At 70.5% G+C, this 115,343-nt stretch carries 90 protein-coding genes and 1 pseudogene; 45 read left to right on the forward strand and 46 right to left on the reverse strand.

Features of this window, described 5'->3' with window-relative positions:
• Positions 1 to 323: 323 nt before the first annotated feature.
• The 3 genes from katG to ACTJJP_RS04780 all read right to left on the reverse strand — a co-directional run bounded on the left by katG (position 324) and on the right by ACTJJP_RS04780 (position 4,102).
• Positions 324 to 2,576 carry a catalase/peroxidase HPI gene (gene katG / locus ACTJJP_RS04770; RefSeq protein ID WP_440773878.1) on the reverse strand — a complete coding sequence of 751 codons (2,253 nt, stop codon included), beginning with the start codon at positions 2,574 to 2,576 and terminating at the stop codon, positions 324 to 326.
• Positions 2,573 to 3,034, reverse strand: a complete 462-nt coding sequence (locus ACTJJP_RS04775; protein WP_440773879.1) for a Fur family transcriptional regulator — start codon at positions 3,032 to 3,034, stop codon at positions 2,573 to 2,575. The genes katG and ACTJJP_RS04775 overlap by 4 nt, the downstream gene beginning before the upstream one ends.
• Before the next feature lie 72 nt (positions 3,035 to 3,106).
• Positions 3,107 to 4,102 (reverse strand): stage II sporulation protein M, encoded by a 996-nt coding sequence (locus ACTJJP_RS04780; protein WP_440773880.1) that lies wholly within the window; start codon positions 4,100 to 4,102, stop codon positions 3,107 to 3,109.
• 16 nt (positions 4,103 to 4,118) lie between these two features.
• On the opposite strand from ACTJJP_RS04780, the gene ACTJJP_RS04785 reads away from it, so the two are divergent.
• Complete coding sequence (locus tag ACTJJP_RS04785) at positions 4,119 to 4,949, forward strand: RDD family protein (protein ID WP_440773881.1); 831 nt, start codon at positions 4,119 to 4,121, stop codon at positions 4,947 to 4,949.
• A gap of 126 nt (positions 4,950 to 5,075) precedes the next feature.
• On the opposite strand, the gene ACTJJP_RS04790 is transcribed toward ACTJJP_RS04785, so the two are convergent.
• Positions 5,076 to 5,282 (reverse strand): DUF3499 family protein, encoded by a 207-nt coding sequence (locus ACTJJP_RS04790; protein WP_055958394.1) that lies wholly within the window; start codon positions 5,280 to 5,282, stop codon positions 5,076 to 5,078.
• A 535-nt stretch (positions 5,283 to 5,817) separates the two neighbouring features.
• On the opposite strand from ACTJJP_RS04790, the gene ACTJJP_RS04795 reads away from it, so the two are divergent.
• Positions 5,818 to 6,111, forward strand: coding sequence for a hypothetical protein (locus ACTJJP_RS04795; RefSeq protein ID WP_440773882.1), 294 nt, complete (start codon positions 5,818 to 5,820; stop codon positions 6,109 to 6,111).
• Positions 6,112 to 6,199: 88 nt separating this feature from the next.
• Here ACTJJP_RS04795 and ACTJJP_RS04800 read toward each other — a convergent pair whose 3' ends face one another.
• Complete coding sequence (locus tag ACTJJP_RS04800) at positions 6,200 to 7,309, reverse strand: DUF5719 family protein (RefSeq protein ID WP_440773883.1); 1,110 nt, start codon at positions 7,307 to 7,309, stop codon at positions 6,200 to 6,202.
• Here ACTJJP_RS04800 and ACTJJP_RS04805 point away from each other — a divergent pair.
• Positions 7,294 to 7,560 (forward strand): hypothetical protein, encoded by a 267-nt coding sequence (locus ACTJJP_RS04805; protein ID WP_440773884.1) that lies wholly within the window; start codon positions 7,294 to 7,296, stop codon positions 7,558 to 7,560. The genes ACTJJP_RS04800 and ACTJJP_RS04805 overlap by 16 nt on opposite strands.
• A 19-nt stretch (positions 7,561 to 7,579) precedes the next feature.
• Here the strand turns inward: ACTJJP_RS04805 and ACTJJP_RS04810 are convergent, their stop codons facing one another.
• From ACTJJP_RS04810 to manA, 3 genes are all read right to left on the reverse strand, one after another.
• Positions 7,580 to 10,426: a glycosyltransferase gene (locus ACTJJP_RS04810; protein WP_440773885.1), complete on the reverse strand. Its 2,847-nt coding sequence runs from the start codon at positions 10,424 to 10,426 to the stop codon at positions 7,580 to 7,582.
• A 94-nt stretch (positions 10,427 to 10,520) separates the two neighbouring features.
• Positions 10,521 to 10,844, reverse strand: coding sequence for a WhiB family transcriptional regulator (locus tag ACTJJP_RS04815; protein ID WP_058232110.1), 324 nt, complete (start codon positions 10,842 to 10,844; stop codon positions 10,521 to 10,523).
• Between the two features lie 144 nt (positions 10,845 to 10,988).
• Entirely contained in the window at positions 10,989 to 12,149 is a 1,161-nt protein-coding gene (gene manA, locus ACTJJP_RS04820) for a mannose-6-phosphate isomerase, class I (RefSeq protein ID WP_440773886.1), read from the reverse strand.
• A gap of 62 nt (positions 12,150 to 12,211) precedes the next feature.
• On the opposite strand from manA, the gene ACTJJP_RS04825 reads away from it, so the two are divergent.
• The 3 genes from ACTJJP_RS04825 to ACTJJP_RS04835 all read left to right on the forward strand — a co-directional run bounded on the left by ACTJJP_RS04825 (position 12,212) and on the right by ACTJJP_RS04835 (position 16,574).
• A complete protein-coding gene (locus ACTJJP_RS04825) occupies positions 12,212 to 13,606 on the forward strand; it encodes an O-antigen ligase family protein (RefSeq protein ID WP_440773887.1) in 1,395 nt (464 codons plus the stop codon).
• Positions 13,607 to 13,698: 92 nt separating this feature from the next.
• Positions 13,699 to 15,612, forward strand: a complete 1,914-nt coding sequence (locus ACTJJP_RS04830) for a glycosyltransferase (RefSeq protein ID WP_440773888.1) — start codon at positions 13,699 to 13,701, stop codon at positions 15,610 to 15,612.
• Positions 15,609 to 16,574: a glycosyltransferase gene (locus ACTJJP_RS04835; protein ID WP_440773889.1), complete on the forward strand. Its 966-nt coding sequence runs from the start codon at positions 15,609 to 15,611 to the stop codon at positions 16,572 to 16,574. The genes ACTJJP_RS04830 and ACTJJP_RS04835 overlap by 4 nt, the downstream gene beginning before the upstream one ends.
• Positions 16,575 to 16,587: 13 nt before the next feature.
• Here ACTJJP_RS04835 and ACTJJP_RS04840 read toward each other — a convergent pair whose 3' ends face one another.
• Complete coding sequence (locus tag ACTJJP_RS04840) at positions 16,588 to 18,627, reverse strand: acyltransferase family protein (RefSeq protein WP_440773890.1); 2,040 nt, start codon at positions 18,625 to 18,627, stop codon at positions 16,588 to 16,590.
• Positions 18,628 to 18,634: 7 nt separating this feature from the next.
• Positions 18,635 to 19,771, reverse strand: a complete 1,137-nt coding sequence (glf, locus tag ACTJJP_RS04845; RefSeq protein WP_440773891.1) for a UDP-galactopyranose mutase — start codon at positions 19,769 to 19,771, stop codon at positions 18,635 to 18,637.
• A 162-nt stretch (positions 19,772 to 19,933) separates the two neighbouring features.
• On the opposite strand from glf, the gene ACTJJP_RS04850 reads away from it, so the two are divergent.
• From ACTJJP_RS04850 to ACTJJP_RS04905, 12 genes and pseudogenes are all read left to right on the forward strand, one after another.
• Positions 19,934 to 21,850 (forward strand): DUF6541 family protein, encoded by a 1,917-nt coding sequence (locus ACTJJP_RS04850; RefSeq protein ID WP_440773892.1) that lies wholly within the window; start codon positions 19,934 to 19,936, stop codon positions 21,848 to 21,850.
• A 2-nt stretch (positions 21,851 to 21,852) separates the two neighbouring features.
• The gene (locus ACTJJP_RS04855) at positions 21,853 to 23,049 is read left to right on the forward strand and encodes a glycosyltransferase family 4 protein (RefSeq protein ID WP_440773893.1); all 1,197 of its coding nucleotides are present in this window, start codon (positions 21,853 to 21,855) and stop codon (positions 23,047 to 23,049) included.
• Positions 23,046 to 24,242: a glycosyltransferase family 2 protein gene (locus ACTJJP_RS04860; protein WP_440773894.1), complete on the forward strand. Its 1,197-nt coding sequence runs from the start codon at positions 23,046 to 23,048 to the stop codon at positions 24,240 to 24,242. Before ACTJJP_RS04855 ends, ACTJJP_RS04860 begins: the two co-directional genes overlap by 4 nt.
• A pseudogene (locus tag ACTJJP_RS04865) lies at positions 24,242 to 24,754 on the forward strand (glycosyltransferase); the annotation flags it as partial. The gene ACTJJP_RS04860 and the pseudogene ACTJJP_RS04865, both read left to right, overlap by 1 nt.
• 202 nt (positions 24,755 to 24,956) lie before the next feature.
• Complete coding sequence (locus ACTJJP_RS04870) at positions 24,957 to 25,358, forward strand: glycosyltransferase (protein WP_440773895.1); 402 nt, start codon at positions 24,957 to 24,959, stop codon at positions 25,356 to 25,358.
• On the forward strand, positions 25,355 to 26,623 hold the full coding sequence (locus ACTJJP_RS04875; RefSeq protein ID WP_440773896.1) for a lipopolysaccharide biosynthesis protein: 1,269 nt from the start codon (positions 25,355 to 25,357) through the stop codon (positions 26,621 to 26,623). The genes ACTJJP_RS04870 and ACTJJP_RS04875 overlap by 4 nt, the downstream gene beginning before the upstream one ends.
• Positions 26,620 to 27,501, forward strand: coding sequence for a glycosyltransferase (locus tag ACTJJP_RS04880; RefSeq protein WP_440773897.1), 882 nt, complete (start codon positions 26,620 to 26,622; stop codon positions 27,499 to 27,501). Before ACTJJP_RS04875 ends, ACTJJP_RS04880 begins: the two co-directional genes overlap by 4 nt.
• Before the next feature lie 14 nt (positions 27,502 to 27,515).
• Positions 27,516 to 28,397, forward strand: coding sequence for a glycosyltransferase family 2 protein (locus ACTJJP_RS04885; RefSeq protein ID WP_440773898.1), 882 nt, complete (start codon positions 27,516 to 27,518; stop codon positions 28,395 to 28,397).
• Positions 28,398 to 28,436: 39 nt separating this feature from the next.
• Positions 28,437 to 29,381 (forward strand): UDP-glucuronic acid decarboxylase family protein, encoded by a 945-nt coding sequence (locus tag ACTJJP_RS04890; protein ID WP_440773899.1) that lies wholly within the window; start codon positions 28,437 to 28,439, stop codon positions 29,379 to 29,381.
• Between the two features lie 62 nt (positions 29,382 to 29,443).
• Entirely contained in the window at positions 29,444 to 31,699 is a 2,256-nt protein-coding gene (locus tag ACTJJP_RS04895) for a glycosyltransferase family protein (RefSeq protein ID WP_440773900.1), read from the forward strand.
• A gap of 5 nt (positions 31,700 to 31,704) precedes the next feature.
• Complete coding sequence (locus tag ACTJJP_RS04900; RefSeq protein WP_440773901.1) at positions 31,705 to 32,145, forward strand: GtrA family protein; 441 nt, start codon at positions 31,705 to 31,707, stop codon at positions 32,143 to 32,145.
• On the forward strand, positions 32,138 to 33,100 hold the full coding sequence (locus ACTJJP_RS04905; RefSeq protein WP_440773902.1) for a glycosyltransferase family 2 protein: 963 nt from the start codon (positions 32,138 to 32,140) through the stop codon (positions 33,098 to 33,100). The genes ACTJJP_RS04900 and ACTJJP_RS04905 overlap by 8 nt, the downstream gene beginning before the upstream one ends.
• A 66-nt stretch (positions 33,101 to 33,166) precedes the next feature.
• Here the strand turns inward: ACTJJP_RS04905 and ACTJJP_RS04910 are convergent, their stop codons facing one another.
• The 8 genes from ACTJJP_RS04910 to rfbA all read right to left on the reverse strand — a co-directional run bounded on the left by ACTJJP_RS04910 (position 33,167) and on the right by rfbA (position 42,931).
• Positions 33,167 to 34,180: a Gfo/Idh/MocA family oxidoreductase gene (locus ACTJJP_RS04910; protein ID WP_440773903.1), complete on the reverse strand. Its 1,014-nt coding sequence runs from the start codon at positions 34,178 to 34,180 to the stop codon at positions 33,167 to 33,169.
• A complete protein-coding gene (locus ACTJJP_RS04915) occupies positions 34,177 to 35,274 on the reverse strand; it encodes a DegT/DnrJ/EryC1/StrS family aminotransferase (protein WP_440773904.1) in 1,098 nt (365 codons plus the stop codon). Before ACTJJP_RS04915 ends, ACTJJP_RS04910 begins: the two co-directional genes overlap by 4 nt.
• Positions 35,267 to 35,893 carry a DapH/DapD/GlmU-related protein gene (locus ACTJJP_RS04920; protein ID WP_440773905.1) on the reverse strand — a complete coding sequence of 209 codons (627 nt, stop codon included), beginning with the start codon at positions 35,891 to 35,893 and terminating at the stop codon, positions 35,267 to 35,269. Before ACTJJP_RS04920 ends, ACTJJP_RS04915 begins: the two co-directional genes overlap by 8 nt.
• A gap of 124 nt (positions 35,894 to 36,017) precedes the next feature.
• The gene (locus tag ACTJJP_RS04925) at positions 36,018 to 37,226 is read right to left on the reverse strand and encodes an ABC transporter ATP-binding protein (protein ID WP_440773906.1); all 1,209 of its coding nucleotides are present in this window, start codon (positions 37,224 to 37,226) and stop codon (positions 36,018 to 36,020) included.
• Between the two features lie 5 nt (positions 37,227 to 37,231).
• Complete coding sequence (locus ACTJJP_RS04930; RefSeq protein ID WP_440773907.1) at positions 37,232 to 38,152, reverse strand: ABC transporter permease; 921 nt, start codon at positions 38,150 to 38,152, stop codon at positions 37,232 to 37,234.
• Between the two features lie 42 nt (positions 38,153 to 38,194).
• On the reverse strand, positions 38,195 to 40,123 hold the full coding sequence (locus ACTJJP_RS04935) for a rhamnan synthesis F family protein (RefSeq protein ID WP_440773908.1): 1,929 nt from the start codon (positions 40,121 to 40,123) through the stop codon (positions 38,195 to 38,197).
• Positions 40,120 to 42,072 (reverse strand): rhamnan synthesis F family protein, encoded by a 1,953-nt coding sequence (locus ACTJJP_RS04940; protein ID WP_440773909.1) that lies wholly within the window; start codon positions 42,070 to 42,072, stop codon positions 40,120 to 40,122. Before ACTJJP_RS04940 ends, ACTJJP_RS04935 begins: the two co-directional genes overlap by 4 nt.
• A complete protein-coding gene (rfbA, locus tag ACTJJP_RS04945) occupies positions 42,056 to 42,931 on the reverse strand; it encodes a glucose-1-phosphate thymidylyltransferase RfbA (protein WP_440773910.1) in 876 nt (291 codons plus the stop codon). Before rfbA ends, ACTJJP_RS04940 begins: the two co-directional genes overlap by 17 nt.
• 83 nt (positions 42,932 to 43,014) lie before the next feature.
• Between rfbA and rfbB the strand changes: the two genes are divergently transcribed.
• Complete coding sequence (gene rfbB, locus ACTJJP_RS04950) at positions 43,015 to 44,013, forward strand: dTDP-glucose 4,6-dehydratase (RefSeq protein ID WP_440773911.1); 999 nt, start codon at positions 43,015 to 43,017, stop codon at positions 44,011 to 44,013.
• 2 nt (positions 44,014 to 44,015) lie between these two features.
• Complete coding sequence (locus tag ACTJJP_RS04955) at positions 44,016 to 45,428, forward strand: sugar nucleotide-binding protein (protein WP_440774157.1); 1,413 nt, start codon at positions 44,016 to 44,018, stop codon at positions 45,426 to 45,428.
• Between the two features lie 30 nt (positions 45,429 to 45,458).
• Here the strand turns inward: ACTJJP_RS04955 and ACTJJP_RS04960 are convergent, their stop codons facing one another.
• The 10 genes from ACTJJP_RS04960 to ACTJJP_RS05005 all read right to left on the reverse strand — a co-directional run bounded on the left by ACTJJP_RS04960 (position 45,459) and on the right by ACTJJP_RS05005 (position 57,529).
• Complete coding sequence (locus tag ACTJJP_RS04960; RefSeq protein ID WP_440773912.1) at positions 45,459 to 47,513, reverse strand: DUF7657 domain-containing protein; 2,055 nt, start codon at positions 47,511 to 47,513, stop codon at positions 45,459 to 45,461.
• A 79-nt stretch (positions 47,514 to 47,592) separates the two neighbouring features.
• On the reverse strand, positions 47,593 to 49,956 hold the full coding sequence (locus ACTJJP_RS04965) for an FG-GAP repeat domain-containing protein (RefSeq protein WP_440773913.1): 2,364 nt from the start codon (positions 49,954 to 49,956) through the stop codon (positions 47,593 to 47,595).
• Complete coding sequence (locus ACTJJP_RS04970) at positions 49,953 to 50,489, reverse strand: hypothetical protein (RefSeq protein ID WP_440773914.1); 537 nt, start codon at positions 50,487 to 50,489, stop codon at positions 49,953 to 49,955. The genes ACTJJP_RS04965 and ACTJJP_RS04970 overlap by 4 nt, the downstream gene beginning before the upstream one ends.
• 61 nt (positions 50,490 to 50,550) lie before the next feature.
• Positions 50,551 to 51,489, reverse strand: coding sequence for a glycosyltransferase family 2 protein (locus ACTJJP_RS04975; protein ID WP_440773915.1), 939 nt, complete (start codon positions 51,487 to 51,489; stop codon positions 50,551 to 50,553).
• A gap of 50 nt (positions 51,490 to 51,539) precedes the next feature.
• Entirely contained in the window at positions 51,540 to 52,643 is a 1,104-nt protein-coding gene (locus tag ACTJJP_RS04980) for a glycosyltransferase (RefSeq protein ID WP_440773916.1), read from the reverse strand.
• Positions 52,640 to 54,103 carry an LCP family protein gene (locus tag ACTJJP_RS04985; protein ID WP_440773917.1) on the reverse strand — a complete coding sequence of 488 codons (1,464 nt, stop codon included), beginning with the start codon at positions 54,101 to 54,103 and terminating at the stop codon, positions 52,640 to 52,642. The genes ACTJJP_RS04980 and ACTJJP_RS04985 overlap by 4 nt, the downstream gene beginning before the upstream one ends.
• The gene (gene purE / locus ACTJJP_RS04990; protein WP_243502149.1) at positions 54,100 to 54,567 is read right to left on the reverse strand and encodes a 5-(carboxyamino)imidazole ribonucleotide mutase; all 468 of its coding nucleotides are present in this window, start codon (positions 54,565 to 54,567) and stop codon (positions 54,100 to 54,102) included. Before purE ends, ACTJJP_RS04985 begins: the two co-directional genes overlap by 4 nt.
• A gap of 101 nt (positions 54,568 to 54,668) precedes the next feature.
• A complete protein-coding gene (locus ACTJJP_RS04995) occupies positions 54,669 to 55,802 on the reverse strand; it encodes a 5-(carboxyamino)imidazole ribonucleotide synthase (RefSeq protein WP_440773918.1) in 1,134 nt (377 codons plus the stop codon).
• Between the two features lie 324 nt (positions 55,803 to 56,126).
• Complete coding sequence (locus ACTJJP_RS05000) at positions 56,127 to 56,681, reverse strand: PH domain-containing protein (protein WP_440773919.1); 555 nt, start codon at positions 56,679 to 56,681, stop codon at positions 56,127 to 56,129.
• A 65-nt stretch (positions 56,682 to 56,746) separates the two neighbouring features.
• A complete protein-coding gene (locus tag ACTJJP_RS05005; RefSeq protein ID WP_440773920.1) occupies positions 56,747 to 57,529 on the reverse strand; it encodes a biotin--[acetyl-CoA-carboxylase] ligase in 783 nt (260 codons plus the stop codon).
• A gap of 157 nt (positions 57,530 to 57,686) precedes the next feature.
• Between ACTJJP_RS05005 and ACTJJP_RS05010 the strand changes: the two genes are divergently transcribed.
• Positions 57,687 to 59,276, forward strand: coding sequence for an acyl-CoA carboxylase subunit beta (locus ACTJJP_RS05010; RefSeq protein ID WP_440773921.1), 1,590 nt, complete (start codon positions 57,687 to 57,689; stop codon positions 59,274 to 59,276).
• Positions 59,273 to 59,509: an acyl-CoA carboxylase subunit epsilon gene (locus tag ACTJJP_RS05015; protein WP_440773922.1), complete on the forward strand. Its 237-nt coding sequence runs from the start codon at positions 59,273 to 59,275 to the stop codon at positions 59,507 to 59,509. Before ACTJJP_RS05010 ends, ACTJJP_RS05015 begins: the two co-directional genes overlap by 4 nt.
• A gap of 264 nt (positions 59,510 to 59,773) precedes the next feature.
• On the opposite strand, the gene ACTJJP_RS05020 is transcribed toward ACTJJP_RS05015, so the two are convergent.
• The 4 genes from ACTJJP_RS05020 to ACTJJP_RS05035 are packed head-to-tail and all read right to left on the reverse strand — an operon-like array spanning position 59,774 to position 64,038.
• Positions 59,774 to 60,808 carry a hypothetical protein gene (locus tag ACTJJP_RS05020; protein WP_440773923.1) on the reverse strand — a complete coding sequence of 345 codons (1,035 nt, stop codon included), beginning with the start codon at positions 60,806 to 60,808 and terminating at the stop codon, positions 59,774 to 59,776.
• Complete coding sequence (locus ACTJJP_RS05025; protein ID WP_440773924.1) at positions 60,805 to 62,061, reverse strand: sensor histidine kinase; 1,257 nt, start codon at positions 62,059 to 62,061, stop codon at positions 60,805 to 60,807. The genes ACTJJP_RS05020 and ACTJJP_RS05025 overlap by 4 nt, the downstream gene beginning before the upstream one ends.
• A complete protein-coding gene (locus tag ACTJJP_RS05030) occupies positions 62,054 to 62,722 on the reverse strand; it encodes a response regulator transcription factor (RefSeq protein WP_440773925.1) in 669 nt (222 codons plus the stop codon). Before ACTJJP_RS05030 ends, ACTJJP_RS05025 begins: the two co-directional genes overlap by 8 nt.
• A 56-nt stretch (positions 62,723 to 62,778) precedes the next feature.
• Positions 62,779 to 64,038: a class I SAM-dependent RNA methyltransferase gene (locus ACTJJP_RS05035; RefSeq protein ID WP_440773926.1), complete on the reverse strand. Its 1,260-nt coding sequence runs from the start codon at positions 64,036 to 64,038 to the stop codon at positions 62,779 to 62,781.
• 181 nt (positions 64,039 to 64,219) lie between these two features.
• On the opposite strand from ACTJJP_RS05035, the gene ACTJJP_RS05040 reads away from it, so the two are divergent.
• Entirely contained in the window at positions 64,220 to 64,867 is a 648-nt protein-coding gene (locus tag ACTJJP_RS05040) for a Maf family protein (RefSeq protein ID WP_440773927.1), read from the forward strand.
• Positions 64,868 to 64,944: 77 nt separating this feature from the next.
• Positions 64,945 to 66,711, forward strand: a complete 1,767-nt coding sequence (locus ACTJJP_RS05045) for an ATP-binding protein (RefSeq protein ID WP_440773928.1) — start codon at positions 64,945 to 64,947, stop codon at positions 66,709 to 66,711.
• A 1,060-nt stretch (positions 66,712 to 67,771) separates the two neighbouring features.
• Here the strand turns inward: ACTJJP_RS05045 and ACTJJP_RS05050 are convergent.
• Positions 67,772 to 69,232 carry an NAD(P)H-quinone dehydrogenase gene (locus ACTJJP_RS05050; protein ID WP_440773929.1) on the reverse strand — a complete coding sequence of 487 codons (1,461 nt, stop codon included), beginning with the start codon at positions 69,230 to 69,232 and terminating at the stop codon, positions 67,772 to 67,774.
• A 113-nt stretch (positions 69,233 to 69,345) separates the two neighbouring features.
• Between ACTJJP_RS05050 and ACTJJP_RS05055 the strand changes: the two genes are divergently transcribed.
• Positions 69,346 to 70,179 (forward strand): purine-nucleoside phosphorylase, encoded by an 834-nt coding sequence (locus ACTJJP_RS05055; RefSeq protein ID WP_440773930.1) that lies wholly within the window; start codon positions 69,346 to 69,348, stop codon positions 70,177 to 70,179.
• 53 nt (positions 70,180 to 70,232) lie between these two features.
• Entirely contained in the window at positions 70,233 to 71,954 is a 1,722-nt protein-coding gene (locus tag ACTJJP_RS05060; RefSeq protein WP_440774158.1) for a phospho-sugar mutase, read from the forward strand.
• A 243-nt stretch (positions 71,955 to 72,197) separates the two neighbouring features.
• Here ACTJJP_RS05060 and ACTJJP_RS05065 read toward each other — a convergent pair whose 3' ends face one another.
• Entirely contained in the window at positions 72,198 to 74,633 is a 2,436-nt protein-coding gene (locus ACTJJP_RS05065) for a LuxR C-terminal-related transcriptional regulator (RefSeq protein ID WP_440773931.1), read from the reverse strand.
• A 261-nt stretch (positions 74,634 to 74,894) separates the two neighbouring features.
• On the opposite strand from ACTJJP_RS05065, the gene ACTJJP_RS05070 reads away from it, so the two are divergent.
• From ACTJJP_RS05070 to wecB, 5 genes are all read left to right on the forward strand, one after another.
• A complete protein-coding gene (locus ACTJJP_RS05070) occupies positions 74,895 to 76,184 on the forward strand; it encodes a PVV-CTERM domain-containing choice-of-anchor G protein (protein ID WP_440773932.1) in 1,290 nt (429 codons plus the stop codon).
• Positions 76,185 to 76,188: 4 nt separating this feature from the next.
• Positions 76,189 to 76,386: an LPXTG cell wall anchor domain-containing protein gene (locus tag ACTJJP_RS05075; protein ID WP_183418296.1), complete on the forward strand. Its 198-nt coding sequence runs from the start codon at positions 76,189 to 76,191 to the stop codon at positions 76,384 to 76,386.
• Positions 76,387 to 76,430: 44 nt separating this feature from the next.
• The gene (locus ACTJJP_RS05080; RefSeq protein WP_440774159.1) at positions 76,431 to 77,720 is read left to right on the forward strand and encodes a glycosyltransferase family 2 protein; all 1,290 of its coding nucleotides are present in this window, start codon (positions 76,431 to 76,433) and stop codon (positions 77,718 to 77,720) included.
• On the forward strand, positions 77,717 to 78,604 hold the full coding sequence (gene xrtS, locus ACTJJP_RS05085) for an exosortase S (protein WP_440773933.1): 888 nt from the start codon (positions 77,717 to 77,719) through the stop codon (positions 78,602 to 78,604). The genes ACTJJP_RS05080 and xrtS overlap by 4 nt, the downstream gene beginning before the upstream one ends.
• Complete coding sequence (gene wecB / locus ACTJJP_RS05090) at positions 78,601 to 79,761, forward strand: non-hydrolyzing UDP-N-acetylglucosamine 2-epimerase (protein ID WP_440773934.1); 1,161 nt, start codon at positions 78,601 to 78,603, stop codon at positions 79,759 to 79,761. Before xrtS ends, wecB begins: the two co-directional genes overlap by 4 nt.
• 11 nt (positions 79,762 to 79,772) lie before the next feature.
• Here the strand turns inward: wecB and ACTJJP_RS05095 are convergent, their stop codons facing one another.
• The 3 genes from ACTJJP_RS05095 to ACTJJP_RS05105 form a co-directional block, all read right to left on the reverse strand.
• Entirely contained in the window at positions 79,773 to 81,659 is a 1,887-nt protein-coding gene (locus tag ACTJJP_RS05095) for a BglG family transcription antiterminator (RefSeq protein WP_440774160.1), read from the reverse strand.
• Between the two features lie 401 nt (positions 81,660 to 82,060).
• Complete coding sequence (locus tag ACTJJP_RS05100) at positions 82,061 to 83,329, reverse strand: alpha-hydroxy acid oxidase (protein ID WP_440773935.1); 1,269 nt, start codon at positions 83,327 to 83,329, stop codon at positions 82,061 to 82,063.
• Positions 83,330 to 83,352: 23 nt separating this feature from the next.
• Positions 83,353 to 85,041 carry an L-lactate permease gene (locus ACTJJP_RS05105; protein ID WP_440773936.1) on the reverse strand — a complete coding sequence of 563 codons (1,689 nt, stop codon included), beginning with the start codon at positions 85,039 to 85,041 and terminating at the stop codon, positions 83,353 to 83,355.
• A 124-nt stretch (positions 85,042 to 85,165) separates the two neighbouring features.
• On the opposite strand from ACTJJP_RS05105, the gene ACTJJP_RS05110 reads away from it, so the two are divergent.
• A complete protein-coding gene (locus tag ACTJJP_RS05110) occupies positions 85,166 to 85,915 on the forward strand; it encodes a FadR/GntR family transcriptional regulator (protein ID WP_440773937.1) in 750 nt (249 codons plus the stop codon).
• 9 nt (positions 85,916 to 85,924) lie between these two features.
• Here the strand turns inward: ACTJJP_RS05110 and ACTJJP_RS05115 are convergent, their stop codons facing one another.
• Positions 85,925 to 86,431, reverse strand: a complete 507-nt coding sequence (locus ACTJJP_RS05115; RefSeq protein WP_440773938.1) for a MarR family winged helix-turn-helix transcriptional regulator — start codon at positions 86,429 to 86,431, stop codon at positions 85,925 to 85,927.
• An 81-nt stretch (positions 86,432 to 86,512) separates the two neighbouring features.
• Here ACTJJP_RS05115 and ACTJJP_RS05120 point away from each other — a divergent pair, with 81 nt between their 5' ends.
• Positions 86,513 to 88,642: an MMPL family transporter gene (locus ACTJJP_RS05120; protein WP_440773939.1), complete on the forward strand. Its 2,130-nt coding sequence runs from the start codon at positions 86,513 to 86,515 to the stop codon at positions 88,640 to 88,642.
• A gap of 54 nt (positions 88,643 to 88,696) precedes the next feature.
• On the opposite strand, the gene ppsA is transcribed toward ACTJJP_RS05120, so the two are convergent.
• Together ppsA and ACTJJP_RS05130 are read right to left on the reverse strand one after the other, a co-directional pair.
• Positions 88,697 to 91,114 (reverse strand): phosphoenolpyruvate synthase, encoded by a 2,418-nt coding sequence (ppsA, locus tag ACTJJP_RS05125; RefSeq protein ID WP_440773940.1) that lies wholly within the window; start codon positions 91,112 to 91,114, stop codon positions 88,697 to 88,699.
• Entirely contained in the window at positions 91,111 to 91,992 is an 882-nt protein-coding gene (locus ACTJJP_RS05130) for a pyruvate, water dikinase regulatory protein (protein ID WP_440773941.1), read from the reverse strand. The genes ppsA and ACTJJP_RS05130 overlap by 4 nt, the downstream gene beginning before the upstream one ends.
• 272 nt (positions 91,993 to 92,264) lie before the next feature.
• On the opposite strand from ACTJJP_RS05130, the gene ACTJJP_RS05135 reads away from it, so the two are divergent.
• The 10 genes from ACTJJP_RS05135 to ACTJJP_RS05180 all read left to right on the forward strand — a co-directional run bounded on the left by ACTJJP_RS05135 (position 92,265) and on the right by ACTJJP_RS05180 (position 106,406).
• Entirely contained in the window at positions 92,265 to 92,591 is a 327-nt protein-coding gene (locus ACTJJP_RS05135; protein ID WP_440773942.1) for a PTS sugar transporter subunit IIB, read from the forward strand.
• A 19-nt stretch (positions 92,592 to 92,610) separates the two neighbouring features.
• On the forward strand, positions 92,611 to 92,886 hold the full coding sequence (locus ACTJJP_RS05140) for an HPr family phosphocarrier protein (RefSeq protein WP_440773943.1): 276 nt from the start codon (positions 92,611 to 92,613) through the stop codon (positions 92,884 to 92,886).
• A 15-nt stretch (positions 92,887 to 92,901) separates the two neighbouring features.
• Positions 92,902 to 94,587, forward strand: coding sequence for a phosphoenolpyruvate--protein phosphotransferase (ptsP, locus tag ACTJJP_RS05145; protein ID WP_440773944.1), 1,686 nt, complete (start codon positions 92,902 to 92,904; stop codon positions 94,585 to 94,587).
• Between the two features lie 96 nt (positions 94,588 to 94,683).
• On the forward strand, positions 94,684 to 96,348 hold the full coding sequence (locus ACTJJP_RS05150) for a PTS mannitol transporter subunit IICB (RefSeq protein WP_440773945.1): 1,665 nt from the start codon (positions 94,684 to 94,686) through the stop codon (positions 96,346 to 96,348).
• 104 nt (positions 96,349 to 96,452) lie between these two features.
• Positions 96,453 to 96,890: a PTS sugar transporter subunit IIA gene (locus ACTJJP_RS05155; RefSeq protein ID WP_440773946.1), complete on the forward strand. Its 438-nt coding sequence runs from the start codon at positions 96,453 to 96,455 to the stop codon at positions 96,888 to 96,890.
• On the forward strand, positions 96,887 to 98,038 hold the full coding sequence (locus ACTJJP_RS05160) for a mannitol-1-phosphate 5-dehydrogenase (protein ID WP_440773947.1): 1,152 nt from the start codon (positions 96,887 to 96,889) through the stop codon (positions 98,036 to 98,038). The genes ACTJJP_RS05155 and ACTJJP_RS05160 overlap by 4 nt, the downstream gene beginning before the upstream one ends.
• Before the next feature lie 169 nt (positions 98,039 to 98,207).
• Positions 98,208 to 98,978 carry an alpha/beta hydrolase gene (locus tag ACTJJP_RS05165; protein ID WP_440773948.1) on the forward strand — a complete coding sequence of 257 codons (771 nt, stop codon included), beginning with the start codon at positions 98,208 to 98,210 and terminating at the stop codon, positions 98,976 to 98,978.
• Positions 98,979 to 99,490: 512 nt separating this feature from the next.
• Entirely contained in the window at positions 99,491 to 103,819 is a 4,329-nt protein-coding gene (locus tag ACTJJP_RS05170; RefSeq protein WP_440773949.1) for a prealbumin-like fold domain-containing protein, read from the forward strand.
• Between the two features lie 71 nt (positions 103,820 to 103,890).
• Entirely contained in the window at positions 103,891 to 105,405 is a 1,515-nt protein-coding gene (locus ACTJJP_RS05175) for a SpaH/EbpB family LPXTG-anchored major pilin (protein ID WP_440773950.1), read from the forward strand.
• Positions 105,406 to 105,416: 11 nt separating this feature from the next.
• Positions 105,417 to 106,406, forward strand: coding sequence for a class C sortase (locus ACTJJP_RS05180; RefSeq protein ID WP_440773951.1), 990 nt, complete (start codon positions 105,417 to 105,419; stop codon positions 106,404 to 106,406).
• 80 nt (positions 106,407 to 106,486) lie between these two features.
• Here ACTJJP_RS05180 and ACTJJP_RS05185 read toward each other — a convergent pair whose 3' ends face one another.
• From ACTJJP_RS05185 to ACTJJP_RS05195, 3 genes are read right to left on the reverse strand one after another with little or no spacing between them, the layout of a single operon-like run.
• On the reverse strand, positions 106,487 to 108,148 hold the full coding sequence (locus ACTJJP_RS05185) for a tripartite tricarboxylate transporter permease (protein ID WP_440773952.1): 1,662 nt from the start codon (positions 108,146 to 108,148) through the stop codon (positions 106,487 to 106,489).
• Positions 108,149 to 108,160: 12 nt separating this feature from the next.
• On the reverse strand, positions 108,161 to 108,712 hold the full coding sequence (locus ACTJJP_RS05190; RefSeq protein ID WP_440773953.1) for a tripartite tricarboxylate transporter TctB family protein: 552 nt from the start codon (positions 108,710 to 108,712) through the stop codon (positions 108,161 to 108,163).
• Entirely contained in the window at positions 108,709 to 109,725 is a 1,017-nt protein-coding gene (locus tag ACTJJP_RS05195) for a Bug family tripartite tricarboxylate transporter substrate binding protein (protein ID WP_440773954.1), read from the reverse strand. The genes ACTJJP_RS05190 and ACTJJP_RS05195 overlap by 4 nt, the downstream gene beginning before the upstream one ends.
• 169 nt (positions 109,726 to 109,894) lie before the next feature.
• On the opposite strand from ACTJJP_RS05195, the gene ACTJJP_RS05200 reads away from it, so the two are divergent.
• Positions 109,895 to 111,469, forward strand: a complete 1,575-nt coding sequence (locus ACTJJP_RS05200) for an ATP-binding protein (RefSeq protein ID WP_440773955.1) — start codon at positions 109,895 to 109,897, stop codon at positions 111,467 to 111,469.
• Entirely contained in the window at positions 111,469 to 112,146 is a 678-nt protein-coding gene (locus ACTJJP_RS05205; protein ID WP_440773956.1) for a response regulator, read from the forward strand. Before ACTJJP_RS05200 ends, ACTJJP_RS05205 begins: the two co-directional genes overlap by 1 nt.
• Before the next feature lie 344 nt (positions 112,147 to 112,490).
• Here the strand turns inward: ACTJJP_RS05205 and ACTJJP_RS05210 are convergent, their stop codons facing one another.
• From ACTJJP_RS05210 to ACTJJP_RS05220, 3 genes are read right to left on the reverse strand one after another with little or no spacing between them, the layout of a single operon-like run.
• A complete protein-coding gene (locus ACTJJP_RS05210) occupies positions 112,491 to 113,597 on the reverse strand; it encodes an adenosine deaminase (RefSeq protein WP_440773957.1) in 1,107 nt (368 codons plus the stop codon).
• A gap of 23 nt (positions 113,598 to 113,620) precedes the next feature.
• A complete protein-coding gene (locus ACTJJP_RS05215; protein ID WP_440773958.1) occupies positions 113,621 to 114,913 on the reverse strand; it encodes a thymidine phosphorylase in 1,293 nt (430 codons plus the stop codon).
• Positions 114,910 to 115,311, reverse strand: a complete 402-nt coding sequence (locus ACTJJP_RS05220; RefSeq protein WP_058231121.1) for a cytidine deaminase — start codon at positions 115,309 to 115,311, stop codon at positions 114,910 to 114,912. The genes ACTJJP_RS05215 and ACTJJP_RS05220 overlap by 4 nt, the downstream gene beginning before the upstream one ends.
• Positions 115,312 to 115,343: the final 32 nt, after the last annotated feature.

The raw sequence follows: 115,343 nt of genomic DNA on the forward strand, positions 1-115,343 counted from the left end.
CCACAACACCGGCAACCGCGACCGGCCCCGCACCGCCCCAACCCGACGCGAGAAACGCGATCCACACGAAGAAACGCCCCATCACGTTGTTTCTCGCCGCGAGACGCGTTTCTCACGACCACAACACCGGCGACCAACGCACGCCGCACCCCGCACCCCGCACGCCGCACGCCGCACCCCGCACCCCGCACGCCGCACGCCGCACGCCGCACGCCATGATCCGCGCCACCGCCGCGCCGCACCCCGCAACGCCGAAAAGGCCCGTCCCACGTGAGGGACGGGCCTTCCGGATGCCGCGACGACCGCGCCGCGGCGGGTCGCACTCAGACCAGGTCGAACCGGTCGAGTTCGGTGACCTTGCGCCAGGCGGCGACGAAGTCGCGGACGAACTTCTCCTTCGCGTCGTCCGAGGCGTAGACCTCGGCGAGTGCGCGCAGTTCGGAGTTCGACGAGAACACCAGGTCGACGCGCGTGCCGATGCCGACCTTCTCGCCCGAGCCGTCCTTGGTGCCCTCGAAGGCGTGCTTGCCGCTGTCGAGCGGCTTCCACGTCGTGCCGAGGTCGAGGAGGTTCGCGAAGACGTCGTTCGTCAGCGCGCCGGGGGTGTCGGTGAACACACCCCAGTCGCTGCCGTCCCAGTTCGCGCCGATCGCGCGGAGGCCGCCGACCAGCACGGTCATCTCGGGAGCGGTGAGCGTGAGCAGGTTGGCCTTGTCGAGCAGCAGGAACTCGGCGGGCAGCCGCGCCTCGCGAGAGGCGTAGTTGCGGAAGCCGTCGGCGATCGGCTCGAGCCAGCGGAACGACTCGATCTCGGTCTGCTCCTGCGAGGCGTCGGTGCGGCCGGGGGTGAAAGGCACCTCCACCTCGACGCCACCGGCGAGCGCGGCCTGCTCGACACCGGCGTTGCCGGCGAGCACGAGCAGGTCGGCGATCGAGACCTTCTTCTCGCCCTGCGCGTCGAAGGCGGCCTTGACGCCCTCGAGCACCTCGAGCACGGATGCCAGCTGCTCGGGGTTGTTGACCGTCCAGCTCTTCTGCGGCTCGAGACGGATGCGCGCGCCGTTCACGCCACCGCGCTTGTCGCTCCCGCGGAACGTGGATGCCGCGGCCCACGTCGTGGTGACGAGCTGCTGAACCGTGAGGCCGCTGTCGAGGATCTGCTGCTTGAGCGCCGCGGCATCGGCCGCGTCGATCAGCGGGTGGTCGACCGCGGGCACGGGGTCCTGCCAGACGAGCACCTCGGCGGGGACCTCGGAGCCGAGGTAGCGCTCGCGCGGGCCCATGTCGCGGTGGGTCAGCTTGAACCAGGCGCGCGCGAAGGCGTCCTGGAACGCGGCGGGGTCTTCGGCGAAACGCCGCGAGATCTTCTCGTACGCAGGGTCGACGCGCAGTGCCAGGTCGCTCGTGAGCATGCGGGGCTCGCGGCGGCCGTCGGAGTGCGCCTCGGGCACCATGTCGGCTCCCCCGCCGTTCTTCGGACGCCACTGGTGGGCGCCCGCGGGGCTCTGGAAGAGCTCCCACTCGTAGGCGAAGAGGATGTGGAAGAACTCGTTGTCCCAGCGGGTGGGGTGGTAGGTCCACGTGACCTCGAGACCACTGGTGATGGTGTCGTCGCCCTTGCCGGTGCCGTGGCTGTTCTTCCAGCCCAGGCCCTGGTCGTTGATGTCGGCGGCCTCGGGGTTCACGCCCACGTGCGAATCGCTCGCCGCACCGTGGGTCTTGCCGAAGGTGTGGCCACCGGCGATGAGGGCGACGGTCTCCTCGTCGTTCATGGCCATGCGGCCGAACGTCTCGCGGATGTCGTGGGCCGACAGCTGCGGGTCGGGGTTGCCGTTGGGGCCCTCGGGGTTGACGTAGATCAGACCCATCTGGACGGCCGCGAGCGGGCGCTCGAGCTCGCGGTTGCCGGTGTACCGCTCGTCGCCGAGCCACGTGGTCTCGGGGCCCCAGTACACGTCGTCGTCGGGCTCCCAGACGTCGGTGCGGCCGCCGGCGAAGCCGAAGGTCGGGAAGCCCATGTCCTCCAGCGCGACGTTGCCGGCGAGGATCATGAGGTCGGCCCACGAGATCGACTGGCCGTACTTCTTCTTGACGGGCCAGAGCAGCCGGCGCGCCTTGTCGAGGTTGACGTTGTCGGGCCAGCTGTTCAGCGGCGCGAAGCGCTGCATGCCCGAGCCCGAACCGCCGCGACCATCGGTCACGCGGTACGTGCCGGCGCTGTGCCACGCCATGCGGATCATGAGGGGGCCGTAGTGACCGAAGTCGGCGGGCCACCAGTCCTGCGAGGTCGTCATGACGGCCTGCAGGTCCTTCTTCACGGCATCCAGGTCGAGGGCCTCGAAAGCGGCGCGGTAGTCGAAGTCGTCGTCGAGCGGGTCGCGCAGCACGTTGTTCTTCGCCAGGATCTTCACGTTCAGGGACTCGGGCCACCACACGCGGTTGGCCGACCCCTGGGTCGGGTGCGGCAGGGCGCCGGCGGGCTCGCTGTCGGCGGGGGCTTCGCCCACCGGCAGTCGGTTGTCGTCGGGGGCGGCGCCGTCGTGGAAGACGGGGCATCCGTTCAGAGTGTCGCTCATCGGGATCCTCTCGGTTTTTCGGCTTCGGACTCGGCTCGGCAGTCGGGGCACACGCCCCAGAACGTCACCTCGGCGGTTTCGATGACGAAGCCGCTCCCCTCCGGCATGTGCAGGCACGGCGCCGCGCCGACGACGCAGTCCACGTCGTCGATGCGTCCGCATCCGGTGCACACCACGTGGTGGTGGTTGTCGCCGACGCGCAGTTCGAACGTGCCGGAGTGACCGGCCGGTTCGATGCGGCGGGCGAGACCCGCGTCGGCGAAGTCGCCGAGGGCGTTGTACACGGATTGCTTACTGGTGCCGGGAAGGGTGCCGCGGATCCCGTCGTAGACGTCGTCCGCGGTGGCGTGCGGCCGGGCGCGGAGGGCCTCGAGTACGGCGATTCGCGTCGCCGTCACCCGCAGGCCCGCCCCGCGGATGAGGGCATCCGCGGGAGCGTCCGGTCGACTGTCGAGCATGCCCCGAGCCTATCCAATTTTGATTGAATCAAAAATGACACGCCGAGGAACGATCGGAATACCGGATGCCGTTCACCCGGCCGTCAGCGTCGGGGTCCCCGCTTCGTACTCCGTGACGTCACCCGTCTCACCGGCCCGCGCGGCCCGTCCACCCAGCCACAGCATGTAGGAGAGGAAGACTCCCAGCGCCGCCGCGCCGATGGCGATCTTGATCGGCCACGGCCAGTCGCGCGGAGTCACGAATCCCTCGACGACGCCCGACAGCGCGAGCGCGAAGACGAGGCCCACCGCCACCGTCGCGAGCGAGCGACCGGCAGCGGCGAGGGCCTCGCCGCGCGTGCGACGGCCGGGCGCGACCCACGCCCAGAAGATCTGCAGCCCTGCCGCTCCGGCCACGAAGATGCACATGAGTTCCAACAGGCCATGGGGAAGGATGAACTGGAAGAACACGTCGGCGCGGTCGAAGGCGATCATGATCGCGGCCGACTGGCCCACGCCCACGGCGTTCTGCATGATGACCATCACCGGCCACACCCCGGTCACCCCGAACATCACGCACTGCGCCGCGATCCAGGCGTTGTTGGTCCAGACCGTCCCCGCGAAGATCGCGTTCGGATTCTTGCGGTAGTAGTCCACGAACTGCTCGTCGGCGTAGTTCTGCAGATCGCTCTGCGCGCCGAGCGCGGCGATCGCGGCGGGATCGCCCGAGATCCACAGGGCCACCAGCGTCGACACCAGGAGGAAGAACACAGTGACCGCCAGCGTCATCCACCGCACCCGGTAGAGGGCCGCCGGCAGCTGCAGCAGGAAGAAGCGGGGCAGTTGCTTGAGCACGTTCTCGCGGACGCCGGTGAGGCGCAGACGAGTGCGCGCCAGCAGGATCGAGACGTGATCGCCCTGGGGCGTCCGCCCCGCCGACGTCTTGATGTCGGCGAGATCGGCTGAAGCGGCGCGATAGCGGGTGACGAGTTCGTCGACCTCGGAGCCGCTCAGATGCCGCGTGCGCCCGAGCTCATCGAGGCGAGCCCACTCGTCCCGACGGGCAGCCGTGAGGGCGTCGAGATCCATGTGGTCAACTGTACGCATGGCTCTGCCTCCGACCCCCGCCGCCCCGGTGACCGTGGTGCACATGAACGCGGACGAAACCCTCACCGGCGAGGCCGTCGCCCTCGACGTCCAGCCGGTCGGCTTCTTCCTGCGTGCGGTCGGAGCCGTCATCGACTTCCTCGTCGGTGCGGCCGTGCTGGTGGGCTGCGCGCTGCTCCTGCTCTGGATGATCGGAGCGGGAACCCTGCCGGAGTCGGCGACCGGCATCGGCGTCATCTCGCTGTTCGTGATCGTCATGGTGGTGCTGCCCACGACTGTCGAGACACTGTCTCGAGGGCGCAGTCTCGGCCGCCTGGCCGTGGGGGCCCGTATCGTGCGGACCGACGGCGGCGCCGCGGGTTTCCGCCAGGCCTTCATCCGCGCGTTGGTGGGGGTGCTCGAGCTGTGGTTCACCCTGGGCGCCATCGCTGCCGTCGTTGGCATCTTCACACCCCGCGCGCAACGCCTCGGCGACCTTCTCGCCGGTACCGCGAGCGAACGCACGCGCACACGTCCTCTGCCTCCCGCGGCTCCTGGAGTGCCGCCCGGTCTGGAGCCCTGGGCCGAGATCGCCGACATCACGCGCCTGCCGGATCGTCTCGCCGCGCGCATGTCGCAGTTCGTGCGCGGGGCCGATGCCCTGGAGCCGGCCGCGAGGGCCCGCGTCGCGGCATCCCTCGCCGAAGCCGTGCGCCCCTTCGTCTCGCCCCACCCCTCCGTGGATGCCGAGACGTTCGTCCGTGCGGTGTCGGCCGTGCGGCGCGACCGCGAATACCGCGCGCTCGTGCTCGAGAACTCCCGGGCCGCGGCGCTCACCGAGCAGGCGTGATCCGCGCCGGGGCCTCACCGACGGGGCGGGGCGGATTCCGCCGTTCGAGGCGGGGTTCCCACGCCCCAGACGGCGGAACGTGCCCCGCACCCCGATGACACCATCGGGGCAGCGCCCGCGCGAGGATCAGGTGCGCAGCGTCTCGTGGCGCACGACGACCCAGCCCTTGGGCACCGACAGCCTGTCGGCGTGGATCGCGCACAGGTCGTGCGCGTGGGGGTCACCGGCGGGACCCATGGGGCCGAGGGCCGCCATCTGGTCGCCGTAGTCGTAGGTGAGGGTGCTCATCGCCTCGCGGGCGCATCCCACCTTCGAGCAGAGTCTGTCGCGCATCGCGGGTCAGCCTAGCCAGCACCTCCCCCGCCGCCTCCGCGCCGCGCCGAAGCCCGGCTCACCGCGCCGGCAGCTGCCGCACGCCGAAGACGGCGTACTCACCCGGCATCCATCGGCACGCACGTCAGTCCGTCCGCTCCCGCGCCCGTCGCTCCACACGCGAGGCACAACGACGGGCCCCGTGCCCGGCACGCCGACTCCGGATGCCAGATCTCCGGCGTGACGCCACCTGCCCTGCCGTTGTGCACGACGCGCGACGCGCGACGCCCCGTCCCGCGGCATCCGCCCGCAACCGAGGCGATCCGTCTGCCTTCGAGCCGCGGACCACGGGCATCGAAGACCGCCGGACACGCCGACCGCAGTCCCCGCCCACCGGCGAACGTAGGATGGGCGCATGATGCGTCGCCGATCCCGCGAAGCGCGGCCGGTCGCCCGCCCATCGCGTCACGGGCGGCACGGGCGTGAGAACCGCAGCCCGGTGGTACGCCCCCCGCTGCCCCCGATCGACACGCGCGTCGAGAGGTTCGACATCGCGGTGAGCACGGCCGCCGAGTTCCTGCGCTCGGCCTGGACCGACCTGCGCGAGGTGTCGTTCGAGATCGGCGTCATGCCCCCCGCCTCGGCCGACGGCATCCCGCGCTGGACGGTTCTGCGGGAGCAGAAGCGCATCATCCTCTACCGCGTCCCCATCGAACGCCTGGGGCACCCGCACCAGGACGACGATCTGCACCGTCGCATGATGATCGAGGGAGCCGTGTTCCGCGCGGCCGCCGAGTACCTCGACCGCGACCCCTGGGACCTCGGGCCGGAGCGGTTCCGCTTCTTCTGAGCCGTCCTCGTGCGAGGGGATGACCGGATCCGGAGCACATCGCCGTCACCCGCGGCATCCGTGATCCGGTGTGGGCCGCCTCAGCCGATCAGGGCAGGACGGTGACCGCCGACGCCGCCGCATCGGCGGGCCAGAGCGGGTACGACGCCAGCGCCGACGCACCGGCGTACGTGACGGCGGCGTGCACGGGCGCGGTCGTCTCGAGGCGGAACACACCCGCTGCGACCGACAGCGCCGCGCTCGAACCGGCAGCGACGGTGGTCGACACGGGGTCCCCGCCCTCGACGGGGGTGAGGGTGACGCTCGCGTCGCTCGTCCCGGCCGCGAGCACGACCGCCGCCCCCGAGCCGGGGGCCACGGCGACGACGCTCGGGTCGGCGATCTCCGGGGCCGCGGCGTACCAGGCGAAGTCGGCGCCCTCTCCGAAGCCCGTCGTCGACCACGTCGCACCCACGACGGGAGCGGTGGCCGACACCTCGACCGTGTACACCCCGGCGGCGTTGCCGGTCAGGTCGACGGCGGTGGGGAGTCCGGCCGTCAGCGGGATGTCGAAGGCGGCGGGGGCGGGGGTGGCGGCATCCACCGGGACGAGGGTGACGGTGGCGGAGGCGTCTGCACCCGGCGCCAAGAGGCGCAGGACGGTTCCGGCTTGGCCCACCCCGGTCGCGATGACCCGCACCCCCGGCATCACCAGGCTCGTGTCGGCCTGCGCGGTCGGGGCCACCTGGTCGACACCGCCGGGAAGCAGCACCCGGGTCACACTCGTCTGCAGCGCCGCGTGCACGGGGGCGCCCGATGAGACCACCCGCACGACGGGGCTCTCCTCCCCCAGCAGCAGTCCCGCCAGGGGCACGATGCGACGTTCGCCGGCCGCGATGACGATGTTCTGACCGCTCGGCGGCGTCGACACGCCCTGCGAGCCGTACGCCGACAGCTGCACCGTCGCGGGCACGCTGCCGGGGTTGGCCAACTCGATGAGGTCGTTCGCGCCCGTCGTGGTCGCACCGCCCACCAGCCACGACTCCGCCAGCGGCGCGCGGCAGGCGGATGCCGCGAAGCCGACGAGATCGTCGGAGGATGCGGTGGCCGACGTCGCCGCAGCGATCGAGGTCGAGACCCCCTCGCGNGCGCAGGACGGGGGCGTCGCCGTCGGCGGCTCCCGTCGCCCCGCCGAGCGCGCTCGTGATCGCACCGGCATCGGCGGGTCCGCTCACGATGTCGGACGGGGCGGCGGCGCTGAGGCTGCCCGCAGCGTCGGCGCTGCGCCCGAGCGCCAGCAGCGGACCGTCGCAGGCCAGCACGGTGTCGCTGGGCGTCGGAGTCGTCTGCAGGCGCACCGGTTGCGCCGTGTACTGCGGCCAGGGCACCGCGATCGCGGCGACCGTGCCGACGACGGCGGCCGCGGCGATGGCCGCTCCGGCGATCAGGCGCGCGCTCGTGGCGGCGTAACGGGCGAGACGGCGCTCACTCATCGCGAACCTCTCGGAGTCGGTCCGACGATGCGCGGGGTGCGCCGTGCGATGCGGCGCGAGGCGGCGGTGGGAACCGCGAGCAGCAGCGCGATCACCAGCACGCCGAGCGAGCCCAGAGCGACGAGCCGCTGCAAGGTCGCCCGGTGGTCGTCCAGGGCCGGGCGGGGGATGATGTCGGTGTTCACGCGCCACAGGTCCCCGCGCGAGGTCGTCCCCACGGGGTCGAGCAGATCGCGCTGGTCGAGAGAAGTGGCAGCGCTCAGCCGGTCGCCGAGCACGACGTCATTCTGGGCCGACGGTGCCGATGACAGCAGGACGAAACCGATGCCCCGCTGCGCGAGCCGCGCCACGGCGTCGTCGGTCGACGGCGACACCAGGTCGGCGGCGAGGGCGGCGAGTTCGCGTTGCTGGTCATCGGCGGAGGTGCGTGTGGCCTCGACCGTGCTCTGACCGGACAGCGTGGCGCTCCCGCCCCAGACCACCTCGACGCGCAGTCCGTCGTCACGGGGGTCGAGCACGAGCGTGCCGATCGCGAGCGAGCCGCGCCCCTCCGCGGCGACGAAGGCGGGGAGGGTGGAGACGGGCCCGTTCGTCAGCACGGTGCGCGGTGCGGCGCCGTCGGCGAGCTGAGCGGTGAGCGCGGGGGCCACGGCCACCGCGAGCGCGAGCACCGCCGCGAGCGCGCCGATCGGACGAAGTGCCCGGACACGGTGGGGGATGCCGGCATCCAGGGCGACGACGGCCGCGCCGACCAGACCCACCCACGCCAGGCTCAGGCCGGAGCCGGCCCAGAGCGGCACCGCGGCGGCGGAGTCGTCGAACGACACGGCGACGCCGACGGCGGCGAAGGCGGTGGCGAGACCCGCAACCGCGATGACGATGAGCCCGGATGCCGTGATCCACCGCGCCGTGAGCACCGACAGCACGGCGAGAAGCGCGAGAGGAGCCACGAGCAGGCCCACCCACCACACGGGGTGACCGAGCAGACTCGCCCACCCGCCCGGGTCGGAGGTGGGGAACCCCGCAGCCAGCAGCGCCCGGCCGAGCGGATCGGGCGAGACCTCGGCACCCGCGAACGGCACGCCGGGGTCGGCGAGCAGACCCCAGGCGTTACCCGCTCGCACCTGGGTCCAGACGAGCGGAGCGAAGATCACCGCGGACGGGATCACGAGCCACACCACGCGGGCGATGCCGCGGCCGGCGACGAGGGCGACGACCACGAGGGCTGCGCACCACAGCACGACCGCCGCGGGCGCCAGGGACGGCGCGCAGGCGAGCACCGCGACGAGCAGGATGGATGCCGCCCCGGCCGGCGCCCAGGAGCGGTGCGCGACGCTCGCGGCGCAGAACAGCCACGGCAGCAGCAGGTGCAGCAGCACCCCCGCGGGGCGCCCCTCGACGAGCGCGGCGAGGAAGGTCGGGGCGAGCGCCCAGGCGATCGCCGCCACGATGCGCAGCAGCGACGACTCGGTGACACGCGTGGCGGCGAACCACCCGCCCAGCACCGCGAGCGGGAGCGCGAGAACCCAGAGCACGACGAACGCCCGCGACGGATCGCCGGGCGACAGGGTTCCCACCAGCGCCACGAGCGCTGCGAACGGGTCGGCGGGACCGATGGCATCCAGTCCGAGGGGGCGCTGCCCCCAGGCCGCGTCCTGCCAGAGCTGGGCGACGTTCGCCCGGAGAGGGGCGAGCGCGCCGCCACCGAGCACCGGCCACGCCAGCAGGGGGGCGAACAGCGCCACCGAGACGGCGAGCGCGCCCAGGACCACCCAGGCGCCGCCCCCGACGAAGAACTTCAATTCGCTGCGGACGGGGGCGTCGGGATCGCCCACGTCGCCCTGCCAGCGCACGCGCATCTCGGCGCGCGAGACGCGCAGCGGCGCGATCCGAGACCATCCGACGCTCCGGACCGTGCGGATGCGCCGCCGCGCCCGGGCGACGGCGGTCGGCCGCGCCATCACCAGCAGCGTCGCCCCCCACTCGGGAAGCACCCGGTGCGGAACCTTCGTCACCAGGTGCACGAAGGTCCGCCACAGGGCGAGGGGCAGGAACGACAGCCAGTGCAGGGGGACGGCCGGGGCGGGGGCGTACACGAGACGACGGTGCAGTTGCGCCGTGCGGGTCGCGAACGCGCGGCGGCGCGCGCGGCGGCGACCGCGGGCCATGGCCGCGACACCGTCACCGGCGACGGCGACGCGGGCGGTGGGGACCACGGCGACCAGGCGCGCGCCCAGTCGTGCGCGCACTCCCAGGTCGAGGCCCTCGTCGGCACCGCCGAGGGCGGGATCGAGTCCGCCGAGCGCGGTCCACGCGTCGCGCCGCACGAGGACTCCGCGGACGTCGGCGCCGAGGACGTCGGAAGCGCGGTCGCGTTGCCCCTGGTCGAGTTCGCCGGCGACGAGGTCGACGGTGGCGCCGTACCGGTTCATGCTCACGCCCAGCGAGCGGATGACGTCGCGGTCGTCCCAGTCGACGAGCTTGGGGGCGGCGACCACGAGCGGCGGGGAGAGTTCGAGGGCACCCGCGAGGCGCTCGAGCGCGTCGGGATCCGGGGCGGTGTCCTGCGCCAGGAGCCAGACCGTGTCGCCCGTCAGACGGGGGGTGGCCAGCGCCGTGGCCGCGGCGAAGGAGGTCCCGGCCGATGCCGTGATGACGCCCTCGGCTCCCGACCCGGCGGCCAGCCGAGTGAGCTCGGCGTCGGGGCCGCACAGCACGATGGTGAGGGCGTCGACGCGACGGGTCTGCGCATCGAGAGCTGCGAGAGTGCGCTGAAGATGGTTCGCCGCGGGGGTGCGTCCTTCGGGACGCACGACGAGGATGGCGTGTACACGGTCGGGCATGACGCGGATCAGCCTAAGTCCGCCTTCTCACGATCGCGGACGCCGCGCCGTCGGCCGTCGGATCGCCCCCACGCGTAGCGGGTACGCGCGCGGCTCAGGCGCGACGCTTGAGCTTGCGGCGCTCGCGCTCGCTGAGGCCGCCCCAGATGCCGAAGCGCTCGTCGTTCTGCAGGGCGTACTCGAGGCACTCGCTCTTGACGTCGCACGAGGTGCAGATGCGCTTGGCGTCGCGCGTCGATCCGCCCTTCTCGGGGAAGAAGGCCTCGGGGTCGGTCTGCGAGCAGAGCGCGTCGGTCTGCCACGCGAGGGTGTTCTCTTCGGTGGCGTCGATGTCACGGCGAACGCCGGGAACACCGAGGTCGACCGGGTCTACGAACCAGTTGTCCGGAACACCGGACCGGTACTGCGACGTCGCCATATCATCCTCCCCCTCGTTCGAGCCCCCATGACGCGGCTTGCGCGTAGAGATAATTACACCCGTGTGATTCGGATTGGTCAAGTCGCGGATGGTAAACCCTCAAGGCCGACGTGAACCTTCAGGACGCGCTCCGGCGTGTCGCGGTCACTCCCCCGGCATGGCGACGAAGACCTCACCGGCGCCATCGCTCGACACGGGCGACTCGTCGGGCGTGATCAGCGCCGCCTCGCCGGCGGCGAGGGTGATCGCTGCACCGGAGGCACCGGTCAGCGTCGACGACCCCGTCACGCCGAGGGCGATCGCCACGCCGCGCAGGTCGAGACGCGCCGGGGCGCCCTCGGCGAGGTGCCCCAGCGCGAAGTCGGCGATGCCGGGGGCGAACAGCTCGGCGTCCCCGACCGGCGTCGGGCGCAGGAAAGGCGGCTCCGCAGGACGGAAGTCGACGAGCGAGAGCAGTTCGTCCACGTCGATGTGCTTGGGCGTGAGGCCGCCGCGCAGCACGTTGTCGCTCGCCGCCATGATCTCCACGCCCAACCCCGCGACGTAGGCGTGCAGAACGCCGGCGGGGACGAAGATCGCCTCGCCGCGGCGCAGCTCCACGAGGTTCATCAGCAGCGCGACGACGATCCCGGGATCGGCCGGGTAGGCCGTGTGCAGCGAACGGGTCAGTTCCAGCTCGGCGGCGAAGGTGGCGGACTCGGCGGATGCCGCGGCATCCACGATCTGCGCGATCTGCCCCGCGTCGGCCCCGCCGAGCAGCCAGCCGAGGGTCGCGCGCAGCGCTTCGGAGGCGTCGTCCGCTGCCAGGTGCGCGCGGAGCGTCGCGACGGCGGGCGCATCACCGAGGGCGTCGACCAGGGCGCGGGTGCGCGCGATGTCGCGAAGGCCTGCGAGCGCGGTGAAGGTGTCGCTCAACGCCACGATCACCTCGGGCTTGTGATTGTCGTCCTTGTAGTTGCGCGATCCCGCGTCGCGCGGGATCCCCGCACCCTCTTCCCGGGCGAAGCCCTCGACGGCCTGCTCCTTGGAGGGGTGCACCTGGATCGACAGCGGCGCCCCGGCGGCGAGGAGCTTCAACAGGTAGGGCAGCTTCGCGGGCACGTCGAGGTCGTCCGCGACGGCGGGCAACCACGCGTCGAGCGTCCGGTCGCCGCCGTCGTGCACCACGGCGGGCGAACCCGGGTGATCGCCGAACCAGATCTCCGCCTCCGGGGCGCCGCTGGGCTCGCGTCCCTCCAGGTCGGCGATGAGCGTCGGGCTGCCCCAGGCGTAGTCGCGGGGCGTATTCGAGATCGCAACAAGCACGGGCGTCAGCATAGTGCGAGCACCGAACGCGGCCGGATGCCGACGGGTAGCCTGAACCCATCATGGCGATGTACACGAATCACCCCGTGTCGGCGCTGCCGACGGCGCCCCCGCGCGAGACGACGGGGCACCTGCTGCTGCGGGCGTGGTGCGTTCTCGTCATCCTGCTCGCCCTCGGGGGCGTGGGACTCGTCAACGCCGCCGGCGCCGTCGTGGCGGCCGTGGTCGCGGTGGCCTCCGCCGTCGTCTCCGCCGTGATCTGGGTCGTGACCCGTCCGCCGATGGCCGTCCGGCGTCTGCCCTGGCTGGCGTTCGCGTACCTGGGCTGGGCGATGGCGTCGATCGCGTGGAGCGCCTGGCCCGCGGCATCCGTCCTCACCTGGCTCCTGCTCGTCATCACGACGTTCCAGGGCCTGTTCGTGGGGGCCGTGCTCACGTGGCGCGACGTCGTGCGCGCCGTCGCCTCGGCGGCGAAGTGGGTCGTGGGGCTCTCGCTGCTCTTCGAGGTGGCGGTGTCCCTGCTCGTGCGCGGACCCCTGCTCCCCGGTTTCGTCGTGCCGTCCGAGCGCGTGGACCCGATCTTCTACTGGTCGCGCGACAACCTCTTCGACGGCGGACGCATCCAGGGCCTCTTCGGCGACGCGAATCTGCTCGCCGCGGCCATGCTCGTGGCCATCATCGTGTTCGGCGTCCGGATGGCGTCGGGAGCCCCGCGCCGCGCGTTGCTGATCCCCTGGACCCTCGTGGCCGGCTTCCTCTTCGTGCGCGCCGGTTCCGCCACCGCGTTCATCGCCGCCGGCTTCGTCGCGCTCGTCCTGGGCACCGTCCTCGTCATGCGTACCGCCCGCCGTCCCGGCGAGCGCACACGCTGGTACCTGCTCTACGCGGCGATCGGTCTGGGCTTCGGCACCGCCCTGTGGCTCGGACGCGAGGCGGTGTTCGGCGTGCTCGGCCGGGGAGCCGACCTGCTCGGACGCGAGGGCATCTGGGCGGACGTGCTGGCGCGCGCGGGTCAGCGCCCGCTCGTCGGCTGGGGATTCTCGACGCCGTGGATCCCCACGGAGCCGCTCATCGACGGCTGGATCGTCGACCACGACCAGACGGTCGTGCAGGCCCACAGCATGTGGCTCGACGCCTACCTGCAGCTCGGCGTCGTGGGCGTGGTGCTGCTCGCCCTCGTCTTCTTCGCCTACGTCTGGCGCTCGTGGTTCTTCGCCGTCGACCGTCCCCGCTGGGACCTGCGCGACGACCGTCCGTACTCGCCGCTGACGCTCCTGCCGACGCTGGTCGGCGCGCTGCTGGTCGTCCAGGGACTTACCGAGTCCGGACCACTGCTGCTGTGGGGGTGGATGTTCGTCGTGCTGTTCGGCTCCAAGATCAAACAGACCCCGATCGTCGGTCACGGCGCCGGTGAGATCAGCGCCTCGGTCGAGAACGGCCGTCCGCAGGACTCGTGAGCGTCGGCGGCCGTCCAGGGTCGCGCGGAGAGCGCCGGGTAGACTTCCCGCTGGCCGTCCGCGGCCGCTGCGCCTAGACGAAAGATCTCTTCGTGACGTACACCCTGCAGAACGCCGTCCTCCCGCTCGACCGCGATCCGGATCTTCTCCCTCTGTACGTCGACCCCGAGACGTGGTCCACGATCGACGAAGAACCGGTCCGGGTCACCAACGTCGCCCAGTTGGCGAACATCCTCGATCGCCACCGCGCCCGCATCGTCGCGGGACGCCGGGTGTCGTTCGGCACGTACTTCAACGCGTTCCCCGCGTCCTACTGGCAGCACTGGACGGCCGTGCGGCAGGTGCGCCTGACCGTGCGTACGAGCGGGGATGCCACGATCCTCGTCTACCGCTCGAACGGCGGCGGCACCAAGCAGCGCATCGAGACGCGCGAGGTACGCGGCCAGGCGACGGCCAGCTCGTTCGATCTCGTGCTCGACCAGTACAGCGACGGAGGCTGGATCTGGTTCGACGTCGCAGCCGACACCACCGACGCCATCTTCGAGGGCGCCGAATGGACCACCGAGCGGGAGCCCGTGCGGGGCGGTAAGGCCAGCATCGGCGTCACGACGTACAACAAACCCGACTACTGCGTCGAGACCCTGGCGGCCCTCGCCGACGCCCCCGACGTGCTCGATGTCGTCGACCGCGTCTTCATCATCGACCAGGGCACCGACCTCGTCGAGGCTCAGGACGCCTACCCCGCCGTCGCCGAACGACTCGGTGAGACGCTCCAGGTGATCCGCCAGCCCAACCTCGGGGGGTCGGGCGGCTTCGCCCGTGCCATGGTCGAGACCCTCGCGCGCGAGGGCAGTGATTTCGTGCAGCTCCTCGACGACGACGTGCGCATCGAACCGGAGTCCATCCGTCGGTCGGTTGTGTTCGGCCGCTACGCGTCGGTCCCGACCATCGTGGGCGCGCACATGTTCGACCTGCTCGATCGGCCCAAGCTGCACGCGTGGGCCGAGGTCGTCGACGACGCGCCGTTCATGTGGCGGGCCCTGTTCCAGGAGCGCCTCCCCCACGACTTCAGCGTCGCGAATCTGCGCCAGTCGCCGTTGCTGCACATGCGACTCGACGCCGACTACAACGGCTGGTGGATGTGTCTCATCCCCACCAGCATCCTCCGCGAGATCGGCCTGTCGTTGCCGGCCTTCATCAAGTGGGATGACGCCGAGTTCTGCGTCCGGGCGCGGGATGCCGGGTACCCCACCGTCTCCATGCCGGGCGTCGCGCTCTGGCACGTGTCGTGGATCGGCAAGGACGACTCGATCGACTGGCAGGCGTACTTCCACGCCCGCAACCGCATCGTGGCGGGCCTGTTGCATTCGCGCGCACCGATGGGCGGCACCCTGATCCGCCACAGCCGCCGCGTCGACCTGAAGCACCTCATGATGATGCAGTACTACCCGGTCGAGTTGCGCCACCGCGCGTTGCGCGACGTCCTCTCGGGCCCCGAGCACATGCGCCGCGGGCTCGCGACGGCCATGCCCGAGGCGCGCACGGTCGCCAAGAAGCATCCCGAAACGGTGGTGCACAAGGACTCGGGGGTGCCGTTGCGCTCGCGCCACGGTCGCCAGGTCTTCAAGCGGCTCAAGAAGAACGAGTTCGACAGTCCGACCGGTGTCGCGCTGCGCACCTTCACCGCGCGCACGCTCATCTCGCACTGGATCCACACCCCGAAGCCCGAGAACCTCGCCCAGCCCGAGGTCGAGTTCGGCAAGGGCGACGCGCACTGGTGGCGCGTGCCCCTCTACGACAGCGCGCTGGTGAGCGCCGCGGACGGTTCGGGCAAGAACATCTACACGCGCGATCGCGCGCAGTTCCGCCGCATGCTCGTCGACAGCTGGCGGCTGCACCGCCGTCTGCAGCGCGAGTGGCCGCGCCTGTCCCGTCAGTACCGACGCGCGTTGCCCGACCTCGTCTCCGAACAGCAGTGGCGCGCGACCTTCGAGGAGCTCTCGTGAGCACGTTCGACCCCACGACCGCGACCATCGTCGTCGTCACCTACAACCGCACGCACCTCCTCACGCGTCTGCTCGAGAGCATCGAGCGCATGTCGCCCGCCCCGGGGCGTCTCGTGATTATCGACAACGCCTCGACCGACGACACCACCGCTGTCGTGGAGTCGTTCCGCGATCGCCTGCCCACCGAGCTCGTCTACCGTCGTCTCGACACCAACACCGGTGGATCGGGCGGATTCAGCGAGGGCGTGCGGGTCGCCTACGACCTCGGCTCCGAGTGGATGTGGCTCATGGACGACGACGTGGAGGTCGTCGCAGACGGTCTTGCGCGCATGGGGAGATGGGCCCCGCGGTTCCGCAGCATCCAGGGTCGCCGCTACGACTACGACGGCAGCGAGTTCTACTGGCAGTACCGCATCGCCGAGTCGATGGCGATCCCGATCCCCTACGCGCCCGCGGCGTTCGACGACTCGGGCTTCAAGCCGATGAACTCGGGCTGCTTCGAAGGCATGTTCATCCACCGCGACATCGTGGCGAAGATCGGACTGCCCGACCCCCGCTTCTTCATCTACTGGGACGACCAGCTCTACGGCTGGCTCGCCTCACGCGAGACGCCGTCGGTCATCGTCGACGAGTTCGTGCTGCGCCGCACCCGCGAGATCAAGCAGTGGGACATGGGCATCCGCCACATGAACGCCTCGAGCGACGCGTACCGGTACTACATCATGCGCAACCGCGCGTACCTGCAGAAGTACTACCGCGCGCTCGGTGAGTACCGCGCTCTGCCCTTCACCGCGGGGACGGTCTTGACGTTCGTGAAAGAGCTCATCCGCCTCGTCGTCGTGGAGCGCAAGATCAGCGGTACCAGCCATCTGTTCCGCGGGCTCCGTGACGGACGCGCGATCTCGCGCGACGACTCGTGGAAGCCGATGCCTCCGCTGGAGCGATCCCAGCCGGTCGTCTGATCGCGAGGTTTCCTCAACCGAGCCCCGAGGGGAGCTGCTCCGCGAGCGACGGGCCGAGGGTGCGCGCGTACATCCGAGTGAGGTGGTTGTCGTCGCGGTAGACCGCGACGTTGCCGATCACGCCCACGCACAGATCGTCGGGACAGATCCACGGGGTCAGGTCGATGAGACGCACCCCGGGCCGCTCGAGGGCGGCGGCGGGATTGCTGTCGGCGAGGGAGGCCGAGCGGGGCACGGCGCAATCGAGGGGATCAGCGGCGCCGACCACGCAGCCGAACATGTCGAAAGCGAATCGCGGGTTGTCTCGCACACCCAGCACCTCGATGCCCGCGGCGCTCATCCGGTCGACGAAACGGTCGACGCCCGGGCGCACCCGCTCGTCGTCCTCGCCGGCATCGGAGCGCGTGACGACCGTCAGGACGGCATCCGGCTGCACCCGTTCGACGAGGTCGACCGCGGCCGCGCGCCAGGAGTCGCACAGCTCGTCCATACCGGGCTCGTCGAGGCCCATCGAGCACCCGCCCTTGATGAGGAAGACGACGCCCCAGCCGTTCGCCTCCGCAGAGGGGAGCAGGGCGGCCGTGATCTGCTGAGCGTGCGAGTCGCCGATGACCACCACGGTGTGACGCGCCCGTGCGGTGTGCGTGGTCTCGGAACACGTGCCGTGCAGTTCCTCGCTGCCGGTGGCCCACTCCCCGGTGCATTCGCGGTCGAGCTGGGTCCATTCGGCGTCGAGCAGCGTCGGAACCGGCAGCATCGGCGCGTCCTGCGGAACGTCCGCGAGAGCGGGCTCGCGCAGCACCGCGGCCCCGGGATTCGTGATCTGCTCGCGCGCCTCGACCGCGCGCTCCTTCATCCAGGTCGTGGTCTGCCACGCGCCGACCGGCAGCGCGACCACCGCGGCGGCCGCGGCGAGCACGGCGATCGGCACGAGGGGAGACGGATCCGCCCGGCGCCACGCCCGCACCGGTCGGTCCACGGCCCACGTCAGCGCCCGCGCGAGCATCAGCGACAGAAGGACGATCCCGAGACCACCGGCGAGCCCGACTTCGGTGCGATCGTTGACGACGAGGAACGTCACCAGGATCGGCCAATGCACCAGGTAGAGCGCGTAGGCGTCGCGGCCCACGGCGCGCAGGGGACGGGATGCCAGCAGGCGCGCCGGTCCGTGACGGCTCTCCCCCGTGCCGGAAGCGACGATGGCGACCGCGCACAGCACCGGCCAGAGGGCGAGGAAACCGGGGAACCCCCCACGGACGTCGAGGATCATGCCCAAGACGAGGAGTCCCGCCATCCCCGCCCAGCCGACGACGGCTCGGGCGGTCGGGCCCAGACGGAGGTGGGGAAGAACCACCACGAGCAAGGAGCCGGCGGCGAATTCCCACAGGCGCGCTCCGGTGTCGAAGTACGCCACCTGCTGCGCGGACGCTGTCCGCGCGACCGAATAGGCGAACGACAGGGTGAATACCGCTCCGAACACCGAGCCGACGACTCGGTCCGGTGAGAACCCCCACCGCCGGACAACGACCTGGCACAGCCCCAGCAGCGCGATCCACAGCACGAACGCCTGGCCCTGCACCGACATCGACCAGAAGTGCTGGAGCGGACTCGTCGCCTGCGTTCGCGCGTAGTAATCCACGGCATCCGCCGCCAGCAGCCAGTTCTGCGTGTACGTGAGCGAAGCCCAGGTCTGCTCCCACACGGCGCGCCAGGAGGTCTCGGGGTAGACCGCCCATACCACGACCAGGATGCCGACGAGGGTCACGGCCGCCGCCGGGAGCAGCCGGCGGAAGACCCCGAGCAGGTGCGGAACGGGGCGGATGGGCGTCGGTCCCGGCATCCTCCGGACGAATCCGCGGGTCAGGAAGAACGCCGACAGCATCAGGAAGACGTCGACGCCGCCCGACACCCGGCCGAACCACACGTGGTACGAGACGACCAGCAGGATGGCGACGGCGCGCAGCCCGTCGATGTCGGGCCGGTACGCCCAGCGCCCCTCGTCCGCCTGATCAGCGCTCGCCGACAGGGTGTGGGACCCGAGGGTCAGATGCACGAGGGCATCACGCGAGCTGGTTGTTCCACATCGAGAGCGCCGCACCGATCGCCATGTGCATGTCGAGGTACTGGTAGGTGCCCAGGCGCCCGCCGAAGTGCACGTCGCGCTCGCCCTTGGCGAGCTCGCGGTACGCGAGCAGGCCGGTGCGGTCGTCGGCGGTGTTCACCGGGTAATACGGCTCGTCGGCGCGCGTGGCGAACCGCGAGTACTCGCGGACGACGACGGTCTTGTCGGTCGGATAGCGATCGGCACGCTCGGGGTGGAAATGCTTGAACTCGTGGATGCGCGTGTACGGCACCTCGGCATCCGCGTAGTTCATGACGCTCGTGCCCTGGAAGTCGCCGATCGGCAGCACCTCCTGCTCGAAGTCGAGCGTGCGCCACGACAGCTCGCCCTCGGCGTAGTCGAAGTACCGGTCGACCGGGCCGGTGTACACCACGGGCACCTGACCGACGGTGGACTTCTTGTTCAGCGGCTGCGACTCGTCGAAGTAGTCGGTCGACAGCTTCACCTCGATGTTCGGGTGATCCGCCATCCGCTCCAGCCACGCGGTGTACCCGTCGACGGGCAGGCCCTCCCACGTGTCATTGAAGTAGCGGTTGTCGTAGGTGTAGCGCACGGGCAGACGGGAGATGACCTCGGCGGGCAGGTCTTTCGGGTCTGTCTGCCACTGCTTCGCGGTGTAGTCGCGGATGAACGCCTCGTACAGCGGGCGTCCGATGAGGGCGATGCCCTTCTCCTCGAGGTTCGCGGCATCCTTCGCGTCGAACTCCCCCGCCAGCTTCTGCACGAGCGCCCGCGCCTGGTCGGGCGTGTACGCCGCCTGGAAGAACTGGTTGATCGTGCCGAGGTTGATCGGAAGGGGGAACACGACGTTCTTGTGCGTCGTGTAGACGCGGTGCACGTAGTTCGTGAACTGCGTGAAGCGGTTGACGTACTCCCACACGGTCGGGTTGGAGGTGTGGAAGAGGTGAGCACCGTACTGGTGCACCTCGATGCCGGTCTCGGGCTCGTCCGCCGAGTAGGCGTTTCCACCGATGTGGTGACGGCGGTCGATGACGGTCACCTTGCGGCCGGCGGCGGCCGCGCGCTCCGCGATGGTGAGGCCGAAGAAGCCCGAACCGACGATGAGGAGATCCATAGAGCGCACACGACTTTCACGTCAAGAACAGGGAGCACCCTACGGGCACAGCGCTCAATAGTACCCGCGGCACCTGCGAGCACCGGGGCGGCGCTCAGCGGCCGCGCAGTGACCGTCCGATACGATGACGTGTCGAAAAGCGGCGGATGGGGACGTAACTGCATGGGTGATTGGATCAGCGCGATTCCGTCGTACCTCGTGGTCGCGGCCGTTCTGATCATCCCCGGCGCCGCGGTCGTCGTCGCCGGCTGGGGCTGGCGCAGCCCCCAGCGTCTTCTTCTGGCGCCGGCGATCTCCACCACGCTCGCCGCCGTCGCATCGACCATCGCTCCGCTCATCGGACTGACGTGGAATCTCGTTCCCGTCGTGCTGGTGACGGTGCTGGTGGTCGGGGTGGCTCTGCTTCTGCGCCGCTCGGCTGGTGCCGACGCTCCCCCCGCGGGGCGGCGCACCGCACTCGTCGCCCTGCTGTCCCTGGCCGCAACCGCCGTGGTCAGTGCCGTCTTCTTCGCACGCGCCTTCGGTTCGCCGGACAACATCGCCCAGCGGTTCGACAACATCGTCCATCTGAACGCGATCGGCCTCGCGCTGAAGACCGGCAACTCCTCCCCCTTCCAGATCGGTGCGACCTCGGATATCGGGTTCTATCCGCACGCCTGGCACTCGCTCACGACTCTCGGTGCCGAGCTGACGGGAGCGACGGTCCCGGTTGCGGTGAACGGCGCGAATCTCGCGATCGTGTCGATCCTCTGGCCGGCATCCGCCATGGCGTTGACCGGCGCCTTCTTCGCCCAGCGACGCACGGCGTTCGTCGTCGCGGCGGCTCTGTCGACCGGTTTCGGCGCCTTTCCGGCGCTGTTCTTCAACTGGGGCGTCCTCTACCCCAACCTCGTCGGGTACGCGATGGTGCCTGCGGCGCTGGCCGCGGTCGTGACGGCGCTGACGGAACGCGGTGCACCGGCGTGGGTGCGCTCGGCCCTGCTCATCGCGCTCCTCGCCGGAGGCACATTCCTCGGCCACCCGAACGCCTTCCTCAGCCTGCTGTTCTTCGCCGCCGCTGTCGTCATCACGACACTCGCGATCGCGGCCGCAACCGAACGGACACGCGCGTCGATCGTCGCGTTGGTCGCTGCAACGGTCGGTCTCGGCGTCGCTCTCGTCGCGACGCTGACCATCTTCCGCACGGGCGCCGAGCACTCCGGATGGAGCCCGTGGCAGCAGACGGCGCAGGCTCTGGGCGAGGGATTGTTCGCCGCACCCCGGGGATTCACCCCGACCGTGCTTGTGACGATCCTCCTCGTCACGGGCTTGATCACCGTCATACGTCGACCACGCTGGCTGCCGATGCTCGCACCCTTCGCCGTTGCCGTCCTCCTCTTCGTCGTCGCATCAGGCCTGCGCATCGACCATCCGCTTCGGCAGTTCCTCACGAATCCCTGGTACAACGACTCCAACCGACTGGCTGCGCTCCTGCCGCTCGTCGCGATCCCCGTGGCCACACTGGGCGCCCTCGCGCTCGTCGATTTCGCCCTCGACCGGGCATCGACACGTCGGCTCCCGAGGTGGATCATGCCCGTGGCCGCCGCGGTGGGAGTTCTGGCGATCTTCTCGGTCGCTGTCGGGCCGAACGTGCGAATCGCCCTGGTGCAGGTCCGCGAGGCGTACGCCTACACCGACAGCTCTCTGATCCTGTCGTCCGACGAGGAGGCGCTGCTGGAACGCCTCCCGGAGGAGACGCCTCCCGACGCCCTCATCACCGGAAGCCCCCGCACCGGAACCTCGCTGGCTCTGGCCTTCGCGGGCCGCGAGGTGACTCAGCGACACATCTTCGGTTCGCCGTCTCCGGATCAGCTCTTCCTCAACGCGAATCTGCGGAACGTGGATTCCGACCCGGCCGTGTGCCAGGCGGTCGACGACATCGGCATCGACTACGTCCTGGATTTCGGCCGCCAAGACGTGATCGACCCCGCCGGCGCCGCCGCCTACGACGGCATTCAAGACCTCTCACCCGGCACGCACTTGAAGCTCGTGGACTCCGAGGGCCCGAACGCGCGGCTCTTCCGCATCGAGGGGTGCTGACCGTGGCGCGCTCCTCGACGATCGCCGTCGCCTACGACTGCCTCTTCCCCTTCACGACGGGCGGCGGCGAGCGCCAGTACCGCGCATCGGCGGATGTGCTCGGCGACCTCGGCTTCGATGTCGACTACCTGACATCCGTGCAGTGGGACGGTCCGACGCCGACGGAAGATCGCTTCCGGATCGTGCCCATCGCTCCCCGTCTGTCCCTCTACGACGCGCGGGGAGTCCGGCGCATCCCGGCCGCCCTCCGTTATGCCGCGTCGCTCTTCGGCAGCCTGCTCCGCCGCCGTCGTCGCTACGCCGCCGTCATCGTCAGCGGCCTGCCGATCTTCAACGTCTTCGCCGCGCGTCTCGCGCTGCTCGGCTCGGGGACGAAGCTCGTCGTCGACTACCTCGAGGTGTGGCACCGCCGGCAGTGGGTCGAGTACTCGGGCTCGATCACGGGCACGATCGCCTGGGTGCTGCAGCGTGCCGCCATCGCGATCACCCCGCTGGCGACCTGCCACTCCCAGCTCTCCGCGACCCGCCTGCGTCGCGAAGGGCTCCGCCGACCGCCCGTGGTGAGCCCCGGATTGATCGACGGTGCTGTCGAGGTGGCCGCCCCCTCCCCCGCGGCGAACCCGCCCTACGTGCTCTACGCCGGTCGCCACATCCCCGACAAGCGTGTCGAGGTGCTCCCCGCGGCCGTCGCGGCCGCCCGCGAGCACATTCCCGACCTCCGGCTCGTCATCCTGGGCACGGGGCCGAGCTCCGACGCCATCCGCACCGAGGTCCGGCGCGTCGGCGGCGAGTCCTGGACCGACTTCCCCGGTTTCGTGTCGGATGCCGAACTCGACCGGCTGCTGCACGGAGCCGTGGCCCTCGCCAACCCGTCCCGACGTGAGGGCTACGGTCTCGTCGTCGTCGAGGCCAACGCCCACGGCACCCCGGTCGTCCTCGTCGCCGACGAGGGCAACGCCGCGACCGAACTCATCGACGACGGCGTCAACGGTGTCGTCTCGCCCACCATCCGATCCGCCGACCTCGCCCGGGCCATCCGGGACGTCGTCGACGGCGGTGACGACCTGCGCCGCTCCTCGCGCGCCTGGTACGACACCGCCGTCGGCACTCGCACCATCCGCCGCACCGTGGAAGGGATCCTCTCGGCACTGCCGCTGCCGAGCCCCGCCGCGGTGAAGACGAAAGAAGACAGCCCGTGACCACTCCCGCCCCCACGGACGTCGAACTGACGATCCTCATGCCCTGCCTGAACGAGGCCGAGACGCTGGAGGTGTGCATCCGCAAGGCGCAGGGGTTCTTGCAGCGCAGCGGCATCCGGGGCGAGGTCCTCATCTCCGACAACGGGAGCACCGACGGGTCGCAGGCCATCGCCGAGCGTCTGGGCGCCCGCGTCTCGCACGCCCCGCGTCGCGGATACGGGGCGGCGCTCATCAACGGCATCGACACCGCCCACGGCCGGTACGTCATCATGGCGGATGCCGACGACAGCTACGACTTCGAGAACCTCGAGCCGTTCGTGGAGCGCCTTCGCGCCGGCGCCGACCTCGTGATGGGCAACCGCTTCCGCGGCGGCATCGAGCCCGGTGCCATGCCCCCGCTGCACAAGTACCTCGGCAACCCGGTGCTGTCGTTCATCGGCGAGCTGTTCTTCCGTCCCGGGATCCGCGACTTCCACTGCGGTCTGCGCGGCTTCAACCGTGCCCGCATCCGCGAGCTCGACCTGCAGACGACGGGTATGGAGTTCGCCTCCGAGATGGTCGTGCGCGCCTCGCTCGCCCGCTTCCGCATCGAAGAGGTGCCGACGACGCTGAAGAAGGACGGCCGCTCCCGCCCGCCGCACCTGCGCAGCTGGCACGACGGCTGGCGCCACCTGCGCTTCCTGCTGCTGTTCGCCCCCCGCTGGTTGTTCGTCTACCCGGGCCTGGTGGCCTTCTTCCTCGGTGCCCTGATCGTGGGTGTGCTCGCCTTCGGCGGCGTGAACGTCGGCGGGGTCGGGTTCGACGTGACGACGATGGTGTACGCCAGCGCGCTGTGCGTGACCGGGTTCCAATCGCTCCTGTTCTTCTGGCTGACGAAGCTCTACGCCACGCAGGAGGGGTTCCTGCCGACGAGTGAGAGATACCGTCGCATCGTGGCCAAGTGGTCGGCCGAGCGCGGCCTGTTGATCGGCGTCGGACTGTTCGTCCTCGGCGTGGTCATCGGCGTCGTGCAGGTGATCGTGTGGGGCGCGATCGACTTCGGCACGCAGAACGCCGCGCAGGCGGTACGTATCGCCCTCCCGAGCGCACTCCTGATCATCCTCGGCTTCCAGACGGTCATGATGAGCTTCTTCTCGGGCGTGCTGACCACGCCCCGGCGCGAACAGCGCCCCGAAGCCGTCATCGAGAGCTGATGGCCGAGCGACGCATCCTCGTCGATCTGCTCGGTTTCACCGGCTCTCGCGGGGGCACCGAGACCTACGTCCGCGAACTCCTGCCCCGTCTGGCCGACCGTCTGCCGCACGTGCGCTTCGCCGCCGTGACGGGCCGCGTGGGCGCGGAGGCGGTGCGGGCGTTCTTCCCCGGCCACGTGCAGACACTCCCGTGGGTCGGCGCGGATCCGGCGACGTGGGCCGCGGGGGCCGTCACGGGGACCGACCTGCTCGCTCGTCGGGCGCGCGCCGATCTGGTCTGGGCACCGGCGAACTTCGGTCCGATCCTCCGCGGTGTGCCGCGCGTGGTGACCGTGCACGATGCCATCTACGACGAAGTGCCCGGCGGCCTCGCCGAACGCGCCCAGCGCGCGGTGACCTCGCTGCTCATGCGCCGATCCGCCCGGACGGCCGACCGTGTGCTGACCGTCTCGCACGCTGCGGCGGCGAGCATCGAACGCCACCTCGGAGTGGCGCGCGAGCGCATCACGGTCGTGCACAACGGCAGCGCCGACCCGCGGCCCGTCATCGATCCCCGCGGCATCCTGACGCCCCTCGCCCTTCCCACCGGACGACCGATGGTCCTCAGCGTCGGCAATCGGATGCCGCACAAGAACTTCCGCGGCCTGCTGGAGGCCCTCGCGACCATCCCCGCCGGCGAGCGCCCGGCGGCGGTCATCGCGGGCNCCCGACCCGTTGGCCGACGACGTCGCCCGTCTCGGTCTCGAGTCCGACGTGGTGCTGCCCGGCTGGGTCAGCGACGCCCAGCTCGAGGCGTTGTACCAGGTCGCCGAGCTCTACGTCTGTCCGTCGATGGTCGAGGGCTTCGGGCTCCCCGTGGTCGACGCGTTCCGGCGGAACGTGCCCGTGCTCGCCAACGACGTCGCCGTGTTGCGCGAAGTCGGTGGCGAGTCGGCCCGTTACGCCGACGCGACGGATGCCACCGCCTTCGGCCTCGCGATCACCGCAGCCGTCGCGAGCCCGCCGGATGACGCCGAGCGGGCCTCCGCCCGAGCCTGGGCGTCGCGCTTCACCTGGGACGACGCCGCCTCGGCGACGGCCGCCGTGCTGTCGGACCGTGCGCGGCGGACGCGATGAGCGACATCGCGCAGCCGGCTCCCCTCAAAGGTCGCCTTCTGGGTTTCATGGTGGTTCCCGCCATCGCGGCAATCTCCCCCCTGCTGGTCCTGCCCCTCATCGCCCGTCTGGCGGGAGACGGGGGGTGGGCGAGCGCGATCGCGGGGGAGGCGATCGGCACTTTCGCCGCCATCGCCATCGGCTACGGCTGGACGGCCGTCGGCCCGGCCCTCATCTCGATCGCCGCGGACGACGCACGACGCGCCCGGCTGTATCGGGACTCGATCGTCGTGCGCCTGCTGCTGGCGGCCATCGTCCTTCCGCTTCTCGCCCTCGCGTGCTGGCTGGTCGCCTCCCCCGGCTCGGAACTGCTCACCGTGCTGATGGGCGTCCAAGGCGCGCTGATAGCCCTGACGTTCACCTGGTACTGCGCGGGCGTGGGCGACCCGCGCACGATCATCGTCTACGACGCCGTCCCACGCGTGGTGGCGACGGCCCTCGCCGCGGGCGCGATCCTGCTCACCGGGATCGTCGAGCTCTACCCGGTCGCGGGGATCATCGTCACTCTGGGGGGAACCTTCCTGTTCAGCGCGCGGCTCCTGCGTGCGAATCCCGGCTCGTGGCCGCCCGCCCGCGAGATCCCGGGACTGCTGCGCCTGGGACTGCCCGTCGCCGTGAACGACGCCGCCCTCAGCGCGTATTCGAGCGTCCCCGCCCCGCTCGTGAACGTCACCGCCCTGCCGTCTGCCGCGGCCGGATACGCGTCGGCCGACAAGATGTTCAAGCTGGGCAGCGTGCTGCCCTTCACCCTCGCGAGCGCCTTCCAGAGCTGGGTGGGTGAGGGCGGCGGAGCCGATCGCCGGCGACGTCTGCGCGTGGCCCTGACGACTCATGCCGCATTCGGAGTCCTCGGAGCACTCGTGCTGGCCACCCTCGGCCCGTGGGTGAGCCTGTTCATGTTCGGCGAGTCCGCCGCCGCCGGCGTCGACCTGCTCGTGGCCATGGGACTCGTCTTCGCGTTCCTGTCGCTACGCACCTCCATGACCCGCCACGTCCTGTTCCCCGCGAACAGGGCACCCACGGTGATGCGCGCTACGCTCGTCGCGACCGCGATCGGCGTCCCCACGATGATCGCGCTGGCGATCGCCATCGGCCCCTTGGGCGCCGCGCTCGGATACGCGCTCACCGAGGCGCTGGCGACCGTGCTCCTGTGGCGCCCCTGCGCGATCGTGATGCGAGAACTCACCCCTCCCCCGGCCCCCGAAGAACAGGACCGCACCGCATGACCCCCACCACCCCGGCCGCCGCGCCCCGCGTCGGCGCCGTCGTTCTCACGTGGCGCGACCGCGTCCAGACGGTCGAGTGCGTGACGGGTCTGCTCAGCTCCCCCTCGATCACGCGTGTCGTGGTCGTCGACAACGAAGCGGACGGCACCATTCGCGCGGCGTTCGCCCCCGACCCGCGCATCGAGTTCGTCGAGCTGGAGGCCAACACGGGTTTCGCCGTCGGAGTCAACGCCGGGATGACGGTACTTCTCGCCGACGAGGCGATCCAACAGTTGCTGGTCATGAACAATGATGCGACCCTTCCCCCGGCCGACATCGAACTCCTGCGGGATGCCCTGAACACCGATCCGGCGCTCGGCGTCGTCGGCCCGAGGATCGTGACGCCCGACGGTCAGCGATTCTCGGCGGGCGGGATCGTCAACCGCCTCACCTGGGGGATCCGTCAGCCGCGGACCGGAGAGCAACCCGACTTCCTCACCTGGGCGTGCGTGCTGATACGGCGCGAAACGCTCGAGACCGCCGGCCTGCTCGACGAGCGATTCTTCATGTACTGGGAAGACGTGGAGTTCGGCTTCCGTCTGCGCTCTGTCGGCATCGGCTTCGCCGAGGTGGCGGATGCCGAGCTCACCCACGCGGTCTCCTCGTCGCACTCGCGCGCCGGTTCACGCATCATGGCTTACTCGAGTCAGGCGTTCCGCCACTTCCTCGCTCTGCACGGCGGCGCGACGACCGTGACGGGCCTCGCGCGTCTGAGCGCGAAAGTCCTGCTGACCCTGGCGCGCGGTGATCGTCGAGGCGCCGCCTACGTCCGCGCCGGCTGGCGACTGGGCGCCGCGGCGCCCCGACCCGCCTACCCCGCCGTCAACGCACTCCCGTGATCCGAGAGGACCCCATGAACATCGGCTTCGTCGTGACCACCCTGGGACGGCTCGACCCGCTCCGGTCCCTCCTCTCCTCACTCGAGGATCAACTCCACGACGGCGATCATGTCGTGCTCGTCGCACAGGGGGCGCAGGACGACGTCGCCGCCCTCGCCGCGGAGTATGCGGCGCGGGGGGTCGCCGTCACCGCCACCACCTCCGGCCGGGGTGCCTCTCTCGGTCGGAACACCGGCGTCGCCGCGCTCCCGGCCGGCGACATGGTGGTCACCTTCCCCAATGACAACACCACCTATCCGGCCGGCACCGTGGCCGCGCTGCACGCCGCCGTCGACGACCCGCGATTCCGCGCAGGCGGCTTCACCTCGTGGGATGAGCGAGGACCCAAGACGACCTTGCCCGCGCCGGGGACGCCCCTGGACAGATACAACGTCTGGTCGGTCATCGAGATGGGCATCCTCCTGCGCCGCTCCCTCTTCGACGCCGTCGGCGGGTTCGACGAGAACATGGGTCCGGGCTCGGCCACTCCCTGGCAGGTCGCGGAGGGTACGGATCTCCTGCTGCGCGCTGAGGCGCACGACCCCTCGCTGGAGAAGGACTTCCGCTGGCTCCCCGCCGCCGTCCACGTCGACGGGATCTCCACCGGCTTCGGATTGAAGGCGTCGGAACGTCGTCGCAAACTCCGTGCCTACGGCCGGGGCACGGGCCACGCGTTCGCGAAGCACGGATACCCGCTGTGGTGGCGCGCCGCCTTCACCGTCGCCGGCCTCCTGTACGGCGTCCGCAACCCGAAGCCGATCACCGCGCTCGATGGGTGGCCGATGTTCGTGGGACGCCTCGAGGGTGCCCTTGGGCGCACCTTCGGTCAGGCGCGCATGGTGTCGGCGACGCGGTGACCCGCGGGGGCGATTCGGCCCCGCTGTTAGGCTGAAGGCGTGCCATCACGTGTTCTGATCACCGGCGGAGCCGGCTTCATCGGGTCCCATCTGTCGGAACGCCTCCTCGCCGAGGGCAATGAGGTCATCTGCGTCGACAACTTCTTCACGGGGTCCCGCCGCAATGTCGAGCACCTCTTCGAGAACCCGCGATTCGAGCTCATGCGCCACGACGTGACGTTCCCGCTCTACGTCGAGGTCGACCAGATCTACAACCTGGCCTGCCCGGCCTCCCCCGTGCACTATCAGCACGACCCCGTGCAGACGACCAAGACCAGCGTGATGGGCGCCATCAACATGTTGGGCCTCGCCAAGCGCCTGCGTGTTCCCATCCTCCAGGCGTCCACCTCGGAGGTCTACGGCGACCCGGCCGTGCACCCGCAGACCGAGGACTACTGGGGCAACGTCAACCCCATAGGCACGCGCTCCTGCTACGACGAGGGCAAGCGCGCGGCAGAGACCCTGTTCTTCGACTACCGGCGTCAGCACGACCTGTCGATCAAGGTCATCCGCATCTTCAACACCTACGGTCCGCGCATGCACCCGAACGACGGTCGCGTGGTGTCGAACTTCATCGTGCAGGCGCTGCGCGGCGAACCCATCACCATCTACGGCGACGGGTCGCAGACGCGATCGTTCTGCTTCGTCGACGACCTCGTCGACGGCATGATCCGCCTCATGAACACCGGCCACGAGGTCACCGGTCCCATCAACGTGGGCAACCCGGGCGAGTTCACGATGCTCGAACTCGCCAACGCGGTGCTCGAGATCACGGGCAGCTCGTCGCAGATCGAGCACCGACCGCTCCCCCAAGACGACCCGAAGCAGCGCCAGCCCAACATCGACCTGGCGCGCCGCGAGCTCGGATGGGAGCCCACGATCGCCCTGCGCCCGGGTCTCGAGCGCACGATCGACTACTTCCGCGGCGTGCTCGCGTCGGCGTAGGCGGGCGCGAGGCGGTCCGCACCGGATCATCGACGCCCGCGAGGCCTGCCTATAGTCGAAGGGTGCTGTCCGCTCTCCGCTCGCGCGTGCGCGCCGCGCGCGACCTCCCCCTTCTGCGGCCCCTCGTCGCCCGCGCCGACCTCGTCTGGTGGGCTCGCGTCATCCGCCGGGCCGGCGTGGTCGATCTCGACTACGTGAGCGCTCAGGTCGGCCGCCCGCTGAGCGAGGCCGCCGCCGTTCGGCTGTACGTCCGAGGGGGTTACCGACGGGGCCTTCGGCTCTCTCCGCTCTTCGTCGACACGGCGGTCGGCGACCATCTGCCCGAGGCGTGGCGGGTGCCCGCCCTCTACGCCTATCTCGTGGCAGATCCCCGCGGGCTCCAGGTGAGCCCTCTGTGGGATGCCGTCGCGTACGGCGAAGCGCATCCTGACGCGTGGGAGAGTCCCGGTGGGCCCCTCGGACACGCGTGGCGCGGTCGCCACACGCACTCCCTCCCCTTCGGTCCGGACGCCATACCGTCCGCGACCGGCTGGCCGAGGCTGGCGCAGGTCATCGTCGACGCGACCGCGCACGCACGACGAGGCGGAGAAGTGGCGGCGACCCCCGGGGGTGTCCCACTCGCGCGCGAGATGATCATGGCCCTCGGTCCGGACGAATGGGACTTCGACGAGTCTCTCGCGGAGGCTGTCGCCTTCGCTGCCACCCCCGGTCAGGGCGTCGCCATCGCCGTCATGGACGACCGCACCGAGGATTGGATGCTGGCGTCTCTGCTGTCGGCCGGGAGCCCGCGGGTTCGCATCAGCCGCCGTCGTCACGACGACCCCAGCCGCGCGATCGACGAGCTCGTCCGCACCTCCCTGGCGGAGGTCGTCGTCGTCCGCGGACCCAATGAGACACTCACCGCCGAGGATGCCGAGCGCCTCGCCGCCCGCGTGGAGTCGGCGCCCGACCGTACACACGTCGGCCCCGTGTGGCGAGACGGCGACGGCACCCTCGCCGCGGTCGGATCGGCCGGAGGAGAACGATTCCTCGCCGGCCATCCCGTCGAGGACCTCGCACCGTTCGGCGACGAGGTCTCACTCAGGGTGCCGGCACTCGCCGGTTCCACCTTCGCGACCCGCCGCGCCGACATCGACGCACCGCTCGCGGGTGCGGATCCCGCCTCCGCGCTGACCGGCTCCGCCGTCGTCGCGCTCGACATCGAGTCCCGGACGCGCTCGGTGGTCGGCAGCCCGCCTCTCCCCCGCCCCGACGACGCCCACGCCGACGACCTGCTGCAACGCGCCGGGTGGGAACGCGTCACCCACGGGCCGCACCCCCGCCTCCGTCGGCCCCGGCGATCGGTCGTCCTGGGCGACGGCACCACCGTCCCGGTCCTGCGGTGGGCCCTACGCACCGCGACACCGGTGGGGCCGCGCGCCGAGGGGTGGGGCGACACCCACTTCGCCCGCGCGCTCGCCTCGGCCCTGCGCCGCCTCGGCCAGGAGGTCGTGATCGACTCCTATGCCGCGCGCAACCGCTCCACGCGCCATCTCGACGACGTCACCGTCGCCCTGCGCGGACCGGAGCCCCTCGAGCCCTCCCCGCACGGCGTCTCACTGCTGTGGATCATCAGCCACCCCGACGAGATCGTCGCGGCCGACACCCGGGGTTTCGACCGCGTCTTCGCCGCCTCCGCTCCCTGGGCCCGGGCGGCCGGCGCCGAGTTCGGTACACGCATCGAGCCCCTCCTGCAGTGCACGGATGCCACGCGCTTCCGCCCCGCCGGACGGGAGCGCAACGGCGACATCCTCTTCGTCGGCACGGCCCGCGGCATCCTGCGCCCCTCCATCGTGGAACCCATCCGTGCCGGCATCCCGGTCGACGTGATCGGGCCGGATTGGCGCGGCTGGATCCCGGCATCCCGCATCCGCGCGACGGGGATCGCGAACGAAGAGCTCCCCGCGCTGTACGAGGCGGCGGGCGCTGTGCTCAACGACCATTGGCCCGCCATGCAGGAGCGCGGCTTCGTCGGTAATCGCCTGTTCGATGTGGTGGCGGCGGGCGGGCGCGCGATCAGCGACCGCGTCGAGGGGATCGACGACCTGTTCGCGGGAGCCGTGCGCACGTGGGACACGGTCCCCGAGCTCATCGACATCCTCTCCGGCGACCTGGACGACGTCTTCCCCCCGCCGCCGCAACTCGATGCCATCGCGGCACGCGTGAGGGCCGAGCATTCCTTCGACGCTCGCGCTCGCACGCTTCTCGACGCCGCCGTGGAGGCTCGTCGAACGCGTTCGGACGGCGTCTCTGACGACACGGCGAGGCTGGCAGAATAGAATCCATGCCCTCGGAGACCCCCTCGTCACGCGGCGGGGTCCTCTCCGGTCTCTGGTCGTCGAGTCTCGTCCGTTACCTCGTCATGGGCGGACTCTCGTTCGCGTTCGACTTCGGACTCCTCTTCCTGCTCTACGACGTGGCCGGTGTCCCCCTTGCGATCGCGACGCCCACGGCGTTCCTCGCGAGCTTCGTCGTGACGTACACGCTGCAGCGCCTGTTCGCCTTCCGCGCGAGCGACGCCGTCGCTCCGAGCGTCGTCCGCTACGCCCTGCTCGTTGCCGCCAACACCGTCCTCACGACCGGGGTCGTCGCCCTCGCCGATTCGCTCGGGTGGTCATGGGTGGTGGGCAAGATCGTCGCCGTAGCCATCACCACCGTGGGCAACTACTTCGCCTACCGCCACTGGGTGTTCGCCCGTCCGAAAGGTTCCCCGACGCATGTATAAAGGCGCAATCGTCGCCGCGGTCGTCCCCGCGTACAAGGAAGAGAAGATGATCGCCCGGGTCATCGAGACCATGCCGGCATTCGTCGACCACATCGTCATCGTCGACGACTGCAGTCCCGACGACACCAGCGGCGCGGTCGGCCGAGCGGACGACGGTCGCGTCACGCTCATCCGCCACGAGGTCAACCAGGGCGTCGGAGGAGCGATCATCACCGGCCACCGCGCCGCACTCGAGCTCGGCAGCGACGTCAACGTCATCATGGCCGGGGACGCGCAGATGGACCCGGAGTACCTCCCCGCCCTGCTCGACAGGGTCGTCGAGGACGGCTACGGCTTCGCGAAGGCGAATCGCTTCTACTCCCCCGAGTCCTTCACCGGAATGCCCGGATACCGCGTGTTCGGCAACATCGCCCTGTCGTTCATCACCAAGCTGTCCTCGGGCTACTGGAACCTCTTCGATCCGCAGAACGGGTACACCGCCATCCGGTCCGAGGCCCTGCGGCGAGTTCCCCTCGAACGGGTGGCCAAGAGGTACAGCTTCGAGAACGATCTGCTGATCCACCTCAACATCCTTCAGGTGTCCGCGGTCGATGTCCCGATCCCTGCCGTGTACGGCGACGAGGTGTCCAGCATCCGGCTCGGCAAGGTGATCCCAGAGCTCCTCCATCGTCTGACGGTCGGCTTCTGGCACCGCATCTGGTACCGCTACGTCCTGTGGTCGTTCTCGCCTATCGCCCTGTTGTTGTTCCTCGGGCTGCTGTTCCTCGGTTTCGGACTGATCGTCACTGTGTGGCTGTTCTTCCAGATCCTCGGATCCGTCATCGCGACAGCGGCGACGGTGATGTTGGCGGCACTCCCGCTCATGTTGGGGACGCAGCTGCTCATCAGCGCTCTGCAACTCGACATCCAGGCGACGCCCTCGACGCCGGAGCATGCGCCGTTCGTCGCACGCTGACGCTCGGAAACAAGAAGAAGGCCTCCGCAGCGCTCAGCGCTCCGGAGGCCTTCTCGATCGTCGGTGTCAGACGACGGCCGCCGCTTCCGACGTACGGACGAGACGGCCCTCGTCGCCGGCGGACTGCAGCGAGGCCTCGACGACCCGCAGCACGTGAACGGCCTCGCGCATCGTCGACAGCGTCGTGGTCTCACCGTTCACGGCATCGCGGAACGCCTCGAGCTCCGCTCGCAAAGGCTCACGCTTGGGGAAGGCGAACCGCGTGACGTCGCCCTCGGAGACTCCCCGGAACGTGGAGACCGACTCCCACTCCAGTGCTGCGGTGCCATTGCGATGCAGGGTCAGGTCGGCAGTCGCGGTGTCGGCGATGAAAGTCCCGCGCTCACCGGTGACGACGGTGACGCGCTCCTTCATCGGGCTCAGCCAGTTGATGAGGTGGTTGACCACGGCGCCGTCGGTGAGACGACCGGAGATGGCGATCATGTCCTCGAAGGATCGACCGCTCTGGAAAGCCGTCTGGGCGGACACCGCGGCATACCTCGACTGCGCGACCCACGCCGTGAGATCGATGTCGTGGGTGGCGAGGTCCTTCGCCACGCCGACGTCGCCGATACGTGCCGGGAACGTGCTCTGGCGGCGGGTGGCGATCTGATAGACCTCGCCGATCTCGCCTTCTGCGAGTCGAGCCCGCAGCTGCTGCAGAGCCGGGTTGAACCGTTCCACGTGTCCGACGGCTCCCACCAGACCGCGCGACTCGAAGAGATCGGCGAGCGCCTGTCCCTCCTCGGAGCTGTCGGCGATGGGCTTCTCGACGAGCACGTTCACGTCCGCTTCCGCGAGCGCTCCGGCCGCCGCGGCGTGGAAACGCGTCGGGACGGCGACCACCGCGATGTCGAGGCCGGCGGCCGCGAGCGCATCGACATCGGGCAGCACCGTGAGATCGCCCGCGACACCGTGCGGGTCGCCCGCCGGGTCTGCCACGGCGACCAGCTCGACGCCGTCGATCTCGCGCAGCAGACGGGCGTGGTGACGGCCCATCATCCCCAGTCCGAGAAGACCGGCGCGCAACACGGCGCTCACGCTCCCGCTCCGGCGACGGCTGCGACCGCGGCGACGATGCGCTCCAGATCGTCGTGACTCAGAGACGGATGCACGGGCAGCGAGACCACTTCGCGCGCCGCGCCCTCTGTTTCGGGAAGATCGAGCCCGGGCGCGTACTCCGCGAGCGACGGGAGACGGTGATTGGGAATCGGGTAGTACACGCCGCTGCCCACCTGATGCTCGTCTCGCAGAGCCGTCACGAACCCGTCGCGGTCCTCCGGGATGCGGACCGTGTACTGATGGTAGACGTGATGTGCGCCCTCGGCCACGACGGGGGTTGCGACACCGCGGAGATGCTCGTCGAGGAAAGCCGCGTTCGCGCGCCTCTTCTGCGTCCAGGCGTCGACCTTGGTCAGCTGCACGCGTCCGATGGCGGCGTGCAGGTCGGTCATTCGGGCGTTGAAACCCACGATCTCGTTCTCGTACTGCCGCTCCATACCCTGATTGCGCAGGAGCCGCAGGGAGCGGGCGATCTCGGGTGTCGCGGCCGTCACCATGCCGCCCTCCCCGCTCGTCATGTTCTTCGTCGGATAAAGGGAGAACATGGTGAACGAGCCGAACGTGCCGACCGGGCGGTCGTGCAGCGCGGCGCCGTGCGCCTGCGCGGCATCCTCGAAGAGCATCAGCCCGTGGCGATCAGCCAGGGCACCCAACCCGAGCATGTCGGCGGGATGACCGTAGAGGTGCACGGGCATGATCGCGCGCGTACGCGGAGTGATGGCCGCCTCGACGCTGGCGGTGTCGAGGGTGAAGCTGAGCGGGTCGATGTCGGCGAACACCGGGGTCGCCCCGGTGAGGGCGACCGAGTTGCCGGTGGCGGCGAAGGTGAACGACGGGACGATGACCTCGTCTCCGGGGCCGATCCCGCAGGCCAGCAACCCCAGGTGCAGACCGGACGTCCCCGAGTTCACAGCGACCGTCTCACGGCCCTCGACGAAGTGATCGGCGAACTCGCGTTCGAAGGCGGCCACCTCCGGACCTTGGGCGATCATGCCGCTACGCAGCACGCGGTCGACGGCAGCCCGCTCGTCGTCGCCGATGAGGGGCTTAGCAGCGGGAATGAGGTCAGGCACGAGATTCCTCCTTGAGTGTGCCGTCGGACTCGACGAAGCGGGAACCGGTGCGAGGGCACACCCACGCGTCGCTCTGCTTCTCGAGGGGAAGGCCGGCGGGGCCGACCCATCCGATGCGTCGCGCCGGAACTCCGGCGACGAGCGCGAAATCGGGTACGTCCTTCGTGACGACGGCGCCCGCGGCGACGGTCGCCCAGCGACCGATGACGACCGGGGCGACGCACGTCGCTCGTGCGCCGATCGACGCCCCTTCCCTGACCGTGACTCCGACCGGCGTCCAGTCGGACGCGGATTTGGGCGACCCGTCCGGATTGACGGCGCGGGGATAGGTGTCGTTCGTGAACACCACGGCTGGACCGACGAAGACCCCCTGCTCGAGCAGAGCCGGCTCGTACACCAGCGCGTAGTTCTGGATCTTGCATCCGTCACCGACGGAGACGCCCGAACCGATGTAGACGCCGCGGCCGATGACGCAGTCCCGTCCGATCGTCGCGCCCTCACGAACCTGCGCGAGATGCCAGACGGAAGAGCCCGCTCCGATGGTGGCGCCCGTCACATCGGCGGACGGATCGACGCGGGCCGGTGTTCGCAACGGTGCGTGGGCGGGATCGGAAGTCACGGAGAACCATTGTACCGCTGCGCGCGTACCGTCCCTGTGGACGAACCCGCCGGGCCTTCACCCCCGGGCCTTCGCGAAGTCATACGCGAGGCATGCCGGTCGACTCTCACGAGGACTCGAAGGTTCAGTGGAAACGAACCCCCGCGGGCACGGAGCCGAGGGAGTCGGACTTTCCGTGGATCGTGAACTCGGCACCCTGGGTGACGGCGTGCGAGGTGGACTCGCTGATGCCATGCAGGTTGGCGTTGACCCAGTAGCTGCCCGGGTTGAACTGCGCTCCGTCGACGTCGATGACGATGGTGGCGGTCTCCCCCTCGCTCAGCGGGGCCGGCGAGGTGCCGAGCATCGTCGTGTTCGACGCGAGCGCCAGCACCCCGGACGCCGTGTCAATGCTGAAGCCGAGCGCCCATTCGTCGAGCCGTCGCATCGCCTCCACGGTGACGACCACACGGAAGGATTCGCCCGTGCGGAAATCGTTGGAGCGACGGCCGTCGGCGGCCCGGACGTCGACGGACACGATCTCCGCGGCCCGGGTCACCTGCTCCGGCCGGGCGGAGACCTTGCCGGAGCCCTGTTCGAGCAGCTCGCGGAAACGCTCGACCGCCGCCTCCGCGAGACCGTCGAAGGCGACGCGGCCCTTGTCCATGAGGATCACGCGGTCGCAGAGTTCCTCGATCTGATCGAGCGCGTGCGAGACGATGATGATGGTCCGCCCCTGCCGCTGGAACTCTTTGATCTTGTCCAGGCACTTGCGCTGGAACTGCTCGTCCCCGACCGCCAGAACCTCGTCCACGAGCAGGATGTCGGGGTCGGTGTGCACGGCGATCGCGAACGCGAGCCGCACGAACATTCCCGAGCTGTAGAACTTGACCTGGGTGTCGATGAAGTCGCCCACCCCGGAGAAGTCGAGGATCGCGTCGAAGCTGGCACGGGTCTCTTCGCGGCTGAGTCCCAGGACCGATGCGTTCAGGTAGACGTTCTCGCGTCCGGTGAGGTCGGGGTGGAAACCCGCACCCAGCTCGATCAGGGCCGCGACGCGTCCGCGCTGGCGGACGTCGCCCGACGTCGGCTGGATGATGCCGCCGATGACTTTGAGGAGCGTACTCTTACCCGATCCGTTGTGCCCGATGAGCCCGATCGTGTTCCCCGCACGGATGTCGAGGCTCACGTCGCTGAGAGCCCAGAAATTCTGCCGGTGCCGTCGCCCGGCGCGACCGAGGGTGACGATGCGCTCTTTGATGGACGTGTCTTTGCGCACGACGAACCGCTTCGAGACATCGGTGAGGGTGATGACTTCTGGGCGCGGTGGCGCCGGGACGACGTCGAAAGACATACCTGTCACAGTTCCTGGGCGAAGTTGCCCTGCAGTCGGACGAAGACGCGGTGGCTCAGCACCAGAAGCACCAGGCCTATGAGCAGGGCGACGCTCATGCGCAGGACGAGGCCGGACGGTTGGGCCAACGTGTCGCCCGCAACCCAGAAGGCGCGCTGGAAGCCCAGGACCGCCAGGGTCAGCGGGTTGTTCGTGTACACCTCGAGCAAGACCGGGTTGGCGATGATCTGGCTGGCCATCTGCCAGGCGTAGAGCACCGGCGAGAGCCACATGAGCAGCATCGTGACGACCTCGACCAGGTACTGCACATCGCGGAGATACACGTTCACCGCGGAGAAGAAGAAAGCGAAGGCGAGCCCGTACACGAGGATGATCGCCAGCGAAGGCACGGCGTAGACGAGCTCCCAGTGCAGCGGAGGCTTCCCCGCGATGAGCGTGGCGACCAGCAGGACCGCGAGCTGTATCGCGAAGTTGAAGATCGCTGATCCGGTCGCCGCGAGCGGGAAGATCTCCCTCGGCATGTAGACCTTCTTCACGACCCCGCCGTTGGCGATGATCGACCCGGTGCCGCCCACGGCGATCTCCTGGAACAAGCTCATCACCGTCAAGCCGGTGAAGATGAAGATCGCGAAATCAGGGATGCCACGAGCCGCGCCGAGGAACTGCCCGAGCACGACGAAGTAGATGCCCAGGAGGATGAGCGGGCGGATGAGTGCCCAGACGAACCCGAGGGCCGAGTCCTTGTAGCGAGCTTTGATGTCGCGCTTGACCAGGAGATCGAGCATCTCGCGGCGCGAGAAGATTTCGCGCAGGGTCGTCCACAGAGACGCGAACCCGAGACCGGGAGTGACGCCGACGGACCGCATCGGCATTTCTGCGAGCCGTGCGAAGCGCGCGTTGTCCCCGGAGGGTGAAGGACTGGGCATGGGGTTCGATTCTAGTGGTGGGTTCCTGCGGGACGTCTGTGCTCAGCGACGAAGCAGACGCTGCCGTGCACGCCACAACCGGCCGCGTGCATCCTCCGTGCGGGCGAAGACGCGGTCGACGCGCTCCGCCGCCCCCGGGCGGTGCAGACGCACCCACATGTCGACGAAGTCGCGCAGGCGCCCCCAGCCGATGTAACCCGCGCGTCGGAGGAACTCGATCTGATGCTGCGTGTCCTCCGGCATCGTCGCCGACATCTGGTCGAGGTTGTAGTCCAGCGCGGTGTAGCTCTTCGCCAGATACTGCGGGGTGGCGATGGTCATCACGTGGAAGCCGAGCTCGCCCGCCGCGTAGACGGGCATGCGCTCGAGCACGTGGGCCAATCCCCCGTCGACATACGCCTCGGCCCCGCCGAAGTCGTCGTAGCTCCACTCGCGCTCCACGAGCAGACGCAATGCCTGGGGGCGCGCGAAGAACATCGATCCGAACGGAGCGAGAGGCGATACCTCGTCGAGCGGGACGCGGATCCCGAGCTCGCGACACAGTTTCTCCACACCCGGCCGGTTGTCCCACCAGCCGTGTCCCATCGTGGGATGTCCGAGGTGGATGGTGGGCGGGAAGGCGAGACCGAGCCCGGGCCGCTGTTGGAAGAGCGCGACGATGTTCGCCGCCTCGTGAGGCCCGGCCAGAAGATTCTCGAACTGCTGACGGCGGAAGTGCCGCCCGACGTTCGCTCCGTCCTGCGGCGTCTTCTTCGAGTGGATCTTGACGATCAGGTCGTAGGCGTCCGACAGCAGGATGTCGCGGCATCCGATGAGGAAGGCGGCCTGGTCGCGCCCGTTGTTCGAAGCCACCACCCGCACCTCGGTGCGACCGGCGAAGCCGAGCTGAGCGATGATCTCCTCGATCGCACGCGCGCGGTCGGCGTCGGGGGTGGTGACGATCAGGTCGGGCTGCCCGGGGAGGTAGCCGGCACGGCGCACGATCTCCTCCGTCATCTCGACGTAGAAGATGTGGGCGAACACGGCCGTGCGAAGCGGTGCCGCCGGGTCGTAGCCGTCGTCGGTCGGCGACAGCGCGCGCAGAAGCGCGGCGTCCGCGTTCAGTACGCGCGGTTCCACGTTGCGCGCCAGGTCGTCGAGGATCATCTCGACGGGGTAGCCGTTGCGCTCCACCGCCTCGAGCGTCCACTTGCCCACGACCGCGACCCGGTCGAGGAAGACGGGCCACTGGAAGAACGGACGTCGCTTCAGCGTCGGACAGCCCGCGTCGATCAGCTGCTCGGCATAGAGGACGGCATGGTTCTCGATCTTGTCGGTGAGGGTCGGAAACGCCACCTCACCCGAGAACCCCTGCTGGGTGAAATGTTCGGTGAAGACTCCCTCGTGGAGCGTCACGGCGTCGGAATAACTCGTCATCCGCGGTAGATCGCGCCAGTACGCGGTCCACTCGGGCGACTGGAACATGCGCCGCCGGACCGCGACCCAGTACGACTGAAGGTGGTAGGGCAGATACCCGTCGTGCGTGAAGGGGTGGGGTTCCACGCGAAGGTGATCGGTCATCCCCCAGAAATGGAGGGGGTGCGCGTTCATCCGCTCGAACAGCGGCGTGAACGGACGGATGGGGCCGAACCACGTGTCGTTGACCAGGAGCAGTTCGTCGAACTCGTCGAGGCGGTCCGCCATCACGTCCAGGCCGTGCTTGTAGCCCCAGATGTCGTATCCCTCGTTGGGACGCTCCAGCACCATGTCGCCGAGGCCCTCGAGACGTTCGCGCCCGTGTGCCGTCAGCGGACCGTTGGACACGACCACGATCGTGTCGCAGAACGCGCGCATGTGCTCCAGCGCATAGGCCACGAAGTCGCCGACCTCGCCGCGACGGTCGTAGACGACGTAGATCAGCAGGCGCTTGCCGTCGTCGGGGAAGGTGTCGGCCGGACGGGTCCAGTCGCCGATGAGCTCCGCGGTCTTCACGATGCTGCCTCTCGTTGCTTCTCGCCGCGCTCGCTCCGCAGGCGCGACGCGACCCGTTGACCCGCCGCCAGTACGCCGTGCCCGCGCAGGGCGAGGCGGTAGAACGGGCGGAACGAATCGGCCACGCGCGGGTGGTTCGTGCGCAGGTACATGCGCAGGAGGGCGACGGTGCCGCCGTAGCCGGTGTACCCCGCGCGGTGGAGGAAGCGGATCTGCTCGACCGGCCATCCGCGAGTCGTCGAGAACATCTGGTCGACTTTGTACTCGAGGGCGGTGTAGCCGATCTCGGCGTGCGCATGGTTCAGGACCGTGCGCGACGTGTAGCCCGCCTCAGCGGCAGCGGCGCTCACGAGACGCTCCTGCAGGTGCGCGAGGTGACCGAAACGACGCTGGTGCTTCCAGTCGTAATCAGCGAACGTCCATCGGCGTTGCATCATCACGCGGAAAGCGGCCGGACGCCCCACCCACATGCCTCCGTACGGGGCGAGGGGGGAGACGGTGTCGAGGGGGACGCGGATCCCGAGCCGCTTCGCGAGACGCTCGGCGTGCGGCTGAAGCATCGCCCAGCCGCGTCCCATCGTCGCGTAACCGATGTGGATCATCGGAGGGAAGACGAGACCGAGCTCGGGCTCGCGGTCGAACAGAGCCAGGACGTTCCGGACGTACCCCGGGCTGCTCAACAGGTTGTCCAGCTGGTACCGGCGGAAGTATCGCAGGCGGTTCATCGTCTTCCACGGCGCGCGACGCATGTGGACCTTGACGAGGAGGTCGTAGGTGTCGGACTGGATGACGTCGCGGCATCCGACGAAGAAGTCCGCCATGTCACGGCCCGGGCTCTGGGGGGTCACTCGCAGTTCGTACGTGTGATCGTTGGTCGCCGCCCAGGCTTCGAGGAGGCGCTCGAGTCGCGCCGCCGTCACACCCTCGGTCGTCGTGACGAACACCGACGCCCCGGGCGGGAGGAACCGCAGCCGTCGGAGGATGTCGTCGATCTCGTCGACGTCGCTGACGTGCACCACCACGGCGATGGAGAGCGTCGACCCGGCGTCGGGTTCCACTGCCTCGTCGGAGAGCACCGACAGAAGGCCCAGGTTGGTGTTCAGCGCCTTCGGCGGTACCGATGACGCAAGACTCGATCGCAGCACGCCGAGGGGGTACCCCCGCTCCCCCATCATCTCCGCGATCTCCTGCCCGATGACGGCGAACCGATCGAGGAAGGGCGGGTAGCTCGTGAGGACGGCGCGATCCACGAAGGGCACGCCCATCTCCAGGAGATCCTCCGGAGCGAACAGACCCGGGTCATGCGCGTGGAGGTGCGCCGTGTCGAAGGCGCGCGCGTGGGCGAAGCCCGCGCGTTCGGCGTGTGCGAGGATCCGGCGTTCGCGATCCGGCGCCGCGGTCGGACCCGACCACCACTGCCGCCACGCATCGCTGTCGAAGAAGCGCCGTCGAGCCGCGAGGAAGAACCACGGCCGATCTTCGATGGCGGGGAATCCCTCCTCGGGGAAGGCCTCGCGGGGCGGGGCGGGGGGCAGCATGTCCCAGACGTCCGCGTCGGTCCCCGCCATGCGGTCGACGACGGAGGTCAGCTCCGCCACCGGCCCGAACCAGGAGTCGCCCGTCAGGACGATCTCGGCGACGCCGGCGTCGAGCCGACGCACCTCGTCGACCGCCAGGGCGTACGCGTCCGACGAGAACCCGTCGTCGCCCGTCTCGACCACGTGGTCGACCAGTCCGTCGAGGCGCGCCCGTGCGTCGGAGGTGAGAGAACCGGGGTGAACCAGAACCGTGCGAGCAGCGATCGCTCGCAGCGCCTCGAGGGCGAGGACGGTCGTGCCCTCAAGCCTGCCGGTGGCGCGGATACCGAAGACGACCGCGCGGTTCTCGGGGCCTATCGGCTCCCGGGGGGCCGCGGGCACCACCCGCACGGCGTCAGCGGTCGGCGCCATTGGCAAGGGCGCTCAGGAGGTATCGACCATAGCCGCTCTTCACGAGCGGTTCCGCGCGATCGCGCAGTTCTTCGTCTGAGAGGAACCCCATGCGCCACGCCACCTCCTCCGGGCAGCCGATGGACAGACCCTGCCGCTTCTCGACGGTCCGGATGAACTCCGTAGCCTCGCTCAAGGAGTCGAACGTCCCGGTGTCGAGCCACGCGGTCCCCCGCGGCAGGAGCTCGACGCGCAACCGCCCCTGCTCCAGGTAGGTGCGGTTGACGTCGGTGATCTCGAGCTCGCCGCGCGGCGACGGCTTCAGACCGCGGGCGATCTCGATCACGTCGTTGTCGTAGAAGTACAGCCCCGGCACGGCATAGCTGCTCTTCGGGTGCTCCGGCTTCTCTTCGAGCGAGACGACGCGACCGTCGGCGTCGAACTCCACGACGCCGTACGCCGTGGGGTCGGCCACCTGGTACCCGAACACAACGCCGCCGTCGAGGTCGGTGTACTGCCTCAGGCGGGTCCCCATCCCCTGGCCGTAGAAGATGTTGTCACCGAGTACGAGGGCGACGGACTCCGAGCCGATGTGATCCTCACCCAGGAGGAAGGCCTGAGCGAGACCGTCCGGCGACGGCTGCACCTTGTACGTCAGGGAGATGCCGAAACGCGATCCGTCGCCCAGCAGACGTTGGAACTGCTCCGAGTCCTGCGGCGTCGTGATGATGAGGATGTCGCGGATGCCCGCGAGGATCAGAGTCGACAGCGGGTAGTAGATCATCGGCTTGTCATAGACGGGCACGAGCTGCTTTGAGATGCCCAGCGTGATGGGATGAAGTCGCGAGCCCGTGCCGCCCGCCAGAATGATTCCGCGCATGAGGACAAGTTTCCCCCATCACGAGGCCGTCACCAATCCAGCACCTCCAGGGCGGGGTCGTCCGCCCCGCTAATCTGGACGGCATGAGTCGACTTCTCGTCACCGGTGGCGCCGGTTTCATCGGTTCCAATTTCGTGCACCACGTCATCGCCCACACCGACCACACGGTGACGGTGCTCGACAAGCTCACCTACGCGGGCAACGAACTGTCGCTGGCCGGACTCCCCGAAGACCGGGTACGCCTGGTCGTGGGCGACATCGCCGACGCCGAGGTGGTGGATCCGCTCGTCGCCGAGGCAGACGCCGTGGTGCACTACGCCGCGGAGTCGCACAACGACAACTCCCTGCACGACCCGCGCCCCTTCCTGGACACCAACATCATCGGCACGTACACGCTGCTGGAGGCCGCGCGCCGCCACGACGTGCGGTTCCACCACATCTCCACGGACGAGGTGTACGGCGACCTCGAGCTCGACGACCCAGCGCGCTTCACCGAGCAGACCCCGTACAACCCGTCCTCGCCCTACTCCTCGACCAAGGCCGGCTCCGACCTGCTGGTGCGCGCCTGGGTGAGATCGTTCGGAGTGCGGGCGACCATCAGCAACTGCTCCAACAACTACGGCCCGTACCAGCACGTCGAGAAGTTCATCCCCCGCCAGATCACCAACGTGCTACGCGGCATTCGCCCGAAGCTCTACGGCAAGGGAGAGAACGTCCGCGACTGGATCCACGCAGACGACCACTCTTCTGCCGTCCTCACCATCCTCGACAAGGGCGTGATCGGTGAGACGTACCTCATCGGCGCCGACGGCGAGAAGGACAACAAGAGCGTCGTCGAGCTGATCCTGCAGATCACCGGGCAGCCGACCGATGCCTACGACCTCGTCACGGACCGGCCGGGTCACGACCTCCGGTACGCCATCGACTCCACGAAGCTGCGCACCGAGCTCGGCTGGACGCCCACCTACGGCGACTTCGAGTCCGGCCTCGCCGCCACCATCGACTGGTACCGCGACAACGAATCCTGGTGGGCGCCCGCCAAAGACGGCGTCGAGGCCTTCTACGCCAGCAAGGGGCAGTGACGATGTCGATCGCCTTCGGCAAGGGCTTGTCCGCCCGAGAGACTCCGATCCCAGGACTCGTCGTGCTGGACCTGCCCGTCCACGGAGACGCGCGCGGGTGGTTCAAGGAGAACTGGCAGCGCGAGAAGATGACCGCCGCCGGGATCGACCTGCCCGATTTCGGCCCGGTCCAGAACAACATCTCGTTCAACGACGCTGTGGGCACCACTCGCGGCATCCACGCCGAACCGTGGGACAAGTACGTCTCGGTGGCGACCGGCCGGATCTTCGGCGCGTGGGTGGATCTGCGCGAAGGCGAAACTTTCGGCGCAGTGTTCACCGCCGAACTCGACCCCTCGACCGCGATCTTCGTGCCGCGCGGCGTCGGCAACTCCTACCAGACGCTCGAGCCCGACACCGCGTACACCTACCTCGTGAACGACCACTGGTCACCCGACGCCACGTATACGTTCCTCAACCTCGCCGACGAGACGGTGGCCGTCGAGTGGCCCATCCCGCTCGCCGAGGTCGAGATCAGCGCGAAGGACAAGAACCACCCCCGGCTCGCCGACGTGGTGCCCATGCCGCCGAGCAAGATCCTCGTCACCGGGGCGAACGGACAGCTCGGCCGCGCGCTTCGGGCGGAGTTCGGCGAGCATCCCTGGATCGAGTACGCCGCACGCGACGACCTCGACCTCACCTCCCCCGACCTCGACTCGGCCCGCCGCTGGCGCGAGTACGGGGCCATCATCAATGCCGCGGCGTACACGAAGGTCGACCTCGCCGAGACGGAGAGCGGGCGTGAAGAGGCGTGGGCGGCCAATGTCACCGCCGTCGCCGCCCTGGCGCGAATCGCGTCGGCCAACGGCATCACCCTCGTGCACGTGTCCAGCGACTACGTCTTCGACGGCACGAAGAGCGGTGCGTACGCGCCGCAGGACGCACTGTCGCCGCTCGGCGTGTACGGGCAGACGAAGGCCGCGGGCGACGCGATCGTGTCCACCGTCCCCCGTCACTACATCATCCGCACCAGCTGGGTGATCGGGGACGGCCCGAACTTCGTCCGCACCATGGCATCCCTCGCCGAGCGCGGGATCGACCCGCGCGTCGTGAACGACCAGACCGGCCGACTCACCTTCACGGACGACATCGCCGCGACGATCCATCGGTTCCTCGACGAAGGTGCGCCCTACGGGGTTCACAACGTCACGGGGACCGGAGACTCCATGACGTGGTACGACGTCGCCCGCGCCGTCTTCAAGGTCACCGGTCACGACCCCGACCGGATCACCGGAGTCTCCACGGAGGAGTACTTCGCCCAGGCGAGCGGTGTCGTCGCCCCCCGACCACGCAACAGTGTGCTCGATCTGAGCGGCACGCCGCATCTACGCGACACCCCGGTGACGCAGAAGCTCGCCGCGTACACCAGCGCGTAGCGGCCGCCCGTCGGGGCGGCCGCTTACCGCTCATCCGACGTCGATCACTTCGTAGATCCGCATCTCCGTCGGCCCCTGAGGGATGCTCTCGACGAGATCGACGCAAGGCGATTCGACGGGGGTCTCGCTGAGCACCCAGTCGACGTGGGTCTGCGCGAAGGTGCTGCACGCGTCGAACGTCATCTGGATCTGGTCGGGGAACGGATTGCGCGGGTCGGGCTCTCCCTCGCCCAGCGTCCACGAGAGGTTTCCGAGCCGGTTCCACGCCTCCTCCTCGTCACCCTCGGGATCGATCTCGGCCCACATCTCACGCGGGGGCGCCCCTTGAAAGCCGTTCAGCGCCGTCACACCGGACTCCACGAGCATCATCGTCGGAACGAGGTCGGTGTTGATGCCCACCCACGTGCCCGGGGAACGGGCGTCGATGGCTTGGACGGCTTCCACCGTCGCCGTCTCCCGCAGGTCGAGGACGCCGCGATAGAGGGGGTTCACGCCCAGACCGGCGATGAGCGAGACGACCAGCAGGCTCAGGGCTCCGAGCGCCACCCGACGACGGCTGATCGCCCAGACCGAGAAGATGAAGAGACCCGTCAGGACCAGGCCGGCCGCCAGCACGCGCTTAGGAGTCCCCGCCACGAACGCCTCCCAGCCCATCAATCGATCGATCCGCCAGAGGACGAAGACGACGGACCCGATGGCGGCGGCGAGCGCCAACACCGTCGCCACCCGAGAGAGTCCCTCGGAGGTGCGGGCGGCTCGTTCATCCGCGGCGCGTACGACAAGCAGGACGATGACGAAGCTGAGGATGCCGAAACCGATCGTCATCCGCGAGTAAGTCGTCCGGTCGAGGAAGAGCAGGTGGGCGACGGCGTCCCAGCCAGGGACGACGAGGTAAGCGAGCATGAGGGCGCCCGCGACGAGGGCGCCTACCGCCATCCCGTCGATGGAGCCCGCGCGTCGCCTCCGCTCGATCGTCAGCCACACCAGCACCACGCTCAAGAACAGCCCCGGCAGCAGGAACGTCGACGCTTCAGAGGGGTTGACTGCGAACGGCGCCCCACGGCTGCGGCCGAGGTCGAAGGAGAGGAAACCGGCGAACAGGGCCGCGATCTGATCCGCGGTGGCCTGTCCTACCTGCTGAAGGCGTTCACCCGGGTAGACCGTCCCCAGGAACGCTTGGATCGTGGGCAATCGCGTCAGCATCCAGACGACCATCACACCGCCCGCGACCGCCCCGGCGACCAGGAGCGGCACGAGCGCGCGTACGCGCGCGAGCAGCGGTGCCGTCGAGACGTCGCGGCTCAATACCGCTCCCAGTACGGTCGCCGCCGCGACGACGACCGCGGGGACGATGAACGGCACGTAGATGCCGACGGCCAGAGCCGCGGTGGACCACGCCGTCAATGCGGCCAGCACCCATGAGCCCCGTCGGCGCTCCGAGCGCAGACACCAGAGGGCCGTGGCGATGACGAGGAAGGCCCATACGGCCGGATAGAGCGTCGTCGAGAGGTACCACCACTGGAAGAAGGGGGAGAAGAAGAACCCGACTCCCAAGGCGGCAGCGGCGGCCGGCCGTCTCGGCATCATGATGACGGCCAGTAGATACCCGGCCGCCATGATCCCGAAGCCGGGGAACCACCATTTGAACGCCATCGCCTGGTCGAGCGGAAGGACGAAGAACCCCCACAGGTGAGGTCGTAGAGCGGTCGACCAGTCCGTGTTCGGGAGGTCGTGCTGGACCGTCGCGTCCATGCCCCCGGGAAAGGTCTCGTTGCGGGCCGGAAGGCCCTGCTCGACCTGCGAGATCACCCAGGAGGTTTGAACGAACCACTCGTCGCTGCGGATTCCCTGCGGCTCGCCCGCGATGAGCGCCGAGTCCGCCCCGGTCTCGACCTCGGAGTGCACGATCCCCGTCGAGGATCCGGTCACTCCGAAGCCGACGAGCAGCGCCAGAACGACCGCGAGCAGACCCAGGGGGAACCCCACGACGCGCGCGTTGGGCAACCCGTCGGGTCGGGGTTCGACGAAGCGGGCGTAGCGGTCGACGACCACCCGCCAACGAGTCCTCAGCGCGGTCGTGGTCACGAGGGCGTGCTCTCTTTCTCGATGCAGACCCTTCAGTCTCACGCGTGCGTCGTGAGGACGCCAATCGGGGGATGCGCGATCAGCGAATCTCGCGCATCACCTCCCATCCGATGCCGATGAGCGCGCTCCCGGACCACCCGCCGGACCCGTCGCCCCGGTAGAGATACAGGTCGCCCTTGGCATCCCTCCCCATGACGTCGGTTCCCCTGACTCCGTCGAAGTCACCCGCGGAGAAGACGGGTGAGAACACGTTCCACCCCTGACCGATCTGACGGACGGGTCCCCAATTTCCCTGTCCGTTCGTTCCATAGGACCAGAGGGTGCCATCGGTTCGGCGTGCAAGAAGGTCGTTGTTCCCGTCTCCGTCGATGTCCCCACCCGCCGACAGCGAATCCACGATCGACCAGCCGGATCCGATGGGGATCGCCGCGCCCGTGAGCCAACCGCCGGCGCCGTCTCCCCGGTACAGACGCAGGGCTCCCGAACCGTCACGGCCGACGACGTCGAGTCGGCGGTCGCCGTCGAAATCGATGCCTCCCGTGATCAGGCTGAAGTTCTGCCACCCGGAGCCGATGACGACCGGCGGGGCGAACCGACCTCCCCCGCGCCCCCGCCAGAGTTCGAAGGCCCCCGCGGTGGTGACGCGTGCGAGATCCGCCCTCCCATCGCCGTCGAAGTCACCCAGCGGAACGACCGTCCCGCTTCCCCAGCTCGTGGACACGCTGATCGGAGCCTGCCAACCGCCTCGCCCGTCACCGGGATAGACACTCAAGGTCCCCGTCTTGGACACCGCGACGACGTCGGCACGGGCGTCCCCCGTCAGATCATTCGCTCCCCCCGGGAACGACTTCTTCCATCCCGGGCGCGGCCCCTCGCTCAGTACGGCCGTCATGGCCGACCAGCCGCTGCCGACCGGTGCCGCGGATCGGGTGAACCGGCCGTTGTTGTCGCCGGCGAACGCCCACAGAGAACCTGCCTGGTCGACCGCGAGCAGATCCGCCACACGATCTCCGGTGAAGTCTCCCGGCATGAGGATCGAGGTCATCTGCCCCCAGCCCGTGCCCAGCGAGGTTCGACCCGGCTGCCAGCCGCCGGCGCCGTCGCCTCGGTAAAGCCACAACTCGCCCGAGGCATCGCGACCCAGAAGGTCTTGTCTGCCGTCCCCCGTGACGTCCGCACCGCCGACCACCGCGGTGAATCCGACCCACCCGCTGCCGACGACCCGCGCGGATTCGAAGACTCCGAAGCCATTGCCCCGCCAGAGCAGGAGCTGACCGGCGGTGTCGGTCGTGTAGACGTCGGGGACGCCGTCACCGTCCACATCGCTCGCCGCGGTGATGTGGACGGCATCCGACCAATCGACACCGAGGCGGCGCGGCGCGGGATCGCCGCCTCTCTCTTCGAGCGGACGGAGGGACGCCCGCCGGTCGCTCGATACGACGATCATGTCGCGACGCTGGTCGCCGTCGAAGTCGCCGACCGCCTGCACCCGGCTGGCCGACTCGATCCCTCCGGCCGTTCGGACCCGCTGACCCCAGGACCCGTTCGCGAACGGATAGGAGAAGACGTTCCCCGAACCGTCGATCGCGACGATCGAGGGGTCGACACCGTACTGCGGTGGCGGTGGCGTATACCGCGTCGAACCGAACCAGTCCGTGAACGTGCGCCAGAAGTTGCGGTTGCCGTAGGCCGAGCAGCCGTCGCCCGTACCGTACAGGTTGTTCAGCGCCGCCTGGTTCGGGACGTAGGGGGTGTAGATGTAGAGCCCTGCCGTCGCCTGGTTCTCGATGTACACGCGCTGGGTTCCGCAGTTGCCGTTGGGGTTGTAGAGGATGTTGTTGTATCTGCCCGCCTGGTAACCCCAGGACGTCGGCGAAAGCCGGTAGATCTCGAATTGCCGCGCGGCGTAGTACACCTGGTAGAAGAAGCCGGAGGTCGAGGCGTCGCACGGGGCGGTGTCGGGGCAGCCCTGTCCTGTGGCGGCCGAGTAGTTCCACGCCGACGGCGACGTCGAGGTGATGAGGCCCTGCTCTTTCTGCAGGAGGACGAGCAGACTCTTCTGGCTCATGCCGCAGGAGCGGGCGACGCGGTCGATGATCGTCGACGCGCTCTCGTTCGCGCGCCCGGTGTACCCGTCGCAGTAGCGGTCGGCGGGCCTGTTGTCGGTGTTCTGGCGATAGTCCTTGATGCAGGTGTAGCCCGACTGGCAGGAGCGCACCTGACGCTCCATGAACGCCTGGATCTCTGACGACGTCATGGCGTTGCTGTCGTAGAAGACCGCGTCATCGATGATGTTGCCGGCGTTCCAATCCGCGGCGTTCGCGGCCGACGCCGAGGATGTCGGCGAAACGGTGGCGGGGAGGGCGACGAGCACTGCGAGGGCGCACGCCCAGATGGCGACGAACGCCGCCGCGCGCCGACCGAGGGCCGTCGCGCGGGTCACGCGGCAGGCTCGACCGTCGTGAGCGACGATTCGGCCCGTGTCGTCGCAGACGCATAGGACACGATGAACGCGAGATCCGCGCTGGGTGCGGTGGCTTCGAGCGACATCACCCCGCAGTACGTGACGTCCTTGCCCTCGCTCGCCTCCGTCGTCACGCTCGCTCCCGTCGCCGGCACGGTGAGGGTGCACACGCCTCCCGACTCCGCCACCTTCGGCACCATCGCCGTGACCTCCAGCCGGCCCTCACGGATCTCCGACGTCACGATCAGGATCTGGCCGTTGAAGGGTTCGTCGGTGACCACGGTCGCAGTGGGACTCGGAGAATCGGTGACGGTGGGGACGGACGCCGTGACGGTCGGTGCCGGCATCGAAGACGGCGTCGTGGACGCCGAAGAAGTCGAGGGAGGAGCCACGGATCCGCTCGAGGTCGCGCAGGCGGAGAGCGTCACGACTCCTGCTAGGGCAGCCGCGGCGAGCACGACACGGGAGCGCCGAGAGGGGCGGAGGACGACGGCGTCGATGAGGTGCATCACGCGATCATTATGAAGGGGTCGCCTCTCCACGTCCGCTGCCACGCCGGAGTCGGCGCTCTCGTCACCGGCGACCCAGGCGCCGACGCAGCCGCCGAAGTCTCGACAAGACGGGCTGATGCGCGTCGATTTCGCGACGCAGATCGTCCTGCATCCGCGCCCGCAGGGTCCGCTCGAGCTGGTCGATGCGCGCGTCGATGTGCTCGACCGTCGCCGCGTGCAACGACGCGAGGTACAGGGGCAACCCGTCGCCCTCCCGGCGCACCCACTCCGCCAGCGCCCGATCGCGCACGCGCGCGTCGTCCGCGGCGTGGGCCTCGGTGAGGGCGAACATGCTGTTGGCATCCAGGCCCGTGGCATCCGGTCTCTGAGTCCAGAAGGCGAGCGGCTCGCCCGGGAGGAAACCGATCCCGCCCGACCGGAGGATGCGCAGATAGAGGTCCCAGTCCTCGACCGCGTCGAGGGTCTCGTCGTACCACCCGACCTCGTCGTGGACGGCGCGCCGGTAGAGCACCGAGATCGGGACCGCGCGGTTGACGCTGAGCATCTCGGTGAGGGAGATGCGCTGCATTCCCGCCCAGAAGGGAGCTCGGCCCACCTCGACCCACGCTCCCCCGCGGTTCTCCTCGTAGACGATCTCCGTGGGTACGGCGACCGCGGCGTCGACGGGGTTCGCGTCGAGCCATGCCACGGTGCGGGCGAGGAATTCGGGATGCCAGCGGTCGTCGTCGTCGTGCAGCACGACGTACTCCGTCCCGGCGTCGCGGACGCCGAGGTTGGCGGCGACGCAGCGTCCGCCTTCGCCGGCGGCGATGTGACGGACGGTCACGTCTGCCGCGCCGGAAGCGGCGACGACGGCATCGACCTCGGCGGGGTCTCCGCCGTCGTTCACGACGATGACGCGGAAACCGGTGTACGTCTGCGCCGCGATGTCGACGAGCGCCCTGCGGAGGAATTCCGGCCGCTGCCGGGTCCGGACGACGATCCCGACGCGCTCTGTCATGGTGACGAGCTTATTGCGGTGGACGACCAGCCCCGTTCAGTGGGCGCCCGTCACAGCTCCGCGTGCAACGCCCACACGCGGTCGGCGGCGGAATTCCACGCGAAGCCTTTCGCCCGGTCGCCGGCGAGCACGCGCAGCCGCTCGGCATCCTCGCCCAGGGCGCGGGAGAGCGCGTCGCCGAGGTCGTCGGGGGCGGCGTAGGCTGCGGCATCGGCGAGCACCTCCCGGTGCACGGGGGTGTCGACCGCGACGATCGGCAGCCCGACGGCGAGGGCGTCGACGGCGCGCCACGGCCAGTCGGTGCGGCCGCACGCCGCGATGAAGGCTGCGGCGTGCGAGAGAACGGCGGCGCGATCCCACCGGTCCAGGGACCCGCGGCTGTGCACGCGCACCTCGGCGAGGCCGGCGGCGGCGGCGATGTCGGCGACGGCGGGCTCTTCCCCCTCGGGCACGTCGAGCACGACCACGTCGCCGTCCCAGCCCGCGGTGACGACCGCGGTAAAACCTGCGGCGAGAGCGTCGGATGCCGCCGCCCCTCCGGCGAGGGCGAGGAACGACGACGGCAGGTCGAGGGCACGCAGGCGCCCCACGGCATCCGAGGGCACGCGGAGCCCCGCGGCGGGGGCTCCCCCGATCACGCGCACCTTCTTCGACAGCTTGCTCTTGGCTACCTCGGCCAGGCGCGCAGCCATCGCGTGGGTGGGGACGATGACAGCGTCGGCGTGCTTTGTCACGCGTGAAAGCAGGGCACGGCAGGCGAGGATCTCGGCCTTCGGCAGCTCCTCCGGCGTCTCCCACGCCCGCAGCTCCCACAGGGTGACCACGATCTGGTGCGTCTCGTTGACGCGGTCGTGCCGCACGAGCGGCGCGAGCGCGGTCGGAGAGTGGATCAGGCCCTTGCCGACGCCGGGGGCGACGCCGAGCTGCCACGACGCCGCGAGCTCGCGTCGCCGCACGGCCAGGCGCGTCTCGGAGCTGAGACCGGCGAGCCCGGCCGCATCCGGGATGCCCGGGGCGGGGACGATGGCCGAGACGTCGCATCCGCGGGGAGCTGTGGCGATCAGGGCCTCGGTGAGCGAGGCCGACGCTTCGGCGAGATCGGGAGAGGTCGGCGAGACGAGCTGGTCGAGCACGACGCGCAGGGTCACGGTCACGGGGCCGGCTCCTCGGTCACGGTCGCCGGGTGCAGGGCGTCGCGCACCATCTGCTGCACCTGGGCGTAATCCGGGTCGTACTCGTCGACGCCGCCCTCGGGGGTGAGTTCGAGGGTGTTGATGGGCTGGTCCTTCGCCTTCAGCGCGAGATCGACCAGCGTCGGCGCGATCAGGCCCTGCGGCAGGTCCGTCTGAACGATGCTCGTGGTGGACTCGGCGACCTGCTGGAAGCGTGTCAGAACAACCTGGGGGGTGAACTGCGCGAGCACAGCTTCCTGCAGCTCGCGCTGGCGCCGCATACGGTCGAAGTCGCTCGTGGTGTACCGGGACCGGGCGTACCACTGGGCGGTGTCGCCGTCCATGTGCTGGGCGCCGGGCTCGATCCAGCCGAACGCCCAGTCGTCGACGGGCTGCCCGTCGTAGGCGGGCCCGCCCTTGGGCAGACGCTCCTGCACCGTGATGTCCACGCCGCCGAGGGCGTCGATCACGTCGGCGAAGCCCTTCATGTCGATGAGCACGTAGTACGGGATCTGGATGCCGAGGATGCCCTCCGCGGCATCCTTCGTCGCCTCGATGCCCGGCTCGGAGCCGTTGGCCTCGGCGTCGGGGTAGAGCGCGTTGCCGTCCTGACAGACCTCGACCTCGGTGCGGAGCTGATTGACGCCGCTCCCCCACCCGCAGGTGGGATCGGCGTACCCCTGGTGACCGTCGGGATACCTGTCTTGCATCGGCCCGGGCGCGAACGGGAAGTGGGGCATGTCGCGCGGGATGCCGGTGATGGTCGTCGCGCCGGTATCGGCGTTGACCGACACGACCGAGATGCTGTCGAAGCGCATCGAATCGCGTCCCTCACCGGAGTCGGCGCCCAGGAGGAGGATGTTGTAGTACCCGTCGGACGGCGGCACGATCGGCCCCGATTGGGTGAAGAGCGACGACAGGGCGTCGCGCGTGCTCCCCGCGATCTGCGCGGCGTAGGCGGCCCCGGAGCCGGAGAGCACGAGCAGACCCACGGCCACGATCGCCATGGCGACCCGTGACAGCGGTCCGACGCGCACCAGACGCACGAGCCGAAGCGTGTCGATGGTGAGCACGATCCACAACACGATGTAGGCGATCAGCGCGATCTGCACCAGCGTCAACGGGAGCGGCCGGAGCGCCGAGAGGAAGTCGGGGAAGAACGACCCGGTGACCACCGTGAAGAGCCCCGTCGGCCACAGCAGCGCCCCGAGGGCGCCGAGCGCGAGGAGGGTCCACATCGCCAATGTGGCTCCGAGGCCGATGCGTCCGAGCCGTCGACTGCCGGCGAGCACTTGCGCCGACCCGGGGATCAGGAAGTTGATGACCACGAGCCACCAGCCACGACGCGTCATGACCTCGGACGAGGCGGCGTCGGGATTGCGCAGAGGCCGCGATTCGAGGGCCCGAGCCGGCGCACCGGGCCGAGCCGCGGTGAGCGTCACAGGGAGTCCTTGAGACGCCGGTTCTTCTCCTCGACCTGCGACTCCAGGTCCTTCGCGTACGCCTCGACGCGGTCGGCGAGCTCGGGGTCGGCGCTGCCGAGGATCCGCGCGGCGAGGAGTCCGGCGTTCTTGGCACCGTTGATCGAGACGGTGGCGACCGGGATGCCCGCGGGCATCTGCACGATGCTCAGCAACGAATCCAATCCGTCGAGCGTGGCCAACTGCACCGGCACGCCGATGACGGGGAGGGCGGTGACGGATGCCAGCATGCCCGGCAGGTGCGCGGCACCGCCCGCGCCGGCGATGATCGCGCGAAGACCGCGGGCACGTGCCTCACGGCCGTAACGCACGAGCTTGTCCGGTGTTCGGTGCGCGGACACCACCTCGACCTCGTGCGGGATGCCGAACTCCGTCAGCACCTGGGACGCGTCGCTCATCACGCGCCAATCGGAGTCGGAGCCCATGACGACGCCGACCACGGGCGTCTCGGAAGAATGCAGCGGCCGGGTCACCGGTCCAGGCTAGGCGCGCTCGCTGGAAGATCGCGGAACGGCACGCGACACGATCAGTCGAAGAACGACGCAGCCCCCCGCGCTTCGTACACGACGTCGTCGAGGTCGTCGCCCACGACGTTCACGTGCCCGACCTTGCGACCGGGGCGCGGCGCCTTGCCGTAGGTGTGGATCTTGGCCGAGGGATGCGCGGCCATGGCCGCGGGGAACCGTTCGGCCAAGCCGCCCTCGGCGGGGCCGCCCAAAACGTTGATCATGACCGCCCACGGGGCGACGGCATCCGTCGAGCCGAGGGGCAGATCGAGGACGGCGCGCAGGTGCTGCTCGAACTGGCTGGTGACGGCGCCGTCCTGCGTCCAGTGGCCGCTGTTGTGGGGGCGCATGGCGAGCTCGTTGATGAGGATGCGCTGGTCGGTCGTCTCGAACAGCTCCACCGCGAGCATGCCGGTGACCCCGAGCCCCTCGGCCACGGCGACGCCGATCTCGGCGGCGACGCGCTGCACGCGCTCGTCGGCACGCGGTGCCGGGGCGATCACCTCGGCGCACACACCCCCGCGCTGCACGGTCTCGACGATCGGGTAGGCCCGCACGTCTCCCGACGGGCGGCGTGCCACCTGCTGCGCCAGTTCGCGGGTGAAGTCGACCAGCTCTTCGACGAGCAGCGCCCCACCGCCGGCGTCTTCGGCGAGAGCCGTGAACCAGTCGTCGGCCTCGGTCGCGGCCGACACGACGCGCACGCCCTTGCCGTCGTACCCCCCGCGCGGGGTCTTGACCACGGCGCGACCGCCGTGGGCGTCGAGGAAGTCCTGCAGTTCGGCGGCGTCGGTCACGGCGGCCCAGTCGGGCTGCGGCAGACCGAGTTCGGCCATCCGCGCACGCATGACGAGCTTGTCCTGCGCGACGCCGAGGGGAGCCGGGCCGGGGTGCACCGCCACACCGGCGTCGACGAGGGCGGCGAGCACGTCCTGCGGCACGTGTTCGTGGTCGAAGGTGATGACGTCGACGTCGCGCGCGAACGCCAGCACGGTGTCGGCGTCGCGGTAGTCGCCGACGGCGGTCGCGGCGAGCGCCGCGGACATGCCCTCACCCTCCGCGAGCACACGGATCTCGACGCCGAGCTCGACGGCGGGCGCGATCATCATCCGCGCCAACTGTCCGCCACCGACCACTCCGACTCGCAGCGCCATGCCGCTCCCTCCGTCGGCATCCATTCTGTCGGCATGGCCGCGGGGGCGCGAGCCGGGAGGGATGCGCGCCGGCCGCTCCCCCGACACAACGCAGGAGTTTCCTGCGCGCCCGGGCCGGCTGGGCCGAGACGCCGGCCCTCACCCGGCTGTCTTCCTGCGTTCTGTCGGCGGCGACCGGGGAGAGGGTCGAGCCTGCCGGCACGCCTAGGCGGACACAACGCAGGAGATGTGTGTCTGCGCACCGCGGCATGAGCCGTTGTCACGGCTGCGCGGAGCGCAACTCCTGCGTTGTGTCCTCGTCGGGGGCGTCGACCGACGCGTGGGTCAGAAGCCGACGGAGCCCGAGCCGAACGTCTGCGAGTCGCGGTGGGCGAGGATCTGGTTCACCTCGACCTGATCGACGAGGGTCTCGTGCACCAGGACCGCGTTCGGGACGTTCTTCAGTCGCAGCGCGGGTTCCACGCCGTTGGACAGCGTCAGTGTTCCCGCGCCCCACATGCGCTGCAGGATGCCGCGACGCAGCTGGATCGCGTAGCCGCGCACGTGCGAGATCTCGCGGCGATTCGCGCCGAAAGGTCCGGAGCGCTCGATCACGCGCCTCGTCGTGATCGTCCACGTGCGCGAGAGCCAGAAGAGGAAGGGGATCACGACCAGCAGCAGCACGAGGCCGCCCGCCGTCGTCAACAGCATCCAGTTCTCGTACGGGGCCGGCAGGTTGTCGTAGAAGTACGCCGTCGCCCCCGATACGCCGATCAGCACGAGCGCCGACCAGAACAGTCGCCGGGCGTGCGACCGCAGCCGCGCGATGCGCAGTTCCGGCGCGGCCGCTCCCGGTGCCGGCATCCGCGGGCGTCCGAGCGGGGTCGAGGGCTGACTCACCCTCCCATTGTGCGGCGTGAGGCGGACGGAAGCTTCGTGCCACGCGGGGTGGCGGGCGGGGCGCGTCAGCGCACGTGGACGACGTCCCCGGCCGACACGACCGTCTCGATCGTGCCCACCTCGACGACCAGACGGCCGTCGGCATCGAGCCGGACGGCCGTGCCCTGCAGCGTCGACCCGTCGGGGAGCGACACCGACACCTCGCGGCCGACCGTGGCGCACAGCTTCTCGATCTCGCCGTGCACGCGCTCCCCGTCGTCGTGGGCCAGGCGGGCCAGGGTCTTGCCGAGGTCGTCGACGTAGTCGGCGAGCAGCCGGTCGTCGTCGCACGCGGCGCCGATGGCTGCGAACGACGTCGCCGTGGCCACGGGGAGGTCGGCGCGGCTCATCCGGGTGTTCACCCCCGCCCCCACCACCACGGTGTCGGCGTCACCGGGAACGACCTCGGCGAGGATGCCGCAGATCTTGCCCCCGTCCACGAGCACGTCGTTCGGCCACTTCAGCTCCGCCGTCGCGCCATGGCCGGTGAGCTGATGCCGCACCGCGCGGGTCATCGCGGCACCCGCGGCGAGCGGGATCCACCCCCGCAGGGCCGGCGGGATCATCGTGGCGTCCACCACGACCGAGACGGCGAGCGCCGTTCCGGCCGGGGCGGTCCACGTGCGGTCGAGGCGTCCGCGGCCCGCGCGCTGGTCGTCGGTGACGAGCAGCGCAAGATGCGGCCAGCCCGCGGGGTCGGCGACGACCGCGGCGACGACGTCGGCGTTGGTGGAGTCGGTGGTCTCGACGACCTGGACACGGGGGCTGTGGGCGGCGGTCAGCGGGTATCCGGCGGCGGGGATCGGCATGCCCACACCCTAGGGAACGCTCGAGCGAGGTGGCATCCACTTGCCCGGATCGTCTCGGAGGCGTACGCCGACGCTGGTCGGATGTCACAGCCTCTCCGGCTCTGGCTTGTGCGCACCCTCCAACGTGGGCGACGGTGCGGTCGCTAGGGTGGGAAGGGTGACCGACCAGCCCGATCTCTACACGACCGCCGGCAAGATCGCCGACCTGCGCAACAGGTTCCAGGAAGCGGTCGTCGACGCCGAAACCGCCGCGCGCACCAAGCAGCACGCCAAGGGCAAGCTCACCGCCCGCGAGCGTCTCGAGATGCTGGTCGACCCGGGCTCGTTCGTCGAACTCGACGAGTACGTGCGCCACCGCACCACCGCCTTCGGCATGGACAAGTCCCGCCCCTACGGCGACTCCGTCGTCACGGGCACCGGCACCATCCACGGCCGCACCGTCGCGGTGTACGCGCAGGACTTCTCGACCTTCGGCGGTTCGCTCGGCGAGGTCGCCGGCGACAAGATCATCAAGGTCATGGAGCTGGCGCTGCGCAGCGGCATCCCGATCATCGGCATCCTCGACTCCGGCGGCGCGCGCATCCAGGAGGGTGTGGTCGCCCTCGGCAAGTACGGCGAGATCTTCCGCCTGAACACCGCCGCGTCGGGCGTCATCCCGCAGCTCTCGATCATCATGGGCCCGGCCGCCGGCGGAGCGGTGTACTCCCCCGCCCTCACCGACTTCGTCATCATGGTCGACAAGACCAGCCAGATGTTCGTCACCGGCCCCGACGTGATCAAGACCGTCACCGGCGAAGACGTGGGCATGGAGGAGCTCGGCGGAGCCCACACCCACAACACCCGCTCCGGCGTCGCGCACTACCTCGCCGACGACGAGGACGACGCGATCGACTACGCCCGCGGGCTGATCGGGTACCTCCCCGACAACAACCTCGCCGAGATCCCCGTCTACGACACCCCGTTCGAGTTCGAGACGACCGACGCCGACCGCGCTCTGAACACCGTCATCCCCGACTCCCCCAACCAGCCCTACGACATCCACACCGTCATCGACGGGATCGTGGATGCCGGAGAGTTCCTCGAGGTGCAGCCGCTGTTCGCGCCGAACATCGTGATCGGCTTCGGCCGCATCGAAGGCCGCACGGTGGGCATCATCGCCAACCAGCCCTCGCAGATGGCCGGCACCCTCAACATCGACGCGGGTGAGAAGGCCAGCCGCTTCGTGCGCTTCTGCGACGCGTTCTCGATCCCCATCGTCACGCTCGTCGACGTGCCCGGCTACCTCCCCGGCACCGACCAGGAGTGGACCGGCGTCATCCGCCGCGGAGCGAAACTGCTCTACGCGTACGCCGAGGCCACCGTGCCGCTGGTCACCGTGATCCTGCGCAAGGCCTACGGCGGCGCGTACATCGTCATGGGCTCCAAGCAGCTCGGCGCCGACATCAACCTCGCCTGGCCCACGGCCGAGATCGCGGTCATGGGCGGTCAGGGCGCGGTCAACATCCTCTACCGCGGCGAGATCAAGCGGGCCGAGGAGGCCGGCGAAGACGTCGCGGCCGTGCGCACGCGCCTCGCCAACGAATACACCTACAACGTGGCATCCCCGTTCCTGGCCGCCGAGCGCGGCGAACTCGACGGGATCATCGAGCCCGCGCAGACGCGCGTATCGATCGCGAAGGCCCTGCGAGCCCTCCGCAACAAGCGGGCGAGCCTGCCGGCCAAGAAGCACGGGAACATCCCGCTGTGAGCGACGCGGACGACGCCCGGGACATTCCGCCGGTCGTGGTGGAAGTGGTGCGCGGTGCGCCCACCGAGGAAGAGCTGGCCGCGGCGATCGTCGTGGTCAGCGAGGAGTACGCCCGCGAAGCCGCGAGCGCGACCGTGCCCGACGACATCGTCCGTTCGCGGTGGGAGCTCCACGCCCGTGGCCTGCGCACGCCGCTGAACCGTGCGGCGGGGTGGAACGGCTTCACCGGCTGAGACCCGCGCGCCGTGTCCCCCGAAATACCTACAGACGGCGGGACGCACGACGCGAATACTGGAGGAGCTGGAACGCATCATGCGTTCGGTCGGTCCGCTCTTCGAGCCGGATCCGGCCTTGCGGGCGGTTTTCGGGTAACCGTTCGCCAGGGGTGAGGGGTCGGCGTATCGCCGCCCCTCACCCCTCATCTTTTCGGGGACCTCGACGGCGCGTGGCGTGCGGGCACCCCATTCGGGCGGCGGGCCGACGGGCGCGACGGCGGCTCAGCGCGGGCGGCGGATCTCGCGCCAGAGATCGACGTTGTCGTCGTCGCCGGCCGCGGTGTCACCGCTGGAGCGCCCCACGACGGTGACGGCGATCTGCTCGTCAGGAGACGTGCGGATGATCACGCGCTCCGACACCGACTCGCGCAGGATGCTCGCGAGCTCCCGCCGCACCTCGGCGAGCTCACGCGCATCGAGGCCGTCGAGACCTCCCTCGTCGAACAGGCTGATGGCCGCTCCGCGGCAACGCGCGGCGTCGAGCTCGGCGCGCACCTCGTCGTCGAGCAGACGGTTGCCGCGCAGCTCGTCTCGCAGCCGCGCCTCGGCTCGACGTGCCGCCGCCTTATCGGAGGGACGCAGATTGCCGCCGTTCTCGATGGTGAGCGACAGGATCGGACCCGCCGTCTGCAGAGCACGCTGCACGTGCAGGCGACGCTCCCGCTGGCGCCCGCTCTGCGACGCCTGCCACGCCGACGCCGCCTGCTGCAGTTCGGCGAGCCGCTCGGCATCCGTCGCCGCCCGATCGAGCGCGAAGACGACCAACTGCGCTGCGGCCACCCAGACGATCGAGCCGATCAGGCCGAGGCTCATCGCCTGCACGGGCCCGAGCCACAGCGACGTCGACAGCGTGAGCACCGCGATCCCCGTCCAAGCGGCGACGGGCCGCCGGCGCGCCATGACGATCATCATGAGGGCGCCGATGGCCCCGATGACCCACGTCACGAACGGCTCGGTGCGCCCGTCCTCGGTCACGGCGAGGAACGTCGCATTCGAGACGAACACCGCCACGACCAGTGCGAGCACGACCTGCCATGCCGGTGCGCGCGGCGGAGCCGCGGCCGGAGCCGGGCTCGGGCGGTCGCGGACGCCGAGAGCGAAGATCCACAACAGCGTCACCGGCAGATAGGCGACCAGGGCGGCGACGATCAGCCAGCCGCGCACGACAGTGTCGGGCGAGGTCCAGATCAGCCCACGGGCGGCGAGGTACGCGGTGAGGGCGACACCGAGGAACGACAGGATGGCGCGGACGGTCACCAGCGGTCCCCGCTCTCCCACTCGAGGGTCACCATGGTGCCCCCCGCGTGCGAGTCGATGTCACTGCGACCGCCCACCGCGGCGAGGCGGGCATGGATCGACCCGCGGATGCCGAGGCGGTCGGGCGCCACCGAGGTGATATCGAAACCCGGTCCCGTGTCCCGCACGCGCAGCGTCACCCCGCCCGGCGATGCCGACCCGATCAGCTGCACCGTGAGTCCCTGCGCGTCGGCGTGCTGAACGGCGTTCGCGACGGCCTGGAGCGCGGCGAGCACGAGCGCCCGCGCCACGCGTCCCGGCACGCGAGGGGTGTCGTCGTCGAGCTGACGGATGACGCTCAACCCCACCCCCAGTTCCTTCGCGGCCGCCTCGATGTCGTCGGCGAGGCGCGACGCGGGGACGGGCTCGTCGCTGCCCTCCTGAGCGTCTTTCTCGGCGTTGGCCAGACGGGTCAGCGCCTCGCGCGCCATGCTGACGGCGAGCGTGCGCTCGCGGGGGGTCGAGGCGCGTTCGGCGGCGAGCAGAGCCCCCAGCACGCTGTCGTGCATGAGGGCGGCCACCGCCACCCGCTCGGACTCGGTCGCCGCCGTCGCCGCAGCGGAGGCGTAGCTGGCAACGGCCGCCGCGCGCGCCTGGTCGACGTTCGCGGCGACGGACCGGTACATCCAGCCGAGCGTGAGCAGCACGCTGCCGAGGATGAGCGCGAACGAGACGTCGAGCGCGACCGGCACGATGAAATCCGCCGCGTACCCCGCCTGGAGCAGGCGGACGACGCCGTAGAGGACCGGAGTCGCGATCGTCCACGCGACCTGCACGCCGATCGGGAACGCGACGATGCTCGCCACCGTCGCTACGTTCACCAGGAAGAACACCCACGGGTCCTGGGTGGCCGTCGGCGCGGGTCCCGCGGCCGTCGCCCACGGCCACAGCGCGAGGGTCACGACGAACACGATCGCGAAGATCCCCGCGAAGACCCTCGTGAACCGGCCGAGGAGGCACGCCAGGATCATCGCCGTCAGCGGTACGAAGACGATGACGACGAGCGGCACGTGCCAATCGGCCGCCTCGTCGGGCGATCCCAGGGCCGCCGCGAGGGCCTGCGCGCCGAGGACGAGGGAGCCGCATCCGACGATCAGGGTGATGACCCGCTCGATGCGTGTCTGCGTGAAGGAACCCTGATCGGCCTGCGTCTCGCGCGTGTGGGGAATGCGCCCCCACGCCTCGTCGAGAACCGACCTCCGGATGTCAGCCATGCGGCGCAGCGCCGTCGGGAGCATCGTGCAGGATGCCGTCTTCCATCGCGCGTCGGAGCAGATCGACCTTCGTCGGGGCGGGTCGACCCACCTCGACGTACTTCACCCGCACTCGGGTGATGTTCTCCTTGGCGGTGGAGTAGGCCACGCCGAGTCGCTCGGCCACGGCCTTCAGCGGAAGACCGGCGGCGTACAGTCGCAACACCTCGCGCTCGCGGGCCGACAGCTGGGCATCGGCGAACTCGCGGTCGCCCTCCACGGCACTGGCCCACTCGACGTTGTCGATCAGCTCGCCGCGCGCGACGGCGACGATGGCTCCGAGCACCTCGTGCGTCGGTGACGATTTGCTGACGATACCCGCGGCTCCCGCGGCGAGCGCTTCGCGCACGGCGGCGGGGCGGTCGGCGACGCTATGGATGATGACGCTCGAGCCGTCGCGGACGACGCGGTCGACGTTCTCCGACACGGTCGTGCCGTCGCCGAGGGTCAGATCGAGGACGACGACATCGGCCGGCGACGCCACGGCGGCCCGCCGCCAGGTGAGGTAGGCGGCGACGTTGGCACCCGAGAAGACGACCTCGGTCGACGCGGTGCGCGCGAGGGCCGCCTCCAGCCCGAGTCGAACCGACTCGTGGTCATCGATGAGAGCGACTTTGGTCATCCTCACATCGTATCCACGCCGCCCCCGCCGGTGCGGGAGAACGAGGACCCCCGGCCTCAGCGACGCAGGACCGCGACGGCCTCGACATGGTGCGAGTTCGGGAACAGGTCGATCCCGCGGATACCGTCGTGCGCCCGATAACCGAGCTCGGAGAAGGTCGCGAGGTCGCGCGCGAGGGCGACCGGGTCGCAGGCGACGTACACCACCGCCGACGGCGATAGCGCCGCGATGCCCTCGACGACCTGCGCCCCGGCCCCGGCGCGGGGCGGGTCGAGCAGGATGACGCCGCGAGCTAGGCGCTCGCGCTCGCGCTCGGACGCGTCGGCCGCCAGACGACCGATGTAACGGTCGACGCGCGCGGTCTCGGCACGCGCACCGACCCAGTCGACGAGGTTCTCACCGGCGTGCTCCGTCGCTAGGGGATCGGACTCCACGCTGACAACCCGTGTGCTCGGCCCGCCCAGCTCGCCGAGGGTCGCGGCGAACAGACCGACGCCTCCGTAGAGGTCGAGGTGCGTCGCCTCCGGGTCGAGACCGCCGACCGATGCCGTGAGCTCGCTCGACACGACGGAGGTCAAGGTGCGCGCGGCGAGCCGGTGCACCTGCCAGAACCCGCTCGCATCGACGCGGAACACGCGGTCGCCGACGCGTTCCTCCAAGACCTCGGGCGCTCCGCTCGGACGCGATCCGTCCGGACGCGGCAGGACGCGCACGCGTCCATCGGCCGGCTGCACGAGGTCGATACGGCCGGGTCGCGCTCCGGCGCCCAGCTCGGCGGCCGCGCGCGCGACGGCGTCGGTCGCCAACGGCAGGTCGGGCGTCTCGACGACGTGATGCGTGCGGGCGGCGTACGCGCCGACACGACCGTCGGCGTCGACGTGCAGGCTGACCCGCGTGCGCCAGCCGGTGCCGTCAGCCGATTCGCCCTGCTCTGCGGTACCCGCGGCACGCACGTCGACCGACAGCTCCAGTCGGCCGACCCGTTCGATCGCCTCGCGGACGACCCGCTCCTTCAGCCCGCGCTGGTGGGCGAGCTCGATGTGGCCGAACTCCGCTCCGCCGACGCGGTGACCGGGGTCGACGTCGATGCCCGCGGCGTTCCAGACGTGAGGTCGCCGCTCGGGTGCCGCCTCGAGCACCTCGACGGCGTCGGCGCGCCAGAACGCCTTCTTGCGGGTGTCGGTGAGCCGCGCGCGGATGCGCTCCCCCGGCAGGGTGTCGGGGACGAACACCACGCGTCCCTCGTGCCGCCCGACGAAGACACCGCCGTGGGCGATGCCGGTGATGTCGAGTTCGATGAGGTCGCCGTCGTGCATCCCCCGAGCCTGACACATCCGACCCGGGAGACCGTCGGGTGCGGACGCGCCGACCGAACGATCGAGGACCCCGAGCCGCATCGGACGACGACGGCTTCGCAAGTCTGAGCCACCTCCGACCCTCCCCCGGCGCGCCCGGGCATCCGCCGACGTCGCGGCCCGACATCGGTAGCGTTGTCGCATGCGCGCGTGCTTGGCATCCACTTCTCCCGCCCGTCTCATGCTGCTGCGGCAAGCGGGCATCGAGCCCGAAGCGCGCGCTCCGCAGGTCGACGAGGAGGCCGTCATCGCCGAGGTCGAAGCGGCCGAGGGGCGGCGACTCCCCGCGGCGGAGCACGTGCTCCTGCTCGCGAGGCGCAAGGCCGACGACGTGGCCCGGCGCCTGCGCGCCGAGGACCGCGGGTTCGACGGCTTCGTCATCGGGGGCGATTCGATGTTCGAACTCGGCGATGAGATCCTCGGCAAGCCCTACACCCCCGAGGTCGCCACCGAGCGGTGGCGGCAGATGCGCGGGCGCACCGGCATCCTGCACTCGGGTCACAGCGTGTTCCGCCTCTCCCCCGGCGCCGAACCCGTCGAAGCGCACGCGGTCGCCGAGGCATCGGTGACCTTCGCATCCGACGTGGACGACCGCGAGATCGCGGCCTACGTCGCGAGCGGCGAGCCGTTGCTCGTGGCGGGCGCCTTCACCGTCGACAGCCTCGGCGGGGCGTTCATCGAACGGGTGGAGGGCGACCCCTCCACGGTGGTCGGGATGTCGCTGTCGACGGTCCGTCGGCTCGTGCGGGAGCTCGGGGGTTCGTGGACCGACCTGTGGAATCGTTCGTAGACTCCCGCACACGTTTTCTGACCTTTCTTGTGGAGTGGGGTCAAAAGGCGGGGGTGGCCCCTCGATAGGCTGGGAGGATGCCGAAGATCGCCAAGGTCCTTGTCGCCAACCGCGGCGAGATCGCCGTCCGTGTCATCCGCGCCGCCCGTGACTCGGGTAAGGCCTCCGTCGCCGTCTACGCCGATCAAGACCGCGACGCCCTGCACACACGCCTGGCCGACGAGGCATACGCCCTCGACGGCGCCACCAGCGCCGACACCTACCTGTCCATCGAGAAGATCCTCTCGGTCGCTCGCCGCGCCGGCGCCGACGCGGTGCACCCCGGGTACGGCTTCCTCGCCGAGAACGCCGATTTCGCCCGCGCGGTGATCTCCGCGGGGCTGGTGTGGATCGGCCCCTCCCCCGACGCGATCGAGGCCCTCGGCGACAAGGTCACCGCTCGCCACGTCGCCGAGAAGGTCGGAGCGCCGCTCGCCCCCGGCACTCCCGGCCCCGTCTCCGGCGCCGACGAGGTCATCGCCTTCGCCGAGCAGGTGGGCCTTCCCATCGCCATCAAAGCCGCGTACGGCGGCGGCGGGCGCGGCCTCAAGGTGGCGCGCGAACTCGGCGAGGTCGCCGAGATGTTCGAGTCGGCGACCCGCGAGGCCGTCGCCGCGTTCGGCCGCGGTGAGTGCTTCGTCGAGAAGTACCTCGACAAGCCCCGCCACGTCGAGACCCAGTGCCTCGCGGATGCCGCGGGCAACGTCGTCGTCGTGTCGACCCGCGACTGCTCGCTGCAGCGCCGTCACCAGAAGCTCGTCGAGGAGGCACCGGCGCCGTTCCTCAGCGACGAGCAGAATGCCGTGCTGTACTCGGCATCCAAGGCCATCCTCAAGGAGGTCGGCTACGTCGGTGCGGGCACGTGCGAGTTCCTCATCGGCGCCGACGGCACCATCTCGTTCCTCGAGGTGAATACGCGCCTCCAGGTCGAGCACCCCGTCTCCGAAGAAGTGACCGGCCTCGACCTCGTGCGCGAGCAGTTCCGTCTCGCCGAGGGCGAAGAGCTCGGGTACGACGACCCTGCTCCCGTCGGCCACTCCATCGAGTTCCGCATCAATGGCGAGGACCCCGGCCGAGGCTTCCTCCCCCAGCCCGGCCCCATCCACGTCTTCAAGACGTTCGGCGGCCCCGGCATCCGCCTCGACTCCGGCGTCACGGCAGGCGACAGCGTCTCGGGCGCGTTCGACTCGCTGCTGGCGAAGATCATCGTCACCGGCCGTGACCGCGCCGAGGCGCTCGAGCGCTCGCGCCGTGCACTCGACGAGTTCGAGGTGTCCGGCATGCCCACCGTGCTCCCCTTCCACCGGAAGGTCGTGCGCGACCCCGCCTTCACCGCCGAGAACGGCGACTTCGGCGTCTTCACGCGCTGGATCGAGACGGAGTTCGTCAACGACATCCCCGCGTGGGACGGCGAACCCGAGGCCCCCGCAGTGGTCCCCGGTCGCCACACGGTGGTCGTCGAGGTCGGCGGCAAGCGCCTCGAGGTCAGCCTGCCCGATCGCATCACGGCCGCGGCTCCCGCCGTCGGCCGCCCGGTGGCCGCCCCGCCGTCGCGCCGCTCGCACGCGGCCTCACCCTCGGCCGGCGCCACCGGAGACGCGGTGAAATCGCCCATGCAGGCGACGATCGTCAAGGTCGCCGTCGAGGAGGGCCAGCAGGTCGTCAAGGGCGACCTCGTGGTCGTGCTCGAGGCGATGAAGATGGAGCAGCCGATCCAGGCGCACAAGGACGGAACGATCGGCGGGATCGACGCCACCGCCGGCACGACGGTATCGGCCGGTCACCAGCTGCTGCTGATCACCTGACGTCGGGGTGACACGTCCGGCGCCGCGTCCTTTCGGGGGCGCGGCGCCGTCGTTGGTTGCGGCGCGGCTCGGGCTTCGCCCGGTGTGCGGCGGACGGCGTGAGGCGTGCGGCGTGAGGTGTGCGGCGTGAGGTGGGCGGCGTGCGGCGTGCGGCGTGAGAAACGGCATCCGCGCGAAGAAACGCCCCGATAACGCGTGTGCTCCCGCAGAACGCGTTTCTCGCGAAGAAGCTGGCACGAAGCTCACCGGACCACGCGCCCAAGGGCACAAGGCCACCGGACTCGGCGGCGCGTTGACGGCGACGACGGCGCGAGAAACGGCATCCGCGCGAAGAAACGTCCCGACAACGCGTGTGCTCCCGCAGAACGCGTTCCTCGCGAAGAAGCCGGCACGAAGCTCACCGGACCAAGTGCACAAGTACGCAGGGCCACCGGCCGCGACGAGGAGGGCGGCGGCGCCCGCGCGAGAAACGGCATCCGCACGAAGAAACGCCCCTACAGCGCGTGTGCTCCCGCAGAACGCGTTTCTCGCGAAGAAACTGGCACGAAGCTCACCGGACCACGCGCCTAAGGGCACAAGGCCACCGGACTCGGCGGCGCGTTGACGGCGACGACGGCGCGAGAAACGGCATGCGCGCGAAGAAACGTCCCGACAGCGCGTGTGCTCCCGCAGAACGCGTTCCTCGCGAAGAAGCCGGCACGAAGCTCACCCGACCAAGTGCCCAAGTACGCATGGCCACCGGCCGCGACGAGGAGGGCGGCGGCGCCCGCGCGAGAAACGGCATCCGCGCGAAGAAACGCCCCTACAGCGCGTTTACTCCCGCAGAACGCGTTTCTCGCGCGAACGAACGCCCCCACCCGACGCCTCCTCCCGCGGAGCGCGCTTGCCGCACGACGGAACGCCCCGACACGACGCCTCCTCCGCGGAGCGCGCTTGCCGCACGACGGAACGCCCCCGACACGACGCTTCCGTCCGCGGAACGCGTCTCTCGCGCGACGGACACGGGCGGCGCCGGGGCGGCGGGGGAAGGGGATGCCGGGGGCGCCGGCATCCGGACGGCTCAGTCCTCGCCGGGATCGTCGCGGTCGACGATGTGCATCGCGCGGGCGGCGTCGGTGATGCTCGAGGTCAGCGACGGATACACCGCGAAGACGCGGGCGACCTGGTCGACGGTGAGGCGACGCTCCACGGCGATCGCGATCGGGTAGATGAGCTCCGACGCCTTGGGGCCGACGATCACCCCGCCCATGACGGTGCCGCTGCCCTCACGGGCGATGAGCTTGACGAAGCCGTCGGTGATGCCCTGCATCTTCGCGCGCGGGTTGGCCGAGAGCGGGAGCTTGCGCACCTTGCCGGCGATGCGACCCTCGGTGACGTCCTGCTCGCTGAAACCGACGGTGGCGATCTCGGGTGCGGTGAAGATGTTCGCCGTGATACGACGCGTCTCGAGCGGGATGACGATGTCGCCGAGCGCGTGGAAGATCGCCTGGCGCCCCTGCATCGAGGCGACGGATGCCAGAGGATAGAAGTTCGTGCAATCGCCCGCGGCGTAGATGTTCGGCACCGAGGTGCGGGCTACGCGGTTCACGCGGATGTGACCCGAGGCCGTCATCTGCACACCCGCCTCCTCGAGCCCCAGGCCGGCGGTGTTGGGGATCGATCCCACCGCCATGAGGCAGTGGCTGCCCTCGATCGTGCGACCGTCGGCGAGCGTCACCACGACGCCGTCGCCGGTGTTCACGACCGAATCGGCGCGTGCCTTCGACAGCAGGGTCATGCCGCCGCGCTGGAAGACGCGCTCGAGGACGGCCGCGGCATCCTGGTCTTCACCCGGGAGCACCTGATCGCGGCTGGAGACGAGCGTGACCTTCGCGCCGAGGTTCATGTAGGCCGAGGCGAACTCCGCGCCCGTGACGCCCGAGCCGACGACGATCAGGTGCGAGGGGACGGACTTCATGTTGTAGAGCTGCGTCCACGTGAGGATGCGCTCGCCGTCGGGCTGCGCCGAGGGGAGCTCTCGCGGCGAGGCGCCGACCGAGACGACGAGGGTCTCGGCCTCGACGCGATCGAAATCGGTGCCGCCGGCCTCGGTCGAGACGACCACGGCACCGGATCCGTCGAGACGGCCGTGGCCGGAGATGATCCGCACCCCCGCGTCGAGGAGGGAGGAGCGCATGTCGTCGGACTGCTGCCGGGCGAGCGAGAGCAAGCGCTGGTTGACGGCGGCGAGGTTGATCGCGACCTCGGGGGTCAGGGGCTTGCCGCGGTCGTCCTTGGCGAACAACTGCACGCCCAGGCTGCTGGCGTTGCGGATGGCCACGGCGGCGTCGGCCGTGGCGATGAGGGTCTTCGAGGGGACCACGTCGGTGATGACGGCGGAGCCGCCGACGCCCGCACGCTCCACGAGGGTGACGTCGGCGCCGAGCTGCGCGGCCGACAGGGCCGCCTCGTACCCGCCGGGGCCGCCGCCGACGATCGCGACGGACTGCTTGCGCTCGAAGCTCTGCACCATGGCATCCATTCTGTCAGCGCGGCGGCCCGCGCCGACCCCGCCGGGCGCGGCGTCCGACACGACACGCGGCGCGAGTGGGTCGCCGTCTGGCCCGCGGGGCCCGCAGTTTCTAGAGTGGGGGGATGTCCCACAGCATCTCTCACCCGCTCGACGACCCGGCGATCGACCCCTTCGAGGTCGCCGCGACCGCGGCGGCCGACATCGCGCGCCTCTCGGGCGTCGCGCACCATGACATCGCCGTGACCCTCGGCTCGGGCTGGGGGCGCGCCGCCGAGCTCATCGGGGAGGAGACGGCGTCGTTCCCCGCCACCGAGGTCACCGGCTTCTCGAAGCCCGCCCTCGAGGGGCACGTCGGCACGCTCCGCAGCGTCCGCACCCCGGGCGGGAAGAACGTCCTCGTCATCGGCGCGCGCACGCACTACTACGAGGGCCACGGCGTGCGCCGGGTCGTGCACAGCGTGCGCACCGCCGCCGCGACGGGCGCCCGCACGATGATCCTGACGAACGGCGCCGGTGGCATCCGCGAGACGTGGAAGCCCGGCCAACCCGTGCTGATCAGCGACCACATCAACCTCACGGCCGACTCGCCGCTCGAGGGCGCGACGTTCATCGACCTGACCGACCTCTACTCGAAGCGTCTCCGCGACGTCGCGCGGTCGATCGACCCCTCGCTCGACGAGGGCGTCTACACGCAGTTCCGCGGCCCGCACTACGAGACGCCGGCCGAGGTGCAGATGGCCAAGGCCATCGGCGGCCACATCGTCGGCATGTCGACCGCCCTCGAGGCGATCGCCGCACGCCAGGCGGGCATGGAGATCCTCGGCTTCTCGCTGATCACGAACCTGGCCGCCGGCATCCAGAAGACCCCGCTCAGCCACGAAGAGGTGCTCGAGGCCGGTCGAGACGCCGAGCCCGTCATCTCGGCGCTGCTCGCCCGCGTGATCGGCGCGCTGTGAGCGAGAACCCCTCCGGCGTCGCCGGCACGTTCGCGGATGCGGCCCGCGCGTGGATGGCGCAGGATCCGGATGCCGTGACCCGCGACGAGCTGTCGGCTCTGCTCGCGCGCGTGGAGGACGGGGATGCCGCGGCGGCCGACGACCTCGCCGATCGCTTCCGCACGCGCCTGGCGTTCGGCACAGCGGGCCTCCGCGGCGCGCTCGGCGCCGGCCCCAATCGCATGAACCGGGTGCTCGTCGCCCAGGCCGCGGCCGGTTTCGCCGCTTTCCTGGGCGAACGCGCCGGATCGACGGCCCCGACCGTCGTCATCGGCTACGACGGTCGGCGCAACTCCGACGTGTTCGCGCGCGACTCGGCCGAGATCTTCGCGGGGGCCGGGCTGAATGCCGTACTGCTCCCGCGGATGCTGCCGACCCCCGTGCTCGCCTTCGCGGTGCGCCACCTCGGCGCCGACGCCGGCGTCATGGTCACCGCCAGCCACAACCCGCCCGACGACAACGGCTACAAGGTCTACCTCGGCGGCGCCGACGAGGGCGCGCAGATCGTTTCCCCCGCCGACGCCGAGATCGCCGCCCACATCCAGCGCATCGCCGACGCGGGGAATGTGAGCGTGCTCCCCCGCTCGGTCGGCTATGCCAACGCCCCCGAGTCGCTCGTCGACGCCTACATCGCGGCCACCGCCGCGATCGCCCCGGCACCCGCGGGCGCTGAGGGCCTGCGCTGGGTCTACACCGCGATGCACGGCGTGGGATGGGAGACCGTCTCGCGGGTGCTCGCCGCTGCCGGCTACCCCGCGCCCACGCGGGTGGAGGCGCAGATCGACCCCGACGGGCGCTTCCCCACCGTCGCCTTCCCCAACCCGGAGGAACCGGGCGCGATGGACCTCGCCTTCGAGACGGCGCGCACCTCGGACGCCGAGCTCGTCATCGCCAACGATCCGGATGCCGACCGCCTCGCCGTCGCCATCCCCGACGCCGACGCCGACGGCGGCTGGCGCCGACTCACCGGCAACGAGATCGGACTGCTGCTCGGGTGGCGCGCCGCTCGGGAAGCCGCCGCCGCGCTCCACGCTTCCACGCCCGACGGTTCGGCGCGCGACGGCGTGTCCGGCGACGGCTCGTCGGAGGGCGCATCGGACGCGGATGCCGGAGCCCCGGCATCCCTCGCCTGCTCGCTCGTGTCGTCGCCCGGGCTCCAGGCGGTCGCCGAGCACTACGGTCTCGCCTTCCACTCCACTCTCACGGGCTTCAAGTGGATCTCGCGGGCGCCGGGGATCGTGTTCGGCTTCGAGGAGGCCCTCGGCTACCTCGTGAACCCTCGCACCGTCCGCGACAAGGACGGCATCTCCGCCGCCGTCGCGATGCTCGGCATGGCCGCCGAGGCACGGGGGCAGGGGCGCACGGTCGCCGACCTGCTGCAGGAGTTCCGCGACACGTTCGGCGCGTTCGCGAGCGACCAGATCTCGATCCGGGTCAGCGACGTGAGTGAGATCGCCGGGATCATGGCCTCCCTCCGCGCTCAGCCGCCCACGACCGTCGGCGGCGCCGCGGTCACGCGGATCGACGACCTGCTCACCGGCGTCGACGATCTGCCGCCGGGCGATGTGCTGCGCCTGTGGCTCGACGGCGGATCCCGCCTCATCGTGCGTCCGAGCGGCACCGAACCGAAGCTCAAGCTGTACCTCGACGTGCGCGGCTCCTCGGCCAAGAAGGCCCGCCGCCGCCTCGAGGCGCTTCGCGCGGGTGCGGAGGAGTTGCTCGCCGGGGTGCGCTGACCGCGGCGGGCGGCACCGCGGCGGCGACCCTCCGGCACCGGGGCGGCGACCCTCCGGCACCGGCGTAGGCGGGCGCGCGCGCGGGGCTTTCCGCACTCGCCCGGCGGGCGGGCGGACGCGCGCGGCTTTCCGCACCCGCCCGGCGGGCAGGCGCGCGGAGCTCCCGCACCGCCGCCGGAGGGCGGGTGCGTCCGCGGCACGGCATCCGTCCCGGCGAAGCGGCCTCGCGAGGTCACGACCCCGTCAACGATGGGCGAGCGGGCGGGCAGCGTCCGCGGGCTGCCCGAACCTCTCCTGGCGACTCATGCCCAAGCGTGTACGGGCGTGATGCAGGTGCGATTCGACCGTGCGCACCGACAGGCCCAGACGACGGGCGATCTGCGCGTTCGACGCGCCCGTCACGGCGAGATCGACCACCTCCCGCTCGCGCGCGGTCAACAGATCGAGCGCGGGTCGAGCGTCGACGCGGACGGCTTCGTGCAGATCCGCGACGAACGCCCGCACCGGCGCGAGATCGAACCGCTCGTCCAGCGCCACCGCGCGCTCCCGGACCTCCGACAGGGGAACACCGGCGTCCATCATGATCTGCAGCAGCGAGGGCAAGAGCACCGGCATCCGTCGTTCGGCCAGCGAGATCGCGCGCGACGCCCGCTCCGCAGCGGCATCCGGTCGGCCGTTCGCGACCTCGAACCGCGCGCACACCGTCTCGCGCAGCACCGGGAAGGCGCCGTTCACCCCGCCCGTCGAGGCGGCGTCGATCCGTTCGAGCGCCTCGGCCGCGTGCACGAGATCGCCCCGCGCGATGAAGGCCACGGCACGAATCGCGTCGAACCAGATACGCAACGACTCCGGCGGGGAGATGCGCGGGATCTGCAGGCTGGCGACGGCGACCTCGGGGCGCATGCGCAGAAGCTGCACCGACGCGTCCAGAAGGGCGAGCACGGCGACCTCGTCCTGACGGTCGGCCCACCGCGCCGACAGCAGGCGGCGCCTGGTCGCACCCTCGACGACGACGAGGTCCTCCCCGATCATCACCATCGTCGAGGCGTGCAGGAGGAACAGGGCGAGGTCGGACTCGACCTCCCACCCGTGCGTCTTCTGCCGACCGCGCAGCAGGGCCCGCGCGCGGGCGGCCTCACCGCGCGACGCGGCGAGCGCCGCCTGGAGCGCCTCGCCGACGACGGCCGCGTCGGGCCGAGCGGCATCGACGGGCTGCGGCGACGGCGCCCTCTCGGCGAACGAGGCCCCGTTCGGGAGCGACAGCATCGCCACCGCCTGCTCGACGCGGACGCGCCAGTCGCCGTCATCGGGCGCCCAGCCCGCGAGGGCCCGCAGGCGATCGCGGGCGGCGTCCGGCCCCGTGCACGTCGCGCACAGGGTCCGGACGTACACGTGCAGGGCGAGTTCGCGTTCGGCCGCCGAGGCGGGCTCGGGAAGAACGTCCAGCAGGAGCTCGGCTTCGGCGTAGTCCTCGAGGGCGATGCGGGTGAGGATCAGCGCGGCCGTCGCGCGCAGGTCGGGGCCGTCGTCGAGGACGCGGGCGATCACCGGGAGGGCGTCGCGGGGCACGCCCGAGCGCGCCAGCGACAGCGCCGCGCGCGGCAGCACGATCGATAGAGACTCGGCGAGGGGACCGTCCACCTCGACCGTTCCGGTGAAACGCGCGCAGAACACCTCTTCGGCGGGGGTCAGCACATCGCCGTGGCGGAGGAGGTCGAGAAGACGGTGGGCGATGTCACGACGCTCCTCGAGGTGCTCCTCGCGCGGCGCTGACTCCTGGACGACCCGGGCCAGCAGCGGGCTCACGGCGGCCGACCCCTCCTCGACCGAGCCGACGACGAGGTTGCCGTCGTGCAGGCGGGCGAGGACGTCCGAGGGCACGACCGACCCGACGTGGCGGAGGGGGATCGCGCCGAGCTCGAACAGGATGCCGAGCAGGCGGCGGTCGCGCGCCTCGAGGGGCGCCAGCATCCGCGTGAGGGAGTCGACGAGGCCACCGGGCAGCAGATCGGCGAACGGCTCGACCGGGCACACGGCGTGCATCCGACCGCGGGCGGCCGCCATCTCGACCAGCTCGTCGACCAGCGCGGGACTCCCCCCGCTGAGGTGGTGCAGCGCCATCATCCACGCGTCGTCCGCGGGTCCGACCCCGTGCCGGTTCTCCCGCAGCGCATCACCCAGGGCGGTCGTCTCCGCGAGAGTCAGAGGTGCCACAGCGATGGTCAGCCGGTCCGCATCCTCCACCAGCGGTCGCAGCAGCTCCCAGCGGTGGATCGAGCCGCGGGCGACCTCGTGCCGGGGAGCGAGTGCCGCCAGGAGCACGGCATCCGATGCGCCCAGGTTGTCGACGAGGGCCGCCACCGCGGCATCCGGAAGCAGATCGATGTCGTCGACGACGAGAACCCCCTCGCGCGCGGCGACGTCCGCGACCACATCGGCGACATCGTCCGCGCCGACGAGCACACGCCGATCGGAGATCCCCGAACGCACCGTCACGACGCCGGCCCGCGTCTCGACCAGGAACGTCGGACGCGACTGCGCCTCGGCGATCGCCGCAAGCAGGCGTGAACGGCCGCTGCGCGCGGGCCCCGTCAGCAGCACGCTGCGTTTCGCGCGCAACGCCTCCGCCGCGATGCATTTCTCGCGCGCGCGGCCCGTCAGTGGTCGACCAGCACCCATGCGGTGTCTCCCTGCACTCTCCACGTCCTCGGACGCGGCCCCGACTCGTTCCTACACCGAACTCGGTGTCCGCCCCGAGGTTTCGGCCCGGAATCAGTAGTGCACGGGGCATACGGAGTTCACAGGAGCTCCCTAAGTAGTTCGATTCCGTACGGGGCACGGATGCCTCGGATTCGACGCCGCGCCTAGCTTCACTGTGCACCGCACCATCCGGCCCGCGGTGGGCTCGAAGGTGTGCGGCCATCCAGGAAGCAGGCATCCATGACCATTCGTCCACACACCTCTGCCCGAACATGGCGGACCGTGCGCGCCGTCGGGGCCACCGCCGCCGTCGCAGCGCTCCTCGTCCCCGCAACGGCGGCGAACGCCGCCCCCGCGGACGTCGTGTCGCAGGGCACGGGCCGTCTCGTTCAGACGTCCCTTCTCGGCACCGACATCCTCGACGCCGTCGTCGCCCTCCGCGGAGCGAACGCCGTCAACACCGACGCCTCGGGCGACGTCATCGTCGACCAGCCCCTCGACGCCGAAGCCATCGCCGGCCTCATCGCCCTGCAGGCGGGTTCCACCAACCTCTTCGGTGACAACGGCATCATCCAGCTCGGCGCGGTCGGTCAGTACGCCCGCGCGAATGACGACGGCAGCTCGTCGGCGTTCTCGGGTGCGGTCTCGGCAGCCCCGAGCCTCATCGGCGTCGGCACCGTCACGCCCTCCAGCGTCGGCGATCCCTCCGCGGAGAACTCGGCCAGCATCACGGTCGGCGGCGCCGACGCCCTCGCGGGGCTCCAGGTGAACATCGGAACGCTCGCGGCATCCGCTCTCAACACCACCGACGGGACCCAGACCGGGCAGTACGTCGTCGCCGATGTCGGCGTCGTCGTCAACGGCACCCTCGTCTCGGGCGTGCTGAACACCCTCAACCCCGCGATCGACACGTTGCTCGCGGCCGCGACCGTCGCCGGTCTCGACCTGGACAACCCGTTCGCCTCGGGAACCGTCACCCTGACCGAGGACGACCTGCTCGCCGCGGCGGGAGTCGCCGACATCAACGAGCTCGCGCCCGGCACCGACCTGCTGTCGTTCGTACCCGCGGCCGTGGTGACGCGGATCTCCGACGGGGTGAACGGGATCCTGGATGCCGTTCAAGACCGCGTCGACGACCTCGGCCTGGGCGGCGTGGTGCTCGGAGCAGCTCTCGGCGTCGCGCAGGGCGTCATCGTTCCGGTACTCGACGGCCTCGCCGACAGCCTCGAGGGCCCACTCGGTGACGCGATCACCGCACTGGCGCAACTGCAGGTCAACGTGCAGTCGACGGACGGCGGCACCTTCACCCAGACGGCGCTGCGGGTCGGCCTCGGCACGGCGGGCGCGATCGCGACCGTCGACCTGGCCACCGCGTCGGTCGGCCCCAACGCCGGCCAGCTGGCGGTACCCGTCGCCGGGCCCGAATCGCTGGCGCTCGCCGGTGGCGGGTTCGGTCTCGCGGCCGTGATCGTGGCCGCGGTGATGCTGCGACGCCGCAGCCAGTACGCGGCCGCACCGGCCCAGGGCTGATCACGTGTATCGCAACGGTGCGATGGGCGGCGGTGCCGTCGGCATCCTCGCGGTCACCGGCTACGCGGCCCCGACGGCGACGCTCGCCGTCGTCGGGGTCGGCGCGGCCGTGATCGGCGGGCTGCTGGCCTGGCGCTCGCGGCGTCATCGGTCGCAGGATGCCGTCGACCTGGCATCCGGAGAGGACACCCCCCGCTCGTGAACGCGCTCGAGTTCCTCTTCTCGCTCTCCTTCGTCTTCCTGGTGATGTTCCTCACCTACACGGCGCTGATCGTCGTCCCCTTCGTCCGCCGTCGTGGCGCCGTCGAGGGCGATCCGGCGGCGTTCGAGTGGCACGCGTTCATCCCCTGTCGAGACGAGGCGGCGGTGATCGCCGAGACGATCAGGAGGACTCGCGAGCGCTTTCCGGCGGTTCACCTGTGGATCATCGACGACGCCAGCACCGACGGCACCGGCGACATCGTCGCCCGGTTCGCCGACACGGATCCGCTGGTGCACGCCGTGATCCGGCGGCTCCCCGACGCCCGCTCGGGCAAGGGAGCCGCCCTGAACGCCGCGTATGCCCGGTTAGCGGAGTGGCGGGGCCTGCGCGGTGACCGCGGCGNCCTCGACGCCGACGGGTCTTTGGCCGAGAACGCCCTGCGCCAGGCGGCGGGGCCCGCAGCCTTCGGCTCGACCGACGTGGGCGCGATGCAAGTGGCGGTGCGCATGAGCAACCGCGACGACCCCCGGCCGGCCGCGGGGCAGGGCCGGTTCGGACAGGCCTGGGCGCGGTACCTCATCCGCATGCAGGACATCGAGTTCCGCACGACCATCGCGGCGATGCAGGTGCTGCGCATGCGGACGGTGTCCGTGGGGCTCGGCGGCAACGGGCAGTTCACCCGCCTCAGCGCGCTGCGCGCCGCCTCCTTCGAGCAGGGCGTGCCGTGGGGCGACGCGCTGCTCGAGGACTACGAGGTGGGCCTTCGCATCATGCTCGCCGGCTACCGCACCGTGTACGCCCACGACACGTGGGTGTCGCAGGAGGCCCTGCCCTCGGCTCGGCGCCTGCTCACCCAGCGCACCCGCTGGTGCCAGGGCGGCCTGCAGTGCGCGCGCTACCTGCCCAAGATCTACGCGTCGCGCACCTTCACCAACGCCGGGGCGTTGGAGGCGGCGTACTTCCTCGCCATCCCCTACATCCAGCTGATCGGGTTCGTGCTGTGGCCCACCGTCACGATCGCCATGGTCGTGTCCGGCGCCCTGTCGCCGGGCGGTCTGTTCGGGTGGCTGGCCGGCGCCACCTGGATCATCCCGCTGTGGGTGCTCACCGGCATCCTCCCCTTCGCCCTCTGGCCGCTGGTGTACGTCACGCGTGAGGAACGGCATCCCCTCTGGCGCGCGGGGCTGTGGGGCCTGGGCTATTGGCTGTACATGTACCAGAGCTACATCTGCGTGGTGCGCGCCTTCGGCCGCATGATGACCGGGCGGCGCGGGTGGACCAAGACCCGCCGCAACGCCGAGGCCGGACGCCTGCTGCTGGCGGTGGAGTCATGAGCGTCGCCGTCGCGCCCCTGCGCGCGCGGCGTGGACGGGCGGACGCCCGCGATCGACGCGGCCGGATCGCCCGCCTGACCACCGCGGGAGCACTGGCGATCGCCGCGGCGGCCCTCATCGCGACCGAGGCGACGACACGTGCCGCCGAGGCGATCCTCGCGCGCGAGTTCATCGGGCTCGTCGCCCCCGGCCGCGCGGTCGCCGCCGGACCCATCGTCTGGTTCGGCATCGGCACCCCGGAGGTCACGGGACTGGTCATCACGACGATGTGCTCGACCACCGTGCTCGCCGTGCCCCTGCTTCTGCTCGCGGTCGCGATCACGGGCATCACCCGCGCCCCGACCGGTCGCATCGGGATCGGGCTGCTCGTCGGACTCGGACTCGCCGTGTTCTGCAACATGGTCCGCTTCGCCTCCGCCGCCTGGGCGTACGGCGCCTACGGGCGCGAGGGATTCGACCTCGTGCACCGCTACGTCGGGTCGTTGTTCGTCATCGTCGGGTTCGTGCTCGCCATCGTGCTGCTGCTGCGCATCTCGCTGCGGGAGTCCGGGCAGCGTGGACGCGTCGGTCGTCCGGCGGGGCCCCGGACGGGCGGGACCCTTCCGGCGGCGGTTGCGGCGCCGGAGGAGATTTCGGCGCCGGGGGCTACGGAGGCCGCGCCGGCGGTGACGGCGGCGTCCCGCAGGGCGGCGTCCGGCGCGGATGCATCCCGCACGTCTTCGCGCGCGGCGGCATCCCGCACGGAAGCGTCCCGCACGACGGCATCCCGAACGGGGTCACCACCCACGGCGGCGTCCCCCACGGCGACTTCCCGCACGCAGGCGCCCCGCGCCGCGGGATCCCGCGCAGACGATTCCCGCGCGAACGAGGAGAGCAGCCGATGACCCCTCCCTGGATCGACGTCGTCTACGGCACGCGGCCCGAAGCGATCAAGTGCGCGCCGCTCGTCGCGGAGCTGCAGCGTCGCGACGGCATCCGCACGACCGTGACCGTCACCGGCCAGCACCGCGAGATGGTCGCCGAGATCAACGCGTCTTTCGGCATCCGCCCCGACGCCGACCTCGACGTGTTCCGCCGCGGCGCCGCCCTCTCCGAGACGACCTCGACGATCTTCGCGGCCCTGTCAGCCCGCTGGGCCGGCGGAGCACCGGATGCCGTGGTGGTGCAGGGCGACACCGCCAGCGCCGCGCTCGCGGCGGTCGCGGCCTACTACGTCGGCGCCCGTGTCATCCATCTCGAGGCGGGCCTGCGCTCCGGCGACCTGCGCTCGCCCTTCCCCGAAGAGGGCAACCGTCGCCTGATCGCCCCCTTGGCGTCGCTTCACTTGGCGCCGACGGATGCCGCTGCGCGGAACCTGCTCGCCGAGGGCGTGCGCCCCGACGACATCGTCATCACCGGCAACACCGGCATCGACGCCCTGCACCGCCAGAAGACCCACCCGCAACGCTTCCAGGACCCCGCGATGGAGGAGATCGCCGCGGGGCCGATGCGGGTCGTGCTGGTCACGGTGCACCGTCGCGAATCATGGGGCGGCCCCCTCGCGCGGATCGCCTCGGGGATCGCCGAGGTCGTCTCGGCTCGTCCCGACGTGGTGGCGGTGCTCCCCCTGCATCCTAATCCGCAGGTGCGCGCCGAGGTGCGCGCGGCCATCGGCGGCGCCGAGCGGGTCGTGCTGTGCGAGCCCCTCCCCTACGCCCAGTTCGGGCGCCTGCTCGGACGGGCGTACTGCACGGTGACCGATTCCGGGGGTGTGCAAGAGGAAGCACCGGCCCTCGGCGTACCCGCGCTCGTGGTGCGCGAGACGACCGAACGGGGCGAGGGGGTCGCCGCCGGGGCGGCGCGTCTCATCGGAACCCGTCGTGAGGCGGTCGTGGCGGAGCTCTCCGCGCTGCTGGACGATCCCGCAGTGCACGCACGCATGTCTCGGGCGCAGAACCTCTACGGCGACGGTCGCGCGGCGCCGCGGGCGGTCGACGCGATCGAGCGGGTGCTGGGGGTGCCGTCGCGGGCCGCTCCCCAGCTCGCCGGCGTCGGCCTGTAGTCCCGGGCCCGTCAGCCGTCGATCACCGCGACCAGCTCGTCGAGGAACGCCGGGAACGACGTCGCCCGCCGCACGATCCGCTGCACGCTGTCGCGCTCGCTGAACACCTCGACGAACTGCTCGAACACCGTCTGGAACGCCTCGCGGTCGGTCTCGCTGAACGCCACGAGCGCGACCACCTGCACGCGTCCCTCGCCCCACGCGATCGAGGGGTCGGCGATGCCGATGGCGATGCGCGTCTTCGTCGCGGTCATGCCCATCGCATGCGGCACGGCGAGCGCGTCGGTGAACGCCGTCGACGAGATGGCCTCGCGCTCGACGGCGCGCAGCACGTAGTCCTCGTCGATGACCCCCTGCGAGACGAGCAGCCCGCCCAGACGCCGGATGACGCCGGCCTCGCCGTCCGTGGCATCCAGGCCCCGCACGAACGCCTCGGGCGCGAAGTAGCGCTCGAGCTCCGCCCGCAGACGCGCCAGGCGTCGCCCGCGGCGGATGCGACCGGCCGCTGCCTGTACGCGCTCCACGTCGGCGTCGGTGAGGAACGGCTGGATCCGCACGAAGCGGTCGCCCGGACGCGGCGGGTCGATCGTGGTGAGCACGAGGTCGGTGTCGATGGCATCCCAGGCCGGATCGATGCGCGTCTCGACGCCGACGACCTCGATCGCCTGCCCGAGGGAGCGGTCGACGCTCGAGCGCAGCAGCTCCTGCATCTCGTAGTAGCCGGGGCACACGATGGTCGCCGTCAGCAGCTGGTCGGCCCGGCGACTGCGTTCGAGCCGGCCGCCGACGTGCATGGCGATGTAGGCGATCTCGTCGTCGAGGATCGGGATGCCGAGGCCGTCCTGCAGCCCCTTGGCGATGTACACGGCGACCTCGAAGATCATCGGGTACGTCGACTTGAGCGATCGCGTCAGCGGATTGCGCGACCACGCCTGCTCCCGCGAGCGCGCGAGGAGGTTCTGCACGTGCAGCGCGAGGCGCAGGATGAAGTCGTCGTGGGCGATGTCGACGAGGAACTCGGATGCCGCGTTCCCCACGACCCGGCGCACGGCGACCTCCACCGCCGGGTCGAGGCGCGCGCGCACGTCGTCGCCGCCCGGGGAGCCGGGGGCGACGATCCGGGTCAGCACGAGGGTCGCGAGGTGGCGGAGATCTCCGGATCCCAGTTGGACGCCGATGTGCTTGAGGGTGAGGCGGTCCAGCAGCGTGACGACGGCGGCCGCGGCGTCGGAGGAATCGCCGCCGGGAGAGCCGAGGGCCCGGTCGCGGGTGGTGCGGTCGGCGGCGATGGCGATGTGCATGACGACGTCGCCGATGCCGATCTCGTTGACGTAGTAGCCCAGGGCTCCGAGTTCGGCCACCAGCTCGGCCTTGAACGGTCCGAAGGCGCGTGCTCCCACCGATCGCTCCCCGAGTGTCCGCCGCAGCGCGTCGAGGTCGAAGAGGCCGGCATCCATCTCGTCGTGCGCGAGCTTCGACAGCAGACGCCGTTGCGCCACCTCGGTCCCGCGCAAGCGGGCGGTGGATGCCGAGCGCTCGAGGGTCAGCTCGGTGCCGCCGAGCAGCCCGCGCACGCGCGACAGGTCGGCCTCGAGGGTGGCGGGGCTGACGTGCAGCGAGTCGGCCGTGTCGAAGACGTCGATGCCGTCGGCGGCATCCAGCAGACGGCGCACGAGGGTGTGCAGGCGGTCGCGGGGGGTGCCCGCGTCGGATCCGCTGATCGTGCGCAGGGCGGCGGCGGCGTTGCTTCCCGCACGATACCCCTGCGGACCCGACTCGATCGCCACGCCCCCGGAAACGCGGGCGTTGACCGCGGTGACGTAGGAGCGGACACTGCGGGGAGTGACCCCGAGGGCATCGGCGAGAGAGGCCGCGGTCGACCACTCACCATCGCGCATCAGCAGGGCGACGAGGCGGTCTTGGCGAGTCTTCGTCGTCACGATCCGTCCTCCGCACCGCCCCGGTGGGCAGCGTCCTCTTTATCCAACCACGCGTGCACGGTCACGGCGCGGGGCGCGGCGGGCTTCTACCACTCCGGCGCCGCACCGCGCGGACGCCGGCGCACCCGGCGGTGTGCACGGGGCCGATCCCGCGCGCGCTCTCGGGCGGGCACGACGAGACCCTCACGCATGGCGCCGCGGGCACCCGGCTCGCCCCGCGGGGGAACACCCGGACGAGCGCGACACGGCCCTCACGACACCGAACGCGGACGACCCCGGCCCCGCGCGCCAGCACATCCGGGTGGGGAAGACGAGACCGGCCGGGCGCGTTCCCTCGAACGAGCCCGGCCGGTGACGTCTCAGATGCGGGCGGCGGAGCCCTCCGCGGCGACCCGGCGGGGCACGAGACGCTCGAGCTGCGTGACGTGACCGGGCGTCAGTTCGGCCAGCGAGGTCACCTGCAGCAGCTGCATCGTGCGCACGACCTGGTCGGAGAGGATCTCGATCGCGCGGTCCACACCCTGACGACCTCCGGCCATGAGGCCGTACAGGTAGGCGCGGCCGATGAGCGTGAACTTCGCACCGAGGGCGAAGGATGCCACGATGTCGGCGCCGTTCATAATGCCCGTGTCGATGGCGATCTCCGTATCGGCGCCCACCTCGCGGACCACCTCGGGGAGGAGGTGGAAGGGCACGGGCGCGCGGTCGAGCTGGCGGCCGCCGTGGTTGGAGAGCACGATCCCGTCGACGCCGAGATCGGCGAGGCGCCGGGAGTCTTCGACGTTCTGCACGCCCTTGATCACGAGTTTGCCGGGCCACAGCGCTCGGATCTCGGCGAGGTCGTCGAACGAGATCGTCGGGTCCATGGCGGAGTTGAGCAACTCGCCCACGGTCCCGCCGGTGGCGCTCAGGGAAGCGAATTCGAGCTTGGGGGTGGTGAGGAAGTCCCACCACCACCAGGGCCGGGGCAGAGCGTCGACGATGGTCGAGACGCTGAGCTGGGGCGGGATGGAGAAGCCGTTGCGCTTGTCGCGCAGGCGGGCGCCGGCGACGGGGGTGTCGACGGTGAAGAACAACGTGTCGAAGCCGGCCGCCGCCGCACGCTCGACGAGCCCGTACGAGATTCCGCGCTGCTTCATCACGTACAGCTGGAACCAATTGCGCCCGTGCGGGTTCGCCGCCTTCACCGATTCGATCGAGCTCGTCCCGAGCGTCGAGAGCGTGAACGGGATGCCGGCGGCCCCCGCCGCTCCCGCCCCGGCGATCTCACCCTCGGTCTGCATGAGGCGCGTGAAGCCCGTCGGGGCGATGCCGAAGGGCAGCGCCGAGGAGCCTCCGAAGATCTGGCAGCTCGTGTCGACGTGGGATACGTCCCTCAGGATCGACGGGCGGAATTCCACGTCGGCGAAGGCCTGACGCGCTCGGGCGAGGCCCTCTTCGCTGTCGGCGGCGCCGTCGGTGTAGTCGAACGCGGCGGCCGGGGTGCGGCGCTTGGCGATGTCGCGGAGGTCGCCGATCGTGAGGGCGGCGTTCAGGCGCCGGCGACGGCCGTTGAAGTCGGGCCGTTTGAACTGCATGAGCTCGAGCAGTTCGACGGGGTTGGGGAACTGACGTGTCACAGCGGACATGGCGTGCCTTTCAGGGGAGAGGGTTACGGGAGCATCCAGGACAGGACCGACGACTGCAGTCCCACGAGCAGGCACATCACGACGAGCATGCCGAGGCTCCACCAGATGACCTTCCGGAGGATCGTCGCCTCCTGACCGACCAGACCCACCGCGGTGGCGGCGATCGCGAGGTTCTGGGGGCTGATCATCTTGCCGATGACCCCGCCCGAGGTGTTGGCGGCCACGAGCAGCGTCGGGTCGATGCCGGCCTGGACCGCGGCGCTCTGCTGCAGCGTCGCGAAGAGGGCGTTCGCGCTGGTGTCGGAACCGGTGACGGCCGTGCCGAACCAGCCCAGGATCGGCGAGAGGAAGGCGAACAGAGCGCCCGTCCCGGCGATCCACGCACCGATGGTGAGCGTCATCCCCGACATGTTCATGACGTAGGCGAGTGCGAGGACCGACCCGACGGTCAGGAGCGAGAAGCGCAGCTTGACCAGGGTCTGCCACCAGGAACGAGCGGCCTCGCGCAGCGGAAGGCGGTACACCAGGGCGACGACCACGCCGCAGATGATCAGCAGGCTGCCCGCCGAGGAGAGCCACGCGAACGTGTAGACCGTGGAACCGGCGACCTTGCCCGCGGCGGTGAGGATGTTGCCGTCCAGCCCCGGCCAGCCGATCTTGATGTCGGTGCCGACGAGGAACATCTTCAGCGGCTCCCAGAGCTTCGCCAGCGAGAAGACCACCACGACGAGCAGGTAGGGGAAGAGCGCGAAGAACACCGTGCGCGGCGTCAGACGCGGGCGATCGGCCGCCGCCTCGGCATCCGTCGTTCCGACACCACCGCCCGCGGCGGTCGTGCTCGCACCGACCAGGCTCGCGGTGCACTCCTTGAGCAGTCGTTCGCGGGCGGCGGCGGTGCCGCGCGGCTGCCAGAAGCGCAGGAGCACGACCGCTGCGGCGATGCCGGCCAGGGATGCCACGATGTCGGTCAGCTCGACCGAGATCCACGTGGCGCTGACCCACTGCGCGATGGAGAAGACGACGCCGAAGGTGAGGGCGGCGGGCCAGGTCTCCTTCAGCCCTCGCCAGCCGTCGGCGATGAGCACGAGGATGAACGGCACGAACAGGGCGACGAGGGGCGTCTGGTGCCCGACATATGCGCCGATCTCGTGATAGTCGATGCCGGTGAGGCTCCCGGCCGTGACGATCGGGGTGCCGACCGCGCCGAAGGCGACCGGGGCGGTGTTGGCCAAGAGCACGATCACGGCGGCGCGCATCGGGGTGAAGCCGACGGCCATCAACATGACGCCCGTGATCGCCACGGGAGCACCGAAGCCCGCGAGGGCCTCCAACAGACCGCCGAAACCGAAGGCGATGATGATCGCCTGGATGCGCGGGTCGTCGCTGAGCGCGTTGATGACCAGCCGGAGGTCTTCGAACCGGCCGCTGCGTACCGTGAGCTCGTAGAGCCAGATGGCGTTGAGCACGATCCACATGATCGGGAACAGCCCGAAGACGAATCCCTGTGTCGCTGAGAGGGCGGCGAGATCGACCGGCATGCGGTAGCCGAAGACGGCTACCAGCAGCGCCACGCCGAGGCCGGACAGTCCGGCCCAGTGCGCTTTCCAGCGCAGCAGGCCGAGGGTCACGAAGACTGTGACGAACGGCAGGCTCGCCACGAGCGCGGAGACCACAATGCTGGCGCCGATCGGCGCGAGTTCGGGGGTGTACATACGAGCCTTCCTTCGAACTTCATCGTTGCGAAGCGTCGGACCATTGAGAGGTCAGACCGCTAACGCACAGTATCGGCCTGACCGATAGGGTGTCAACACTCTCTCTTCCGAAGGCGGTAGGCGCATGACATCCCTCTCCTCGGCCGACGAGACCGACAACGGCCTCTGGTCGCCCGTCAAGCGGGCCCGCGCGCACGAACTCGTCATCGAGGTCATCGAGGACCGCATCCTCTCCGGAGCACTGCGGGTCGGCGACGCGCTCCCCCCGGAGCGCGAACTGGCGGCGAACCTCGAAGTCAGCCGCGCTGGCGTGCGCGAGGCCGTGCGCGTGCTCGAGAGTCAAGGGGTGCTTCGCTCCCAGCCGGGCGCGGGCGCCGCGGCCGGCACCTTCGTCGCGGCCCTCCCGCGCGAGGCGCTCAGCCGCTTCCTGCGCCTGCACGTGGCGTTGTCGAACTTCACCATCGAAGACGTCACGGAGGCGCGGATCGTCCTCGAACGGGCGAGCGCCGCGTCAGCCGCTCGCCGGCTCGACGATGCGGCGCACGCGCGCCTCGTCGCCGCGCTGGCGGCGGGCGACGCGGCGATCGGCGACCGGCAGGCCTTCAACGAAGCCGACACACGTTTTCACCTGGCGATCGCCGACGCCTCCGGCAGCAGCCTGTCCGCGGCTCTCACCGGCGCCATCCGCGAAGCGGTGCGGGTACCCCTCCAACACGCGATCGAGCGCAACAGCGACTGGGGCGACCAATCGGCGCTCCTCCAGAGCGAGCACCACGCGATCTTCCAGGCGATCCGCGCCGGTGACGCCGACCGCGCCGCCGATGTCACCGAAGCCCACATCCGCCGCGCCTCGTCGGTGCTGTTCGCTGCGTGAGCCCGGGCCTCAGCGAACGGCCGTTCCCTCCTCGGACGCGGGGGCGTACGTGGCCACGACCCGCTCGAGGTAGCGGGCGATCACGGCCTGCTCGGCGTCGCTGAACTCGTCGAGGACGCGGTCCACCCGCGCGATCATGGGCCCGAGATGGCCCATCGCCCGCTCGATGGACGACGCGGTCGGCACGACCAGCACGCTGCGGCGGTCGGTCGGGTGCGGCGCCCGGGTGACGTGACCGAGTTCGACGAGGCGGTCGATCGCGGCCGTCGTCGCGGCGGTGGTCAGGTCGAGTCGGCGTGACAGTTCGCCCGGCGAGAGCGGGCCCGACATCACGAGATGCCCCATGGCATCCAAGCCCGTCGGATTGACCGCGAGTTCGCGCTGCAGCGACTTCTCGAAGCCGGCTCCGGCGGTGAAAAGCTCGCGCACGAGAGCGGTCGGCACGCGCACCGACGGCACGGGCTCGACCGGGGATTCGGGGGCCGGGGAGGCGGTGGAAGGAATGGACGCTTCCATGACTGGCACTCTACGCCGACATGCAGTACGTTCCTTATGTCTCGATAATCGAGATAATAGAAAATCGAGAGAAAGAGTCGGATGGACGGCCTCCTGCGTCTGCTCACCTCGGCCCGTACGTCGTGGATCGTGCTGGTCGTGGCGTTCGCGGCCGTCTCGGCGTTGTTCGTCCTCGGCTCGGGCACGTCATCCGAGACGGCACCGGCGAACGGGTTGCCCGGTTCGGCCGAATCGGCGCAGGTCGACGCGCTGCTGGACGCCTTCCCGGATGCCGAGACGACGTCGGCCCTCGTCGTCTTCGCGTCCGACGAGGGCGAGGCCCTCCCGGCGGCGACGGTCGCCGCCATCCAGCAGAAGGCGTTCGGAGAGCTCGCCGACCTCACCCCCGACGGCTTCCTCCCCCCGGCGCAGGTGTCGGAAGACGGCACCGTCGCCCTGCTCGTCGTCCCGCTGGCACCCGAGAGCGATGTCGAGCTCCAGACCGAACGGGCGAACGAGATCCGCGACCTGGCCTCGGCCGACCTCGACGGCGTGCGCACCTACCTCACCGGCCCCGAGGGCTTCGAGGTCGACATCGCGGCCGTGTTCGACGGCGCCGACTTCACGCTGCTGCTGACCACCGTGATCGTCGTCGCCGTGCTCCTGCTCATCACCTACCGCAGCCCGTGGCTGTGGCTCGTGCCGCTCGTGGTCATCGGCACCGCCGACGCATCGGCCGGCATCGCGGCCCGCCGCGTCGCCGCGCTCGTCGGGGTGCAGCTCGACGCCTCGGTCACCGGCATCCTGTCGGTCCTCGTGTTCGGCGCTGGCACCAATTACGCCCTGCTGTTGATCGCGCGCTATCGAGACGAACTGCGTCTCGTCGCGGACCGTCGCGAAGCGATGCGGCGCGCGGTGCGCGGCGCGGGCCCGGCGATCATCGCGAGCGGCTCGACGGTGGCGCTCGCCCTCGCGACGCTGCTGCTCGGAGAGCTGTCGGGCAACCGCGCGCTGGGCCTGGCGTGCGCGGTCGGCGTGCTGGTGGCGATGGCGTTCGCCCTGCTCGTGCTGCCGGCCGCCCTCGTGCTGTTCGGTCGCTGGCTCTTCTGGCCCTACGTGCCGCGCTTCGGTTCGCCCGACGCGATCTCCCGCAGCCCGTGGGGCAGGCTCGGCCGTGCGGTCTCGCGACGTCCCGTCGTGGTCGCTCTCACCGGCGCGGTCGTCCTCGGCGCGCTGGCGAGCGGGATGCTCTTCGTGCAGACGGGACTGTCACAGAACGACCGGTTCGTGCAGAAGCCCGACGCCGTGCGCGGACAGGAGGTGCTCGCCGAGGCGTTCTCGGCCGGTGCGACGTCGCCCGCGACGGTCGTGGCACCCGTCGCCGACGCCGAGGCGGTCGCCACGGCCGCAGCCGCAACCGAGGGCGTCGACGGCGTCCGTCTCGCCGAGCAGACCGACGACTGGGCGCGCATCGACGTGACCCTGTCGTCGGCGGCCGAGACCCCCGAGGCCTTCGCCACGATCGAGCGGCTGCGCACCGACCTCGACGGCATCGGATCCGGAGACGCGCTCGTGGGCGGTCTCGACGCGCGCGCCCTCGACGTGGCCGGAGCGCAGCAGCGAGACCAGGCGCTGCTCATCCCCCTGATCCTCGCGCTCGTGTTCCTCGTCCTCGTGATCCTGCTGCGCTCTCTGCTGGCCCCCGTGCTCCTGCTGGTCGCAGTCGTCGCGAGCTTCTTCTCGGCCGTCGGCGCCGCGTGGTGGCTGTTCCAGACGCCCCTGTTCGGCTTCCCCGCGATCGACACGAACGTGCTGCTGTTCAGCTTCCTCTTCCTCGTCGCCCTGGGCGTGGACTACAGCATCTTCCTCGTCACACGCGCGCAGGAGGAGAGTCGCACCCTCGGCACCACGAGAGGCATGATCCGCGCCCTCGCGGCGACGGGGGCCGTCATCACGAGCGCGGGCATCCTGCTCGCGGCCGTCTTCGCGGTGCTGGGGGTGCTGCCGCTGATCACGCTGACCCAGATCGGCGTCATCGTGTGCATCGGCGTGCTGATCGACACCCTGCTCGTGCGCACCGTCATCGTCCCGGCGATGGCCTTCATCGCCGGCGACAGGTTCTGGTGGCCACGCCGCCCGACGGTGACGGATGCCGAGGCGGCCGCCGCCGAAACCGAGTCGGAGACACCGCGGACCCGCGCTCAGCGCCGCGGGCGCGTGCCGGTCTCTTGAGCCCTCCGGGCCGGGGGACGTTCCCCTGATACCTCCCGGCCCGGAGCCCCTCCATCAGAGCCGCGACAGGTGCGCCTGCGTCAGGATCTCGGCTTTCGATCGCTCGTTCGCCGCCAGGGCGAGCCACGTCTCCACGACCGTGTCGGGGTTCAACGACAGAGACTGGATGCCGCGGGCGACGAGCCACTGGGCGAAATCGGGGTGATCGCTCGGCCCCTGCCCGCAGATTCCGACGTACTTGCCGTGGCGGTGGCACGCGTCGATCGCCATCCCGAGCAGGTGCAGCACGGCGGGGTCGCGCTCGTCGAAGGCGGAGGCCATGAGCGCCGAGTCGCGGTCCAGGCCCAGGGTGAGCTGAGTCATGTCGTTCGAGCCGATCGAGAAGCCGTCGAAGTATTCGAGGAACCGCTCGGCGAGGATCGCGTTCGCCGGCAGCTCGCACATCATCACCACGCGCAGGCCGTTCTCGCCACGGCGCAGGCCGTTGGCGGCCAGGAGCTCGATCACGGCCGCCGCCTCGCCGAGGGTACGCACGAACGGCACCATGATCTGCACGTTGGTCAGGCCCATGTCGTCGCGGACGCGTCGCAGCGCCTCGCACTCCATGTCGAAGCACGCGCGGAACTCGGGTGAGACGTACCGCGCGGCGCCGCGGTAGCCCAGCATCGGGTTCTCCTCCTCGGGCTCGTACAGGGTGCCGCCGATGAGGTTCGCGTACTCGTTGGACTTGAAGTCCGACAGCCGCACGATCACCGTCTCCGGTGCGAAGGCGGCGGCGATCATCGACACGCCCTCGGCGACGCGCTGGATGAAGAACTCCTCCGGGGACGGGTACGCCGAGATGCGCGCACGGATATCGTCGGCGAGTCGGCCTTCGAGGCGATCGAGCTCCCGCAGCGCCCGCGGGTGGATGCCGATCTGCCGGTTGATGATGAACTCCAGCCGCGCCAGCCCCACCCCCGCGTTCGGCAGCCGCGAGAAGGCGAAGGCCTGGTCGGGAGTCCCCACGTTCATCATCACCTTGACCGGGGCCTGCGGCATCCGGTCCAGTTCCGTCGTCTCCTCGGTGAAGGGCAGGATGCCGTCGTACACCCGACCGTCGTCCCCCTCGGCGCACGACACGGTCACCGGCTGACCGTCGACGAGGGTCGAGGTGGCGACCCCCGTCCCCACCACCGCGGGGATGCCGAGCTCGCGCGCGATGATCGCCGCGTGGCACGTGCGCCCCCCGCGGTCGGTGACGATCGCCGAGGCGCGCTTCATGATGGGCTCCCAGTCGGGATCGGTCATGTCCGCCACGAGCACGTCGCCCGGCGCGAAGTCGGCCATCTGATCGATCGAGCTCAGCACACGCACGCGTCCTGCCCCGATGCGCTGGCCGATGGCGCGTCCCTCCACGAGCACCGGGCCGCTCTCGGCGAGCACGAAGCGGGTGAGGACGTTCCCCGAGCGGCGCGACACGACCGTCTCGGGGCGCGCCTGCAGCACGTACAGCCGACCGTCCACTCCGTCCTTGCCCCACTCGATGTCCATGGGTCGGCCGTAGTGCTCCTCGATCACGAGCGCGATGCGGCCGAGCTCCTCGACCTCCGCGTCGGTGATCGAGAACGAGCCGCGCTCGGCGGCATCCACTTCGAGGAAAGCGGTGCTGCCGTCGACGTGCTGCCCGTCGGTGTAGCGCATGGCGATGGCCTTCTCACCGACGGAACGCTTGAGGATGGCGGCGCGACCGGCGCGCAACGCAGGCTTGTACACGTAGAACTCGTCGGGGTTGACCGCGCCTTGAACGACCGCCTCCCCCAGGCCGTACGAGCTGGTGATGAACACCGCGTCGTCGAAGCCCGACTCGGTGTCGAGGGTGAACATCACGCCCGACGCTCCGATGTCCGAGCGCACCATGCGCTGCACGCCGGCCGAGAGTGCGACCTCGTGATGGTCGAAGCCGTGGTGGGCGCGGTACGCGATCGCCCGATCGTTGTAGAGCGAGGCGAACACCCGGCGCACCGCGTGCAGGATGTTCTCGATCCCGCCGATGTTGAGGAACGTCTCCTGCTGCCCGGCGAAGGAGGCGTCGGGCAGGTCTTCGGCGGTCGCGCTGGAGCGTACGGCCCAGGTCACCGCAGCCGGATCGGATTCGCCGGCGACGAGGGCGGCGTACGCCGCCCTGATGTCGGCCTCGAGGTCGGCCGGGAAGGGCTGGTCCTCGATCCAGGCGCGCACGCGCGCCCCGAGCTGCGTGAGGGCGGCGACGTCGTCGACGTCGAAGCCCTCGACGGCCGCGCGGATGCGAGCGTCCAGACCACCCTCCGCGAGGAAACGCCCGAAGGCGTCCGAGGTCGTCGCGAACCCCGGGGGAACGCGGATGCCCGCGGAGGCGAGGTTCGAGACCATCTCGCCGAGCGAGGCGTTCTTGCCGCCGACCTGGGCGAGATCGGCCATACCGATCTCGTCGAAGCGCAGGATGTTGGTCATGAGGTGGGCCTTTCGTTCTGTCGGTCCCGCAGCGTCATCGACTGCAGGATCACGGCGGACATCTCCTCGACGCTGCGCGTCGCGGAGCTGAGGAAGGGAATGCGGTTTCGGCGGTAGAGGTCTTCGGCCCGGCGGATCTCGAGGGTGCACTGCGCGAGGCTGGCGTAGGTCGAGTGGGGGCGGCGTTCGTGGCGCACCTGGCTGAGACGCAGGGCCGTGGTGGTGAGACCGAAGCATCGGTCGGCATGCGGGGCCACCGTCGGCGGAAGCGCGTCGGTCGGGAAGTCGTCGTCGGTGAGCGGATAGTTCGCGACGAGGAGCCCGTAGTGCAGGGCGAGGTACATCGTCGTCGGCGTCTTTCCGCACCGCGAGGGCGCGACGATGATCACGTCGGCGCTGTCCAACGCCCGACGGCTCTGGCCGTCGTCGTGCTCGATTGCGAACTCCACCGCGCGCATGCGGGCGAAGTACTGTTCGAGGTCGCCCAGGCCGTGATACTGCCCGGCGCGCGTCTCGGCAGCGGTGCCGAGGGCGCTCTCCAGTTCGGTGAGGTGACCGGCGAGCAGATCGATGACCACTGCGGCGTCGGCGGCCAGACGTCGTCGGATGCCGGCGTCTTTCACGGTGGCGAACACGATGGGCCCCCGGCCGGCCCGGGTGGCCAGACGGAGCGACTCCACGACCGTGTCGACAGGGGTCACCGTGCCGACGAACGGCACCGTGCGGCGCTCGAAAGCTCGGTCGGGGAAGTTCGCCAAGAGAGCACTGCCGAGGGTCTCCGCGGTGATCCCGGTGCTGTCGGAGACGAAGAACACCGCGCGGCGACCGCCGACGGAATCAGCATCGCTCACGGCGGGAGAGAGGAAAGATCCGGCCATGTCATGACGTTAGGACTCATTCACGCCCGTCATACGTTCGCGTTACCCGAAAGAACTCATCTTCTTTCGGCAAAGGTAAGACCTCTTCGTTTCTGTCCGTCGATCGCTCACGCACGCCCGTGAGCACGTCGCAGACCGGTGACGCCGCGTTCGACGGTGTCGACGTCTGTTCCGCGCCGGTGTACGGCGTCGATGTTCCGGGGGGTGGGAAACGAACCTGGTTGTCGCCTGAGAACGGGGTGCGGACAATCAAGAGGAAGAAAGGCCGGTCGATGAGGATCCTCGTGGTGTGTGGAGCGGGTGCGTCGAGCACGTTCGTGGCGCAGCGCGTCCGTCGTGCTGCGCTCGAGCGAGGACTCGACCACTCCGCGTCCGCGGGTACCTCGCGCTCCCTGCCGATCGACCTCGACACCGCCGACATCGTGCTCGTGGGACCCCACCTCGCCGCCGAGATCGCCCACATCCGAGACGCCGCCGAAACCCGGGGCGTCACCGTCGTCCTGCTCCCCGATGACGTCTTCGCCGACGTCACCGGCACCCGAACCCTCGCCCTGGTCGAAGAGGCGCTGCGCGTCCGCCAGCCCGCGGACACGATCTGACATCGACGGAAAGGACCCCATGCCGCACCTGACCCGCACCGTCCGCATCGGATCGTCGCACGGCCTGCACGCCCGCCCCGCGAAGCTCTTCGCGCAGGCGGCGAAGGACTCCGGCATCCCCGTGACCATCGCGAAAGACGCGGGCAAGCCGATCAACGCGGCCAGCATCCTCGGCATCATCGCCCTCGGCCTGGAATACGGCGACTACGTCACCCTCACCGCCGACGGCGCGAACGCCGAGACCACAATCGATCGCCTCAGCGAACTGCTGACCACCGACCACGACGCCGAGTAAAGGAAGCACAGGAACATGACGGAACTCCGGGGAGTCGGAATCGGACTGGGCGTCGCCCAGGGACCCATCGCGCGCATGGCGGAGCCTCTGCCCGCTCCGAAAGACGCCAAGAGCGACCTGTCGGTCGAGGACGAGACCGCCCGCGTGCGCGAGGCCGTCGCCGCTGTCGCCCGCGAGCTCGAGGCCCGCGGAGCCCAAGCCGGCGGTGCCGCGCGCGACGTGCTCGAAGCGCAGGCGATGATCGCCGAGGACCCCACCCTCGAGGCGGAGGTCGACTCGCGCCTGGCCGCGGGAAAGACCGGCGAGTTCGCCGTGCACGACGCCTTCGCCTCGTTCCGCGAGCAGCTCGTCGCGCTCGGCGGCTACCTCGGCGAGCGCGCGGCCGACCTCGACGACGTCGCCCAGCGCGTGATCGCGCGCCTGCGGGGCGTCGCCGCACCCGGCATCCCCGACCCCGGCCACCCGTTCGTCCTGGTCGCGAAGGATCTCGCCCCCGCCGACACGGCGCTGCTCGATCTCGACAAGGTGCTCGCGCTGGTCACCACCGAGGGCGGACCGACCTCGCACACGGCGATCCTCGCCCGCGAGAAGTCGATCGTCGCGGTCGTGGGTGCGGCCGGCGCCAAGGATCTCATCGACGGGCAGTCCGTCATCGTGGATGCCGCCGCGGGCGTCGTCACCGTCGACCCGACCGACGACGAGAAGGCGCGCGCGCTCACCCGTGCCGCGTCGCGGGCCGCCGCGGCATCCGCCCCGATCACCGACGGCGCCCTCGCCGACGGCACGAAGGTGCCCCTGTTGGCCAACCTCGGAAAGCCCGGCGGTGCCGCCGAGGCGGTCGAGCTCGGCGCAGAGGGCGTGGGCCTGTTCCGCACCGAGTTCCTCTTCCTCAGCTCCAGCTCCGCCCCCACGGTCGAAGAGCAGCGCGCCGCCTACATCGAGCTGCTCAGCACCTTCCCCGGCAAGAAGGTCGTCGTGCGCGTGCTCGACGCCGGCGCCGACAAGCCGCTGCCCTTCCTCAACGACGCGCACGAGGAGAACCCCGCGCTGGGCCTGCGGGGCCTGCGCGCCCTCCGGGCCAGCGAGGACATCCTGCGCGAGCAGCTCACGGCCCTCGCCGAAGCGGATGCCGCGACCCGGGCGTCCGAGGCCGGCCCCGCGGACCTGTGGGTCATGGCGCCCATGGTGTCGACGGTCGAGGAGACCCGCTACTTCACCGACCTCGCGAAGGACTACGGCCTGAAGACCACCGGCGTCATGGTCGAGGTGCCGTCCTCAGCGCTGCTCGCGGATCGTATCCTGCAGATCGCCGACTTCGCCTCGATCGGCACCAACGACCTGACGCAGTACACCCTCGCCGCCGACCGTCTGCTCGGCTCCGTCGCGTCGTTCCAGGACCCGTGGCATCCGGCCGTCCTGCGTCTCATCCGCGAGGTCGGGGCCGCGGGCCGCGCGAACGGCAAGCCCGTCGGCATCTGCGGCGAGGCCGCGGCCGACCCGCTGCTCGCCGTCGTGCTCGTGGGCCTCGGCGCCACCACGCTGTCGATGGCCCCCACGGCCCTCGCCGACGTGCGCGCGAGCCTGCTCACCCACACTCTCGACGATGCCCGCCGCATCGCCGAGGCAGCCCTGTCCGCCGATGACGCGGCATCCGCTCGGGAAGCGGCGCAGGCCGCGTCCGCTCTCGTTCCCACCCCGTAGACCCCCGGGCGGTTCCGGCCGCCCCGTCGAAACGCGGCGGAAGCCGCACCCCCATCGCTCGGCCCCCGCCGCGCACCACACCAAGGAGACACAGCAATGACGACGACGTCAGCCACCAAGAAGCCGGGAGGGGCTCGGATCGCCGTACAGCGATTCGGAACGTTCCTCTCCGGCATGATCATGCCGAACATCGCGGCATTCATCGCATGGGGTTTCATCACCATGCTCTTCATCCCCGCCGGCTTCTTCGGCGCGAACAGCCCGTTCGGCTGGCACTGGGCCCCCGTGGCCGAGATCCTCGGCGGCGGCGGCGACGCGGCGGTCATCAACTGGCCGGGCGCCATGACCGCGCTCACCGCGACCGAGGACGGCAGCACCTACCAGGGCTACGTGGGCCTGGTCAGCGTCATGATCACCTATCTGCTGCCGCTGCTCATCGCCAACACCGGTGGACGCATCGTCTACGGCGCCCGCGGTGGCGTGGTCGCCACGATCGCCGTGATGGGTGTCATCGTCGGCACCAACATCCCGATGTTCCTCGGCGCGATGATCATGGGCCCGCTGGCGGCCTGGATCACCAAGCAGATGGACAAGCTGTGGGACGGAAAGATCCGCCCCGGCTTCGAGATGCTCGTGAACAACTTCTCCGCCGGCATCCTCGGCATGGTCCTCGCGATCGTCGGCTTCTTCGCCTTCGGCCCGGTGTTCCTCGGCATCAGCGCGGTCCTCGGCAGCATCGTGGCATTCCTCGTGCAGTTCAACCTGCTGCCCGTGCTGTCGATCATCGTCGAGCCGGCGAAGGTGCTGTTCCTCAACAACGCCATCAACCACGGTGTGTTCACCCCGCTCGGCATCGAGCAGGCCGCGGAGAGCGGCAAGTCGATCCTGTTCCTCATCGAGGCCAACCCCGGCCCCGGCCTCGGTCTGCTGCTCGCCTTCACCTTCTTCGGTGTCGGCGCGGCGAAGGCCTCCGCCCCGGGTGCGATCATCATCCAGTTCCTCGGTGGCATCCACGAGATCTACTTCCCGTACGCCCTCGCGAAGCCCATGACGATCCTCGCCCTGATCGCCGGTGGCGCCTCGGGTGTCGCGACGAACATGATCTTCCAGGGTGGCCTCGCCTTCCCCGCGGCTCCCGGCAGCATCATCGCCGTGACCGTCGCCGCCATCGGTGCCGGCCCCGCCAACCTCCTGGTCGTCTACCTGTCGGTGGTCGTCGCCGCTGTCGTCACCTTCCTCGTGGCGGGTGTCATCCTGCGGGCGTCGCGCAAGCGCGACCTCGAGGCCGAGGGCGACAGCTTCGCGGCCGCGATCGATCAGACCGCCGCCAACAAGGGCAAGGAGTCCTCCGCCCTCGGCGCCCTCCGCACCCGTGCGGCCGGCACGACCGGCTCGGGCACCACCGACTCGGCCGACCGCGACGTCGAGGGCGCCCTCGGTGGTCTCGGCGGCGGTGTCGCGACGAAGCAGCTCAACAACATCGTCTTCGCCTGCGACGCCGGCATGGGCTCGTCGGCCATGGGCGCGAGCGTCCTGCGCAACAAGATCAAGAAGGCCGGCATCGACGGGGTCACGGTCACCAACCAGGCGATCGCGAACCTCGACGGCTCCGCCGATCTGGTCATCACGCAGAACCAGCTCACCGACCGCGCGAAGGCGCAGTCGCCGGACTCCGTGCACGTCTCGGTCGACAACTTCATGAACTCGCCGCGGTACGACGAGGTCGTGCAGATGGTCCGCGAGCAGCACGAAGCGAAGTAACACCCCTATCACGGAGGGGCCGGCGCGTCAGCACCGGCCCCTCCGCCTTCCCGTCCGGCCCGTCATTTGCGAGGCTGGACAGCACGACGAGAAAGGCGAGAACCATGTCGAACGTCCTCCGCATCGAATCCGTCCGCATCCACCCCGGGAGCGCCACCCGCGAGGAGGCGATGAAAGAGGCCGCCGACCTGCTGCAGGCCGCGGGCTCCGTCACCGGCGAGTACTTCTCCGCCATGCAGCAGCGCGAAGAGACCGTGTCGACCTACATGGGCAACGAGCTCGCGATCCCCCACGGCACCAACGAGACCAAGCAGGCCATCCTCACCTCCGGCCTGTCCGTCGTCCGGTACGACGGCGGCGTCGACTGGGGCGGCGAGCCCGTGAGCTTCGTCGTCGGTATCGCCGGCAAGGGCGACGAGCACCTCGAGATCCTGTCGCAGATCGCCATCCTCTTCTCGGAAGAGGACGACGTCGCACGCCTGAAGGCCGCCTCCTCCCCCGAGGAGCTCTTCGAGGCCCTCTCCGGATCCGTCAACGCATGAAGGCCGTCCACTTCGGCGCCGGCAACATCGGTCGTGGCTTCGTCGGCCTCCTCCTTCACGAGGGCGGTTACGAGCTCGTCTTCTCCGATGTCTCCGCCGCGCTGGTCTCGGCGATCAACTCCGCCTCGTCGTACACCGTCCACGAGGTGGGCGAGGGTGGCGTCGACAAAGAGGTGACCGGTTTCCGGGCGATCGACAGCTCCGTGGACGCCGAGGCCCTCGTCGACGAGATCGCCACCGCCGACGTCGTGACCACCGCCGTCGGCCCGACGATCCTGAAGTTCGTGGCCCCGCACATCGTCGCGGGCCTGGCGCTGCGCGACCCCTCGCTCGCGCCACTGCAGATCATGGCGTGCGAGAACGCGATCGGCGCGACCGACCAGCTGCGCGAGCACATCGTCGCCATCGCCGGCGAGTCGTGGGATGCCCTGGCATCCCGCGCCGTCTTCGCCAACACCGCCGTCGACCGCATCGTCCCGGCGCAGGCCGTCGGCGGAGTGGACGTCACCGTGGAGCCCTTCTACGAGTGGGCGATCGAGCGGGCCCCGTTCGGCGACACCCCGCCGCACATTCCCGGCGCGCACTTCGTCGACGACCTCGAGCCCTACATCGAGCGCAAGCTGTTCACCGTCAACACCGGACACGCCACCACCGCGTACTTCGGGGCGCAGGCGGGCATCGAGCGCATCTCGGACGCCCTCGCCGATCCCGCGATCGCGGCCAAGGTCGAGGCGGCGCTCGAGGAGACCAGCGCACTGCTCGTGCAGAAGCACGAGCTCGACGCCCAGGTGCAGGGCGAGTACCGCGCGACGATCCTGCGCCGCTTCCGTAACGCCGCCCTCCCCGACACCGTGTGGCGCGTCGGTCGCCAGCCGCTGCGCAAGCTCTCTCGGCACGAGCGTTTCGTCGGTCCCGCCGCCGAGGCCGTGGAGCGGGGCCTGCCCGTCGACGCGCTCGTCGCGGCGATGGCCGCTGCCCTGGAGTTCACGGATGCCGAGGACGCCCAGGCCGTCGAGCTGCAGCGTCTCCTGCGCGAACTCGACGCGGACACGTTCACGGCCGAGGTGACCGGTCTCGACGCGGCGCACCCGTTGTCGGCGCGGATCGTCGAGGTCGTCGAGGCCCGCAAGGCCGCGCTGGCCGACTGAGCCGCCCCGTCCCCCACGACAGCCGCCCGATGCGTCGCCGAGTGCGCCGCGTCGGGCGGCTGTGGTTCGGGCCGCTGTCGTTCGGGCCGCCTCCCCCGCCGTCGGGCGGGTTCGCCGGCCCCGGCCGCAAGCCCATCGCCGCGGCGGCCTCGGGGGTTACGCTCGAAACGTGACCGACCGTGAACTCCCGTCCGCGACCCGACCCCGTCGTCGTCGTCGGTGGGTACGGTGGGTCCTCGGCGGCGTCGGCGCCCTCGCGGTGCTGCTGGCCGGCGGCATCCTGATCTACACCCAGGTGGGGGTCATGGGGGCCGAGCCCGGACCGCTCGCTGAGGTCGAACAGAACCCGGGGCTGACGATCGCCGACGACGGCGCCGGCATCGTCCTGTCCCCCACCGCCGGCGCGACCGGCCAGGGCCTGGTGTTCATCCCGGGTGCGAAGGTCGAGGCCGAGGGGTACATCGCCACCCTCGCCGACACGGTCGTCGACGACGGTGTCACGGTCGTCATCACCCGCCCGTGGCTCAACCTCGCCTTCTTCGATCCGCGGCCGCTGTCGACGTTCACCGACCTCGCCCCCGACGTCACCAGCTGGGCTGTCGGCGGCCACTCCCTCGGTGGTGTGCGCGCGTGCCAGCTGGCCTCCGACGCCGACGCTCTGGTGCTGTTCGCCTCGTACTGCGCGAACGACCTGTCGGCATCCGAGCTGCCCGTCCTGAGCCTCTCCGGCTCCGAGGACGGCCTCAGCACCCCGCAGAAGATCGCGGATGCCAAGGCGCAACTGCCGTCGACGGCGACCTTCGTCGAGATCCCCGGCGCCTCGCACGCCTCGTTCGGGTCGTACGGTGTGCAGCCCGGCGACGGGACTCCCACCGCTGACCCCGCTGAGGTGGATCGCGTGATCGCGGAGCAGCTGGGCGGGTTCCTGCCGCGCAGCTGAACGGGGGCGACGGAGAAAGCTGCTCTCTGCCGGCGCGACATCGTCGACGCGATGACACGGAGGCGTCACGGTGAACCCTCCGTCGATTTCCGGGGCCGCCTTCCACGCCGACGTCACGAAGCCGACGTCCGTTGTCCCGCGGGCGCGACAACGGGGAAAGAACACTCGACGAGAGTCGGAGACCGACCGTTCCCGCTCACCGGGTAGAGCAATCCCGGACCCCTCGGCTCCGGGATCCGCGAGCCGGATCCCTCTCCTGCACGGCCTTTCGAGCGACGATCGGGGCGGTTTTCGGGAATGATCGCGGCACGAAAAGAAAGCTCCGGACGCTGTGCGAAAAGGATGCGCGCGAGCCGATTACTTGCCCTATAGTTTGAAAAATACCGGCCCTGAGGCTCTCAATGAATCGACGGATGCTGGATTATTGAATAGCTCGCCGCATGCTCTTTCGACGAGCTGCTCCGTCCTGATTCCGACACCCCACGCGACACCGTCCGTCGCGCGAGAGGCCCATGTTCTCGTCCCGTCGCTTCGTCACGCGTCCCACCCGCGCGCGCGCCGCCTCCGCCGCCGCGGTGGCCGTGCTGGCGCTGCTGCTGGGTTCGGGTGCGACGTCGGCCGTCGCTTCCGCGACCACCACCCCGACGCCGTCCCCCGCGGAGTCCGCGCCGGCAGCCGGCTCGCCCGTGCCCACCTCTGCGCCGACCGCAACGTCGTCCCCCTCGGCATCCGGCGCTGCGACGCCGTCGCCGGCCCCCGGCGTAGAACCCGTCGAAATGAGCCCGTCCCCGTCCGATCCCGGTGACGACACGCCCGACCCCATCGCTCCCCCGGCGGGGACCGCCGCTACCCCGTCGCCCCGTGCGAGCCCCCAGATCACGGCGTCCATCCCCCCGTCCGCCGAAACCCCCGGCGACACCCGAGAACGCGCACCCCCCGCCTCGAACGCGCGCGTCGCCCGCTCGAGCGTCGGCATCCTCGCGGCCGGGATTCCCGAGGCACCCGCGGAGGCATGGATCGAAACCTTCGAGCAGGGCCTGAACACCACGACCCCGACCTCGATCACCGCCTACGCGAGCGGGCGGTACACCGTCTCTACCGGGTGGGCGACCGGCACCAGCTGCACCGGCGTACTGGTGAACTATTCGGCGGTCTACCCGAACGCGCAGTTCTGCCCGAGCCAGTCCCTGTTGAACATCCCCGTGTCGACGGCCTCGGCGCGAGAGGTCCGCCGTCTCGCCGACGTCCTCGGCCAGGTCGCCACCGGCACGACGGGCTCGACCACCGCAACGGCGCCCGCCAACGGCTCGACCGTCACGACACGCGCGAACCACGCGCTCGTCAACCTCCCCTACGCGGCGCTCACGAGCACGACCGTGGCGCAGAGCGCAAGCGGAATCGGAATCAGCGCCGCCGGATCGCGGTACTACACGCTGCGCTTCGACGCGGCAGCAGCGCCCTGCAGCACCACGGCCGCGCCGGCGCTCTCGGTCTCCCTGTTCTCGGGCGCCGCGACGTTGCTGGCTCCCTTCGCCACCGCCGTGAACCCGTGCACGATCACGGGCAACGTCTTCTACACATCCCCCACGCAAACGGCATCCGGCGGGCTGCTCGACCCCGCGGTCACCACGTCGGCGCGTGCCGCGACCTTCACGGGCACCTCGGCCGCCCTCCTCACGCCCGCGCAGATCGCCGCGGCCCAGGTGCGCGTGACCAACACCACCACCGGCACCGGCAGCGGTTTCGGGGTCGACAACCTGCGCGTGCTCGACGTCACCCCGAGCCTCGACTGGTCGTTCGGCCCCGCGAGTGTCCCCGTCGGAACCGCCTCGACGCTCACCTACACGATCACCAACACGTCCGACGCCATCGCCAAGAGCGACTGGACGTTCTCGAACACGCTCCCCGCCGGCCTCACCGTCGCTCCCGCCCCCGCGGTCGGCGGCACCTGCGCCCAGGTCACCGGAACAGCGTTCGCCGTCACCGCTCTCGCCGGATCCTCCGGCATCTCCGTCGTCGGCGGCGACCTGGCCACCGGCGCGTCCTCCTGCACGATCACGGTGAACGTCGTGGCATCCACCGAGGGCACTTACACCAACGTGCCCGGCAACGTCGTCACCCCTCTCGTCGCTCCGGATGCCGCGAGCCTGACGGTCACACCCGCCTCCCGCCTCACCGTCCGCAAGAACCTCCCCGCACGCCTGGCGTCCACTGACCAGTTCACCCTCTCGGTGCGCAGCGGCACCACCGTCGTCGCGTCGGCGACGACCACCGGCACCGCGACCGGGCTGCAGCCGGCGCAGGTGTCGCGTCAGATCGTCGAGTCCGGCGCCACGTACACGATCGCCGAGGTGCCCACCGCCGGTGCCGCGCTCGGATACGCGAGCTCGTACGAGTGCACCCGTGAAGGAACGGTGGTCGCGGCCGGCAGCTCGCGCTCGGGCGCGCTCACCATGCCGGCGGACGACGGCGCCGAAGTCGTCTGCACGTTCACCAACACGGTGCAGCAGCCGCGCCTGTTCTGCGACAGCGGCCTGTTCTACGGCGTCACGACGAACGGTGCGCTCGTCCAGGCCGACGGCGCAGGCGGCGGACAGGCAACCGTCGGCACCTGGAGCAACGTCACCGGAGCGAACTCGCTCGGTGTCGCCGCCGGCGGCACCGGTGCGTACGCCCTCAACCGATCGACCGATGCCGCGAACGTCTCATCCGTGCTGAAATGGTCGCCGACCGGCGGCTTCGAGACGCTCGCGAACACGGCCTACACCACGGCGGACCGCGCCGGCACGGCCATCGGCGGCAGCATCGTCGCCGGAGCCATCGACCTCGCGACCGGCCGCTATCTCTTCGGCAAGTACAACAACGGGTCCTTCTACCTGTGGAGCTTCACGGAGTCCGCCCCCGCGGCATCCCGCTTCGTCTACCTCGGCTCGTTCAGCGCCGGCTCCGCGCCCAATGGCAACGGCGACATGGCGTTCGACAACCGGGGCAACCTGTACATCCTGGGAGCCGCCACGGTCAACAACGCCAGCAGCGCCGCCATCTTCACCGTCACCGCCGACGTCCTGGCCGGTGCCACCGGCGGCCCCCTCGTCGTCAGCACCTCGACGACGCGCACCCTGATCGGACTGGATGCCACACCGACCTTCGGCAGCGTCAACGGCATCGCCTTCTCGCCCCGCGGCACGGTCTACCTGTCGAGCAACACCAGCACCTACGAGTTCGACCCGACCACGTGGACGCGCGTCTCGGGCAGCCCCCGCATCGACTTCGCCTCGACCGACCTGGCCAGTTGCAACAGCCCCGGCACGGTGACCGTGCAGAAGAACGTCGTCGGAAGGGCGGCGACCACCGACCAGTTCCAGCTCACCCTCGCCGACGCCAACGGCACCCTCGGCACAGCGACCACCACGGGGACGACCACCGGGCGCCAGGCCGCACAGGTCGGCCCCTTCCCCGCGACCATCGGCTCGACGCTGACGGTATCGGAGACGATGGCGACAGGATCCACGTCGGCCATCGGCGCCTACACGGTCCGTCTGGAGTGTTGGACGGACGGCATCCGGATCGCGACCGCCAGCGCCACCAGCACGACCATCACGATGCCCGACCGCTTCGGCGCGAACGTCGTCTGCACCTTCTTCAACGCCCCCGCACCCGTCGCCACCGTCACGGTGACCAAACGCATCCTCGACCCCGCCACCGGCCAGTCGGCACCCGCGGCCGGCTGGAGCCTGGGCACCGCAGCCGTCGCCACCGTCGGCACCGCCACCGTGCTCCCCAGCGAGACGCCGCGCCAGACCAGCGACGCCGCGGGCAACGCCGTGTGGGGAGTCCTGTTCGGCTCGGCGGCATCCCGTGCCACCCTCACGATCTCGGAGGTGCAGCAGACGCGCTTCTCCTTCGTCAGCGGCACATGCACGGTCAACGGCACGACCACCGCGGTCACCTTCACGACGGCGGGCGGCGTGGTCAGCGGCTCGATCACCGGGGTCGGGCCCTCGGCCGTCGTGGCGTGCACCCTCGTCAATCAGTCGATCACGTCTCTCACCCTGGTGAAGACGGTCTCGTCGGGCTCGGCTCCCGCCACCGATTGGACGCTGTCCGCGACCGCCCCCACCGGCGCGCTCGCGGGACCCTCCGGCCGCACGGGCAGCGCCGCGGCCACGAACGTCCCCGTCTCGCCCGCCCGCGCCTACCGGTTGGCCGAGACCGGGACGAACGCCGCCTACGTCCAAGTGGGGGCGTGGCGCTGCGTGGAGTCGACGGGGGCGGACGTCGCCGTCACGGCCGTGGGCGATGTGACGCTGCGCACGGGCGCCGCCGTCACCTGCACGGTCACCAACGCCACCGCGACCATGACGGTGCTCAAGGACGTCACCGCCCCCAGCGCCGGCTTCGTCCCCTCCACTTGGACCGTCACGGCCGCACCCGCCGCCCTCGCCGGCACGTCGTTGCCGACGCAGAGCCGCGTGGGCGCCGCGTACGACCCCGTCGCCGGCAACGCGGCGAGCACGTTCGAGGTGCGCCCGGGCCACGGCTACACCCTGTCGGAGGCGCCCACCGTCGCGGGCACACGGCTGGCCTATCTGACGCTTCGCCTCGAACGCCTCGACGGTTCCACGTGGACCACGGTCACCGGTCGCAGCGTCACCGCCCCCGCCGCCGGACAGAGCGTCGTCTACCGCTTCGTCAACGCCCCGGTCGTGGGCCCGGTCCTGCCCCTCACGGGCGGTGTCGGCGCCGACACGTTCGTCATCGCCGGAGGCCTCCTGCTCGCCCTCACCGTCGCGGGCGCCCTGATCCATCGCCGACGCCGGGGAGGGAGCCTTCCGACGTGAGCCCTCCCGTCGCGCGATACCGCCGACCACACTCCTTCCGCATCACACTCCACCTTCCGAGAGGAATCACCATGTCCATCCGCAAGAGAGCGGGCGCCGTTTTGAGCGTCCTCGCGCTCGGGGCCCTCACCGCCGTCGGTGCCGTCGCACCGGCGTCGGCTGTGACGCTGCCGGGCAACATCGACTCGACCGTCAACCGCACCCTGACGCTGCACAAGCACGCCCTGGGTCCCTCGACGCCGCAGAACCCGACGTCGACGGGCCAGCAGCTGGCCACCCCTCCGGCCGACCCGCTGGCGGGGGCGCAGTTCACCGCGACGCTCGTGTCGGGGGTAGACCTGACCACGGCCGCGGGCTGGACGCAGGCGGCGTCGCTCACACCGGCGCAGGCCGCTCAGCGTCCCAACACGGTGAGCTTCGTGTCGTCGGTCTCCAACACCGCCGGTGTCGCGACGTTCTCGCCCGACCCGGCGCTGTACCCGACCGGCCTGCCCATCGGCGTGTACCTCATCACCGAGACCCAGCTCCCGGCCACCGCCACCAACCCGGCGGCGCCGTTCCTGGTGACGCTGCCGACGCCCACCGGAGCTGCCGGCTCGCCCGCCAACCAGTGGATCTACGACGTGCACGTGTACCCGAAGAACGCTGTCACCCAGCTGACGAAGACGCGCGTGCCCGCTCCGGCCGGATCGGTCGAGCAGCGCAATCCCGACCTCATCCGCTGGGCCATCGCCTCGTCGATCCCGACGCTCGCGACCGGTGACGCCATCGACGTGTTCACCCTCACCGACGTCCTGCCGTCGGAGCTGACGTACCTGACGGCGGCCACCGTTCCCGCGGGAGTCGTCCCCTCGAACGTCGTGGTCACGAACGCCGCCGGCGCCGCGCAGACGTTCACCGAGGGAACCGACTACACGATCACCAACGCCGGGGGCACCCTGACCCTGGACTTCACCGCTGCCGGCCGCACGCGTCTCGCGGGCTTCCAGGGCGGAACGGTGACCTTCAACGTGCTGACGCGCGCGACGGCCATCCCGGCCAGCGGCGTGATCGTCAACACCGCGCGCGCCAACGTCAACGGTTCCACCGAGGAGGTCACCGGCAGCACCCCGATCGGTCAGCTCACCGTATCGGCGTACACCACCTCGAACGGTTCACGCGTGCCGCTCGCGGGGGCGGTCTACCAGGTGTTCCTCACGGAGCAGGATGCCATCAACGGTGCCAACCCGATCATCATCAACGGCGAGAGCACCTGGACGACCGGGGCCAACGGCAACGTCCTCATCCCGATCATCACCCCCGGCAGCTACTGGGTGCGCGAGACGGTCCCCCCGACCGGGTACCAGCTGCCTTCGCCCGACCGCATCCTGACCGCGGTCGTGCCCGGCCCGACCTCGACCACGGCGCCCGTGCGCAACTACGTCGAGTTCGCGCACAACCAGGTGCCCGCGTTCGCCCTGCCCATCACGGGTGGCGACGGCGGCCTGTGGTTCGGCGTCGGCGGCGCTGCCCTGCTGACCGCCATGGTCGGCGCGGCTGTCGTCGTGTCGCGTCGCCGCGCCCGCGCGGTGCAGGCCCCGGCCTGAGGGATCACCGCATGACCGAGGGGACGATGGTGCGGCAAGACGCCGCGCCGTCGTCCCCTTCGTCCGCTCCGCTCCGACGGGATCGGCGGCGTCCGAGGTGGAAGCTCTCTCTCGTCTCCCTGGCGCTGGCGCTGGGCGCTCTCGCCGGGGTGGGCCTGCTGATGTACCCGACGGTGGCCGCGTGGTTCGCCCAGTACGTGCAGTCCCAGGTCATCGACGGGTACTCCGACCAGATCCGCGACCTCGGCGCCGACACGCTCGCCGATCAGCTCGACGCCGCCCGGGCGTACAACTCCGGTCTCATCGACGGCGGAGCCGAGATCGCCGCCAACGAACGACTCCCCCTGGCCAACTCCCCCGACCAGACCAGCGACTACGCCGAACAGTTGCGATCGGATGCCGCGGGCCTCATGGCCCGGCTGAAGATCCCCGCCATCGACGTCGACCTGCCCATCTATCACGGCACGAGCGAGCAGGTGCTGTACGAGGGAGTCGGTCACCTCGAGGGGACCGCTCTCCCGGTGGGCGGGGAGACCACTCACTCGGTGCTGACCGCGCACCGGGGACTCGCGACCGCCGAGCTGTTCACCCACCTCGACCGCGTGGGCCTCGACGACACCTTCACCATCGAGGTGTTCGGCGAGGTGCTCGTCTATCGCGTCGTCGACACGCGTGTCGTCGAACCGGAGGACACCGAGTCTCTCGCCCCGGTCGTCGGTCGCGACCTCGTCACCCTCGTGACCTGCACGCCGCTCGGCGTGAACAGCCACCGCATCCTCGTGACCGGCGAGCGCGTCATCCCGACTCCCCAGTCCGAGATCGACGGCGCGGGTGCCCACCCCGACATCCCCGCGTTCCCGTGGTGGATCTTCGTCCTCGCCGCCTCCGTCCTGGCCGCGGGCGTCTACGTCTGGTGGGCAGGTCGGCCCCCGCGCGGCACGGTCCTGCGCACCCGGCCCCCCGCCGCCACGCCCGCGCACCGGGCGCCGTCGCATCCCTGAACGCACGGATGCCCAGGACACCCCGGATGCCGTGGCTCGGCATCCGGGGTGTCCTGGGCATTCCGCGGCGGGTGGCGCGATTACTCGCGGGGCGGTTCCTCCCGGGCAGCGCGGGCCTTCTCGGCGGCCACCTCCGCGCGGATGGTGTCGGTGCGCACGTCGGTGGGACGCTCTCCCGATTCCCACAGGTGGTCGACCGCGGCCTGCGGGTGCCCCTCGGTCGCGGCGAGCGACGCCTCGAGGGCCCGCTCGTAGCGGCTCTGGCGACGCTTGAGCCAGAGGCCCACGACCAGGAACACCGCCAGCACCACGTACGCCGACGCGGCGAAGGGGTGCAGCACGAGGTCGGCGACGTTGCCCTGGCTCAGCTGCAGCGCCTTGCGCAGCTGCTGCTCGCCCATGGGGCCGAGGATCAGCCCCACGATGAGAGGAGCGATCGGGAAGCCGAAGCGTCGCATGAAGTACCCCAGCGCTCCGACGATGAGCAGGATGACGATGTCGAGCGTCGAGAAGCTCACCGCGTAGGCGCCGAGCACAGCGAAGGTGAGGATGCCGGCGTAGAGGTACGGACGCGGGATCTGCAGCAGCTTCACCCATAGTCCCGCCAGCGGCAGGTTCAGCACGATGAGCAGCACGTTGCCGATGTACAGGCTCGCGATCAGCGCCCAGACCAGGTCGCCCTGGTTCTGGAAGAGCTGGGGACCGGGCTGGATGCCGTACGACTGGAACGCCGTGATGATGATGGCCGCGGTCGCGGTCGTCGGCAGGCCCAGGGTCAGCAGCGGCACGAGCACGCCCGCCGCCGCGGCGTTGTTCGCGGCTTCCGGGCCGGCGACGCCCTCGATCGCGCCGCGACCGAACTGCTGCTTGTTCTTCGACAACTTCTTCTCGCTCGCGTATGAGAGGAAGGTCGCCACGTCCGCGCCGCCGGCGGGGATCGTCCCCACCGGGAAGCCGATGAAGGTGCCGCGCAGCCAGGGCTTCCACGACCGACGCCAGTCTTCGCGCGTCATCCAGTTGCGCCAGCCCCGCGTGACCGGGATCACCGGGATGGGGCCGTGCCGCAGGCGGGCGGCGACATAGAGGGTCTCGCCCACCGCGAACAGTCCGACCGCCACCAGCACGACGCTCACGCCGTCCGACAGCGCGAGCACGCCCATCGTGTAACGGGCCTGACCGGTGGTCGCCTCGGTGCCGATGAGACCGACGAGCAGTCCGATCCCGAGCGAGGCGAGGCCGCGGGCGGGAGACGACCCGAGGAGCGCGCCCACCGTGATGAAGGCCACCACGATGAGGGCGACGAAGTCCGCGGGCGAGAGGTTCACCGCGACGCGGGCGAGCATCGGCGCGAACAGCGTCAGCAACGCCGTGGCGATCGTTCCGGCCACGAAGGAGCCGATCGCCGCCGTCGCCAGGGCCGCAGCGCCTCGACCGAGCTTGGCCATCTTGTTGCCCTCGATGGCGGTGATGACGGATGCCGATTCACCCGGGGTGTTCAGCAGGATGCTGGTGGTCGAGCCGCCGTACATCCCGCCGTAATAGATCCCCGCGAAGGTGATGATGGCCGCCGTCGGCGACAGCGAGTAAGTCAGCGGCAGCAGCAGGGCCACGGTCATGGCCGGGCCGATGCCCGGGAGCACGCCGACCGCGGTCCCGATGACGACGCCCAGCAGCGCGAACAGCAGGTACTCCGGCTGCAGCGCGGTGGCGAAGCCCTCCATGAGGGCGTTGACAGAATCCATGTCGACGGTCTCCTAGCCGAACAGGGGTCCGGGGCCGTACCACCAGTCGAAGGCGGCCCCGCGAGGAAGGAAGAGGCCCAGGCCCTCTCCGAAGAGGAGCTGGGTGCCGATGCCGATCACGAGACCGGCGAGGAAGGCCGCCCAGGGACGCTTGGCCCCGAGGGTCCAGGCGACGCCGCCGAACAGGAGGGCAGCGACCATCCACCAGCCGAGCAGTTCGAGCAGCAGCAGGACGGCGACCATCAGGGCGACGATCTTCAGGATCGTCCACCAGTCGGTCTTGGCATCCGGGTCGATGTCCTCGCCCTCTTCGCGCGGCGCCACCCGGCCACGAAGGGCCGAGACCAGGAGCGCGGCTCCGGAGCCGAGCAGGATGACGGCCACGGCGAAGGGGAACACCTGCGGGCCGATCGCCTGCCCGGCGGGCACGCGGATGGCGAAGGCTCCGACCAGCGCGAAGACGCCGAGACCGAAGACGACGCCCGCGAAGATCGTGTTGCCGATCCGGTCGGCACCCCACCGGGGGCGGACGGTGTCCGCCCCCGGTGATTCGACGGTCGTCACGAGACCAACCCGATGTTCTTGAGGGTCCCCGACACGTCGACGATGTTCTCGTCGACGAACGAGGTGAACTCCGCGCCCGTCAGGAAGGCGTCGGTCCAGCCGCGCTCCTCGAGCACGGTCTTCCACGCGCCCGACTCGTGCATCTCAGTGACCAGAGCGGTGAGGCCCGCGGCATCCGCTTCGCTGATCCCGCCGGGGGCGAGCAGGCCGCGCCAGTTCGTGTAGACCACGTCGAAGCCCTCCGAGGTCATGGTGGGAACGTCGGGCAGCAGCGTCGCGGCCTCCTCGCTCGAGACGGCGAGGGCGCGCAGGTCGCCCGATTCGACGTACTCCGAGAACTCGCCCACGCCCGAGATGCCGGCCGCGGCGTTGTTGCCCAGCAGCAGCGAGACGGCCTCGCCACCACCGGCGTTGGGCACGTAGTTGAGCTTCTCGGTGATGTCGGCGCCGGTGAGACCGGCCTCCTCGAGCAGGAGTCCGGCGAGGATGTGGTCGGCGCCGCCGGCGGATCCGCCGGTGATGGTGACACCCTGGCCCCGTTCGACGACCGCGTCGACGAGGTCCTGGAGCGTCTGGAACTCGCTCGCCGCCGGCACGACCACCACGAGCGGCTCCTCCGTGAGACGGGCGATGGGGGTGGTGTCCTCGATGCGGTTCTCGGCGGCGTTCGTCTCGACGGCACCGACCATCACCAGGCCCGTGACCATGAGGGTGTACGGGTCGCGCTCGTTCGCGAGCGAGGCGAGGCCGACCGTCCCGCCGGCGCCGCCGACGTTGCTGACCGCGGCGGTTCCGACCAGGCCGTCACCGGTGAGCACGTCCGAGACGGCGCGACCGGTCTGGTCCCAGCCGCCGCCCGGGTCGGCGGGGACGACGATGTTCACCGAGTCGATCGCGGCGGCGTCGTCGGAGGCGGCCGCTCCCCCGGCGCCCGCGCCCTGCGGGTTGCAGCCGGTGAGGGCCGCGAGCGACAGCGCAGCCAGGGGGACGAGGGCGATGGTGGTGCGACGCATGCGCGGTACTCCTCTTCGAGTTCGAGGAGGCACCGTCGCCTCCCCGCTGATGGCTCACCGTAGGCAGCACCGAAGTCGGCCGTCGCGCTTGTGCAACTAACGACGACTTCGGCAACTATTGGTCGCACGCCGGCCTGCATCCGACACGGGCCGCGAGAGAGAATGAACCGTGGTCCGAGCACTGTCGCTGAGGCTGCAGCTGTTGCTGCTGCAGGCGCTGATCGTGTGCGTCGTGACCCTGGGCGCGGGGATCGTGACCGTCTGGATCCAGGAGAGCGCGATCCGCGACTCCTATCGCGAGCGCATGGTCGGGGTGGCTCTGTCGATCGCGCGGCTGCCCGTCATCGTCGAGGCCTTCGACGACCCCGACCCTTCCGTGGCGATCCAACCCGTGGCCGAGGTCATCCGCGAGGCATCGGCGCTGACCTATGTCGTGGTGACCGACCTCGACGGCATCCGTCTGTCGCACCCCAACCCCGACCGCATCGGCGAGAGCGTGTCGACAGACCCCTCGATCCCCCTGTCGGGACAGGTGTGGTCGGGCACCGAGACGGGGACGCTGGGCGAGTCGTACCGCGTGAAGGTGCCGGTCTACGCCGACGGCGACGATGAGAGCGCCCCCGTGATCGGGTCGGTGTCGGTGGGCGTGCTCGAGTCCGAGCTGGCCGCCGATCTGCAGTCGCGCCTGCCGGGCCTGTTCCTCGCCTTCGGCGGCGCCGCCGTCGCCGGGGTGTTCGGCGCCGCGTGGGTCGCGGCCCTCATCCGCCGCCGCATCCTGGGCCTCGAACCCGACGAGATCGCCGAACTGGTGGGCGAGCGCGAGACGATGCTGCACCGCCTCAGTGAGGGCGTGATCCGCGTCGACCACCGCGGCATCGTCACCAGCGCCAACGACGCCGCCGAGCGCCTTCTCGGTCGCGGTGCGCTGAGCGGACGCCGCGCCGACGAGACGCTCGACGGGCCGCTCCTGCAGGTCATGGAAGACGGGGAACCCGAGGGGCGCCTGGTGCTGGCGGGCGAGCGCCCTGTGATCGCGCGGTCGACCGGCCTGCGCGACGACCGGGGCCGCGTGGTGGGCGGCACGCTGCTGCTGCGCGACCACACCGAACTCCACGAGGCCCTGCGCAGCATGGACGGGCAGCAGTCGCTGACCGAGGGACTCCGCGCGCAGGCGCACGAGTTCGCCAACTCGCTGCACGTGGTGTCCGGCCTGCTCGAGCTCGGCGCGTGGGACGACGCCCGGGAGTTCATCGCGCAGGTGCGACCGGGCGGACCGCTGGATCCGGGACCGGATGCCGCAGCCCTCGGGAGCGAGCTGACCGCGCTGCTGTCGGTCAAGATCGCGCGGTCCCGTGAGCTCGACGTCGCTCTCGAGGTCGTCGCGCACGGCACTCCCCCGCCCGAGTCGATCGGCGACCTCATCACCGTGGTCGGCAACCTCGTCGACAACGCCCTCGAAGCGTGTCGCCCCGGTGACCGGTTGCGGGTGACGGTGGACGCCACCGAGTCCTCGGTGCGCGTGCGCGTCGACGACAGCGGTGCCGGGGTGCCCGACGCGCTGCGCGCGCACGTGTTCGACGAGGGCGTGAGCACGAAGGGCACGAATGCCCGTGCCCGCGGAATCGGTCTCGCCCTCGTTCGCCGGGTGGCCCGGCGTCGGGGCGGCGACGCGCGGGTCGAGGCGTCCCCGCTCGGCGGCGCGCGCTTCGAGGTGACACTCCCCGTGGCCGAGAGGGTGTCATGATGCTGCGCGTCCTCGTCGTCGACGACATCCCCGCCGTGGCATCGCTTCACGGCCGGTTCGTGTCGGCGCACCCCGCGTGCGAGCTCGTCGGGACCGCGGGGAGCGGACCGGATGCCGTGTCGGCAGTGGCCGAGCTCCAGCCGGACCTCGTGCTGCTCGACGTGCACCTGCCCGGCTTCTCGGGCCTCGACGCCCTGCGCGCGGTGCGCGCCGACGGCACGTTGGTGCAGCCCGAGGTAATCGCGGTGACCGCGGCCCGAGACGTCGACACCGTCCGCACGGCCCGGCTGATGGGCGTGCAGCACTACCTCGTCAAGCCGTTCACCGCCGGTGAGCTGCACACGCGGATCGACGACGTCCTCGCCGAGCGGCGGTCCTCCGCCGCGGTCGCGGGTTCGCTCGACCAGCAGGGCGTCGACGCGGTGCTGCGGCCCGTGACGAAGCGCCCCCTGCCGAAGGGGCTGTCGCGTCCGACCCTCGACCTGGTACGCACCGCCCTGACTGAATTGGGATCGGCCAGCGCGGGCGAGGTCGCTGACCACCTCGGCCTGTCGCGGGTGAGTTGCCGCCGCTACCTCGAACACCTCGCCGAGGACGGCGAGTGCGTGCGCAGTCTCGACTACACCACCGCGGGGCGACCGAGCACGCGGTACACGGTCACCGACCCGAGGCCCTGAGTGTCCAGAACACCCGGACGTTCCGCGAACGGAACCGGGTGTCGTGGACACTCGAGTCATAAGCGCCGCCCGCGGCGCCGCGGACCGAGGCCCTGAGTGTCCAGGACACCCGGAAGTTCCGCGAACGGAACCGGGTGCCCTGGACACTCGAGTCAGATGCGCCGCCCGCGCCCCCGCGCCTCGCCGCCCCGCGCCTGGCCGCCCCGCCGCGCCGCCCCGCCAGGCCCGAGACTTCGAGTGTCCAGAACACCCGGGCGTTCCGAGAATCGGTCCGGGTGTTCTGGACACTCGGATGACGCACGACCGGCGCGCCGCACACGTACGGCGCCCGCGCTACCTCACCGTCAGCGCTGGAACCCGTCGGAGATGATCTCGATGAGCTCCTCGCGCTCCTCCACCGGCAGGAACGCGCCGGCGGCGGCGTTCAGCTGGAACGCCTCGAGGTCGTCGAGGTCGTAGTCGAACGCCTGGGCCAGCAGACCCAGCTCGCGGGTGAGCGTCGTCGCGCTCATCAGGCGGTTGTCGACGTTCACGGTGACCGAGAAGTCGAGCTGGTACAGCAGGTCGAACGGGTGGGCGTCCATCGTGTCACCCCAGGCCGTGACGGCCCCCGACTGCAGGTTCGACGTCGGCGACAACTCGAGGGTGATCTCGCGATCGCGCACCCAGCGGGCCAGGTCGCCGAAGGTGACCTGCACCTCCTCACCCTCGCGGGAGACCACGTCGAGGTCATTGGCGATGCGCACCCCGTGTCCGAGACGCAGCGCGCGGCCGTCGATCAGGGCGGAGCGGATGGATGCCAGACCCGCACCCTCGCCCGCGTGCACCGTCGTGGGGAAGAACTGCTCGGCGAGGTAGTCGAACGCCGCACGGTGGCCCGACGGCAGAAACCCGTCCTCGGGTCCGGCGAGGTCGAAGCCCACGACCCCGCGCCCACGCCACGAGACGGCGAGCTCGGCGATGTCGCGCGCGTTGTCGTTGTGGCGGAGGGCGGTGAGCAGCTGGCCGACGCGGATGTCCTGTCCACGGGCGTCTGCGGCATCCTCGCCCGCCTCGATCCCCTCCTGCACGGCATCCACGACGTCGTCGAGGCTGAGACCGCGGGTGAGGTGCTGCTCGGGCGCCCACCGCACCTCGCCGTACACGACGCCGTCGGCGGCGAGGTCCTCGACGAACTCCTTCGCGGTGCGCACGAGTCCCTCGCGGGTCTGCATCACCCCGACGGTGACCGAGAACTTCTCGAGGTAGTCCTCGAGCGAGCCGCCGTCGATGTGGTCCGAGAACCATGCGCCCAGGCCCTTCGCGTCGCGCGCGGGGAGGTCAAGACCGACCTCGTCGGCGAGCTCGAGGACCGTCTGGGGGCGCAGCCCGCCGTCGAGGTGATCGTGCAGCGAGACCTTGGGCAGGTCGCGCACCTTCCGGTCGCCGATGCGGACGTCGTCGGATGCCATGGTGTTCCTTCGCTGAGCGGCCATCACGCCGTGATGCGTTCGCGGACGAGGGGGGATGCCGCGGGGGCCGCGTCGCCGATCTCCCAGGCGCCGTCGACCGCGCCGAGGGCACGGTCGAAGCGGGCGCCGTCGTCGGCCGAGAGGGTGAAAAGCGGCTGACCGGCGGTGACCGACTGGCCGACCGTGACGTGCAGGTCGATACCGGCGGCGTGCACCACGGCGTCTTCGGCGCGCGCGCGACCGGCGCCGAGACGCCAGGCACCGATGCCGAAGGGCAGGGCCTCGATGCGGGTGACGACGCCCGACCGCTCGGCGACGACCGTGTGGGTCTCGCGCGGCACCGGGAGGGCGGCATCCGGATCGCCGTCCTGAGCGCGGATCATGCGCTTCCAGACGTCCATCGCGCGCCCGTCCTTCAGCGCCTCCTCGACGTCGGCGTCGGGCTGGCCGGCGAGCGTCAGCATCTCGCGCGCGAGAGCCACGGTCAGCTCCACGACGTCGGCGGGACCGCCGCCGGCGAGGACCTCGACCGATTCGCGGACCTCGTTGGCGTTGCCGATCGCGAGACCCAGCGGGGTGTTCATGTCGGTGAGGAGCGCCGTCGTGTTCACGCCCGAGTCGGTGCCGAGGGCCACCATGGTGCGGGCGAGTTCACGGGCCCGGTCGATGTCCTGCATGAACGCGCCCGAGCCGAACTTCACGTCGAGCACGAGGGAGTCGGTGCCCTCGGCGATCTTCTTCGACATGATGCTCGACGCGATCAGCGGGATCGCCTCGACGGTGCCGGTGACATCGCGCAGCGCGTACAGCTTCTTGTCGGCGGGGGCGAGGCCGGAGCCGGCGGCGCAGATGACCGCACCGACGTCGGCGAGCTGCGCCATGATCTCGTCGTTCGACAGGGCCGCGCGCCAGCCGGGGATCGACTCGAGCTTGTCGAGCGTGCCGCCGGTGTGGCCGAGACCGCGCCCCGACAGCTGCGGGACGGCGACACCGAAGGCGGCCACGAGGGGCGCCAGCGGCAGGGTGATCTTGTCGCCCACGCCGCCGGTCGAGTGCTTGTCGACGGTGGGCTTGCCGAGGGACGAGAAGTCCATGCGCTCGCCCGAGGCGATCATGGCATCCGTCATGACCCGGATCTCGTCGCGCTCCATTCCGCGCAGCAGCACCGCCATCGCGAACGAGGCCATCTGCGCGTCGGAGACGTAGCCCTTCGTGTAGTGCTCGATGAGCCAGCGCAGAGCCGACTCCGAGACGGCGCCGCCGTCGCGCTTGGTGCGGATGATTTCGACCGCGTCGTGCGGGTGGACCGTGGTCACCGTGCCGCCTCCTCGAGGTCGCGGGGCCCGAACGCGTCGGGAAGGACCTCGTCGATGGTCCGGATGCCGCTGACCGTCTCGAGCAGCATGCCGGGGATGGCGTGCTCGAACAGCAGCTGCCGGCAGCGCCCGCACGGCATGAGCGTGCGACCCTCGCCGTCGACGCAGACGAACGCGACCAGCTGGCCGCCGCCCGACATGTGCAGCTCGGACACCAGGCCGCACTCGGCGCACAGCGTCACCCCGTAGGAGGCGTTCTCGACGTTGCACCCCGAGACGATGCGGCCGTCGGCGACGAGCGCAGCGGCGCCCACCTTGAAACGGGAGTAGGGCGCGTAGGCGCGGTGCATGGCGTCCGTCGCGGCGGAACGGAGTTCGTCCCAGTCGATGTCGGTCATCGTGGTGTGAGGGGTCCTCTCGTGAAGGCGAA

It is taken from the genome of Microbacterium sp. 22296, from assembly GCF_052045385.1.
In the GTDB taxonomy this organism is placed as follows: domain Bacteria; phylum Actinomycetota; class Actinomycetes; order Actinomycetales; family Microbacteriaceae; genus Microbacterium.

What these genes read in the sequence shown, in the direction of transcription:
- katG (WP_440773878.1), bottom strand. Translation starts at nt 2,576, where the DNA reads ATGAGCGACACTCTGAACGGATGCCCCGTCTTCCACGACGGCGCCGCC.
- ACTJJP_RS04775 (WP_440773879.1), bottom strand. Translation starts at nt 3,034, where the DNA reads ATGCTCGACAGTCGACCGGACGCTCCCGCGGATGCCCTCATCCGCGGG.
- ACTJJP_RS04780 (WP_440773880.1), bottom strand. Translation starts at nt 4,102, where the DNA reads ATGGATCTCGACGCCCTCACGGCTGCCCGTCGGGACGAGTGGGCTCGC.
- ACTJJP_RS04785 (WP_440773881.1), top strand. Translation starts at nt 4,119, where the DNA reads ATGGCTCTGCCTCCGACCCCCGCCGCCCCGGTGACCGTGGTGCACATG.
- ACTJJP_RS04790 (WP_055958394.1), bottom strand. Translation starts at nt 5,282, where the DNA reads ATGCGCGACAGACTCTGCTCGAAGGTGGGATGCGCCCGCGAGGCGATG.
- ACTJJP_RS04810 (WP_440773885.1), bottom strand. Translation starts at nt 10,426, where the DNA reads ATGCCCGACCGTGTACACGCCATCCTCGTCGTGCGTCCCGAAGGACGC.
- ACTJJP_RS04815 (WP_058232110.1), bottom strand. Translation starts at nt 10,844, where the DNA reads ATGGCGACGTCGCAGTACCGGTCCGGTGTTCCGGACAACTGGTTCGTA.
- ACTJJP_RS04825 (WP_440773887.1), top strand. Translation starts at nt 12,212, where the DNA reads ATGGCGATGTACACGAATCACCCCGTGTCGGCGCTGCCGACGGCGCCC.
- glf (WP_440773891.1), bottom strand. Translation starts at nt 19,771, where the DNA reads ATGGATCTCCTCATCGTCGGTTCGGGCTTCTTCGGCCTCACCATCGCG.
- ACTJJP_RS04850 (WP_440773892.1), top strand. Translation starts at nt 19,934, where the DNA reads ATGGGTGATTGGATCAGCGCGATTCCGTCGTACCTCGTGGTCGCGGCC.
- ACTJJP_RS04875 (WP_440773896.1), top strand. Translation starts at nt 25,355, where the DNA reads ATGAGCGACATCGCGCAGCCGGCTCCCCTCAAAGGTCGCCTTCTGGGT.
- ACTJJP_RS04880 (WP_440773897.1), top strand. Translation starts at nt 26,620, where the DNA reads ATGACCCCCACCACCCCGGCCGCCGCGCCCCGCGTCGGCGCCGTCGTT.
- ACTJJP_RS04885 (WP_440773898.1), top strand. Translation starts at nt 27,516, where the DNA reads ATGAACATCGGCTTCGTCGTGACCACCCTGGGACGGCTCGACCCGCTC.
- ACTJJP_RS04900 (WP_440773901.1), top strand. Translation starts at nt 31,705, where the DNA reads ATGCCCTCGGAGACCCCCTCGTCACGCGGCGGGGTCCTCTCCGGTCTC.
- ACTJJP_RS04905 (WP_440773902.1), top strand. Translation starts at nt 32,138, where the DNA reads ATGTATAAAGGCGCAATCGTCGCCGCGGTCGTCCCCGCGTACAAGGAA.
- ACTJJP_RS04925 (WP_440773906.1), bottom strand. Translation starts at nt 37,226, where the DNA reads ATGTCTTTCGACGTCGTCCCGGCGCCACCGCGCCCAGAAGTCATCACC.
- ACTJJP_RS04930 (WP_440773907.1), bottom strand. Translation starts at nt 38,152, where the DNA reads ATGCCCAGTCCTTCACCCTCCGGGGACAACGCGCGCTTCGCACGGCTC.
- ACTJJP_RS04940 (WP_440773909.1), bottom strand. Translation starts at nt 42,072, where the DNA reads ATGGCGCCGACCGCTGACGCCGTGCGGGTGGTGCCCGCGGCCCCCCGG.
- rfbA (WP_440773910.1), bottom strand. Translation starts at nt 42,931, where the DNA reads ATGCGCGGAATCATTCTGGCGGGCGGCACGGGCTCGCGACTTCATCCC.
- rfbB (WP_440773911.1), top strand. Translation starts at nt 43,015, where the DNA reads ATGAGTCGACTTCTCGTCACCGGTGGCGCCGGTTTCATCGGTTCCAAT.
- ACTJJP_RS04955 (WP_440774157.1), top strand. Translation starts at nt 44,016, where the DNA reads ATGTCGATCGCCTTCGGCAAGGGCTTGTCCGCCCGAGAGACTCCGATC.
- ACTJJP_RS04975 (WP_440773915.1), bottom strand. Translation starts at nt 51,489, where the DNA reads ATGACAGAGCGCGTCGGGATCGTCGTCCGGACCCGGCAGCGGCCGGAA.
- purE (WP_243502149.1), bottom strand. Translation starts at nt 54,567, where the DNA reads ATGGGCTCCGACTCCGATTGGCGCGTGATGAGCGACGCGTCCCAGGTG.
- ACTJJP_RS04995 (WP_440773918.1), bottom strand. Translation starts at nt 55,802, where the DNA reads ATGGCGCTGCGAGTCGGAGTGGTCGGTGGCGGACAGTTGGCGCGGATG.
- ACTJJP_RS05005 (WP_440773920.1), bottom strand. Translation starts at nt 57,529, where the DNA reads ATGCCGATCCCCGCCGCCGGATACCCGCTGACCGCCGCCCACAGCCCC.
- ACTJJP_RS05025 (WP_440773924.1), bottom strand. Translation starts at nt 62,061, where the DNA reads ATGGCTGACATCCGGAGGTCGGTTCTCGACGAGGCGTGGGGGCGCATT.
- ACTJJP_RS05030 (WP_440773925.1), bottom strand. Translation starts at nt 62,722, where the DNA reads ATGACCAAAGTCGCTCTCATCGATGACCACGAGTCGGTTCGACTCGGG.
- ACTJJP_RS05035 (WP_440773926.1), bottom strand. Translation starts at nt 64,038, where the DNA reads ATGCACGACGGCGACCTCATCGAACTCGACATCACCGGCATCGCCCAC.
- ACTJJP_RS05040 (WP_440773927.1), top strand. Translation starts at nt 64,220, where the DNA reads ATGCGCGCGTGCTTGGCATCCACTTCTCCCGCCCGTCTCATGCTGCTG.
- ACTJJP_RS05045 (WP_440773928.1), top strand. Translation starts at nt 64,945, where the DNA reads ATGCCGAAGATCGCCAAGGTCCTTGTCGCCAACCGCGGCGAGATCGCC.
- ACTJJP_RS05050 (WP_440773929.1), bottom strand. Translation starts at nt 69,232, where the DNA reads ATGGATGCCATGGTGCAGAGCTTCGAGCGCAAGCAGTCCGTCGCGATC.
- ACTJJP_RS05055 (WP_440773930.1), top strand. Translation starts at nt 69,346, where the DNA reads ATGTCCCACAGCATCTCTCACCCGCTCGACGACCCGGCGATCGACCCC.
- ACTJJP_RS05060 (WP_440774158.1), top strand. Translation starts at nt 70,233, where the DNA reads ATGGCGCAGGATCCGGATGCCGTGACCCGCGACGAGCTGTCGGCTCTG.
- ACTJJP_RS05065 (WP_440773931.1), bottom strand. Translation starts at nt 74,633, where the DNA reads ATGGGTGCTGGTCGACCACTGACGGGCCGCGCGCGCGAGAAATGCATC.
- ACTJJP_RS05070 (WP_440773932.1), top strand. Translation starts at nt 74,895, where the DNA reads ATGACCATTCGTCCACACACCTCTGCCCGAACATGGCGGACCGTGCGC.
- xrtS (WP_440773933.1), top strand. Translation starts at nt 77,717, where the DNA reads ATGAGCGTCGCCGTCGCGCCCCTGCGCGCGCGGCGTGGACGGGCGGAC.
- wecB (WP_440773934.1), top strand. Translation starts at nt 78,601, where the DNA reads ATGACCCCTCCCTGGATCGACGTCGTCTACGGCACGCGGCCCGAAGCG.
- ACTJJP_RS05095 (WP_440774160.1), bottom strand. Translation starts at nt 81,659, where the DNA reads ATGCGCGATGGTGAGTGGTCGACCGCGGCCTCTCTCGCCGATGCCCTC.
- ACTJJP_RS05100 (WP_440773935.1), bottom strand. Translation starts at nt 83,329, where the DNA reads ATGTCCGCTGTGACACGTCAGTTCCCCAACCCCGTCGAACTGCTCGAG.
- ACTJJP_RS05105 (WP_440773936.1), bottom strand. Translation starts at nt 85,041, where the DNA reads ATGTACACCCCCGAACTCGCGCCGATCGGCGCCAGCATTGTGGTCTCC.
- ACTJJP_RS05110 (WP_440773937.1), top strand. Translation starts at nt 85,166, where the DNA reads ATGACATCCCTCTCCTCGGCCGACGAGACCGACAACGGCCTCTGGTCG.
- ACTJJP_RS05115 (WP_440773938.1), bottom strand. Translation starts at nt 86,431, where the DNA reads ATGGAAGCGTCCATTCCTTCCACCGCCTCCCCGGCCCCCGAATCCCCG.
- ACTJJP_RS05120 (WP_440773939.1), top strand. Translation starts at nt 86,513, where the DNA reads ATGGACGGCCTCCTGCGTCTGCTCACCTCGGCCCGTACGTCGTGGATC.
- ppsA (WP_440773940.1), bottom strand. Translation starts at nt 91,114, where the DNA reads ATGACCAACATCCTGCGCTTCGACGAGATCGGTATGGCCGATCTCGCC.
- ACTJJP_RS05130 (WP_440773941.1), bottom strand. Translation starts at nt 91,992, where the DNA reads ATGGCCGGATCTTTCCTCTCTCCCGCCGTGAGCGATGCTGATTCCGTC.
- ACTJJP_RS05135 (WP_440773942.1), top strand. Translation starts at nt 92,265, where the DNA reads ATGAGGATCCTCGTGGTGTGTGGAGCGGGTGCGTCGAGCACGTTCGTG.
- ACTJJP_RS05140 (WP_440773943.1), top strand. Translation starts at nt 92,611, where the DNA reads ATGCCGCACCTGACCCGCACCGTCCGCATCGGATCGTCGCACGGCCTG.
- ptsP (WP_440773944.1), top strand. Translation starts at nt 92,902, where the DNA reads ATGACGGAACTCCGGGGAGTCGGAATCGGACTGGGCGTCGCCCAGGGA.
- ACTJJP_RS05150 (WP_440773945.1), top strand. Translation starts at nt 94,684, where the DNA reads ATGACGACGACGTCAGCCACCAAGAAGCCGGGAGGGGCTCGGATCGCC.
- ACTJJP_RS05155 (WP_440773946.1), top strand. Translation starts at nt 96,453, where the DNA reads ATGTCGAACGTCCTCCGCATCGAATCCGTCCGCATCCACCCCGGGAGC.
- ACTJJP_RS05160 (WP_440773947.1), top strand. Translation starts at nt 96,887, where the DNA reads ATGAAGGCCGTCCACTTCGGCGCCGGCAACATCGGTCGTGGCTTCGTC.
- ACTJJP_RS05170 (WP_440773949.1), top strand. Translation starts at nt 99,491, where the DNA reads ATGTTCTCGTCCCGTCGCTTCGTCACGCGTCCCACCCGCGCGCGCGCC.
- ACTJJP_RS05175 (WP_440773950.1), top strand. Translation starts at nt 103,891, where the DNA reads ATGTCCATCCGCAAGAGAGCGGGCGCCGTTTTGAGCGTCCTCGCGCTC.
- ACTJJP_RS05180 (WP_440773951.1), top strand. Translation starts at nt 105,417, where the DNA reads ATGACCGAGGGGACGATGGTGCGGCAAGACGCCGCGCCGTCGTCCCCT.
- ACTJJP_RS05185 (WP_440773952.1), bottom strand. Translation starts at nt 108,148, where the DNA reads ATGGATTCTGTCAACGCCCTCATGGAGGGCTTCGCCACCGCGCTGCAG.
- ACTJJP_RS05195 (WP_440773954.1), bottom strand. Translation starts at nt 109,725, where the DNA reads ATGCGTCGCACCACCATCGCCCTCGTCCCCCTGGCTGCGCTGTCGCTC.
- ACTJJP_RS05205 (WP_440773956.1), top strand. Translation starts at nt 111,469, where the DNA reads ATGCTGCGCGTCCTCGTCGTCGACGACATCCCCGCCGTGGCATCGCTT.
- ACTJJP_RS05210 (WP_440773957.1), bottom strand. Translation starts at nt 113,597, where the DNA reads ATGGCATCCGACGACGTCCGCATCGGCGACCGGAAGGTGCGCGACCTG.
- ACTJJP_RS05220 (WP_058231121.1), bottom strand. Translation starts at nt 115,311, where the DNA reads ATGACCGACATCGACTGGGACGAACTCCGTTCCGCCGCGACGGACGCC.